The sequence below is a fragment of the Streptomyces sp. NPDC001920 genome, assembly GCF_053594495.1.
The window spans coordinates 1-113,952 of the sequence record NZ_JBSFEP010000018.1; the positions used below are offsets into that span (position 1 = coordinate 1).

Sequence of the window (113,952 nt, forward strand, 5' to 3'; positions counted from 1 at the left end):
CGGACCCGCTTCTCGCGGCCGCCGGCCGGGTTGATGTCGTTGATCTCCATCGGCCCGGAGATGATCTTGCCCACCGTCTGCCGCGGGTTCAGCGACGAGTACGGGTCCTGGAAGATCATCTGGATCTCGGACCGGATCGGCGCCAGCTGCCTGCGAGAGGCACGGGTGATGTCCTTGCCGCGGTACTCGATCCTGCCGTTCGTCGGTTCCAGCAGCTTGGTGATCAGCCGGCCCGTCGTCGACTTGCCGCAGCCCGACTCCCCCACCAGCCCGAAACTCTCGCCGACGTGCACGGTGAGGTCGATGCCGTCCACCGCCTGCACCTGACCGACCGTGCGGCGGATCGGGAAACCGCCCTTGACCGGGAAGTGCTTGACGAGCTTCTCGACGACCAGCAGGGGTTCGCCGGGAGCCTCGGGGACGGCCTCGCGGGGAGCGGGGAGGACGAGGTCCTCTGTCATGTCCGTAGTCCTCCTCAAGGGCGGCGCTGGCCCAGTCGGGGCTTGATCTCTTCGATGAAGACGGTCCGTTTCTCCTCTGCCGTCAGGTGGCAGGCCGAGGAGCGGTCCGGACCGAGTGACGGGATCTCGGTGACACAGCGGTTGCCGCCGACGCGGTCGCGGAAGGTGCAGCGGGGATGGAAGCGGCAGCCCGAGGGCGGCTTCAGCAGCGACGGTGGAGTGCCCGGAATGGGGTTCAGCGGGGCGTGCGGGTCCGAGTCCAGCCGGGGCATGGAGTTCAGCAGGCCCCAGGTGTACGGGTGTTGCGGCGCCCTCAGCACCTCGTCGACCGTGCCGCGCTCCACCGCGCCGCCCGCGTACATCACCATGATGTCGTCGGCCATGTCGGCGATGACCCCGAGGTCGTGCGTGATGAAGATGATCGCCGAGCCGAACTCCTGCTGCAGGTCCTTCAGCAGGTCCAGGATCTGCGCCTGGACGGTGACGTCGAGGGCGGTGGTCGGCTCGTCGGCGATCAGCAGGTCCGGGTCGCAGACCAGCGCCATCGCGATCATCGCGCGCTGACGCATACCGCCGGAGAACTGGTGGGGATAGTCCTTCGCCCGCTGCCCGGGGTGGGGGATGCCGACCTTCCCCAGCATCTCCACCGCCCGCTCCCAGGCCGCCTTCTTCGAGACGCGCATGTGCTTCATGTACGGCTCGGCGATCTGCCGGCCCACCGTGTAGTACGGGGACAGGGCGGTGAGCGGGTCCTGGAAGATCATGGCGACCTTGTTGCCGCGCAGCTTCTCCAGCTCGGACTCCCGGGCGGTGGTCAACTCCTGTCCGTCCAGCAGGATCTCGCCCTCCACCGTGGTGAACATCGGGTTGTGCAGCCCGAGGACGGTCAGGTTGGTCACCGACTTCCCCGAGCCGGACTCGCCCACGATGCCCAGCGTCCTGCCCCGCTCCAGGTCGAAGGAGAGCCCCTCCACGGCCCGTACGACGCCGTCCTCGGTCCTGAAGCTGACGTGCAGGTCCCGTACCGAGAGGAACGCGTCCGCGTCGGCCGGGACCGGGGCGCCGGCCTCCTTGGTCACAGTGGTCACGTCAGTGCTCCCAATCAGCAGTACCGCTGGAACGATTCCCCGTCGAGGCCTAGGCCAGGCGTACCCGCGGGTCGATGAAGGCGTACGCGGCGTCGACGACGATGTTGCAGAGCAGGATCATGGTGGCGGAGAACAGCATCACCCCCAGCAGCAGCGGCAGATCGCTGAAGAACACCGACTCCACCGCCAGCCGGCCCAGTCCCGGGAGCCCGAAGGTGTACTCCGTGATGATGGCACCGCCGAGCAGCGAGCCGAGGTCGATGCCGAAGATGGTGACGACGGGGATCAGCGATCCGCGCCAGGCGTAGCGGAAGAACACGTACCGTCTGGACATGCCCTTGGCGCGGGCGGTGCGGACGTGTTCCTCCTGGAGCTGCTCGATCATCGAGGAGCGGGACATACGGGTGTACTGCGAGGCGAAGATCGTCGACAGCACCACCCACGGGATGATCAGGCCCCCGAACCAGGCGGCCGGGTTCTCGGTGAACTCGTTGTAGGCGGGCTTGTCGAAGATGTGGGTCTGGTAGACGAGGATCGCCAGGGCCAGCGGCCCGAGGAAGTAGATCTGCATCGAGCTGAGCACCATGGCGCCGGCCGTGAAGGTCTTGTCGACGAGCGTGCCGCGCTTCCAGGCGGCGACGAGTCCGGTGCCCAGGCCGACGATCAGGAAGCAGACCGCCCCGCCGACGGTGAGCGACAGCGTGGTGGGCAACCGGTCCATCAGGGTGCCCCAGACCTGCTCGTTGGAGTGGTACGAGTACCCGAAGCAGGGGGCAGGGCAGGGGCCCTGGGCGAAGTCGTCGCTGCCCGCGACGAGGTTGGTGAGGAAGATCCAGTACTGCTCGGGGATCGGCTTGTCGAGGCCGAGGACCCGGTGCAGGTTCTCCAGGTTGGCCGGGGTGCACGTCTTGCCGCACATCAGGAGCGCCGGGTCACGCGGCATTCCGAAGAACAGCAGGAACGTGACGATGCTCAGCAGGAAGAGGATGACGACGGCGCCGAGGGACCGGCGGACCAAAAAGCGCAGCATGGCAGGCAGCTCCCAGACGTCGGCGGGCCGGGCGGCACCCGGTGCGGGAACCCGATGAGGGTTCGGACGCACCGGGTGCCGGAGGGCGGGTTACTTGACGTACAGGCGGCGCGGGTCGACGCCGGCGATGATGTCGTCGTAGACCAGGCCGCCGATCTTGGAACCGGCGATCTGGACCTGCTTGTAGTAGGCGGTCGGTACCACGTTGACCACCTTGGTGAGCAGGTACTCGTTGAGCTTCCCCCACTCCGCCGCGGCCTTGACCGGGTCGGTGATGGTGTTGATCCGGTCGATCTCGCTGTTGACCTTGGGGTCGTTGACCTGGGAGTAGTTCTGGGCGCCCTCGGCGATCCCGCGTCCGTCGTACAGCGGCGGGATCACGGTCGAGGCGGACGGCCAGTCGGCCCCCCAGGCGGTGTGGAAGATGTCGTAGTTGTTGTCCAGTTTGCTGACCTGGTCGTAGAAGGTCTCGGCCGGGATCTCCTGGCGCTGCACGTCGAAGCCGGCCTTCTCCAGGCCCGCCGCCATGGCGGTCGAGTACTGCTGCCCCTCGGGGGTGTTGATGTAGCCGAAGGTCAGCTTCAGGCCGACCTTGCCGGCCTCTTCGAGCAGCTTCTTGGCCTTGGCCGGGTCACCCGCGGGCTTCTTCCTCTTGCCGAACGGGTCGAAGGAGGCGTCGTAGCCGCTGACGGTCGGGCTGATGATGCCGCCCGCGACCTCCATCGCGTCGGTGCCGCCGTAGGCACGCACGAACGGTGTGATCGGAAGGGCGTGGGCGATGGCCTGGCGGACCTTGAGGTCCTTCATCTCCGGGTGGCTCATGTTGATGTTCATCTGGCCTACGTACGGCTGGTAGCCGGACACCGTACGGGACTTCATCTTCGGGTCGTTCAGGACCTTGGACAGATTGCCCGCGTCGACCTGGTTGCTGAAGCTGACGCCGGCCCGGTCACTGCCGCTGTCGGCGAGGAGCGCCTTGGTGGAGTCCTCGAACTGCTGGTTGAAGGTGATGTTGAACCGGTCCACGTACTGGTGGCGCAGCGGGTCCGTGGCCGGGTCCCAGTTGGTGTTCTTCACCAGCACCATGGACTTGCCCGATTTGAACTCCTGGATCTTGTACGGGCCGGCGGCCACCGGGTCCTTGTCGTACTTCGCCTTGGTGTCGCCCTTCTGGGAGACGATGGCGTACCCCGTCATGGCGAGGGCGTACGGCAGGTCGGGGTGCGGTTTCTTGAACTTGAAGACGACCGTTTTCTCGTCCGGTGTCTGAAGGATGCTGTCCGGCAGGTGCTTGCCCTTGAACGGGCCGTCCGGCAGCAGCTTGCGGTAGTCCGCGCCCGGGGTGTCGGCCAGCCACTGCTGGATGTACGGCGGGCCCTGGTTGATGAAGGACGCGAACTGCCGCTCGAAGGTGTGGCGTACGTCGGCCGAGGTGATCGCGGAGCCGTCCTCGAACTTGATGCCGTCCTTCAGCGTGAACTTCCAGGTCTTGCCGCCGTCGGTGGTGGTCCCGGAGTCGGTGGCGAGGTCACCGACGACCTCGTGCTTGCTTCCGTCGTTGCTGGTCGCCTTGTAGCCGGTCAGCCCTCTGTGCAGGAGTTGGGAGACGGCCATCTCGTCCTGGACGTAGATCTGGGCCGGGTCCAGGTGGGCGTAACTGTCCCGGGCAAGCACCGAGATGGTGCCGCCGGGTTTGGCGCCGGGGACCTCGGCCGCCGGCCCCTTGGAGGCCGCGGCGTCCCCGAAGTCGATGGAGGACTGCTGCCGTTCGGCGTTCTCCTGCTGTTCCTTGTCGTTGCCACCGCCCTTGCTGCCGCCCTCGCTGCACCCGGTCAGCACGAGTGCGCCGGCCGCGAGCACCGAGATCGCCGCGTATGCGTGGCGTACGCCCCTACTCATCACTCAGTTCCCACCCATCTGTGTGTCACAGTGCCAAGGAAGTGCCACGTGCGATGTGCCAAGTGCGAAGTGCGAAGTGCGAGGTGCGAGGTGCGAGGTGCGAGGTGCCGAACGCTGCGTCAGCGGGCCGTCTTGGGGTCGAAGGCGTCCCTGACGGAGTCCCCGAGCAGGTTGAACGCGACGATGAAGATGATCATCGAGATGCCGGGGAAGAACATGTAGGTGATGTCGTTCTGCATCACGAGCTCGGTGGACGCCTTGGAGAACATCTGCCCCCAGTCCGGCGTCGGTTCGACGATGCCCACCCCGAGGAAGGACAGACCGGCCTCGGCGGTGACGAAGTTGGGGAGCATGTAGGTGCCCTGCACGAGGATCGGGGTGACCACGTTCGGCAGGATCTCCTTGCGGATGATCCGCCACGGCGGGGCCCCGCTGACCTTGGCCGCCTCGATGAACTCCCGTTCCCGCAGGGCGAGTGTGGTGCCTCTGAGGATCCTCCCGAGACTCATCCAGCCCAGGAACCACATCACGAGGATGAGCGCGACCACCCGGACGTAGACGGGGGTCTCGTCGCGCGGGCTGACGAAGAGCGAGACCACGACCGGCATGCTGGCGATGAAGAACAGCTGGGACGGGAAGGCGAGGAGGAAGTCGATGACCCGGCTGATCCAGTAGTCGGTCCTGCCGCCCATATAGCCCGCCGTGACACCGAGGACGATCCCGGTGAGCACGGTCGCAAGGGTCACCGCGACCGAGATGCCCAGCGAAGTCCTGATGCCGTAGAGCAGCTTGGTGAAGACGTCGTATCCGTTGCCGGGTTCGAGACCGAACCAGAACTCGGCGCTGATCCCGCCGTTGGGCTGCACCGGCACGCCCGCGCTGTCGAACAGCTCGGGGCGTTCGTCGGCGTACACGGTGTACGGGTCCTTGCCGTACAGCCAGGAGATCACCGGGGCGAGCAGGCCGATCAGGAAGAAGAAGATGACGACACAGGCCGAGATCACGCCGGTGCGGTCCCGTGTGAAGCGGATCCACATCAGCCGGCCGGGAGAGCGTCCGACGAACTGTTCGTCCCCGGCCTCCGCCGGTTGTGGTTCGCCGTCCGCGATGACCGAGGTCCCGCCGCCCTCAATACCGATACGACTTGTCACGTTTCGTCCGTTTCGCTGGTATGGGTATGCCAAAGCGAGGCTTGCGGAAGGCCGCAGCCGGACGCGCGTAGGAGGTGGTACGCCTCCCCCTCCGACACCCCTGACGGAGGATCAGGCAACCCCCATTGCTCGTGAGTCGGGCACTGTCCCCACAGTGCGAGACCCATTGACCCGAGCGCTGCCGCTAACTATCTGCCATGCGCCAACTACCGACCACCGTCTTTAAATCTCAATTCAGTCACAGCTCGCCGCCGGATCTTCCAAAATCCGGACAAAGCGTTTGCGGGGAGAAGGCCGCGAAACGGACGTGTTACGTGGCTATCGTGCGAGGATCTCCGCATTTCGGACAGAGGGTCGAGTCTCGGCCACAGAAAACGGCTTGCGAAAAAGCCCGGGCTCCCCCATGCAGGGGGAGCCCGGGCTCAAGTGCGCGATGCTCAGCCGTGCTTGGCGCGGCTCGCGGCGCGGGCGCGCTCGCGGGCGTCCAGGTTCACCTTGCGGATGCGCACCGCCTCCGGGGTGACCTCCACGCACTCGTCGTCGCGGCAGAACTCCAGGGACTGCTCCAGCGACAGCTTGCGCGGCGGGACGATCGACTCGGCGACATCGGCCGTGGACGACCGCATGTTGGTGAGCTTCTTCTCCTTGGTGATGTTGACGTCCATGTCGTCGGCGCGCGAGTTCTCGCCGACGATCATGCCCTCGTACACCTCGGTGCCGGGCTCGACGAACAGCACGCCGCGCTCCTGGAGGTTCGTCATCGCGAAGGCGGTGACGGCACCGGCGCGGTCGGCGACCAGCGAGCCGTTGTTACGGGTCGTCAGGGTGCCGAACCAGGGCTCGAAGCCCTCGTGGATGGAGTGGCCGATGCCGGTGCCGCGGGTCTGGGTCAGGAACTCGGTCCGGAAGCCGATCAGACCGCGGGACGGCACCACGAACTCCATGCGCACCCAGCCGGAGCCGTGGTTGGACATGTTGTCCATACGGCCCTTGCGGACACCCATCAGCTGGGTGACGGCGCCCATGTGCTCCTCGGGCACGTCGATGGTCATGCGCTCGACGGGCTCGTAGACCTTGCCGTCCACGTCCTTGGTGACGACCTGCGGCTTGCCGATGGTCAGCTCGAAGCCCTCGCGGCGCATCTGCTCGACCAGGATGGCCAGCGCCAGCTCACCGCGGCCCTGCACCTCCCAGGCGTCCGGCCGGTCGGTGTCCAGGACACGGAGGCTGACGTTACCGATCAGCTCGCGGTCGAGGCGGTCCTTGACCTGGCGGGCGGTGACCTTGCGGTCCTTGACGGCCGCCTTCGCGTCGGCGCCCTTGCCGGTGCCGCCGCGGCCGACCAGCGGGGAGGTGTTGGTGCCGATGACCATGGAGATCGCGGGCTCGTCGACCGTGATCAGGGGCAGCGGGACCGGGTTCTCGGTGTCGGCGAGGGTCTCACCGATCATGATGTCCGGGATACCGGCGACGGCGCAGATGTCACCGGGGCCCGCCACCTCCGCCGGCTTGCGGGTCAGCGCCTCGGTCATCATCAGCTCACTGATGCGCACGTTGCTGACCGACCCGTCGCGCTTCATCCACGCGACCGTCTGCCCCTTCTTCAGCTCGCCCTGGTGCACGCGCAGCAGCGCGATACGGCCGAGGAAGTTGTCGGCGTCGAGGTTGGTGACGTGGGCCTGGAGCGGGGCTTCCTCGTCGTAGGTCGGGGCCGGGATGTGCTCCAGGATGGTGGAGAAGAACGGCTCCAGGCTGGTGGAGTCGGCCGGGACGGTCCCGTCCTCCGGCTTGGTGAGCGACGCGATGCCGTCACGGCCGCAGGCGTAGACGATCGGGAACTCGATCTGCTCCTCGTCGGCGTCCAGGTCGAGGAAGAGGTCGTAGGTCTCGTTCACGACCTCGTCGATCCGGGCATCCGGACGGTCCGTCTTGTTGATGCACAGGATGATCGGCAGACGGGCCTGGAGCGCCTTGCGCAGCACGAAGCGGGTCTGGGGCAGCGGCCCCTCGGAGGCGTCGACGAGCAGCACGACACCGTCCACCATCGACAGACCGCGCTCGACCTCACCACCGAAGTCGGCGTGGCCGGGGGTGTCGATGATGTTGATCGTGATGGGCTCCCCGCCGTCCTTGGGGTGGTACTTCACCGCCGTGTTCTTGGCGAGGATCGTGATGCCCTTCTCACGCTCCAGGTCGTTCGAGTCCATCATGCGGTCGTCGACGGAGTCGAGCTGATGGGCGGCGAAGGCACCGGCCTGCTTCAGCATGCCGTCGACGATGGTGGTCTTGCCGTGGTCGACGTGGGCGACGATGGCGACGTTGCGGATGTCGTGACGCGTTGCAGTCACAGCCATATTGCGGCGTACTCCCGGAGTGTGTGGACGGCCCTGCTGCGCACGTCTGTGTTACGCGGGCCCTGCCGGGCGGAACATGCCACGGCCTCACCCCATGGTACGGGGCCGCCGCCGTAGGGGCTTGGCGGGATACTTCGACGCAGGTCAGTGCGGGGTTGGAGCCCCTTTTCCGGACCGCGCCGGGGGCCTGCGGCCCGCGGGCCCTCGCGGGCCGCCCCGAGCGGGCCTCGTCCTCGGACGCCGGACGGGCCGAGAGCGGTGGCCCGGCGTCGCGGAGTGACCGCTCCCCGCTACTCGGCCGGCGCGCTCCCCGACGGCTTCGCGCCCTTGTTCAGGAAGCCCATGTCCTCGTACACCGGCGTCTCGAAGCCGAAGGCGCCCGCGTTGGCGACGTTCTTCCTCGCCGCGGTCAGCTGGGGCCGCTGGTAGAGCGGGATCGAGCCGGCCGCCGCCCAGATGCGGGAGTCGGCCTTGCGGATCAAGGAGCGGGACTCGGACTCGTCGAGCGTGGCCACCGCCTGGTCGAAGAGCTGGTCGACCTGGTCGGTGCCGACGCGGGTGTAGTTCTGCTCGACGTTCAGGGAGCCGTCGGCGGCCGGCACCGGCTTGGCGTAGATGGGCCGGGCGTCGGTGGCCGGGTAGGCGGACGCGGGCCAGGAGTAGAGGGCGAGGTCGTACTGGCCGGAGGCGATGTGGTCCTTGAAGTAGCTCTCGTCCGAGACCTTGGTGACCTCGGTACGGATGCCGATCCGCTCCAGCATCACCCCGATCCGGTCCGCCACCGTCCGCAGCGTCCGGGACCCCTCACCCGACGGCACCACGAACCGCAGCACCAGCGCCTTGCCGTCCTTGGCCAGTGGCCGCGCCGCCGCTCCCGCCGGCGCGGCGGTGCCCTGCGGGGCGTACGCACCGGGTGCGCCACCCTGCTGGAGCTGATTGCTGCCGTACTGCTTGCCGTCCTGGGCGAGATGCTCCCCCGGACGCCCGTCGCCGTCGCCCGCCTTGTCGTCCTCGCCGACGACGTACGTCCCGTCGTCCCCGCCGGCGGCGTCCGAACCCTTGTCGGCCTTGTCGGCCTTGCCGCCCTTCTCGCCGTCCTCGCCCTTCTCGGGCTTCTTCGCCTTCTCCCCGTCCTCGCCCTTCTCGCCCTTCTTCGCCTTCTCCCCGTCCTCGCCCTTCTCGCCCTTCTCGGTGTTCCGGGCCCTCTCCCCGTCCTCGTCCTTCCCGGCCTTCTCCCCCTCCGCCCCGGCCGCCTTCTCCCCCTTCTTCTTCTCCTTGACCGGCCCGCCCTGCACCCACCCGGCATCCGCGAGCAGCGCCTGCGCCTCCTCCGTGTCCTGGCCGCCGATCGCCCCGCTGTTGTCGGCGTACGCGGCCTGGCCGGAGAGCGCGAGATGGCTGCCGACCGGCTCCGCGGGCAGTCCCAGCGGGGCCAGGACCAGCTTCGCCAGTTCCTCGCGGTCGAGCGCACGGGCCACGGCCCGTCGCACCCGCTCGTCGGCGAGCGGGCCGTCGGCGCCGTTGAGGGCGAGCTGGGTGTACGCCGGTTCCAGCGACTTGCGTACCTCGAAGCCCCTGAACGCCGCCGCGTCCCGCCGCTGCCCGGGAGTCTTCCTGTGGTGGTCCGGACCCATCAGCGGCGTCCCGGAGGCGCTCGCGGTGCGGGGCGGCGCGGCCAAGGTGATGCGCCGGGCCGCGGCGGGATCGATCTCGGCCAGGTCGAGCCGACCGGCGGCCAGCTCGGTGGCCCGCTCGTCGCGCGGTACGGCCCGCAGGACGATCTCGTGCAGCTTGGCCCGCTGACCCCACCAGCGCGGATTGCGGGTGAGCAGGACCTCGTCGTCCTTGCGGTCGATCTTCTTCAGGCTGAACGGCCCGGCGCTGATCTTCAGCTTCTTGCGCGCCCCGTCGTTGAAGGAGTCCGGCGTGCCCATGACCTCCTTCGGGTACAGCGGCGAGAACAGCGAGCGCCAGTCGGCGTACGGCCGCGCGAAGGTGACGCGGACCTCCAGGTCGCCCTTGCCGCGCTCGATCTTCTCGATCCGGTCGTACCCGGCGTTGCGGGCGGTCCAGTACGCGCTGTCCTTGCCGGACAGGGCCCGCCACTGGGCGGCGAAGTCGGCGGCGCCGATCTCCCGGCCGTCGCTCCAGACGGCCTGCTGGTTGAGCTTGTACAGGACGACCTGCTTGGGCTCGGTCTCGACGATCTCGGCGGACTCCAGGAAGTCCGGGTTGCGCTCCGGGCGCCCGTTGCCGTCGAGCCGGAACATCGAGGGCAGGGTGGCCTGCGCGATCCGGGTGGTGGTGGCGTCGGCGTCCGACTGGAAGGTGTTCAGGGTCTCCGGCAGGGCGTCCACGGCCCACCGCAGGGTGCCGCCGTCGGCGATCTCGGCCCGCGCGGCCGGTGCGATGTCCTGTTCGGCCAGCGGCTTCCCGGCCGGATCGGGGTCGCTGCACCCGGACAGCACGGTCATCGCGAGCCCGCCGGCGGTGAGGAAGGCGACCGAGCGCATGGCCGCGCGGGAGGGCCTGGTTCCGGCGCCGTCGTGGGACATCACTGCGTACCTCCGGGGAGTGGCTCCCGCCGGTGACAATTAGTGCGTTCTGATCACGTTTGGCGGTATTTTGGAGTTGATCAGATCTAAGGCACCCCACTGAAGAGGAAAGGGTTCGCCAGCCGGAGACGACACGGCGGCGGGGACGTACAGGGCCACCCGTGTGGAGCAACGCACCCCGCGCTCCCTCTCGGCTCCCCCGGCGTACACAGAGCGCGTGCGGGCGTGCGTCGCAGGTGTGCAATCCGCCAATCGCTGCACATCCCTTCACATCGGCAGGTGTGACGCGCAACACTCGCAGGCGCATGAACGTTGCCACCCAGGGCCGCACGGCCCACGGAAGTGAGGTCACGTCATGTCCGTGCAAGACGACCTGACAGCTGTCCAGCGCTGCCTCGACGACCTGTACCGGTCCGTGGGCCGGCTGGAGAAGCAGCTCGGCACGGCCGGGCTGGAGATGCGGCGCGTCCGGACGGACGCCAACCATCTGCGCGAGAGCGTCGCGCTGCTGCGGGAGGCGGTCCAGAGCCCCGCCGCGCAGCGCAAACCGGAGCTCGTCACCATCCCCGACACGCCGTACGACGACTCTCTGTGGATCGACACGGATGACGAGGGTCTCGGCGCCCGGGACCGCCGCGCCCCCTGATCCCTCCCCCCCGACCCGACCGGAGTCATGCATTGGCCACTGGTACGGAACCCCATCTGAACAGCGGCGGCGTACACACCGGTACGCGGGCCGCGATCACCGCCCCGCACCTGCGGACCGACCGCTGGTGGCTGGCCCCGGCCGCCACCGCGGCCGGTCTGCTGGCGTTCATCGTGTACTCCACCTGGCGGGCCTTCGCCAACGCGGACTACTACGCGGCGCCGTACGTCTCGCCGTTCTACTCGCCCTGTCTGGCGGAGAACTGCGAGCCCATGCGCGCCGGTCCCAACTGGGAGCTCTTCGGGAGCTGGTGGGGCATCTCCCCCGCGATCATCATCCTGATCTTCCCGCTCGGCTTCCGGCTGACCTGCTACTACTACCGCAAGGCCTACTACCGCGGCTTCTGGATGTCGCCCCCGGCCTGCGCGGTGGCCGAGCCGCACAAGAAGTACACCGGTGAGACCCGCTTCCCGCTGATCCTGCAGAACATCCACCGGTACTTCTTCTACGCCGCGATCCCGGTCGCCGGGATCCTGACGTACGACACGGTGCTCGCCTTCCGCGACGAGAACTACGAGTGGGGCCACATGGGCCTCGGCACCCTCGTCTTCCTCGTCAACATCGTGCTGATCTGGGCGTACACCCTCTCCTGTCACTCCTGCCGGCACATCGTCGGCGGCAAGCTCAAGCACTTCTCCAAGCATCCGGTGCGCTACCGGATGTGGCGGTGGATCGGGAAGCTGAACGCCCGCCACATGCTGCTCGCCTGGACATCGCTGGTGAGCGTGGCGCTCGCCGACTTCTACGTCTATCTCGTCGCGTCCGGGGTCTTCGACGATCCGCGCTTCTTCTAGATTGAGTGGGGACTGAAACCAATGTCCGTGGTCGAACGGCAGGAGTGGGACGTCGTCGTGGTCGGCGCCGGCGGGGCGGGGCTGCGGGCGGCGATCGAGGCGCGTGAGCGCGGCGCCCGTACAGCCGTGATCTGCAAGTCGCTGTTCGGCAAGGCGCACACCGTGATGGCCGAGGGCGGCATCGCGGCGGCCATGGCCAACGCCAACGAGCACGACAACTGGCAGGTCCACTTCCGCGACACCATGCGCGGCGGCAAGTTCCTCAACCAGTGGCGGATGGCCGAGCTGCACGCCCAGGAGGCGCCGGAGCGGGTGTGGGAGCTGGAGACCTGGGGCGCGCTCTTCGACCGTACGAAGGACGGCCGTATCTCGCAGCGCAACTTCGGCGGCCACGAGTACCCGCGCCTCGCGCACGTCGGTGACCGCACCGGCCTGGAGCTGATCCGCACCCTCCAGCAGAAGATCGTCGCGCTCCAGCAGGAGGACAGGAAGGAGACCGGGGACTACGAGTCCCGGCTGAAGGTCTACCAGGAGTGCACGGTCACGCGGATCCTCAAGGACGGCAGCCGGGTCTCGGGGGTCTTCGCCTACGAGCGCGAGACGGGCCGCTTCTTCGTCCTGGAGGCTCCCGCCGTCGTCATCGCGACGGGCGGCATCGGCAAGTCCTTCAAGGTGACCTCGAACTCGTGGGAGTACACGGGTGACGGCCACGCGCTGGCACTGCTCGCCGGGGCGCCTCTGCTGAACATGGAGTTCGTGCAGTTCCACCCGACCGGCATGGTCTGGCCGCCGTCGGTGAAGGGGATCCTGGTCACGGAGTCGGTGCGCGGCGACGGAGGGGTGCTGCGCAACTCCGAGGGCAAGCGGTTCATGTTCGACTACGTCCCCGACGTCTTCAAGGAGAAGTACGCCGAGTCGGAGGAGGAGGGCGACCGCTGGTACGAGGACCCGGACAACAACCGGCGGCCCCCCGAGCTGCTCCCCCGTGACGAGGTGGCGCGGGCGATCAACGCCGAGGTGAAGGCGGGCCGCGGCTCCCCGCACGGCGGTGTGTTCCTGGACGTCTCGACCCGGATGCCGGCGGAGGTCATCCGCCGCCGCCTGCCCTCCATGTACCACCAGTTCAAGGAGCTGGCGGACGTCGACATCACGGCGGAGGCGATGGAGGTCGGACCGACCTGCCACTACGTCATGGGCGGCATCGCGGTCGAGTCGGACACGGCGGCGGCGCGCGGGGTGCCCGGCCTGTACGCGGCGGGTGAGGTGGCCGGGGGCATGCACGGCTCGAACCGGCTCGGCGGGAACTCGCTGTCCGACCTGCTGGTCTTCGGCCGCCGGGCGGGCTGGCACGCCGCCGAGTACGCGGCCGCGCGGGCCTTCGAACGCCCCGAGGTCAGCGATCTGGAGGTGGACGCGGCAGCCGCGGAGGCGCTTCGCCCCTTCTCGGCGGAGGGCCCGGTCGGGGGCGAGGACGACGGGCGCCCGCCGGAGAACCCGTACTCCCTCCACCAGGAACTCCAGCAGACCATGAACGACCTCGTCGGCATCATCCGCCGCGAGGCCGAGATGGAGCAGGCGCTGCAGAAGCTGGCGGAGCTGCGGGTACGGGCCCGCCGGGCCGGCGTCGAGGGCCACCGCCAGTTCAACCCCGGCTGGCACCTCGCACTGGACCTGCGCAACATGCTGCTGGTCAGTGAGTGCGTGGCGCGGGCGGCGCTGGAGCGCACGGAGTCGCGGGGCGGCCACACCCGCGAGGACCACCCGACGATGGACCGCAAGTGGCGCAACATCAACCTGCTGTGCCGGCTGGCCGATCCGACGGACGGCCTGGCGGCCACCGACCCTGAGCGCGGCCAGATCACCCTCCTGCGGGAGACCACCGACCCTGTCCGCGCCGACCTGCTCGCTCTCTTCGACAAGGAGGAGCTGGTCAAGTACCTCGCCGAAGAGGAGCTGTACCAGTGAGCAGCTACGAGGCCCGATTCAAGGTGTGGCGGGGCGATGCCGGGGGCGGCGGCCTCAAGGACTTCGAGGTGGAGGTGAACGACGGCGAGGTGGTGCTCGACATCATCCACCGCCTCCAGGCCACCCAGGCGCCCGACCTGGCCGTCCGCTGGAACTGCAAGGCGGGCAAGTGCGGTTCGTGCTCCGCCGAGATCAACGGGCGGCCGCGGCTGATGTGCATGACGCGCATGTCGGTGTTCGACCGGGAGGAGACGATCACGGTGACGCCGCTGCGGGCGTTCCCGGTGGTCCGCGACCTGGTCACGGACGTCGGCTTCAACTACGACAAGGCCCGTCAGGTGCCCGCCTTCGTGCCGCCGGAGGGCCTCGGCCCCGGCGAGTACCGGATGATGCAGGAGGACGTGGACCGCTCGCAGGAGTTCCGCAAGTGCATCGAGTGCTTCCTGTGCCAGGACACCTGCCACGTCGTCCGTGACCACGAGGAGAACAAACCGGCCTTCGCGGGCCCGCGGTTCCTGATGCGGGTGGCGGAACTGGACATGCATCCCCTCGACGCCGCCGCCGAGGCCGGCCTGGACCGCAAGTCGAGCGCCCAGGACGAACACGGCCTCGGCTACTGCAACATCACCAAGTGCTGCACGGAGGTCTGCCCCGAGGGCATCAAGATCACGGACAACGCCCTGATCCCCTTGAAGGAACGGGCCGCGGACCGCAAGTACGACCCCTTGGTGTGGCTGGGATCCAAGATCATGCGCCGGTCGTCGTAGGGAGGGGCACCGGTTCGCCCGGTCGCCCTCCCGGTCGCGTACGGACAATCGTGCTCATACGCTCCGGAATGTGACGTCATCCTTGATCCGAGGCCGCCCGCGGCGGGGCGGCTCGCACATATCCGCGCGGGTGGTGCACGCCCTGGTGGGCGGGCTGGTCGGGGTGGTGTGGCTGGTGCTGCCCGCCCTGACGTTCGCGGGCGGGGACCGGCTCGCGGGCGGGGCGGAGCGACCCGTCGCGGGAGCGGCGGCCCAGCAGGAGGTCGAGGAGACGTCCGGGATCGATCTCGTGGTGCCGCTGCTGGCCGCCGTCGCGGCCATGGCGCTGGCGGGTTACGGGTTCCTCCGGCGCAGGCGGCGGCAGCGCGGGCGTACGACTCCCGGCGGGACGCCGGTGCGGGCCGTCGAAGCGCCGGACGGGGGGCTGGACGACAGGGCGCGGGAGCTGCTGGTCGCGGCGGACGACTGGGTGCGGGTGAGCGGGGAGGAACTCGGCTTCGTGGCGGAGCGTGTCACCGCCGGGGCCGCCGTCGGGCCTGCGGTCGTCGAGGATTTCGCGCGGGTCGTACGGGACGCGGAGCGGGAACTGGCGGTCGCGTTCCGGATGCGCTGGCAGTACGAGGGCGGGGTGCCGCAGGAGGCCGCCGCCCGGCGGCATGTGCTGGCCGGGATCGTGGGGCGGTGCGAGGAGGCGGGGCGGCTGCTGGACGCACGGGCCGCCGCCTTCGACGAGGTACGGGGGCTGGAGGAGGGGCTGGGCGGCGGGCTGGGCCATGCACTGGTGGTCGCCGAGGGGCGGTTCCGGGAGTTGGCCGGGCGTCTCGCGGGCACCGGCTCGGTCCTCACCGAACTCGGCGAGCGGTACGGGCCCACCGCCACCGCCGACGTCGCGGGCCATGTCGAGCAGGCCAAGGACCGGCTCGTGTTCGCCACCGCACGGCTCAACCAGGCCCGCCGGCACGCCGACTCGGGCGAGAACGGACGGGCCGCGGGGCGGCTGCGGGCGGCCGAGGGCGCCATCGCCCAGGCAGCCGCCCTCGTCGACGGCGTCGAGCGGCTCGCCCGGACCCTCGCGACGGCCGCGGCGATGGTTCCGGCCGCGCTGAGCGGCGGGGAGGCGGAGATCGCCGGAGCCCGGGAGCGGCTGCGGGCGGTCGACGCCGGGGCGCCGGGACCGGCGGCGCCCGGCACGCCCTCCCCGGACACGGTCGACGTCCCTCCCGGTGAGCTGCGCGCCCGTGTCCTCCATGCCGATCTCGCCCTGGCCGCCGTACGAGAGGAACTGGCGTCCAAGGCGTACGACCCCCTCGACCTGCTGCGGCGGATCGTACGGGGCGTTCAGCCCGTCTTCGTGGGGCGCAGCGGGGTGATCCCGGCGGCCGCGTCGCTCTGTGCGGGCAGTGCCGTCGCCGACGCGGACACGGTCGTCGCGACGCACCGGGCGGCGGTCGGCGGCGAGGCCCGCACCCGGTTGGCGGAGGCCCGGCGGCTGCTCGCTGTGCCGGTGTCCGCCCCTGCCGGGCGGGGCGCGCGCCAGGAGCTCGCCGACCTCGTCGAAGCCGACCTGCTGGCCCTGCAGGCCCACGAACTCGCCGAACAGGACGTTAGGGTGCACGGCCACCCCGTCGACCGCCCCGGCGCCGACATCGACGGACTCGCCGGCGCCGTCCTCGGCGGGGTCCTGCTGGGCGGCGCGCCGGACGGTGGGCCGCCCGCCTGCTTCGGCGGGCCGCGCAGCCGGGAGCGGCGCGGCGACCCGGTCCGCACCTGAGCGCACCGCACCCCGCCCGGGCCCGGTACGGCACCTTGCCGCCGCTCAGAACAGGCTCAACAACGCCTCCGCCGGATCCACCAGCCCGTTCTCCCCGTCCGGCAGCGGGAGTTCGAACCACACCGTCTTGCCGCGCGGTGTGCGGCGGGAGCCCCATGCGGCGCTGAGGAGGCCGACCAGCTGGAGGCCCCGGCCGCCTTCGTCCGTGTCGCGGGCGCGACGACGGCGCGGCTGGACCAGGCCGGAGTCCCAGACCTCGCAGACCAGGGTCCGGTCCAGCAGGAGGCGGAGTCTGATCTCGCCCTCGCCGTACCGCAGGGCATTGGTGACCAATTCGCTGACCAGGAGTTCCGTCGTGTCGACCAGCGGCTCCAGGTCCCAGGAGAGCAGCTGTCCGCGGGCGTACTCCCGGGCGCGTCCCACACTGCGCGGCTCGCGCGGCAGCGTCCAGTCGCCGACCGACTCGGCGGGCAGTCCCTGCACCCGGGCCATCAGCAGGGCGATGTCGTCCTCGCCGTGATGGCTGTCGAGGATGTTGAGGACGTGGTCGCAGACGTCCTCCAGGTTCGGGCGGGGGTCGGCGCCGAGCCCCGTCGTCGAGGGGTGGTGCTCGGGCGACGGGCGGGCGGGGTCGGTGAGCGCGCCCACGAAGGCCTGCAGGCCCTCGTCCAGGGGATGGTCACGGGATTCCACCAGTCCGTCCGTGTAGAGGGCCAGCAGCGCCCCCTCCGGCAGCTCGACCTCCACCTCCTCGAACGGCTCGCCGCCCACGCCCAGCGGCATCCCGGGCGGCACGTCGAGCATCAGCGCCGCCTCACCGGGCTCGACGAGGACCGGCGGGAGATGACCGGCGTTGGCGAAGGTGCACCGGCGCGTGACGGCGTCGTAGACCGCGTACACGCAGGTCGCCAGGTACACCTCGGACAGGTCCGCCTCGCGGGGCCGGCGAGCCGCCCGGGTGGCCTGCTGCACGCCCCCCGGGGCGCCCAGGCCGCGTGCGATCTCGTCCAACGCCGAAAGGACCTCGGCCGGTTCGAGGTCGAGGAGGGCCAGCGTTCGTACGGCCGAGCGCAGTTCGCCCATGGCGACGGCCGCGCGCAGGCCACGGCCCATCACGTCCCCGACGACCAACGCCGTGCGGTGGCCGGGCAGTTCTATGACGTCGAACCAGTCACCGCCGACCTCGCTCGGGCGGTCGGGCGACGCGTTGCCGGGCAGGTAGCGGCACGCGATGTCCAGCCCGGAGGCGACCGGGTCGCCCGGCGGGAGCAGCGACCGCTGCAGTATCAGCGCCCTCTCGTGCTCACGCCGGTACAGGCGGGCGTTGTCGATGCACACCGCCGCTCGCGCCGCCAGTTCCACCGCGAGGTCGCGGTCCCGGTCGCCGAACGGCTCGCTGCCCTTCGTCCGGGCGAACTGCGCCAGGCCCACCACCGTGTCGTGGGCGACCATCGGCACGGCGAGCGTGGACTGCACGAGGCCGCCCTCCTCGCCGGGCACGCGCTGCGGCCGGGCGGTGCGCAGGGCGTCCGCGCAGGGGGAGTTGAAGGGGTAGTGGTGGACGGCGCCGACCGCGACCTGGCCCCCGCCCCCGACGAACGGCGCGTCGGAGACCGCGCTGGCGAAGGCGACCCGGCGTACCTCGGCGCTGCCGTCGGCGAGGCCCGGCGGGGTCTCGTCACCGGCCAGCAGCCCTTGGTAGAGGTCGACCGTGGCCAGGTCGCAGAAGCCGGGGACCACGACGTCGAGGAGTTCGCGGGCCGTCGTCTCCAGGTCGAGGGAGTTGCCTATGCGGGCACCGGCCTCGTTCAGCAGGGCCAGGTTGCGCCGGGCGGCGGCGGCCTCACGGGCGGCGGCACGGCGGGCGGTGATGTCGATTCCGAGCCAGGCGATGCCGATGGGGCGGCCGCTGCCGCTGTGCACCCGGTACAGGTTGATGGACCAGTGGCGGCGTTCGTCGGAGCCGGGCAGGAAGCCTGTGACGTGCATGTCCGTGATGGAGTTGCCGCTCTCCAGGACCCGGCGCAGGGTGGCCGTGACCCGGTCCGCCTCGGGGCGGGCCAGGTAGTCGTGGACGCCGCGGCCGCGGTGGTCGTCCGGGGTGCCGCCGAAGATGGAGGCGAACCGCTGGTTGGCGCGGCGTACCCGGAGGTCGGAGTCGATCAGCAGGAAGCCGAACGGAGACTGACTGAAAATCGCCTGCGAGGCGGCGAGGTCGGTCTCGATCCGGCGCAGGGTGCGGACGTCGACGACGATGCAGACGGCGGCCTTCTCGCCGTCCTCGGTGCGCGTCGGCATGACGTACACCTCGGCGAGCCCCTCCTGGCCGCGCTGCCCGTCGGCCGTGTCGGGCGCCCGGAAGGGGACGACGCCGGTCCATTCACGGCCGTCGAGGATCTCGGCCATCTTTCGCTGGCCCCGCTCGCGCAGGTCGGGGTCGATGAACGCCTCGATGGGGTCCATGCCGACGGCGCGCCGGGCCGGGATGCCGAACAGCTGCTCGGCGCGCACGCTCCACTGGTCGACCAGGCCGTCGGGGCCGATGGAGAAGGAGGCGACCTTGATGTAGTCGTAGATCGAGCCGGGCGGGCTGCTCTGCCAGACGGGGTCACCGGGACGTATCTCGTCGGAGGCGAAGCCGGGGTGACGGGGGGCGGAGGCGTCGGACGCCTGGGTGTCGGCTGATGTCTGTGCGCCTTGTGAGTCCCGTGTGTCCCGGGAGGCCGGTGTGTCGTGGACCGCTCGCCCCTGCGCCGCCTTGCTCCTCGCGCCGTCCGACGGGTCCTCGGACCCCGTGGCCCTCGCTGGTATCTCGCTCACGCGAACCGTCCCCTCCAGCTCACCGCGTCCGGCACCGGTCACCGGCGGCGGCTGCCCGCAGTATCCAGCACTACGGTCCCGCACAACACGGTGTTCACGATCACAGCACGTTCCCGATGCTTTTCGGTCCCGGCCGCGGAAACACTTCCAGTCTTCTAACCAGCGGACACGCAGTCGAATCACGCGATCCGTCAACCGTCACCGGCAGGAGGCGCGCTCTCGACACGGTGGGGGCACGCGTACACCGGAGTTGACGTTTACTGACGGGGCGTCGAGTGGACGGGCGAGCCACGAGGAAGCGAGTGCCGGGGCTCAGGTGCCGGACGTCATTCCGGTACGCCGAGTTCGAACCACACCGTCTTGCCCGCGCTCCGTCCCGGCTTGGTCCCCCAACGGCGCGCGGAGAGCGCCACGAGTTGAAGACCGCGGCCGCTCTCGTCCTCGGGATGGGCGGTGCGTGTGCGAGGCGGGTCGGGCAGGGGGTCGGAGACCTCGACCAGGAGGGTGTCACTCAGGTCGCCCGGACGGACCAGGCGTACGCCGATGGGGCCTGTGGCGTGCCGCAGGGAGTTGGTCACCAGCTCGCTGACCAGCAGCGCCGCGATGTCGGCGAGGCTGTCCAGGCCCCATCGGCGCAATCGGCCTCTGACGGCGGCACGCGCGGCCCGCACGGCGCCCGGCTCGGCGGGAAAGGTCCACTCGGCGCAGTCACCATCGGTGTCGATCACGCCGATCACTTCCCAGGCCAGCCAGCGGGGTTCCCATGTCCGGTTTCATAGGGTTAATAGCCACATACCCGATATCCGGGGGCGGTATCGCGGGATCACCCCAGGCGTCCCGCCACTTCCCTGACCGCCGGCACGTCCTGGTCCAGCCAGTCCACGTCCCACAGCTCCCCCGGCCCCAGCCAGCGCAGCGCATCGTGGTCCTGGAGCGGCTCGGGGTCCGTCGCCCCGGGCAGCAGGCGGGCCGTCCACACGTGCAGGACGTACGGCGGCTTCAGCGGCCACGCCCCGGGCACCCGCTCGATCACCTCGGCAGCCACGCCGAGTTCCTCCCGCAGCTCACGCACCAGCGCCTCCTCGGGCGCCTCGCCGGGCTCGACCTTTCCGCCGGGCAGCTCCCAGCGGCCGGCCAGTTCCTCGGGCGCGCTGCGGCGCGCGGCGAGCAGGCGACCGCCCTCCAGCAGCGCGGCGCCGACCACGATCCGTTCCGTCATGCGCCGGAGCCTACGGGAGTCGGAAAAAGGGGCGGGAAACGAGTGGACGCCAGGGCAGTCAGCCGTCCGCGCCGCCGTTCTGGGCGATCCGCTCGACCCAGTACAGCTGCTTGTGGCCGCGGTGGTCGAGGCTGTCCGCGATCTTCTGGGCCTCCGCCCGGGTCGCGTACCGGCCGACGCGGTAGCGATTGCCGTTGTCGTCCTGACGAACGACGAGCCAGGGAAGAGTGACCGTGCTGTCGTTCATCGCGCCCCACTGCTCCTTCCCGCCCACGACCGCCTGCGCAACGCTCGCGGCCTGTGCCGTGCCCCGCCCGCTAAGGAAACCGCAATCCGCATATGCCCGAGCCTACGCCTAACCTTCACTCAGCGAATACGGCTTTTCACAAAGAGGTACGCAACCAGCCAGAGCCAGGGGGCGCACGATGCCGAGCGCGCCGTGCGCGGACGTCGACGCATCCGGTCACGGGCATGCCGGACATGCCCGCCACGACCTGCCAGAACGGCCAGATTCGAACGGCGAGGGAAGGGGCAGGAGTTGAAGGGCTGTCGGACGCAAACGCCGTAGAGGCGTGCGCTACTTCACCGGGAGGTGGTACGCGACCCGGTAACGGTCGGCCGGGATCACCACGTCGGCCGTCTCCACGGGGCGTCCTGACGCGTAGTAGGTGCGCTGGACGACCAGGACCACATGGCCGGGGACACCGCCCAGCGCCAGCAGTTCCTCCGCCAGGCCGGGGCGCGCGCCCACCTCCTCCGTCACGTTGTCGACGACGACGTCGATGGCCGCCATGCGCTCGACCACGCCCATACCGCCGAGCGGCCCCTCCTCGGGCAGCATCACGGGCGTCCGGCCGGTGACGGCGAGGGGCTCCCAGGAGGTGGAGAGCATCATCACCTCGCCGGAGTCCCGGAAGACGTACCGCGTGCACATCACGCGGTCGCCGGGCCGGATGCCGAGCCGCTCGGCCACGGCGACACTCGCGAGGGCCTGCTCGCTGCTGGACTCCCAGGTGCCGCTCGCCCCGCCGTCCGCCTGCTCCTGACGAAAGGGCGTGGCGCCGCTGGGCGGGCGGAAGCCGGAGCGGGCGATCCGGCGGGGCACGGGCCGCTCACGGACGTACGTCCCGGACCCGGAGCGCCCCTCGACCAGCCCCTCCGCCATCAGCACCTTGCGCGCCTCCAGCGCGACGGTGTCGGAGACGCCGTACTCCTCGCGGATCCTGGCCTGGGAGGGGAGGCGGGTGTGCGGTGGCAGCGATCCGTCGACGATCTTCTTGCGGAGATCACCCGCGACACGCAGATACGCCGGCTGCTCACCGAAAGTCACTGGCCGCTCCCATCAGGTTGTACAGACAGCAACAGCGTGGCAACCAAGAGTTGCCCCACGCAAGCAAAGGCCAGAGAATCACTCGATGTGATGACTTGTGCCCGCGCAGGTCTTTACCCAGGCACTTTCTTTCCGTATAGGCCCCGTTCACACATCCAGGCCGCCGCCACTGCCGCTGCTGCCGCCGCCCTCGGAGGTGTCCTCGGACGTCGGGACGGTCGTGTCCAGGCCCAGAGCCTTGCGCGCCGTGACGGTCGCGGGGCCGTCGACATAGCCGTACGCCTCGTCGTAGCGGGCGTAGAACGTGTCGGCGTCGTCCGCCGCGGCCGCCCCGGCCCACTGCTTGCGGGCCTTCTCCATGTCGGCGAGGAACTCGGCGACGGGCCGTTCGGCGATCCGAGGCCAGGGCTGCGCGCGCAGTGTGCGCGTCTGCTCACCGAGGACGCGGTGGACCTCCCCGGCCCAGGCCCGGTTCGCCTCCAGGTCGTCCTCCGGATACGCCTCGGGCTCCTGGTACAGCACGTCGTCGACGGCGTTGCTCGCCGACAGGAACCGCACCTGGTGGGAGTCGAGCGACAGATGGTCACGGCGCAGCGACTCGGTCAGCCGCTCGCCCCGCGCGCTGCCGAACATGCAGGTGATCTCACGGTCCCCGAAGCTCCAGCTCTGCCGGGTCGGCACGAGGAAGTACAGCTCCACGCCGTCCGGGACGGCCCAGGTGTCGAGGACGTAGTGCCCCTGGAGCTCGTAGCACCTGTCCTCGGCGGTCCGCGTCAGCTCGTCGTCGCCGGGGAAGGAGCCGTCCGGCATCTGTACGACGGCGAGGACCTCGGCGTCGTGCGCGCGCGTGCACGGCACCTCGTCCACGTCGTAGGTCTCCCCCTCCAGGCTGCCGGTCGAGGAGTTGAAGCAGTCGCCCTCGGCGAGCGCGTAGGCGGTGCCATCACCCCTCGCCGCGCCCTTGAAACCGTCCCAGAAGTCGGCGGCGGAGCCCGTGGACAGGGCCAGCACCCACAGCGCGAGACCGAGGCAGGACAGCACGGAACCGGCGATCGCCATGCCCTTGCCCTGCTCGCCCCGCTTCCTGATCTGCGCCAGCGCGATCAGCCCCAGCACCAGCCCGACGGCCGGCAGGAAGCACAGCAGGCCGAGGACGAGGGCGCCGGTGGCGACACCGTTGACGGGCGCCGGACGGCCGTAGGGGCTGAACGGGTACGGCCCCGGAGGCCCGACGGGATACGGCGACGGCGGCGGGTACGGCCCCTTCGCGTCAGGCGCTTGGGGCTGCTCCGTGCCCGCCGGTGGCCGCGGGGGCCCGGGGGGCTGGGGTGTGGACACGGGTACCGTGCTCCTGGTTCAGGCGGCGGTGCCGGGCGGTGGGAACTGGCGTACGACTGGGCGAATCGTAAGGGTGGGGGAAGGGGGGACGTCATGCGAGTTGCGGATGGGACGGTCCGGGCGGTGAACCGGCTCACGGCCCGCTGGGTGGAGGCGGTGGACGCCTCGGGCGTGGCCGCGGGCGGCACGGTCGTCTCCGCGGCGGGGGTGTGGCCGCTGCTCGGCTTCCTCGCGGACGGGGCGGACGGCCCGGCGCGAGCCGAACTGGCGGACGCGGTCGGGCTCTCGGCCGGTGAAGCGGCGGGCGCGGCGCGGGAGTTGCTGGATGCCATGGGGGCGATGCGCGGGCTGGACTCGGCGCTCGGGCTGTGGACCAGGCGGACGCTTCAGCTGCGCGAACGGTGGGAGGCGGGACTGCCCGCGGCGGCGCGCGGGGTGCTGACCGGGGACGCGGCGGCCGACAAGGAGGCGCTGGACGCCTGGGCGGCGAAGCGGACGGGCGGGCTGATCGAGAAGATGCCCGTCCAGGTGTCGGAGGACACCGAGATGGTGCTGGCCAGTGCGCTGGCCCTGCGGACCAAGTGGCTCCAGCCCTTCCGGGAGTGGCCCTTCGTGCCGCAGACAGGCCCGTGGCGTGGACGGACGCTGCTGAGTCTGCGGCGCCGGAGCAGACTGCTGGACCGGATCGGCGTGGCGGACACACCGGCGGGACACGTCACCGAGCTGAAGGTGCTGGGGGACACCGCGATCGACGTCCACCTGCTGCTGGGCGAGGAGGGCATGACACCCGGGCAGGTGCTGGCGGCCGGGGTGGGCGTCCTGGCCCGCAGGCATCCCGTCGTCCGGGGGCCCGATCTGCCCTACGGCGACGTGGGTCCCGGTCTGAGCGTCGTGAGGGAGCGCAACACGGCCCCCGAGCCACCGACGCTGCAGGTCCTGACGGTGGGGTACGAGGTGCGCGCGGTCCATGACCTGCTCGACGACCACGAGGTGTTCGGGCTCACGACCGCACGGCAGAAGCTGCCCACCGGGCACTTCCCCGGGATCGGTGACTTCCCCCTGTACATCCCCTCGGGCCGGCAGTCGGCGATGGCGCGGTTCGGCGCCCGCGGTTTCGAGGCGGCCGCGGTGACGGCCTTCGGCGCGGCCGGGGCCGGGCTGCCGCGGCTGCGCTGGCTGACCACGAGCGTCAGGGCGACCTTCGACCGCCCCTTCGGCTTCCTCGCCCTGCACCGCCACACACGGCTCGTCCTCGCGGCCGGCTGGGTCACGGACCCGGAGCCGTACCGCGAGGACGAGGAGTATCAGTGACCCGGGGCTAGAACTGGAGCGCCCAGGCGTCGATCCGCCCGGTGTCCCAGTTCGCGTTGTCGCTCACCCGTAGCTTCCACGTGCCGTTGGCCGCCTCCGACGAGGCGTTCACCGAGTACGTGGTGTCGATGTTGTCCGAACTGCCGCCCGTGCCGTACGACTTCAGCGTGTACGCCGTGCCGTCCGGGGCGATCAGCTGGACCTGGAGGTCGCCGATGTACGTGTGGACGATGTGGACCTCGACGGCCAGGGCCGAGGGCGCGTTGCCGGAGACCCCGGAGACCGTCACCGGGGACTCGACGGTGGCGTTGTCGCTGATCGCGTAGTCACCGGTGTTCTCGAAGCGGGGGCCCGGAGGGGTCGTCGTACCGCCGCCGACGTACAGGAGCCGGTTGGGCGAGCCGGTGCCGGGGCTGGTGACGACGCCGGTGGTGGCGGCGGACGTCAGCGCCGAGGCGACCTGCGCCGGGGTCGCCGAGGGGTTGGCGGCGAGGTGCAGCGCGGCCGCGCCCGCGACGTGCGGGCTCGCCATCGAGGTGCCGGAGATGGTGTTGGTCGCCGAGTCGCTGGTGTTCCACGTCGAGGTGATGGACGAGCCCGGCGCGAACAGGTCGAGCGCCGAGCCGTAGTTGGAGTAGCTCGCCTTCGCGTCCGAGTTGGTGGTGGCGCCGACCGTGATGGCTTCGGCCACGCGCGCGGGCGACCTGGTGGAGGCGTTGGTCGACTCGTTGCCGGCCGCGACGGCGAAGGTGATGCCGGAGGCGACGGCGTTGCGTACGGCCGTGTCGAGGGCGGAGTCGGCGGGGCCGCCGAGGGACATGTTGGCGACGGCCGGCTTGACGGCGTTCTGGGCGACCCAGTCGATACCGGCGACCACCTGGGCGGTGGTGCCCTGGCCGGAGTTGTTCAGCACGCGTACGCCGACGACCTTCGCCTTCTTGGCGACGCCGTACGCCGTCCCGGCGACCGTGCCCGCGACATGCGTGCCGTGGCCGTGGCCGTCCTGGGCGGTGTTGTCGTTGTCGACGGCGTCGTAGCCGTAGGAGGCGCGTCCGCCGAAGTCGCCGTGGGTGATGCGGACGCCGGTGTCGATGACGTACGTGGTCACGCCCTGACCGGCCGAGTCCGGGTAGGTGTACGAGCTGTTGAGCGGCAGGTTCTTCTGGTCGATGCGGTCCAGGCCCCAGGAGGGCGGGTTGGTCTGGGTGGCGTCGACGCTGAAGGTGCGGTTCTGGACGACGGAGGCGACCGCCGGGTCGGCGGCGAGCCGCTTCGCCTCGGCCTCGGACGCCTCGATCGCGTAGCCGTTCAGGGCCTTCTTGTACGTCCGCTCGATCGTGGCGCCGTACCGCTGGGCGATGGCCTTGCCCTCGGCGGAACCGGCCCGTGCCGCGCCCGGCTTCAGGGTCACGAGGTAGCTGTCGGCGACGGCGCCTGCGGCGTCGGCGTACTGGATACGGCCTTCAGGGGCTGCCGTGGCGGGGAGAGCGGAGACGAGGCTCGCGGCGAGCGCCGCGGTGGCCGCCGTGCTGACCAGGGCCAGTCTTCGCCGGGTGGAACGCATCACTGCCATCTGAGGGGTCCTCCTCGAGTGGTGGTGCGCTTGTGGGGGCGACACGGGAAGCGGCCGGCGACATGACATCGATCAGGTGCATGTCAACCTGGGCCGCTCCGGGTGTCAGCCGAAAGGTTGAGGCCTCCACAGGAATTGCACAAGGGTCCTGCACGGCGCTTGTTCCGCGCTCCTCGCGGCTCACGGCCTCGATCAGGCGCCCCCGGGCCGCGCCCGGCCCGGGGGCAACGCTCCGACCGGCGAGGTCAGTCGTCGAAGGCGGTCCTGCGTGTGCGCTTCTCCCAGGCCACGACGTCCTCCCGTACCCTGTCCAGGTGACCGAGCACAGCCGTCACCCCGTCGTCGCCCAGCGGCAGCCGCAGCGGGGTGTCCTCGGCCTCCAGGGCGGCCAGGATGAGGGCCGCCGCCTTCGCGGGGTCGCCGGGCTGGGTGCCGTCGCCGCCGGAGACCAGGCCGCGGGTCCGGCTCACCTTGGGGTACAGGCCGCTGTCCGTGCTGGCCCCGGCCCGGCCCGTCTCGAACAGCGAGGTGCGGAACGAACCCGGCTCCACGATCAGCACCTTGATGCCGAACTCGGCGACCTCGTCCGCGAGCCCCTCGGACATGCCCTCCAGCGCGAACTTGGTGCCGCTGTACGCGGAGAATCCCGCAAAGGACATCTGCCCGCCCATGCTGCTCATCTGCACGATGGCTCCGGCCCGCCGCTCCCGCATGTGCGGAAGCACCGCACGTGTGAGGGCGGCGGGCCCGAAGACATGCACATTGAACAGCTTGCGCAGCTCGTCGTCGGTTGTCTCCTCGAATGCGCCCACATGGGTACGGCCCGCGTTGTTCACCAGGACGTCGACGCGTCCGTGCCGGGCGATCACATCCCGTACGGCGGCCTCGGCGGCCCCTGTGTCGCCGACGTCCAGCCGCAGCGCCTCCACCTGGTCGGGGTGCGCGGCCACCAGGTCGTCCAGCCCCTGCGGCCGTCGTACGGCACCGACCACCACGTCACCCTCGGCGAGCGCCGCCTGAGCGATGGCCCGCCCGAAACCGCTGCTCGCTCCGGTGATCAGCCACACCTTGTTCATGACAGCTCCCTCGTCGTCGCGTGGTCGTGTTCCTGCCTGAGCAAGACTGCTGTCCCGGCCGGTTGCGCGTCCAAGACCCACGCTGATAACCGATGGTTATGACCATGGACGTCCATGTGCGGGACCTGCGCTATTTCATGACCGTGGCCGAGGAGCTGCACTTCACCCGGGCGGCCGAGCGACTGTATGTCTCCCAGCCGGCGCTCAGCAAGCAAGTACGCGCGCTGGAGCGGCAGTTGGGCACCGAGCTGTTCCGCCGCGACCCTGGGGGCGTGAGGCTCACCGAGGCCGGCGCGGCGCTGCTGCCGTACGCGCGCAGGGTGCTGGCGGCCTGGTCGGAGGGGGCGGCGGCGCTGGAGGCGGCCCGGGCCGCGGCGCGCGGCACGCTCGTCGTCGGCATGAGCACCAGCCCGGGGCGCGGCGGGCTGCTCCCGGCGATCCGCTCCCGCTTCACCGCGGCGCACCCGGGCACCGTGCTGCGCCTGCGCCAGGTGAGCTGGGAGGACCCGACGGCGGGCCTGGCGGACGGCGGCTCGGACGTGGCCTTCGTCTGGCTGCCCCTGCCGGACCCCGACCGCTACGGCTGGACGGTGGTCGCCGAGGAGCCCCGGCTGGTGGCTCTCCCCGCGACCCATCCCCTGGCGTCCCGTGCGGAGATCGACTTCGCGGACCTGCTCGACGAGCCGTTCCTCGCCCTGCCGGAGAGTGCGGGGCCGTTGCGGGACCACTGGCTGGCACTGGAGGAGCGCGGGGGCCGGGCACCGCGTGTCGGGGCGGAGGTCGCGAGCACGGAGGAGACCTACGAGGCGCTGGTAGCCGGGCTCGGCGTCTGCCTCGTGGCCGCGGGCAACGCTCCGTTGGTCAGCCTGGGCGGGGTGGTGACACGACCGGTGCGCGGCCTCTCGCCGGGCCGGTACGCGCTGGCGTGGCGCAGGGAGGACGAGGGCCGGGCGCTGGTGCGGGGGTATGCGGAGGTGTGCCGAGCGGCAGGCGGACGCCGACCGCTGGGGACGTAGCGTCAACTCCCCTGCCCGCACGATGATCCGTCGCGGTGCGGGCGTCGCCGGGGCGACGCGCGCCCGCGGCGACCGGCCCCGCCTGGCACGCCTCCTGCCCTCGCCGACGGGACGTTGTCAGTGCCCCCCGCTACTGTGACGGCCACTTGATCGAACGATCACCGGCCGGGGGGCCGGCGAGGGGGAGGGGCCGTGCGGCGCTGGGAGTTTGTCGGGGAGGGGTCGGCGAAGTTCTGGGAGGCGAAGGCTCTCGGCGCCGCTGTCACCGTGCGCTACGGGCGCGTCGGCGCTCAGGGGCGTACACAGGCCAAGGAGTTCGACTCGGCCGAGGCCGCGCAGCGGTATCTGGCGAAGGTGATCGCCGAGAAGGAGCGCAAGGGGTACCGGGAGGTGTCCGGCGACGCCGCGGTGGAGGCCGACCGGCCCGAGCAGGTCGAACGGGTCGCACCGGACGAGGTGGTCCTGCCGGACGAGGAGAGCTTCGAAGTGCCCGCCTCCTGGCGGAGGTTGGCGTACCCGAGGCGGGGCGGGGCCCGACGCGGCGGCGCCGCGCCGCGCGAGGACGCCGAGGAGCTGGTGGCGCAGCGGCTGAAGGAGGAGGCGGAGTGGGTCGAGCAGATGCTCGCCGCGCGCGGCAGCGACCCGCAGATCGTGGCGGCCGTCCGCGCACATCTCCACGGCAGCCCCAGCCCGCTCGGTGCGGCCGCCCTGGCCGCGGTGACCATGCACTACCGGCTCCCCGACGGGACCTTCGTGGACGCCTGGGTCAGGGCCCACGGCCTGGCCTTCGCGGCGCGGGCGGTCGTGGAGTACTTCGACATCGAGGCCCACTGGATGCAGTACGGCGGGAAGCGGGAGGATCCCCGTCTGAGCTTCCGGCACCCTGACGGCCTGGTCGACACCCACCGCGCCCGCGGTCATTTCGCCGACCGGCTGCGGGCGTTGCTCGCGGTCGCCGACGACGAGGCGTACGGGGAGGCCGTCGCCGCCCTCGCCCGGTGCCGGGAGACCGTGCGCCACCGGATCATCGCGTCCTATGTGGCGCCCGGCGAGCGTGAGTGGGTCGACGAGTGCTGTACGGGCGAGGTCACGGACGACCCGACGCTCCAGGCGATGCTGCTGTGCTCCCTGCACTCCCCGGCCCAGCTCGACCACTTCGGCGACAAGCTGAACCCCCAGTGGAACACCTGGACACCGGCGTTCATCGCCACGCTCGCCGAGGGCACCGGCAAGGCGTTCGCGCCCCTGCTGGAGCGAGCGCTGAAGGACGCGTACGGCTCCGACCGCACCAAGAGCATCGCCGGTGCGCTGGTCGAGCTGCCCTCGGACGACGCCTTCGAGATCCTCCTCGGCCGCGTCGACGACAAGCACGTGCGTCCGAGCCTGCTGGAGGCGATGCGGCGTTACCCCGTCCGCGCCCTGCGCCTGCTGGGCCGGGCGGCGCTCGGCTCCGGCAGGAACGCGTCGATGACGAAGCAGTTGCTGGCCGCGCACATCCAGGCGCACCAGCGCCTGACCACGGTCGTGCTGCCCGGCCTCCCCGCCGAGGTCGCCGCCCTCGTCGAGGCCCTGCTCACCAGCTCCGACCGGGTGGCCGAGGCACCGGCAAGGGCGCTGCCCGCGCTGCTGGTCGACCCGCCGTGGGCGAGGAAGCGCACGGGCCGCAAGGCCCGCGTGGCGTCCGGGGTGCCGGTGGTCCCCGAGCCGCAGGTCCGCTGGCAGCCGGGCGAGCGGGAGGAGTGGGCCGGTACCCGGTCCTGGTTCGCCAGGTGGCGCGAACGGTACAGCTGGGCCAAGGAGATCGAGACCCTCCGCAACGGCGGGCAGTTGAAGGACGTCCGGGACGCCCGGTTGTTCGTCGTCGGTCCCGAGGACGTCGTACGACCGCTGCTGGCCGTCTGCGCCCCGGAGGACTACTGGGACGGCGAGGCCACTCTCAAGCCGGTCGCGGCCAGGCACGAGGTGCACGCCCTGCCGCTGATGCTGCGCGCCGCCGCCCGGCACCCGGCCACGTTGGGGACGCTGGTCCTGCCGTACGTCGACGTCGAGGTCGCCGCGCTGGTGTGCGACTGGCTGGCGCGGCTGAAGTCCGCCGACGCAACGGCCCGCTCATGGCTGGCGCGGCACGCGCTGGCGGCCGTACCGGTGCTCGTGCCGCACGCGGTGGGCAGGGCCGGCACGGTGCGACGGGGTGCCGAGCAGGCGCTGCGGCTGCTGGCGGACGCCCATGGCGGTGACGCGGTGCTCCAGGCCGCCGCCGGGAGCGGGCAGGAGGCCGCGGACATCGTCGGGGAGCTGCTGGCCGCCGACCCGCTGCAAAGCGCCCTCCCGGCCCGTATGCCGGTCGTCGGTGCCTGGGCCGAGCCCGCGCTGCTGCCGCAGATCCTGCTCAAGGAGGGCGGCGCACTGCCCGCCGACGCGGTGCGGCACGCCGTCACCCTACTGGCGCTGTCCAGGCCCGGCGAGGTCTACCCCGGCCTCGACGTGCTGACCGAGCACTGCACCGCCGACTCCCTGGCCGCCTTCGTGTGGGGCCTGTTCGAGCAGTGGCGGCTCGCCGGGATGCCTCCCAAGGAGAGCTGGGCGCTGCACGCGCTGGGCTGGTTCGGGGACGACGAGACCGTGCGGCGCCTGACTCCCGTCCTGCGCGCCTGGCCCGGCGAGGGCGCGCACCACCGGGCCGTGGAGGGGCTGAACGTCCTCGCGGCCATCGGTACCGATGTGGCGCTGCTGCATCTGCACGGCATCGCCCAGCGGGTGCCGTTCAAGGCCCTGAAGGTCCGCGCCCAGGAGAAGATCACCGAGGTCGCCGAGGCACTGGGGCTGACGGCCGAGCAACTCGGCGACCGGCTCGTCCCCGACTTCGGCCTCGACGCACACGGCAGCACCGTCATCGACTACGGCACCCGGCAGTTCACCGTCGGCTTCGACGAGCAGCTGCGGCCGTACGTCCGCGATGCCGACGGCAAGCCCCGCAAGGCGCTGCCCGCCCCCGGCGCCAAGGACGACCCGGACCTCGCGCCGGCCGAGCGCAAGCGGTTCGCCGCGCTGAAGAAGGACGTCCGTACCGTCGCAGGCGACCAGGTGCGGCGGCTGGAGGCGGCCATGGTCGGGGGGCGCTCCTGGACGGTCCAGGAGTTCCGGGAGCTGTTCGTGGCCCATCCGCTGCTGTGGCATCTGGTGCGGCGGCTGGTCTGGCTCAGTGAGGTGGACGGCGAGGTGACGGCGTTCCGGGTGGCGGAGGACCGTACGTTCGCGGACGTCGACGACGACGAGCTGACGCCGCCCGATGCGGCGCGGATCCGCGTCGCCCACCCGCTGCACCTGGGTGAGGATCTCGGCGCCTGGTCGGAGCTGTTCGCCGACTACGAGATCCTGCAGCCGTTCCCTCAGCTGGGCCGGGCCGTGCACACGGTCACCGAGGAGGAGGCGGGAAGCCACCGGCTGACCCGGTTCGAGGGCGCGACCGTGCCGGTCGGCAAGCTGCTCGGTCTGACCAAGCGCGGCTGGGAGCGGGGCGTACCGCAGGACGCGGGCGTGGAGCGCTGGTTCTCCAAGCGGGTCGACGACGGCGTGTATCTGGTGATCGACCTCGATCCGGGCATCCCGGTCGGCTGGGTCGACGGGCTCGGCGACCAGACCTTCCGGGCGGTGTGGCTCGACACCAGGCCGGACGACTACTACGAGCGCAGCCGTCGGTTCCCGCACCGCTTCGCCGGTCTCGACCCGGTCGCGGCCTCAGAGATCCTGGCCGACCTGACGGAGGTGACCGCGAAGTGACCACCGCTGCGCACGGCACCGCCGGCGTGGGCGCCGAGGAGCAGCTCCAGCGCCCGCCCGCCGAGGTCCGCTACGCCGACGAGCTCGCCGCCCTGCGCGCGGCCGACGGCGATCCACGTCCGCCGGGCTGGCAGCTGAGTCTTCGTGCCGCGCGCCGCTTCGTCGTCGGCGACGAACGGGCGGGCATCAGCCGGAAGTTCGTCGGGAACGTCTCGTTGGTGGAGCGGGCCCTGGTGACGCTGGCCACCAACCGCGGCCTGATGCTGGTGGGTGAGCCGGGCACGGCGAAGTCACTGCTGTCCGAGCTGATCGCGGCGGCCGTCAGCGGCAGCTCCGCGCTCACCGTGCAGGGCGGCGCGGCCACCACCGAGGACCAGATCAAGTACTCCTGGAACTACGCCCTGTTGGTCTCCGAGGGCCCCTCGCCCCGCTCCCTCGTCCCCGCGCCCATGCTGCGCGGCATGGCCGAGGGACGGATCGTGCGCTTCGAGGAGATCACCCGCTGCCCGCTGGAGGTGCAGGACTGCCTGCTGTCGCTGCTGTCCGACCGGGTCATCGCCATCCCGGAGCTGGACGGGCCGCAGGGCATGGTCTTCGCCCGCCAGGGCTTCAACGTCATCGCCACCGCCAACACCCGCGACCGGGGCGTCAACGAGATGAGTGCCGCGCTCAAGCGTCGCTTCAACTTCGAGACGGTCTTCCCCATCCCCGACTTCGACACCGAGCTGGCCCTGGTGGAGGCGGAGGCCACGGCGCTGCTGCGGCAGTCCGGGGTGGCGGCGCCACCGCGCCGGGACGTGCTGGAGGTGCTGGTGGGCACCTTCCGCGAGCTGCGCGGCACGGCCGAGCGCGGTGAGCGGATGTCGACCGTGATGAGCACCGCCGAGGCCGTGTCGGTCGCACACGCGGTGGGGGTGCGGGGCTGGTACCTGCGCGGCGAGCCCGGCGGTGCGGCCGACGTGGTGGCGAGCCTCGCGGGCACGGCCGCGAAGGACAGCCCGGAGGACCTCGCCCGGCTGCGCCGCTTCCTGGAGCAGGAGGTGCCCCGCCGCAAGGGCGCGCAGTGGCAGGCGCTGCACGACGCACGGCACCTGCTGGCGGACTGATGCCGTCCGTCTCCGAGAGCGCGGTCCGGCCCGCTGCCGAGTCCGTCGTCTTCCTGGGTGTACGACACCACTCACCCGCCTGCGCCCGGCTGGTCGGCCGGACGATCGAAGACCTGCGGCCCGCGTACGTCCTCGTGGAGGGACCGGCCGACATGAACGGCCGGCTGGACGAGTTGCTGCTCGGCCACCGGCTGCCGGTCGCCGTGTTCAGCCACTACCGGGACGAGACGCGCGTCGCGACCTCGTGGGCACCGCTGTGCGACTACTCACCCGAGTGGATCGCGCTGCGGGAGGGTCGCGCGGCCGGTGCCCAGGTGCGGTTCATCGACCTGCCGACCTGGCATCCGGCGTTCGCGGCGCGCGGCGAGCGGCGGACCAACCGGTACGCCGATGCCGAGGCGAGGTACGCGGAGGCGACGCGGCGGCTGTGCGCGCACTTCTCGGTGGACTCGGTGGACGCCTTGTGGGACGGGTTGTTCGAGGTCACCGACGTGGCCGACCCGGACGGACTGCGGGCGCGCCTGGACGCCTACTTCGAGGTGGTGCGGGGGGACGGCGAGGCCGATCCCGGCGACCGTGCGCGCGAGGAGTACATGGCGTCCTGGGTGCGTGCCGCGGTGGCGCGCGCCGAAGGGCGGCCCGTCCTGGTGGTGACCGGCGGTTTCCACCAGCCGGCCCTGCGCGCGCTGTCACGCCCGGCCGGCGGCGGATCCGACTGGCCCACGGTTCCCGCGCCGCCCGAGGGCGCGCTCGGCGGCAGCTTCCTGGTGCCGTACTCCTTCCGGCAGTTGGACGCCTTCGCGGGCTACCAGTCGGGTATGCCCTCGCCCGGCTACTACCAGCGGTTGTGGGAGGGCGGCCCGGACACGGCCGCGCAGGGTCTGCTGCGGTCCGTCGCCGAGCGGCTGCGCGCCCGCCGCGTCCCGGTGTCCACGGCCGGCCTGATCGCCGCCCGGGGACTGGCGCGGGGGCTCGCGCTGCTGCGCGGTCACCCCTGCGAGACCAGGGTCGACGTCCTGGACGGCCTCGCCGGTGCGCTGATCGGCGACGACCTGGAGGAGCCGCTGCCGTGGACCGGCAGGGGCACGCTCGGCGCCGGGACGCATCCGGTGGTCGTGGAGATGGTCGCCGCCTGCACCGGTGGGACCGAGGGCCGGCTGCACCCGGACACGCCCATGCCTCCGCTGGTGGGCGACGTGACCGAGCGGCTCGCCCGGCTGGGCCTGACCGAGCCGGACGGACCGGTCACCCTCGACCTCTCCGACCCGGCCGGGCTGGCCCGCAGTCAGGTCCTGCACCGGCTGCGGGTGCTGGGCATCCCGGGTTTCACGCGGGTCGCGGGCCCGGCCGACGGCGGTGACCCGGTGTTCACCGAGCGCTGGGAGCCGGGACCGGCGAGCGGGCGCGAGGCAGCGCTGATCGAGGCGGGCGCCTACGGGGCGCGGCTGGACGAGGCGGCCTCGGTGGTGCTCGGGGAGCGGGCACGCGAGGCCGGTCGGGAGGCGGGGGCGCTCGCAGGGCTGCTGTTCGACGCCGTGCTGTGCGGCGTCGGGCCGCTCTGCGAGGAGCTGCTTGACGTCCTCGCGCGGCAGGTCGGCCAGGTTCCCGAACTGGGCCCGCTCGGCCAGGTGCTGACGGCCGCGCTGGGCCTGTGGCGGCACGACCGGGTGTTCGGCGTGGCGCGCGGCCGGCTGCTGGGCAGCGTCGTCGGGGGCGCCGCCGACCGTGTGTTCTGGCTGGCGGAGGGCCTGCACGGCGGCCCCGGCGTGGACCTGTCCCGGCTGCGCGCGCTGGCGGCCGCCCGGGACGCGCTGCTGCACGCCCCGGAGTTGCTGTCGGTGACCCGGGAGGCCGCCGCCGAGGCCGCGGCCCGTATCGGCCGGGACGGGCGGGCCCCGGCCGACCTGCGTGGCGCCGCCTTCGGCCTGCGCTGGGCCCTGGGCCGCCCGGACGAGGCGACGACGGCCGTACGGGCCCTGGCCGTCACCGCCGCCGACACCCTCGGGGACTGGCTCGCCGGCCTGTTCGCGCTGGCCCGCGAGGAGGTCACCGCCGGTGCGGCGGACGGCGAAGAGCCCCTGATCGACGTACTGGACGGCATCGTCTCGGCGCTGACCGACGAGGACTTCCTCGCCGGACTGCCCGCGCTCCGCCAGGCCTTCGCCTTCTTCCCGCCGCGGGAACGCGAACGCATCGCCGAACGCCTGCTCCAGCGGCGCGGCAGACAGGGCTCGGCCCGCTCGCTGCTGCGCACCACCGCCGACCCGCTGCTGCTCGCCCGCGCCTCGGCCCTGGAGGAGAACGTGTCCCGACTGCTCGACCGCCACGGCCTGGGAGCGGGGGCTCGGCGATGAACTTCCCCACGCCCGAGCGGCCGTTCACCTCCCCGGACCCCGCACCGGAGCGCCCACCTGCGTCCCCCGGCACCGCACCGGCCCAGCCGCCCACGGCCTCCGGCACCGCACCGGCCCAGCCGCCCGCGGCCCCCGACCCCGCCCTGGAGCGCTGGCGCCTGATCCTCGGCTCCCCCGCCGAACGTTGCACCGGCCCGCTGCACGGCGCCGCCGCCGCCCGCGACGCCGCCCTCGACTGGCTCTACGGTCGTGACGAGGACCTGCGCCGCCGCGGGGTGCGCCGGGGTGGTTCGGCCGGGCCCCGCGAGGGCGGCACCGGGCCCTCCCGGCTGACCGCGGTGGACTGGCTCGACGACATCCACCGGCTGTTCCCCAAGGAGACGGTGGAGCGGCTGGAGCGGGACGCGGTCGAGCAGTACGGAATCGACGAGATCGTCACCGACCCGGACGTACTCGCCCGGGTCGAACCCAGCCAGACCCTGCTGCGCGCCGTCCTGCGCACCAAGCACCTGATGAACCCGCAGGTCCTGACCGCGGCCCGGCGCATCGTGGAGACGGTCGTACGGCAGCTGACGGAGCGCTTGCGCCCGGAGGTCCGCCGTGCCTTCACCGGTTCCCGCTCCCGCCGCCCGAGCCGACTGCCGCTGGCCCGGAACTTCGACTTCAGGACCACCGTCCGGGCCAACCTCGCCCACTACCAGCCCGAGGAACGCCGTGTCCTCATCCAGCGTCCGCACTTCCACTCCCGCACCCGGCGCCACCTCGAACAGTGGCAACTCGTCCTGCTCGTCGACCAGTCGGGCTCCATGGCCGGTTCGGTGATCCACTCCGCGGTCACCGCCGCCTGCCTGTGGGGCCTGCCGGGGCTGAAGACCCACCTGGTCGCCTTCGACACCCAGGTCGTGGACCTGACCGGCGAGGTGACCGATCCGGTGGAAGTGCTGATGGGGGTTCAGCTCGGCGGTGGCACCGACATCGCCCGAGCCGTCGACTACGGCGCCTCACTCGTCGAGAACCCGCGACGCACCATCGTCGCGCTCATCTCCGACTTCTACGAGGGCGGCGACCCGTACCGCCTGGTCCACACCGTGCGCGCGCTGGTCGAGCAGGGCACGACCGTGCTGTGCCTCGCGGCGCTCGACGAGGCCGCCGACCCGGTGTACGACCGAGGGCTCGCGGGGCGGCTGGCCGCGGTGGGCGCCCCGGTGGGCGCGATGACTCCGGGCGGGCTCGCCGAGTTCGTCGCCGAGAAGGTCAGCCGGGGAGGGCAGGGGCAGTGACCGTACGCGCCGATCTGCTGGCCCTGACGCCGCAGACACTCGCCTCGCTCGCCAACCGCGGCCTCGTCAAGCGCGCGGAGAAGGACCTGATGGCCGGCTCCGGCCCGACGGTGACCGTCGCCGACGACGGCACGGTACGCGGTCGCTTCCCCGACGGAACGGACACGGCCCTTCCGCCGGGTCTCGCCCTGGACGCGACCCGGTGCGGCTGCGGGGCGACGGGCGTGTGCCGGCACCGCATCGGCGTGGTGCTCGCGTACCAGCGCGACGCCGAGGCCGGACTTCGGGCCGGGTCCGCGGCCGAGACGGAGTCCGCCGTCGCGCAGGGCGAGGCGGACGGGTTCGCCGACTGGTCGCCGGCCGAGTTCGACGACGAGGCCCTGGCCGCCGCGCTGGGCCGGGCCGCGCTGGCCGCCGCGCGGCGCGTCAGTGAGCGCGGTTACGTCGCCCGGCTGCACCGCCCCACCGCCGACGATCCGGCTCCACGGGTCGAACTGCCCACCTGCACCGTCCGTTTCCCGGTCCCCCGCGAGCTGGGCTACGCCCTCACCGACGCGTCCGCCGCGGTGCGCGGCGAGGTCGTGGTCCTGGCGGTGTGGGCGTTCCGGGCCGGGGACGCCGCGGGGGTGACGGAGGTGAGCGTCGGTGGTCGCACCACTCCCACCAGACCCGCCGAGGAGGTCCTGCGCGCCGCCCTGGCCCTCGCCGACGAGCTCCTCCTGGACGGCGTCCAGCAGGCGGGCCCGGTCTTCGCCGGGTCCCTCGCCCGGGCTCAGCGGTCCCTGACCGGCGCCTGCCTGCACTGGCCCGCGGGTGTGGTGGCCGAACTGCGCGGGCAGCTCGACGCGTACGCCGCGCGCGGGTCCGGGTACGAGGCGGAGCGGTTCGCCCTGCTGCTGGCCGAACTCCATGCCCGGCACCGGGCCGCCGCGCACGACCCGGTGGGGGTGCTGGGCACCAAGGAGGCACCGCAGACCCCGTTGCGCCGGGTGCGGCTGGTGGCGCTCGGCTGCCGGATCGGCGGCGCGGCGGGACGAAACGGGGCTGCCCACGGCGTCCGTACCGCCGAGACGTACTTCGCCCACCCCGACGCCGGGATCACCCTGGTGCTGCGCAAGCACTGGGACCTGACGGAGGGCCGGCTGCCGACGGGGCACGAGCTGTCCGGCCGTCGGCTGCTCGGATCCCCGCTGCGCACGCTCGCCGCGGCGAACGTCGTCAGCGAGCACACGTCACGCGCCGCCGACCGGACCGTCGCCATCTCCCGCGGCCGTGTCGCCGCCACCAGTGTCACCCCGCTCGGCTCCGCCTGGCGGGACCTGCCCGGTGGCCTGCTGGTCCGCGACACCGCCGCCCACCTGCGGGCCGCGGGTACCCGCCCGCCCCGGATGATCCGCCCGCGCGTCGAGGCCGAGTCCGTGCGGGTGGTCGAGGTGTCGTCCGTGGAGTCGGTCGGCTACGACCCGGCCGCGCAGCGCCTGGAAGCGGTCGTACGCGACCACGCGGGCAACGAGGTCCTGGTCCTCGCCGCCTACAACCCCCTGTGCCCCGGCGGCCTGGACGCGCTCGCCGCCGCCCTCGGCGACGAGGACGTCCACTGCGTCAGCGGCATGCTGGGCCGCGCGCACGGCCGGATCGTGCTGGACCCGCTGGCCGTGCTGACCGGCACGGGCGTGGTCGTCCCCGACCTCGCCCCGGGGGACGGCGACACGTCGCTCGGTGCGGCCCCGCCTCGGTCGGCCGACCCGATCACGACGGCACTGGAGTCGGCGCTCGCCGCCTTGGCCGAAGCCGCCCACCACGGCCTGCGCCGCCTGACCGCCCCGGCCCGCACCCGCCTGACCGACAGCGTGGCGACCCTGCACCGCACCGGCCTGCGCACCGCCGCGCGGCTGATCGACGACCTGCACGCCACCCTCCACCGAGCCGGCGCGACGGCCGCCGTCCCCGCGTGGCTGGACGCCCAGATCCACCTGACGGCCGCACTGGAACTGCACACGCAGGGAACGGGGGGAGCGGACACCGCCGCGCACCCACCGGGCTGACCACGCCGGGCCCGAACCGGGAGCAGTGAATCCGGCCGGCCGCACGCACCGGATCCGGCCGACCCGCACCCCGGTCCCACAAATCGAAGGGCGGCCCTGGCGGACTCGGCCCACGAACCGAAGAGCGGCCTTCGCAGCGTCCACGCATCGCCATCGATCAACTGCGAGACGCGCAGGAGTACGCCGATGAGGCGAACAGGGCGCTGACCGCCGTCATCCGCACCGAAGCCGAGAACCCGATCGGTCCCGGCGCCGACTTCGCGAACCTCACCGCCCGGGTCAGCACGCTCCTCACCTTCGCTGGAGCGGTACGCGACCCGCGGCCCCGGCGCCGGACCCGGCGGCCCCGGCGCCCTCCCTGAACGACGGCCGCCGCTACGATCGATCCATTTGCGATCGTGCGAGAGAAGGCCGAACAGCCATGACGGACAAGCGAGTTGTGCTGGTGACCGGCGCCGGCTCCGGCATCGGGGCGGCCACCGCCAGACTGCTGCGCGAGGAGGGCCACCATGTGGTCGCCTCGGGGCGCCGGGCCGAACCGTTGCGGCGCCTTGAGCAGGAGACCGGCGCATTGGCGTATCCGTCCGACGTGGGCGACCCCGACGCCGCCGACGGGCTGGTCCGCACCGCCATCGCCGCCTACGGCCGTATCGACGGGCTGGTGCTCAACGCGGGCATCGGACCCGGCGGCACCGTCGGGGACCTGTCGTTGGCGGACTGGGACGACGTCATCCGCACCAATGTCACCGGCCCGCTGCTGCTCCTGCGCGCGGCGATTCCTCACCTGCTGCGGTCACGGGGAGCGGTCGTGGCCGTCGCCTCCGTCTCCGCCCTGCGCAACGGCCCGGGCAACGCCCCGTACGCCGCGTCCAAGGCGGCCCTGATGCAGCTGTGCCGTTCCGTGGCCGTGGACCACGGGCGCGAGGGCGTGCGTGCCAACGTCGTGTGCCCCAGCTGGGTGCGCACCGAGATGGCCGACCGGCGCATGGCACGGTTCGCCGAGGAAGCGGCCCTGGACGACGGCAGCGTGGATGCCGGTTACGAGGAGGCGACCAGGCTTCTGCCGATGGGCCGGCCGGGCGAACCGCACGAGGTCGGCGAAGCCATCAGCTGGCTGCTGTCCCCGGCCGCGTCCTATGTCAACGGTGCGGTGCTGACCGTCGACGGCGGGGCGACCGCCCTGGACCCGGGAACGCTCGCGTTCGACTTCCACATCGCGCCACGTGGCGGACCGGACCGGACACCGTGACCGGACGCGAAGCGCGCGACCGGACGCCCGACGCCGTCTTCCGCGGGCCGTGAGTCGCCCGGGCCGGGTGGGGTGGGAGGTCACACGGTGACGGTCACGCTGGAGCGGAACCACTGCGCGCAGTCCGCCAGCCGGGCCCTGACCTCGGCGGCGTCCGGGCCGACCGCGACGATGTCGCCGGCCCGGTCGAAGGACTTGACCACGGGCCCGACCAGGTCGCCCGGGCCCTTGGTGACGGCGGCGGCCACGACGCCCCGCCGCCCCAGCAGCTGGTCCTCGCCGGGTATCGACACCACCCGGCCCGCCGGGGCGGTGAGGAAGACCCAGCCCAAGGACGCGTCACTCGGGGTTCCGGCCGCCGGCGGCGTGGTGCCGAGTGCCGCGGCGGCCCAGTGCCGGTGGAGGTCGGCCCCGGTGGCGCGGCGCGTCACCTCGTCGACACGTCCGCCGCCGACCCTGCCGCCGCACTCGCCGAAGACCAGGGACCCGTCCGGCTGCTCGAAGACCTCCAGGTGGAACACCCCGTCCGCGTGCCCCAGTGCGGCCAGTGCGCGGTCGGTCAGAGCGCCCGCGCGGGAGTAGAGCCCGGGCTCCTCCTCGGGGGTGACCCGGACGGACCCCACCAGGGCCCCGGAATGTACGTCGATCACATTGCGGAGGTACCGCGAGGCGCTCAGCACCAGGGTGCGGCCGTCCCGGACGACACCGTCCAGGTGCAGCTCGGCGCCGGGGACGAACTCCTCGACCAGCCAGGGGCCCTGACCCGCCGAGGCGGCCCACCGATCGGCCTCCGCCTCCGAGGCGAGCCGGACGGTGTTCCGCGCCCCGGCACCGGCCTGCGGCTTGACCACCACCGGAAACCCTCCCGCGTGCCGTGCCGCCGAGGCGACGTCCCGGGGGGTCGCCGCGATCCCGCACCGGGCGGTCGCGATCCCGGCCGCGCTGATCCGCCGCTTCTGCACGTACTTGTCGCGCAGGGCGACGGCCGCATCGAGCGGCATCGCCCGGACGCCGCCGAGCACGCCGAGGGCCGCGGCGGTCGTCAGGGAGTACTCCTGACCGCTCGTCACCAGGTCGAAGTCGCCGGGGGACAGCCCGGCCCGCGCCAGCGCGAACAGGACGTCCTCGACACTTCCGGCCTCACCTGCGACGAGGATCTCCGCGCCGGCCGCGCCCCGGGCCCGTTCCGCGTCGGTCGCGCTCACCACGCACGTGACCGAGCAGTCCTCCGCCCGGAGAGCGTCGATCGCCAGCGGCTTCCAGCCGACCAGAAGGGCGTGGGGCGAGGGCGCGGTGCGAGGCAAGGGAATCTCCGGGGCAGCGGTGTTCTGGACGGGCCGAATTCTGTGGTCTGAAACCCCGGCGGTCAATGAGGGCAAGTCTCGCCGGACAGCCGTTCCAAGCGCCTATAGAGGCGGTTGAAGCGATGTGCGACCAAGCTCCCGCGCCGGGTGATACGAGGGCTTAACGGACAGGTTCATGATGTTGTTTCAGGTCACTCTTGTCAGTGACCTGAGCGTCCGTTACGGTGAAGGTGATCATAGTGATAGAGGCGCGGTTCGGGGGAATTCGTGCAGGTGAAACGTCTTGCACGGGTCGTGACTTCAGTCACACCCGCGAAGCGCGGCAGCCGCATTCTGGTAGGCGGAGCCCTGGTCGACTCGTTCGGCAACGGACTCTTCATGGCCGCTTCGACGCTGTATTTCGTCGGCGTCGTGGAATTTCCGGCGACCCATGTCGCAGCCGTGCTCTCCTTAGCCGCCGTATTCGGCCTCGCCAGCCCACTCCCGGTGGGTCATGCCGCTGATCGCTATGGCGCGTTACGCGTTTATCTCGTCCTTATCTGCATTCGCTCGGCGGGTTACGGGGCATACGCTTTCGTTCAGGAATTCTCCGGTTATGCCGTGCTCACCTGCCTGCTGTGCGCTGCCGACCGGGCCTCCTCCCCGCTGCTCCAGGTGATCGTCGCGAAGGTGGCCGGGGACGAGGAGCGGACCCGCGCCCTGGCGTCCATCCGCGCGGTGCGCAACGCCGGTCTCACGGCCGGCCTGCTCGCCGCGGGTGCGGCCCTCGGCCTCGACGTGCCCTTCGCCTTCCAGGCCGTGTTCCTGGTGAACGCGGCGTCGTTCCTGGTGATCGCCGGGATGACCCGGTGGGCGGTACGGGTCGCCGACGTGCCCGCGGGTCCCTCCCCCGCCGCCGACCGGGCCACGGTCCAGGCGCCGTACCGCAACGTACGGTTCATGGTCTTCACCGCGGCCAACGGCGTCCTTTCGCTGTACGACTCGCTGCTCCTGGTCCTGCTGCCGATCTGGCTCGTGCAGCGCACCGGCCTGCCGCACGCCTGGCTGTCCGTCCTGCTCGCCGTCAACACGGTTCTGACGATCCTGTTGCAGGCGTACCTGCACCGCTTCGCCACCACGGTCCGCGGCTCCCTGCGGCTGCTGAAGGTGACGGCGGTGGCGCTGTGTCTCAGCTGCGGGCTGTTCGCCCTGGCCGAGGAGGTGCCTCGGTGGGTGGCGTTCGGGCTGGCCGCCGCCGCGGTCGTCGCCCTCACCGTGGGGGAGAACCTCCACTCGGTGGCGAGTTGGGAACTGTCCTACGCCCTGGCACCGGAGGCCGCCCGGGCACGCTATCTGGCGACCTTCAGCATGGGGATGACGGGCCAGCGCATCGTCGGCCCGGCGCTGCTGGTCGGTGTGCTGCTGCCCCTGCACCTGTGGGCATGGGCAGTTGCTGCCGCCCTGTTCGTCGCCGCGACGGCCGTCGCGCTGTGGTCGGGCCGCCCGGCCGCCACGGCAGGCACGACCGACACGGCGACAGGCACACATGACAGGGCGAGCGCGGTCGGCACGGCGCACACGGACGACCCGTCAGGCGCCGCCGGTGCCACGAGAACGACCGGCCCCGCTGCCGCGACGCCACACCAGGAGTGACCCGGGCCGCCCGTCCGCCCGTACCGCCGCCCCGTACCCCGCCCTCGTACCCCGTCCCCGCTTCCCTCCGGCCCGGAAGCGTCCAGCCCTCCGGAAAGCAACCGACCCTTCGAACAGAGAGCACGGCCCCTCACACCATGCCTCAGATCACCTTCCTCCACCCCGATGGCCTTCGCTCCGTCGTGGACGCACCCGCCGGCACGACCGTCATGGACGTGGCGGTGGACGACGCGATCGACGGGATCGTCGGTCAGTGCGGCGGCCGCCTGGTCTGCGCGACCTGCCACGTCTTCGTCGAGGAGGTCGACGGAGCAGCCCTGCCGGAACTCGGCGACGACGAGGACGACCTGCTCGACTACACCGCCGAGGAGCGCCGCCCGAACAGCCGCCTGGGCTGCCGGCTCACCATCGGCGAAGACCTCGCGGGCCTCGTCGTACGCGTCCCGGAGAGCCAGACCTGAACCCGCGCGCGGTTCGTACCGGCGACCGCCATGACGACAGCGACCGCCGCGATCACCGCCCGTCCGCGAGAGCAAGGAACCATGACCACGACACCGCTGAGAGCACCCACCGCGCCCACCGCGGCCGCCGGATTCCCGCAAGCCCCGTTCCTGCACCTCCCACCGGCCTTCATCGAGGAAGCCCTCGACACCGTGCCGCGCGAGGCCGCGCACCGCTTCACGGACTCCTGGGACGACCTGCCGGCCGACCCGTACCTCGGCACCGACGAGCCCTACCGATACCGGCGTTACGACGCGTTCCGCTTCGCCGGCACCGATCTGGAACGCCTGCCCCCACGCCCCTTCGTCCAGGACCACGCGGTGAACAGGCTCGTCGGCGGAGTACCCCGGACGTTCGGCACCCTTCACCCGGCGGTGGCCGAGGGCCCCGCCCTCCGAGCCGTCGTACAGGCCTTCCGGGGCCTTCTTCCGGCCGCCGAGCGGGACGCCTGCGACACCTGCGGCGTCCACCAGATCCGCGTGGTCGCCCGCAGTGACGCGGCCGGCGACCCCGCTCCGGAGGGCATCCACCAGGACGGCCACCACTACGTCGGACAGGTACTCATCCGCCGCGAGGACGTGCTGGGTGCCGAGTCCCGCCTGTACGACCTCGACCGCCGGCAGATCCACCAGGCCCGGCTCACCGAGCCCTTCGAGTCGATCCTGCTGGACGACCGCAGGGTCTTCCACGACGTGTCACCGGTCACCGCCTCTCCCGGGGCGGGCACCGGCGTCCGCGACATGCTCCTCATCGACTTCTTCCCCGGTACACCCGGTACCGAACTGACGAAAGGGACCTCCCGTGACTGACACCACCCCAGTGACCGCTCCCACCCGCCCGCGCATCGGTTTCTCCACCAACATCTGGGACAACCCCGCCGAGATCGTCGAGCACCTCGAATTCCTCGCCGGGCATTTCACCGACATCGAGTTCGAGATCGCCGAGGAGGCGCAGGAGGTCCTCTTCGGAGCCACCGGACCCGAGTACGAGCGGATCGTCGACGGGATGCGCCGCGTCATCGACAAGCACGGGCTGGACGTCTCGGTGCACGCCGCGTGGTACGGCCCGCACACCGACCTGGTCTCCCCCGACGAGGACGAGCGCGCGGAGTCCATCAACTACCTGCGCCGGGCCGTCCACTTCGCGGCCGACCTGGACGTGCAGCGCGTTACTTACCACCCGGGCTACATGTCCCGTCGGCCCAACGACGTACTCCTCGACGTGCTGCGCTCCTCGCTGGACCGCGTCCAGCCGCTGCTGTCCCGCACCGGTGTGCAGCTCTGCATCGAGAACATGGGCGCCAACCGGCCCCGCTACGTGGTGTTCTCCCCGGAGGAGCACGTAGAGCTGTGCCGGAGCACGGGCACCTGGATGACGCTCGACGTGCCCCACCTCGCCACCGTCCACCTGCCGCGCGGCGACTACGACGAGGCGCTGGCCACGGTCGCTCCGTACGTCCGCACGGCCCACATCGCGGACATCAAGGGCGCCGACCACACCCACATCCCCATCGGCGAGGGCGACTTCGACCTGTGGGGGTCGCTGGAGAAGCTCGGCACCTACGGCTTCGACGGCGCCGCCGTCGTCGAGGAGTTCGCCAAGGGCTACCAGCCGGAGCAGTATCTGGAAGCCGCGCTCGACTTCCGCCGCCGTTGGGACGCCGAAGGCGCCCGCCTGCGGGGCGAGGGATGACCACATCGCCGACCGTCGCCGATCCGGTCCTGCACCCGCAGCGGACCCGTCCCCACGAGCACGTCACCGAACTGCTGGGCGGCATACGGGCGGACGAGGACCGGATCGCGGCCACGGTCAACCTGGCCGCCTTCGAGAACGTGCTCTCCCGCACGGCCACGGCGGCCCTGCACGGTCAGCTGGCCAACCGCTACCTCATCGGGTACGAGCAGGAGCGCCGCGGACTGGACCCGCTGCTGCGCTCCGGGCTGCTCACCGCCGCGTATCCCGGCGTGGACCGGCTGGAGCGGGAAGCGGTCAGGACCGCCCGCGCACTGCTGGGCGCCGCCTGGGTGGACTTCCGGCCGCTGTCGGGGCTGCACGCCACGATGTCGGTGTTCGCGCTCCTGACCGCCCCGGGCGCTCTGGTGTACTCCATCGCGCCCGAGAACGGCGGCCACTTCGCCACCCGGCCCCTGCTGGAGTCGATGGGCCGCCGCTCCGCGTACCTGCCCTGGTCCGCCGAGGCGGGAACCGTCGACATGGCCGGCTTCACCGGCCTGTGGCGGCGGGACCCGGGCGCGATGGTCTTCCTCGACCACGGCGTGCCGCTCGTGCCGCTGCCGGTCCGCGGCCTGCGCGCGGCCGTCGGCGGCAGCGCGCTGCTGGTCTACGACGCCTCGCACACGCTGGGCCTGGTCGCGGGAGGAGCGTTCCAGGACCCGCTCGGCGAGGGCTGCGACATCGTCCAGGGCAACACGCACAAGAGTTTTCCCGGCGCGCACAAGGGCCTTGTCGCCTTTGCCGACGCCGACACCGGCCGGGACTTCTCCGACCGCATGGGGCAGGCGCTGATCTCCTCCCAGCAGACCGGCCCGACCCTGGCCAACTACGTCACCACCTTGGAGATGGGCGTCCACGCCGCCGCCTACGCCCGGCAGATGCTGTCGAACCGGGAGGCGCTCGCCACGGCGCTGCGGGAGGAGGGCTTCGCCCTGTTCCGCCCACCGGACGCCGCCGGGGAGAGCCAGAGCCACGTACTGCTGCTCGAAGCCCCGGAGGGGCCCGGCCGCCTGGGCGGCTACGCACTCGCCGGCCGGCTCGTACAGGCCGGACTGGCCCTGAACGCACGCCCCGTCGAAGGACGCGTGATGCTCCGGCTGGGTGTCCAGGAGGTCACCCGCCGCGGCATGCGGGAAGCGGAGATGGCCCACCTGGCCGAGCTCATGGCGCGGGCGGCGCACGCCGGCCCGGAGGAGGGGACGGCCGGCGGGGTTGCCGCGCGGGTGGCCGCGCTCGCCGGATCGTTCCCCTGCGTGGCCTACGGTTTCGACGACACGGACATGAGGGGATGACGCGATGACCACGCCCGACACGGTGTTCTTCCTCGGCAACGCCCGGTACGGCGAGTTCGAGCCGCTGCGTGCGTCGGGCCTGCGGGTCGGTCTGATCCGCGATGTCCGCTCCCGCGGCTGGTGCGCCGACGACGAAGCCTTCGACGCGGTCCTGCCATGGGACCCGGAAGAGGGCACCGAGGGCCTGGCGGACCTCGCCGGACGGCTCCGTGCGCAGGACGCGGCCTGCGTGCTCAACCTCCGGGAGGCGTACGTCGAGCCCTACGCGAGGCTCCTCGCCGTACTCGGCCTGCCCGCGCTGCCGGTGGACGAGGTCGCCGCGCTGCGCTCGAAGGAGCTGATGCGCCGGCTGTTCACCGAGCGGATCGGCGAGCACAGCACCGGCCGCTTCGGCCGGGCCGGATCGGTGGCCGACGTCGTGGCCTTCGGCGAGCGGCACGGCTGGCCCGTGGTGGTGAAACCGGCGGCGCTCTACTCCAGCCTGTTCGTGCTCACCGTGTCCGGTCCCGAGGCCGCGGCCGAGGTCTTCGAGCAGGTCAGGCAGGGCGTCGCCGAGCACGTCCGGGCCAAGGGGCTGCCGGATCGGTTCACCGCCCTGCAGGTCGAGGAGTTCCTTTCGGGCAGCAACCACTCGGTGGACCTGGTCGTCGACCGCGACGGCACACCGTGGCAGAGTCCCGTCGTCGACGTCCTGACCGGCGCCGACCTCGGTGGGGATGACTTCCACCACTTCGCCCGGTTCGCTCCGAGCCGCGCGGACGCCGAGAACCGGCAGCGGATGACGGAACTCGCGGTCGGTGCCGTCCGGGCCATGGGCCTGCGGCTGTGCGCCGCGCACGTCGAGTTCATCCTCACCCCGCGGGGCCCCCGGCTGCTGGAGGTGGGCATCCGGCCCGGCGGCCACCGCGCCCGGGTCCTCCACCAGGCCCACGGCATCTCCTTCATGGACGCCTACGCCGCGGTGCTGCGCGGCGAGAAGCCGGATCTGACGCCCCGCTGCGACCGGCCCTTCGGCATCGTCACGCCGTTCGCCCGCGACACCGGCGTCTTCGCCGGCCTGCGCGGCTTCGACCGCGTGACCTCGCTGCCCTCGTACGCCGGGCACAGCCTCTACCACGCGCCGGGCGCGACCGCCGGGACCGCGGCACAGGGGCACTGGCAGATCCTGTCGGCCGAACTGTCGGCAGACCGGCCCACCGACCTCATGCGTGACATGACGGCGGTGTGGCAGATGTCCGATCTGGTGCAGACCCGCTCGTCCGAGGCTAGGACGGTGCCCTCGGCGGGCCGAGGGCACCTCCTGATGATCGGCGGCAAGGACTCCGGGTTCCGGTCGATCGCCGACCTCGATGTGCGGATCACCCTCATCCAGGAACGCGCCAACCTCAGCGAGCTCCAGGAGCGGCGCGCCGACGGCCTGTTCGTCGTCGAGCAGTTGGACGCGGCGTGGGCACGGACCATGGCCGGCTCCCTGCACCGCGGGGAGGCTCCCTTCGACGCCGTGCTGTCCTTCGCCGAGCAGCACCTGCTGACCGCGTCGCTGATCGGCGAGGACCTGGGCATCGCGCACAACCCCGTCCGTGCCGTACGCAACAGCCGGGACAAGGGCCTGATGCGCGACCTGCTGGCCGCCCACGGGCTGCCGACGGTAGGCCACCGGGTGTGCGCGGCCGCCGATGAGGCGGCGGACTTCCAGCGCGAGCTCGGCACCCCGGTGGTGCTGAAACCGGCGGACGGCTCCGGAAGCCGCGGTGTGACCCTCGCCCGCACCCCGGAGGAGGCCGCCGAAGCCTGGCACCGGGCCGGGAGCACGGGGGCCGCGGTGATCGCGGAGGAGTACGTCACCGGGCGGGAACTGAGCGTCGAGACACTCACCCTGGACGGCACCCATCAAGTCGTCGCGGTCACCGAGAAGCTGACGTCGGGCGCCCCCTCGTTCGTGGAGACCGGACACCAGATGCCGGCCGCCCTGGAACCGGCCGTGGCACGGTCGGTCGCGGACACGGCCGACGCGCTGCTCACCGCCCTGGGGCACCGCTGGGGACCGGCCCACACCGAGGTGATGCTCCGCGAGGACGGCTCGCTCGCCGTCATCGAGACCCAGACGCGCTTCGGCGGGGACCAGATCTGGGAGATGGTCGAACTGGTCACCGGCGTACGACTGGCCGCCGCGACCGCCGCCGGGCTCCTGGGTGCCGAGGCCCCCGCCCGCCCCACCCCGGCCGGGGGCGGCGCCGCCATCCGCTTCTTCGCGCACGAGAACGTCGTACTGAAGGGCGTCGAAGGGGTCGAGGAGGCCCGGAAGCTGCCCGGCGTGGTCGAGGTGAAGGCCACCGTGCAACCCGGCCTGCGACTCGGCCCGCTCACCGGCTCCGGCAGCCGCCAGGGCTACGTCCTGGCGGTCGGTGACACCCGGCAGGAGGCGGTCGCCCGCGCGGAAGCGGCCCACGCGGCCGTCCGCTTCGACACACGGGCCGACACGGACCCGCAATGAACCGGCCGCGTGGTGGCGGCTCCCCGCCACGCGTCCCCACCACCGGCTGAGATCTCGGGCTCGCCGAACGAGCGGCGCGGGGCGGCCGTCAGGACCGCCCCGCGATTGCCTGCTACGCCTGCCGCTTCACGTAGGCGACCGCAGCCATGCCGGCCGTGAAGACGAACCCCGCCACAGCCGCACCGGAGGCAACAGCGGTGAACGGTGCCTGCCCGAGAACGGCGAAGCCGATCCCGACAGTGAGACCAGTGATCACGGAGATCAGCGCGACCACGACCACGTGGTACACGCGGTGGTCGCAGGTTGAAGTGGTTGCAGACAAGAAAGGCCCTCCCATGCTTTGCCAGAGCGTCGCGATCTGAGCCAGGGCAGGGTTCACCCACCACCGGTCCAGGAATGCGACGTCGCCGCCCAGAGGGCGTCGCCATAGGAGAGCGCCGGCCAGGCGCCCCTATAGAACCTCTGCCGCCGCGCTGTAGTGCTCGGTCATCTGCACCGACGCCTCTCACCTTCAAGGGTCTGTTCAACCTCGGCGAGTATAGCCAACTCATCCGACATCCACACGAGTTGGCGCCGGACGCCCGCGGTCCTGGCGAAGACGCCGTGGCCGCGAGGCGGCGGTACGGCGCCCGCTGCACGTCGAAACGGACGGCAGGCTACGCGGAAGCCAAAATCCCGCACTACTGGTGCATCGAGGACGAGAACGGCGCTCCCCTCGTGCACGCCTACGAACTCGACGAGCCGACCGGCGTCTACGCGCCCGCCGGCATCTTCCGGGGCGCTCTGAAGCGGCCGGTGCCATTCGAGATCAGCCTTGATCTCGACGGGCTCACCCCGCCGAGGACCGGGTAGGGATCAGCCCCACGTCAGCACGGGAACCCAGAAGGGGCCAGACGCGCCCGCCAGCGATCGCATCCAGCACAGATCCAGCACAGTTGCGGCTCAACCGGCACCCTGAGCGCGACAATGAGCCGTTGTGTACACATGCGACACTCGGTACTCTTGAGCCCATGACACAGCCGCTGCCCATAGAGTCCATCCGCGATGTCCGGGCACACCTGGCCGAGGTCGTGGAGCGGGCCGACCGCGACGACCTGCCAACGGTGATCACGCGCCGGGGCAAGCAGGTGGCTGCCGTGGTGTCCATCGAAGTGCTCCGGAAATACCAGGAGTGGGAAGAGCGCGAGATCAACCGAATCATCGACGAGCGCATGGCCAACCCGGCTCCCGGCATCCCGATCGAGGACATCATGAGGGAGACGCTGGCTCGCAGTGAGTGAGTACCGCACCGTCTTCCGACCCGAGGCTCAGGCCGAGCTCCGCAAGGTCCCGCGAGACATGGCCCTCCGCATTCTGGCCAAGCTGACTGAGCTGGAGAGCGACCCGCTGGGGTTCAACACCACGGCTCTCGTCTCTCAGCCCGACCGGCGCCGCCTACGGGTGGGCGACTACCGCGTGGTCTACACGATCGACAACGGTGAGCTGGTGGTGTGGGTCGTGCACGTCGGGCATCGCTCCACCGTCTACGCCACCTGAGCACTCCAGCTCAGAAATCCAGCACCGATCCAGCACGGATCGATGAAGGGGCCGTGCTCCCATGAGCCCAGCCCCTTCTGACCTGCGTGTTTGCCGCGTCAACGACGTGCTGTTATTTCATCCGCTCAGACGTTGAAGCGGAACTCGACCACGTCCCCGTCCTGCATGACGTAGTCCTTCCCCTCCATACGCGCCTTCCCCTTCGCCCGGGCCTCCGCCACCGAGCCCGTCTCCACCAGGTCGGCGAAGGAGATCACCTCGGCCTTGATGAAGCCCTTCTGGAAGTCGGTGTGGATGACGCCGGCGGCCTCGGGGGCGGTGGCGCCCTTCTTGATGGTCCAGGCGCGGGACTCCTTGGGGCCGGCCGTCAGGTAGGTCTGCAGGCCGAGGGTGTCGAAGCCGACGCGGGCGAGGGTGGCGAGGCCGGGCTCCTCGGCGCCGACCGACTCCAGGAGCTCCATGGCGTCCTCCTCGTCGAGCTCGGCGAGGTCCGCCTCCAGCTTGGCGTTGAGGAAGATCGCCTCGGCGGGGGCGACCAGGGCGCGCTGCTCGTTCTTGAAGTCCTCGTCGACCAGTTCGTCCTCGTCGACGTTGAAGACGTAGAGGAACGGCTTGGTGGTCAGCAGGTGCAGGTCGTGCAGGAGCTCGTTGCGCTCGGTGCCCTGGACGATGCCGTGCGCGAAGAGCGTGTCGCCCTTCTCCAGGATCTCCTTGGCCTCCTCGACGGCCTTGACCTTCGGCGCGATGTCCTTCTTGATCCGCGACTCCTTCTGAAGCCGGGGCAGGACCTTCTCGATCGTCTGGAGGTCGGCGAGGATCAGCTCGGTGTTGATCGTCTCGATGTCGTCCTTGGGCGAGACCTTGCCGTCGACGTGGACGACGTTCTCGTCCTTGAAGGCGCGGATGACCTGGCAGATCGCGTCGGACTCGCGGATGTTCGCGAGGAACTTGTTGCCCAGGCCCTCGCCCTCGGAGGCGCCGCGCACGATGCCGGCGATGTCGACGAAGTCGACGGTCGCGGGGAGGACGCGCTGCGAGGAGAAGATCTCGGCCAACTTGGTCAGGCGCGCGTCGGGGACACCCACGACGCCCACGTTCGGCTCGATCGTGGCGAACGGGTAGTTGGCCGCCAGCACGTCGTTCTTGGTCAGGGCGTTGAACAGGGTCGACTTGCCGACATTGGGCAGACCGACGATTCCGATCGTGAGCGACACGTTGCGACTTCCCGTACGTGAGAGGACTTCAGGGGCTGGGCTGGGGCCCGGTCCTTCTTCGATCATCGATGCAGATGCACGGGCCGATCCACCAGTCTACGGCGTGCCGAACCCGGCCCCGGCGCCCTGTCGAACACGTGGCCAAGGTCCGCCCCCGGGCGTGTCTGAGGCGCGATCGGGCACATAAGCAGACCTAAGTTGGTCCAGTGGAGCATCACAGGGCGCGATCTGCAGGGTACGAGTCGCGACGCGGTACACAACCGCCGCTGCCACCGCAGGCTGCGCGGGGCGGGACCGGGTCGGGAAGGGGTGACGGAGGGTTGTCGCGGGAGCGGAGCGGCTCGGGTCCGTCGGTCGGGCGGGCTCAGCGGCCTCAGCGGCCTCAGCGGCCTCGGTCCGCCTGGCCGTCCCGGGCCTCACGGCCGTCCCGTCCCTCCCCGTCCGGCCGGCCCGTCCCCCAGCGCCGCCCGAGCGGAGCCGCGGCGGCAGCGGCGGTTCGGCATCCCGGGCCGCCCCCCGCGCCGCAGGGCGTACGCCGGTTTCCCGACCCGCGGCTGACCGGTCTGGGCGGCGGACTGTTCAGCGGTGCGGTGATGCTGCTGCTCGGCTACCTCGACGTGCTGCTGTTCGGCTCGTCGCTCACGCTGTACGGCGTGCTGTTCCTGCCGGTGTGCGTGCTGACCGCGGTCTGGGTGCGCAGGGGCGATCTGATGACCGCGCCGGTCGTCGTGCCACTCGCCTTCGCCGCGGGGCTGATTCCGGTGGCCGACGAGGGCGGGGGCGTCGGCGATCACCTGATGGGACTGGTGACCGCCCTCGCCACGCAGGCCGGGTGGCTGTACGGGGGGACCCTGATCGCCGGTCTCATCGTGACCGTGCGCAAGGCCCGCCTGCTCGCCCGCCGGGCAGCGGCCCGACGCCGGTCGGCGTGAACCGCCGCCGCATGCGGGTGACCGGTGGCCGGCCCTAGGCCGCCCTCTCCCCCGCCCTCTCCCCCGCCCGCATCGCCGCACCCACGATCCCCGCGTTGTTCTGCAGCTGGGCCGGGACGATCTCCGCCTTGATGCCCTCGATGTGGTGCAGGAACTTGTGGGACTTGCGGCTCACCCCGCCGCCGATGATGAACAGCTCCGGGGAGAACAGCATCTCGACGTGGGCGAGGTACTTCTGGACGCGGCGCGCCCAGTGCTCCCAGGTGAGCTCCTCGTCGTCCTTGGCCTTGCTGGAGGCACGCTTCTCCGCGTCGTGGCCGTGCAGTTCGAGGTGGCCCAGCTCGGTGTTGGGGACGAGGGCGCCGTCGACGAACAGTGCGCTGCCGATGCCGGTGCCGAAGGTGAGGAGGATCACGGTGCCCCGGCGATCACGGCCCGCGCCGAAGTGCATCTCGGCGACCCCGGCCGCGTCCGCGTCGTTGACCACGGTCACCGGGAGGCCGCCGAGGCGGTCGCTGAACAGCGCGCGCGCGTCGGTGTCGATCCAGCTCTTGTCGACGTTGGCCGCCGTACGGATCGTGGATCCGTCGGTGACCACGCCGGGGAAGGTGAGCCCGACCGGGCCTGTCCAGCCGTAGTGCTCGACGACCTGCCGCACACCGTCGGCCACACCGTCGGGCGTGGCCGGCTGCGGAGTGAGCACCTTGAAGCGCTCCTGGGCGAGGTCGCCTCTGTCCAGGTCCACCGGGGCACCCTTGATCCCGGATCCGCCGATGTCCACGCCGAAGATCTGCATGGCCCTACGTTACGACGCGGGACTGACCGTCACGACGGCGAGGGACCTGCCGTACCGCTTCACTCGCCGGAGCCGGTGCGCTCGGCGATCAGCGCCGCCGCCTCCTCGCGCAGGTCGCGGCGCAGTTCCTTGGGCAGGGAGAAGGTGATGGACTCCTCGGCCGCCTTGACGAGCTCGACGTCGCCGTAGCCGTGCTGGGCGAGCCACTCCAGGACTTCCTCGACGAGGACCTCCGGGACGGAGGCGCCGGAGGTGACGCCGACCGTGGTCACGCCCTCCAGCCACGCCTCGTCGATCTCGCTGGCGAAGTCCACGAGGTAGGCCTCGCGGGAGCCGGCCAGCTTGGCGACCTCGACGAGCCGCTTGGAGTTGGAGGAGTTGCGGGAGCCGACCACGATGACCAGTTCGGCCTCGGCGCCCATCTGCTTCACCGCGAGCTGGCGGTTCTGCGTGGCGTAGCAGATGTCGTCGCTGGGCGGGGAGATGAGCTGCGGGAACTTCTTCTTGAGCGCGTCCACGGTCTCCATCGTCTCGTCCACGCTGAGCGTGGTCTGGGAGAGCCAGACGACCTTCGACTCGTCGCGGACCTCGACCTTGGCGACGTCGCCCGGGCCGTCGACGAGCTGGATGTGGTCGGGGGCCTCGCCGGAGGTGCCGATGACCTCTTCGTGGCCCTCGTGGCCGATCAGGAGGATGTCGTAGTCCTCACTGGCGAAGCGGACGGCTTCCTTGTGGACCTTGGTGACGAGGGGGCAGGTCGCGTCGATGGTGGCGAGCTTGCCGCGCTCGGCCTCCTCGTGGACGACGGGGGCCACGCCGTGCGCGGAGAACATGACGATGTTGCCCGGCGGCACCTCCTCCGTCCGCTCGACGAAGATGGCGCCCTTCTTCTCCAGGGTCTGCACGACGTACTTGTTGTGGACGATCTCGTGCCGGACGTACACCGGAGCGCCGTACTGCTCCAGGGCTTTCTCGACGGCGATCACGGCGCGGTCCACACCCGCGCAGTAGCCACGGGGGGCGGCGAGCAGGACACGGCGGCCAGGCGAAGCAGTCATGCGTCCCATCGTAAGGGTGCGTTCGGCCCCCTGAAGATCGCCCTGGTGACGGGTTGGTGGGAAGAGTGACGGTGGGCTGTGAGGGACGGGAAACGGCGCGCGGGGCGCCGGGTGGGCGCCCCACCGGCCGGAAGCCGCCCGGCTGGGCGGCGTTGTCGGTCGTGGCCGTTACGCTCGCCGCATGGCTGTGAACACGACCCCCGAGTCCCCCCTGCCCGTCGGTGAGGTGTCGCGGCTCATCGGGGGGTGGATCGACCGGCTCGGGGCCGTGTGGGTCGAGGGGCAGATCACCCAGCTGTCGCGGCGCCCCGGTGCCGGTGTCGTGTTCCTGACCCTGCGCGACCCGTCGTACGACATCTCGGTGAGCGTGACGGCCTACCGCCAGGCGTTCGACGCGGTCGCCGACGTGGTGAGCGAGGGTGCCCGGGTCGTCGTCCTCGCCAAGCCCGAGTGGTACGCCCCGCGGGGGCAGCTCTCCTTGCGCGCCGCCGAGATAAGGCCGGTCGGTGTGGGTGAGCTGCTCGCCCGGCTGGAGATGCTGAAGAAGACGCTGGCCGCCGAGGGGCTCTTCGCGCCGGAGCGCAAGAAGCGGCTGCCCTTTCTTCCGCAGCTGATCGGGCTCGTGTGCGGGCGGGCCTCCGCCGCCGAGCGGGACGTCCTGGAGAACGCCCGGCACCGCTGGCCGGCCGTCCGCTTCGAGGTGCGCAACGTCCCCGTGCAGGGTGTGCACGCGGTACCGCAGGTCGTGCAGGCGGTGAAGGAACTCGACGAGATCGACGACGTGGACGTGATCATCGTGGCCCGCGGCGGCGGCAGCGTCGAGGATCTGCTGCCCTTCTCCGACGAGCAGCTGGTCCGGGCCGTCGCCTCCTGTCGTACGCCGGTCGTCTCCGCGATCGGCCACGAACCCGACAACCCGCTCCTCGACCATGTCGCCGACCTGCGCGCCTCCACACCGACCGACGCCGCCAAGAAGGTCGTACCGGACGTCGGCGAGGAGTACGAGCGGGTGCGGATGCTGCGGGACCGGGCCCGGCGATGCGTGGAGGCGTTCGTCGAGCGGGAGGAGCGGGGGCTGGCGCATGCCCTCGCGCGGCCCTCGATAGAGGATCCGCACCGGATGATCGACGAGCGGGCCGATCATGTGGCCTCGCTCCTCGACCGCAGCCGCCGCTGCCTGGGCCACCACCTCGACCGGGCCGAGTCGGAGCTGACGCACACACACGCACGCGTGGTGGCGCTGTCCCCCGCGGCGACCCTGAAGCGCGGGTACGCGGTGCTGCAGAAGGCCGACGGGCATGTGGTCCGGGACCCGGGCGAGGTGTCGGCGGACGAGGCGCTGCGGGCGCGGGTCGCCGAGGGTGAGTTCTCCGTACGCGTCGATGCGCGAAGCGGTGCGGGAAGTGATGGACGAAGCGGTGCAGGAAGCGATGCATAGGGTGGGCGCATGACCGGCAAGGTGGAAGAGGCCCTCGGGTACGAGCAGGCCCGGGACGAGCTGATCGAGGTCGTACGGCGGCTGGAGGCGGGCGGTACGACGCTGGAGGAGTCCCTCGCGCTGTGGGAGCGGGGCGAGGAGCTGGCCAAGGTGTGCCGGCGCTGGCTGGAGGGAGCCCGGGCCCGCCTCGACGCGGCGCTCGCGCAGGAGGCCGAGGCCGAGCGTGAAGAGGCCGAGGCCGACTCCTGACGTCGAGGGTGCCGGCGATCGTGTGGTGTGAAGCGGATCACGACACCCCGCCCTTTGTTGAAGCTTGAACTTGTCTCGCGTAACGTCGTTCCCGTAACCGGTCCCCGGTCCGCTTACGGGCCCACGACGCACTACCCGAGAAGGTTCACCCATGTCTCTCGTCCTTGACCCCGCCGCCCAGGACCTGCTGTTCCGCGAGGCCCGCACCGCGAACACCTTCACCGACGAGCCGGTGACCGAGGAGCAGGTCCAGGCGATCTACGACCTGGTCAAGTACGGCCCCACCGCCTTCAACCAGACCCCGCTGCGCATCACCCTGGTCCGCTCCGCGGAGGCCCGTGAGCGCCTGGTCCAGCACATGGCCGAGGGCAACCAGGCCAAGACCGCCACCGCCCCGCTGGTCGCGATCCTGTCCGCGGACAACGAGTTCCACGAGGAGCTGCCGACCCTGTTCCCGGCGTTCCCGCAGGCCAAGGACCTCTTTTTCAGCGAGCGCGCGGCCCGCGAGAGCGCTGCCGGGCTGAACGCCGCCCTCCAGGCCGCGTACTTCATCGTCGGCGTCCGTGCCGCCGGCCTGGCCGCCGGCCCGATGACCGGCTTCGACTTCGAGGGCGTCCGCAAGGAGTTCCTGGACGACGACCACACGCCGCTGATGGTCGTCAACATCGGCAAGCCGGGCCCCGACGCCTGGTACCCGCGCTCCCCGCGCCTGGAGTTCGACCAGGTCGTCACCACGGTCTGAGCCGCTCCGACCGCGCATCACGAAGGCCCCCGGCGGCAGTCCGGGGGCCTTCGTCATGCGTCCGGTGGGGTCACCGCGAGGGTGTCACCCCGCCTTCAGGGACTTCGCCATCTGCGTCAGCTGCCCGAAGGAGCCCGTGCCCGCCACCACGGTCGTCGAGCCCTTCTCCTGGTGCACCAGCGCGTCGTACCGGCCGCCCGTGTAGCGAGTCCACGTCCGGTCGCCGATCTTCTCGGTGACCTTCGTCTCGCGACCGCCCCGGGTGGCCTCGTCGATGAACGTCGACGGCTTCTCGGCCGACTGCTGGACCTGCACGTACTGTCCGTCGGCCGTGTGGAAGCCGAGGTGCCAGGCGTCGAAGTCGTCACCCTTGAAGCGGACCGAGGTCGCCTTCCAGGACTCGGGCAGGTTCTCGGGCGCGACCACCGGGTAGGACGCCGCGCGGCGAGCCGTCAGAAGCTCCACGCGGTAGTCGACCCGCGGGAGGTCGGGAGTGCCGTCTTCATGGGGGATGAAGAGATAGATGACCCCGGCCGCGAGCACGGTCACTCCGAGGGAGAGGACCATGTTCCGGACCGACTTCTGCTTGCCGTTCGAACCTGCCACGCCCCCTATCGTCGCAGGTGCCCTGGTCTGCTCATCCGTGGGGCCCCCTGCTCATTCTGTCTGCCCGAGGATAGAGTCAGGGCCGTCACCCTCATCCGGCCGTCGTCGTATCAGAAAGGTGCGCTCCGATGACCGAGAATCATCATCATCTGCCGACCGAGCTCGAAGTACCCAGCGAAGCCCCCGACCGCAACCTCGCCCTGGAACTTGTCCGGGTGACCGAGGCCGCGGCGATGGCCGCGGGCCGCTGGGTCGGGCGCGGCGACAAGAACGGCGCCGACGGCGCAGCGGTGCGTGCCATGCGGACCCTCGTCCACACCGTGTCGATGAACGGCGTCGTCGTCATCGGTGAGGGCGAGAAGGACGAGGCGCCGATGCTCTTCAACGGGGAGCGGGTCGGCGACGGCACCGGGCCCGAGTGCGACATCGCCGTCGACCCGATCGACGGGACCACGCTCACCGCCAAGGGCATGCCCAACGCGATCTCGGTGCTGGCCGCGGCCGACCGGGGGTCCATGTTCGACCCGTCCGCCGTCTTCTACATGGACAAGCTGGTCACCGGACCCGAAGCCGCCGACTTCGTCGACATCAACGCGCCCGTGTCCGTGAACATCCGCCGGGTCGCCAAGGCCAAGCGGTCCACGCCCGAGGACGTCACCGTCGTCATCCTCGACCGGCCCCGGCACGAGGGCATCATCAAGGAGATCCGGGACGCCGGCGCGCGCATCAAGCTGATCTCCGACGGTGATGTCGCGGGGTCGATCTACGCGCTGCGCGAGGGCACCGGTGTCGACATGCTGCTCGGCATCGGCGGTACGCCCGAGGGGATCATCTCCGCCTGCGCGGTGAAGTGCCTGGGCGGCACGATCCAGGGCAAGCTGTGGCCCAAGGACGACGAGGAGCGGCAGCGGGCGATCGACGCGGGCCACGACCTGGACCGTGTGCTGATGACCGATGACCTGGTCGCCGGGGACAACGTGTTCTTCGTCGCGACCGGTATCACCGACGGTGAGCTGCTGCGCGGTGTGCGCTACCGGTCGGAGACGGCGACGACCGACTCGATCGTCATGCGGTCCAAGTCGGGGACGGTGCGGCGGATCGACTCCGAGCACCGGTTGAGCAAGTTGCGGGCCTACAGCGCGATCGACTTCGACAGGGCGAAGTGAGCACAGCGGTGTGAAAGGCGTGGGGCGCCCCCGGTGCGGAGGGGGCGCCCCTTCCCGTCTCAGCCCGCCTGCGCTATGCGGTCCGCCGTCCTTGCCGCCTTCTTGAGTTCCATCTCGCGGCGACGCCGCCGGGCCAGGACCACTCGGCGCTCCGCCGCGGTGAGGCCGCCCCAGACGCCGTAGGGCTCGGGCTGGAGGAGGGCGTGTTCGCGGCACTCGACCATGACCGGACAGCGGGCACAGACTCGCTTGGCCGCCTCCTCGCGGGAGAGTCGGGCCGCGGTGGGCTCTTTCGACGGCGCGAAGAACAGGCCGGCCTCGTCGCGGCGGCACACGGCTTCCGTATGCCAGGGGGCGTCTTGGTCCCTGTCTCGCACTGGCACCCGCTGGGCCGGAACGGCAGCGACCTGCAGGGACGAATGCGGCGGTTGCAGCACGGTCTACTCCTGACGACGGCTTCGCGAGCGAGAGACGATGCAGCAAGGTCTACCCGCTGTGCGCGCGCCTATGCAGGGAGTTCCGAACCGCTGGATCCGAGGGGGTTCTGCGCGTCGCCGTGGAGCCTCCGAAACGGCCGAAAGGTGCGGCGGGGACCGCTCCGCTTCACGACAGTCAACGGTCCGAGTGCTTGCGCAAACCCTTCGCGCCCTTGTCGAGGTGGCGCTGGACGCGATCGAGGATGTCCGCCACCAGCCTGCCCCGCTTCGGCCGGGCCTCGATGCTGCCGAGCACGGCCCAGCCGTCGACATGGACGACCGGCGCCTGGGGCTCCGCCGCGTCGAGGTGGTCCACCTCGAAGCTGCCGAGCACACCGCCGCCGGCGCCGCGCAGCGAGACGTTCTCCGGGACGCGAACCTCGACGCTGCCGAAGAGCGCGATCGCGCGGATGACGACCTGCTGGTACTCGAAGAGCGCCTCGCTGAGGTCTATCTCGACGCTGCCGAAGACCGCGTACGCGTGGATACGGCGGCCCGCCCGCCAGCGGCCCTTGCGGACCGCGCTGCTGAACACCGCCACGACGTTGTCGTCGGGGTCGAGCGGCGCCCCTTCGAGGGCGGGGCGCGCGGGCACCGGGACGTGGGGTGCGCGGCGGGCGTGGGCGGCGGGCAGGTCCCGTATGAAGACCTCCAGTTCGCCGACCGTCTTGGCCGCGAGCACACCCTCGACCCGCTCGGCGTGCTCGTCGGCGGTGAGGCGGCCCTCGGCGAGGGCGTCACGCAGGATGTCGGCGATCCGGTCGCGGTCGGCGTCGGACGCGCGCAGTTCGGTGGCGGCAGCGGGCACGGTCTGCTTCTGAAGGTCCACGGCAGCAGCCTAGCGAAACACGATAGATCGCGATAGCCCCTCTTTCGTGTCTTCCCGTTCGCTTACCGAAATCCAACTGAGCCTTACCTCACAAGCCCGGCGTCGGCGGCAGGTTCTACGCTGGTGGGCGCTGCCAACGGAGGCCAGCCGCTGTCTGTCGAGTGAGGAATGGGCGAGATGCCTGAGTTCGCGTACACCGATCTGCTCCCCATGGGAGAGGACACCACCCCCTACCGGCTGGTGACCTCCGAGGGTGTCTCCACCTTCGAGGCCGACGGGCGGACGTTCCTCAAGGTGGAGCCCGAGGCGCTGCGCAAGCTGGCCGAGGAGGCCATCCACGACATCCAGCACTACCTGCGCCCCGCGCACCTGGCCCAGCTGCGCCGCATCATCGACGACCCCGAGGCGTCGAGCAACGACAAGTTCGTCGCCCTGGACCTGCTGAAGAACGCGAACATCGCGGCGGCGGGCGTCCTGCCGATGTGCCAGGACACCGGTACGGCGATCGTGATGGGCAAGCGCGGGCAGAACGTGCTGACCCGGGGCGGCGACGAAGAAGCCCTCTCCCGCGGCATCTACGACGCGTACACCAGGCTCAACCTCCGGTACTCGCAGATGGCTCCGCTCACCATGTGGGAGGAGAAGAACACCGGCTCCAACCTCCCGGCGCAGATCGAGCTGTACGCCACCGACGGCGGCGCCTACAAGTTCCTCTTCATGGCGAAGGGCGGCGGCTCGGCCAACAAGTCCTTCCTGTACCAGGAGACGAAGGCCGTTCTGAACGAGGCCTCCATGATGAAGTTCCTGGAGGAGAAGATCCGTTCGCTGGGTACGGCCGCCTGCCCGCCCTACCACCTGGCGATCGTGGTCGGCGGCACGTCCGCCGAGTACGCGCTGAAGACCGCCAAGTACGCCTCCGCGCACTACCTGGACGAGATCCCGGCCGAGGGCTCGCCGCTCGGGCACGGCTTCCGGGACAAGGAGCTGGAGGAGAAGGTCTTCGAGCTGACGCAGAAGATCGGCATCGGCGCGCAGTTCGGCGGCAAGTACTTCTGCCACGACGTGCGGGTGGTGCGCCTGCCGCGGCACGGCGCCTCCTGCCCGGTCGCCATCGCGGTCTCCTGCTCGGCCGACCGGCAGGCCGTCGCGAAGATCACCGCCGAGGGCGTCTTCCTGGAGCAGCTGGAGACGGACCCGGCGCGGTTCCTGCCGGAGACGACGGACGAGCACCTGGAGTCCGACGGGGACGTCGTCAAGATCGACCTGAACCAGCCGATGGAGTCGATCCTCGCCGAGCTGACCAAGTACCCGGTGAAGACCCGCCTGTCGCTGACCGGCCCGCTGGTCGTGGCGCGTGACATCGCGCACGCCAAGATCAAGGAGCGGCTGGACGCGGGCGAGGAGATGCCGCAGTACCTCAAGGACCACCCGGTGTACTACGCGGGTCCGGCGAAGACGCCGGAGGGTTACGCGTCCGGCTCCTTCGGCCCGACGACGGCCGGCCGCATGGACAGTTACGTCGAGCAGTTCCAGGCGGCGGGCGGGTCCAAGGTGATGCTGGCCAAGGGCAACCGCAGCAAGCAGGTCACGGACGCGTGCGGCACCCACGGCGGGTTCTACCTGGGTTCCATCGGCGGCCCGGCCGCGCGTCTCGCCCAGGACTGCATCAAGAAGGTCGAGGTCGTCGAGTACGAGGAGCTCGGCATGGAGGCCGTCTGGAAGATCGAGGTCGAGGACTTCCCGGCGTTCATCGTGGTCGACGACAAGGGCAACGACTTCTTCCAGGACCCGGCGCCGGCGCCCACGTTCACGTCGATTCCGGTGCGGGGGCCGGGGCTGGCGTAGCGCCTCGGGTGCGGTGGGGGGGTGGATCTCGCCCCCGCCGCCCCTACCCGTCCCGTCCCCGGGGGCTGCCGCCCCCGGACCCCCGCTTCGGCCCTGAAGGGGCCTCGTCCTCAAACGCCGGACGGGCTGGGATCGGTGTGCACCCAGTTCACGAACGACGACCAGGCCGTAGGGCCGAAGACCAGGGCGGGGCCCTGCGGGATCTTGGAGTCCCGCACGGGGAGGCCGTACGGCTGGTTGTCGAGCACTTCGAGGCAGCTGCCCTCGTTGCCGTTGCTGTAGGTCGACTTGCGCCAGCCGTCCAGTACTTCGAGACAGCTGCCCTCGTCGCCACCGCTGTAGGTCGACTTGCGCCAGCGCTGCTCAGTCATGATGACCGTATTCCTCCGCGATCGACCGCAACAGGTCCAGGGATTTCCTCTGCGACAAGGCTTCTCCCAGCACGAGAGCGTAAGCGGCCTGGATCCGCTCGACCAGGCCGGGTTCGTCGTGCAATGTGCCCGAGAACGCTCCTTCCTCGTAGGCCACCGGCGGTTGGTCCTCGAACCACATGAGCGTGACCATGCTGCCGAGCAGCGGATGCCCTCCCTGCGCCAGTGGCACGACGTGCACCCGGATGCGCTCGCTCTCCGCCAGCCGCAGCAGGTGCCTGATCTGATCTGCCATCACCGCCGGACCACCGACCGGTCGTCGCAGCACGGTCTCGTCCAGCAGGGTCCCGACCATCGGGCACTTGGGGTCGTCGAACACCCGCGCCCGGTCCAGGCGCGTCGCCACCGCCTTGACGCGCTCCTCCTTCACCAGAGGCGGGTAGGACGCGTCCCGCAGCAAGGCGTCCGCGTACCCCTCGGTCTGCAGGATGCCCGGCACGAACGCAAACCCGAACTCCTGGATCACTGAAGCCTGTTGCTCCAGCTCCAGGGCAGCCTCGAAGTGCGGCGCCACCGGCCGACGGTCGCTCCCCGGCCGGAAACTGCTCAGCACACCCCCCGTGTTCAGCACCTGGTCCAGCCGCCGCGCGTCCTCCCGTGACGGCACCCTCCTCCCCGCCTCGATGTGCGCGATGTGCGTGCGCGACATGATCGCCTCGTCGGCCAGTTGCTGCTGCGTCTTGCCCGCGCCTTCCCGCTGCTGCCGAAGCCAGTCGCCGTACGCCGTTCCCATGCGTCACCCCTCGTGACAAGCAACTCACACACCGTCACTCTCAGTGTGCACAGAACACCCACCCCGTGTGGCCCGATCCCGGAACAATCCCCGCCCTCCCGATCGCTGTACCGGGTATGAGCGACTACCGAATCGAGCACGACTCCATGGGCGAGGTCCGCGTCCCGGCGCACGCCAAGTGGCGGGCGCAGACTCAGCGGGCCGTCGAGAACTTCCCCGTCTCCGGTCAGCGCATCGAGCGGGCCCACATCGAGGCCCTCGCGCGGATCAAGGGGGCCGCCGCCAAGGTGAACGCCCGGCTGGGGGTGCTGGACAAGGACGTCGCCGAGGCGATCCAGGAGGCGGCGGGCGAGGTCGCGGAGGGGCGGTGGGACGAGCACTTCCCCGTCGACGTGTTCCAGACCGGGTCCGGCACCTCGTCCAACATGAACACCAACGAGGTCATCGCCACCCTCGCGACCGAGCGGCTCGGCCGGGACGTCCACCCCAACGACCACGTCAACGCCTCCCAGTCGTCCAACGACGTCTTCCCGTCCTCCATCCACATCGCCGCCACCGCCGCCGTCACCCGCGACCTGGTGCCGGCCCTGGAGCACCTCGCCGCGTCCCTGGAGCGCAAGGCCGAGGAGTTCGCCGACGTGGTGAAGTCGGGGCGGACCCACCTCATGGACGCGACGCCGGTGACGCTGGGGCAGGAGTTCGGGGGATACGCCGCCCAGGTCCGGTACGGCGTCGAGCGGCTGCACGCCTCCCTCCCCCGGCTCGCCGAACTCCCCCTCGGCGGCACGGCCGTGGGCACCGGCATCAACACGCCCCCCGGCTTCTCCGCCGCGGTCATCGAGGAGGTGGCCCGGGCCACGGGGCTGCCGCTGACCGAGGCGCGGGACCACTTCGAGGCGCAGGGCGCCCGCGACGGCATCGTCGAGACCAGCGGGCAGCTGCGGACGATCGCGGTGGGACTGACCAAGATCGCCAATGATCTTCGGTGGATGTCGTCCGGGCCGCGCACCGGGCTCGCCGAGATCTCCCTGCCCGACCTCCAGCCCGGGTCCTCGATCATGCCCGGCAAGGTCAACCCGGTCGTTCCGGAGGCGGTCCTGATGGTCGCCGCGCAGGTCGTCGGCAACGACGCCACGGTCGCGACGGCCGGCGCCGCGGGCAACTTCGAGCTGAACGTGATGCTTCCGGTCATCGCGAAGAACGTCCTGGAGTCGATCCGGCTGCTCGCGAACGCCTCCCGGCTGCTGGCCGACCGGACCGTGGACGGCATCGTCGCGCACCGCGAACGCGCCCGGGAGTACGCGGAGTCCTCACCCTCCGTGGTCACGCCGCTCAACAAGTACATCGGGTACGAGGAGGCCGCGAAGGTCGCGAAGAAGGCGCTCGCCGAGCGGAAGACCATCCGCCAAGTGGTGCTGGAGGGCGGGTATGTGGAGCGCGGGGACCTCACGGTCGGGCAACTGGACGAGGCCCTCGACGTCCTTCGGATGACACGGCCGTAAAGCCTGCGCACCACGGCGTGAACCGTGACCGGTGCCGCAGCGTCGTATGCCTGTGGCACCTAATATCTGTACATGGCAGAGGGTGGAGCGGTGACGACGGAAGTGGCGGCGGGCGGGTCGACGGAATTCTGGGCGCCCGGGACGCAGATCCTGTGGCGGTACCGGGAGAACGGCGGCGAGGGCTTCCACATCGCGCGTCCCGTCACCGTCGTCCGGGACGACGAGGAGATCCTCGCCGTGTGGCTGGCCCCGGGCACGGAGTGCGTCAAGCCGGTGCTGGCCGACGGAACGCCCGTGCACGTGGAGCCGCTTGAGACGCGGTACACCAGGCCGCGTACCGTCCAGCGGGACCGGTGGTTCGGGACCGGGGTGCTGAAGCTGGCGCGACCTGGTGAGCCGTGGTCGGTGTGGCTGTTCTGGGAGCCCGGGTGGCAGTTCAAGAACTGGTACGTGAACCTGGAGCGGCCATTGGCCCGTTGGGCGGGCGGCGTGGACTCCGAGGACCACTTCCTGGACATCTCCGTGCACCCGGACCGCAGTTGGCACTGGCGGGACGAGGACGAGTTCGCGCAGGCCCAGCGGGACGGACTGATGGACGAGCGGCTCGCCGATCAGGTGCGTGAGGCCGGGCGTGGCGCGGTGGAGGTGATCCGCGCCTGGGGGCCGCCGTTCTCGGACGGCTGGCCGCACTGGCGCCCGGATCCCTCCTGGGCTGTACCTTCTTTGCCTGAGGACTGGGATCGCACACCCGCGCACATGTCCTCATGAGACTCTTGATGCGCCCCCGGGCAGCAAACGTAGGATCGTCCTCCGCAAGGGCGCACCGGGACAACTGCCGGAGCACGCGCAGGGCTTGACCGATCGTCACCGAGGGGCGGCAGGACGTGAGCGAGGGTTACCAGGGCAATGCCGGTACGGACCGCAGACGGTCCACCGGTGGCACAGGGACTGCCTCTGGCCACGCGGGGATTCCGTTCCTGGGGCACGTATTCCGGGTATCGGAGTTTCGGCGGGAAGAACTGCACGCGTGGCGCGCAGCCCCGGACGGATGGATTCGAAAGGCGTGACGGAGCAGCCGATCTCCCTCGAACGCCCCGAGACGGGCGTCGACCCCGCGGAGCCCCGCGGGGCGCTCGTGCGTACCTCGACACCACCGGCGGCGCCCGCCGCTCCCGCGCACGCCTCCGGTGGCGGCACCGCGGGCGCCGCCGCCTTACCCGCACAGGCGCGCACCGGTGAGACCCCTTCCACGCCGGGCACCACCGCACCGCCCGGCCCGAGCAAGGAGCCCCCTGTCATCGCCGGCAACGGCCCCGAGCACTCGCAGCCCTCCGTCGCCGCCGAGACCGACGCCCACCGGCCACGGCCCGTTCCGGAGGCCATCCCGCCCCAGCCGGGCACCGAGCAGTCGCAGTCGTCCGACGAGCGGCGTACCGGGCAGGGGGTGCCGCCCGGGCGGCCCACTCCGATGCGGCGGGACGGCGACCGGCTGCGCTTCGTCGGCGCGGCCACCCGCCGGATCGCCCGCGGCATCGACCTGGACGAGATCGTGATGGGGTTGTGCCGGGCGACCGTGCCGACCTTCTCCGACGCGATCCTCGTCTATCTGCGCGACCCGCTGCCGGTCGGTGACGAGCGGCCCACCGGCCCCGTCGTGCTGCGGCTGCGCCGCACCGACCGCATCCCCGAGGAGCGGGACACCGAGGGCGGTGGCTTCCTGCCCGCGCAGGCGCAGCCGGAGCCTGCCGAGTTGGCCGACCTGTCGGCCGTCACCGCCGAACTGTGCGAGGTGCGGCCCGGCGGCGCGCTCGCCGAGGTGCTGCGCGGGGTGCGTCCGGTCTTCGCCGACGCGCCCGCGGCCCGCGCCGCCCTGCCCGAGCTGCTCGGCGAGGGCGGAGAGTCGATCATCCCGGACGGTCAGCGCGCCATCCTCGCGCCGCTGCGCGGCCGCCGTCGGGTCATCGGTGCCGCCGTGTTCCTGCGCCGCCCCGAGCGCCTGGCCTTCGAGCCGGACGACCTGCTGGTCGCCGCCCAGCTCGCCACACACAGCGCCCTCGGCATCGACAAGGCGGTGCTGTACGGCCGTGAGGCGTACATCGCCGACGAGCTGCAGCGCACGATGCTGCCCGAGACGCTGCCGCGCCCCACGGGTGTGCGGCTGGCGTCCCGCTATCTGCCGGCCGCCGAGACGGCCCGGGTGGGCGGTGACTGGTACGACGCGATCCCGCTGCCGGGCAGCCGGGTGGCGCTGGTCGTCGGTGACGTGATGGGCCACTCCATGACGTCGGCCGCGATCATGGGCCAGCTGCGCACCACGGCACAGACCCTCGCCGGGCTCGACCTGCCGCCGCAGGAGGTCCTGCACCATCTGGACGAGCAGGCCCAGCGCCTGGGCACCGACCGGATGGCGACGTGCCTGTACGCCGTCTACGACCCGGTCTCGCACCGCATCACCATCGCCAACGCCGGGCATCCGCCGCCCGTCCTGCTCCACCTGGGCGGCCGCGCGGAGGTCCTGCGGGTTCCGGCGGGCGCGCCGATCGGCGTCGGGGGCGTCGACTTCGAAGCCGTGGAGCTGGACGCGCCCGCCGGGGCGACGCTGCTGCTCTACACGGACGGCCTGGTCGAGTCGCGGCTGCGTGACGTCTGGACCGGCATAGAGCAGCTGCGCGAGAAGCTGGCCGCGACCGCCCAGCTGACCGGTCCCGACCATCCGCCGCCGCTGGAAGCCCTGTGCGACGAGGTGCTGGACATGCTCGGTCCGGGCGACCGGGACGACGACATCGCGCTGCTCGCCGCCCGCTTCGACGGCATCGCGCCGAGCGACGTGGCGTACTGGTTCCTGGAGCCGGAGGACGCGGCGCCGAGCCGTGCCCGGCGGCTCGCGCGACGGGCGTTGGCCCGGTGGGGCCTGGAGGAGCTGACGGACTCCGTAGAGCTGTTGGTCAGTGAGGTCGTGACCAACGCGGTGCGGTACGCCTCCCGACCGGTCACGTTGCGGCTGCTGCGGACCGACGTGCTGCGCTGCGAGGTGGGGGACGACGTGCCCCAGCTGCCGCGGCTGCGGCAGGCGCGGGCCACGGATGAGGGTGGTCGTGGCCTGTACCTGGTCAATCGGCTGGCCCGGCGGTGGGGGGCCACGCGGTTGAGTACCGGGAAAGTGGTCTGGTTCGAGTTGAATCGCGGCTAGGACCTGCGGGCGCAACCGCGGACCTCGCGACTGCGGCTCCGCCGCGTGGGGCATGCCCCACGCGGCGGAGCCGCACGGCCGTACAGCCCGGCGCCCCGGTCGGGGCGCCTTTCTACTGTCCGTTCTGTCCGTCTCCAGGTCTGACCGGGTCCAGGGTGGGTTCGTCCGTCCCCGCGCCGTCCGTCGGCTCCTCCGTCGGCTCCTCGGTCGTCGGCTCCTCCGTCGGCTCCTGAGTCGTCGGCTCCTCGGTCGGCTCCTGGGTCGTCGGCTCCTCCGTGGGCTCCTCGGTCGTCGGCTCCTCGGTCGGCTCCTCGGTCGTCGGCTCCTGGCTCGGGGTCGGCGTCCAGGTCGGCTGGACGGCCGCGCCCTGGTCGGTCTCCAGGTCGAACTCGGCGTCCGCCTTCGTCACGCCGAACATGTACGCCGCCCAGATCTCCGCCGGGAAGCCACCGCCGTTGACGCGGTCCTCACCGCCGGCGCCGTACATCTTGGTCTGCGCCTGTGTCTTGGCGTCCTCGCCGAACAGTCCCACCGACGTGACCAGGTCGGGTGTGTAACCGGTGAACCAGGCCGACTTGTTGTCGTCGGACGTACCCGTCTTGCCGGCCACCTCCTGGCCGTCCCGCAGGGGGTTGTTCCGTACGGACCTGCGCGCCGTACCGTCGTCGACCACGCCCGTCAGCACCGAGGTGACCGTGTCGGCGGACTCACGGCTGATGACCGCGTCGCCGACCGCCTGCGGGAAGGTGACCTTCTGGAAGTCGTGCTCGACCGACTTGATGAGGGTCGGGGTGACCTTCCTGCCGTGGTTGTTCAGGGTCGCGTAGACGCCGGCCATCTCCATGGGGCTCGCGCCCATGGAGCCCAGGGTCTGCGCGGGCACCGCCTGCTGGTCCTCGACGTCCATGCCGAGTTCACCGGCGACCTTCATCACCTCGGGCATGCCGACGTCGACGCCCATCTGCGCGAAGACGGAGTTGACGGATCTGTTCATGGCCGTCTGGACGGTGATGTCGCCGTAGTTCTCGTCGTCCTCGTTCTCGGGGGCGAACCCGACCCGCTGGCCGTTGGAGACGACGGGGCGCTTGCTCGTGCCGTCGTAGATCGTCTCGGCGGTGATCGGCTGGCCGTCCTGGGTCTCGGCGTCCTCCTCCAGCGCCGCGGCGAGGATCACCGGCTTGAACGTCGAGGCGGGCTGGTAGTCCCGCCGGGTCGCGTTGTTGAGGTAGTGCTTCAGGTAGTCCTCGCCGCCGTACATCGCGACGACCGCGCCGTTCTTCGGGTTCACGGACACGGCACCGGCCTGGACGTTCGCGTCGACCTTGCGCTTGTTCGGGTCCAGCTTGCTGGTGAGCTGGGTGCGGGCGGCCTTCTCCAGCGCCGCCTGCTTCTTCTTGTCGATGTTGAGGGTGATGGTCCAGCCGCCCTGGTCGACCATCGCCTCGGCCTGCTTGAGGTCCTCGGCGGCGCCCTGGGAGACCAGTTGCTTCTGCAGCGCGCTGTCGGCGGCCCTCACCAGGTAGCCGGTCTGGCCGCCCATGCCGGGGTCCTCCTTGGCCGGCTTGGGCTCCTCGAACTCCATGGCCGCGCGCTTGGTCTTGTCCAGCCAGCCCTGCTCGACCATGTTGTCCAGCACGTAGTTCCAGCGGGCCTTGGCCATCCGCTTGCCCTTGTCCGTGGCGATGGCCCAGTCGTACTGGTTCGGCGCCTGGAGCAGCGCCGCGAGGTAGGCGCCCTGCTCGACGCTGAGTTCCCTGGCGTCGACGCGGTAGTAGGCCTGCGCGGCGGCCTGGATGCCGTAGGCGCCGCGGCCGTAGTAACTGGTGTTGATGTAGCCGGCCAGGATGTAGTCCTTGGACTTCTCCCGGTCCAGCTTCAGGGAGATGACCAGTTCCTTCATCTTGCGGGTGACGGTCTGTTCCTGCGACAGGTAGTAGTTCTTGACGTACTGCTGGGTGATCGTCGAACCGCCCTGCGCGCCCTTGCCGGTGAGGGTGTTGAGCAGACCGCGTGCGGTGCCCCTGAAGTCGACACCGGAGTCCTTGAAGAAGGTCTTGTTCTCGGCGGCGACGAAGGTCTTCTGCACGGGCTTGGGCACCTCGGCCAGATCCACGATCTCGCGGTTGAGGTCGCCCCTGCGGGCCAGGACCGAGCCGTCGCTGTACTTGTAGATGTTGCTCTGGAGCTTGGCCTCGGCGTTCCCCTTCGGGATGGGGATCAGCAGGTAGAGCACGATGAAGGCGGCCATGCCGAGCAGGACCAGACCGAGGAACGTGCCGAGGATCTTCTTCCAGGTGAACAAGCGGCGTATTCGGCCCTTGCCGTCGCCGCCCTTGCCGCCGTTCTTCGCCGCCCGGCGAGCCGCGGCACGGCCTCCCTCGGCGGCCGGCGAGCCCACCACGGTGACCGCCGAGTCCTCCACGGCGGCCGACGGCGCCCCGGACGAACGCCGGGGCACGGCCCGGCGCCCACCGCGCTGGCGGGCTCGTCTGTCTTCCGCTCGTCCCATGGGTCCGTTCCGCTCCGCTTCGCTCTTGTGTGCGATCCCGCCACACAGGTTCGTCGCTCAGGTCAGCTCAGAAAGCTAACACCCGAAGTTGTGACAAAGGACCGGTGATCCGGGCTTTTACGGACGTGACAATCAGCACCCGTTCCAACGGAACCGACGACTGAGAAGTGCATAGGGTTGCTTCCGCAGGGTAAAGTGATATCACTTAGCTAGACCGAAGCTAGTGGAGCACGCACCGGCTTCCTGGAGAAACGGGGGAAATCACCCATGCCGCACGACAAGACCGGCACGTCGCCCATCGCCGCCGACGCACCCGACATGCCCGACATGCCCGCGCCACGCGTACGGGAGTTCACGGCCCACAGCATCGGCGGCGGCCTCGCCCTGCTCCTGAGCCTGCTCGGACTGCTGGCCGGGGCAGGGCTGATCGCCACGGCCACGGTGGTCTCCGGGGCCGGCGGCAAGGCGGCGCTGATCATTCTCGGCATCGTGGTCGCCGTCGCCGCACTGCTGGCGATGTCCGGCCTGAACATGGTCGCGCCGGGCGAGGCGCGGGTCGTTCAGCTCTTCGGACGGTACCGGGGGACGATCCGGGAGGACGGCCTGCGCTGGGTGAACCCCTTCACGTCGCGCACCATAATCTCGACGCGGGTGCGTAACCACGAGACGGCCGTCCTGAAGGTCAACGACGCCTACGGCAACCCGATCGAACTCGCCGCGGTCGTGGTGTGGAGGGTCGAGGACACCGCGCAGGCCACGTTCGAGGTGGACGACTTCCTGGAGTTCGTCTCCACCCAGACCGAGGCGGCCGTCCGGCACATCGCCATCGAGTACCCCTACGACGCCCATGACGAGGCCGGCCTGTCGCTGCGGGGCAACGCGGAGGAGATCACCGAGAAGCTCGCCGCCGAACTGCACGCGCGCGTGGAGGCGGCCGGGGTGCAGATCATCGAGTCGCGCTTCACGCATCTCGCGTACGCTCCCGAGATCGCCTCCGCGATGCTCCAGCGGCAGCAGGCCGGCGCGGTCGTCGCGGCCCGGCGGCAGATCGTCGACGGGGCGGTGGGCATGGTCGAGGCGGCACTCGCGCGGATCTCCGAGCAGGACATCGTGGAACTGGACGAGGAGCGGAAGGCGGCGATGGTGTCGAACCTGATGGTGGTGCTGTGCGGAGACAGGTCCCCGCAGCCGGTCCTCAACACCGGGACGCTCTACCAGTGACGCCTGACTCCGGCTCCTCCGAGGACTCCGCGGGTTCCGCGCCCCGGCGTCGGCCGCAGCAGCGCAAGCAGGTGCTGCTGCGGCTGGACCCGGCGGTGTACGAGGCGCTGGCCCGCTGGGCCGGCGACGAACTGCGGTCGGCCAATGCCCAGATCGAGTTCCTGCTGCGCCGCGCACTCGCCGAGGCGGGGCGGCTGCCGGGCGAGGCCAGACCGATCCCGCGGCGCGGCCGGCCTCCCGCGAACCCGTCCGAACCCCAGTGACAGAACCGTGACAATCGGCCCCCACCAGGGCCGTCGCAACAGTGTCGTACGCGCCGCCATGATCTGCACACTCGGCGTATACATGCCGCGTATACACCCCGTGTAGAGTCATGGCCATGTCCATCGGTCACACCCTTCTAGGGCTCCTGGAATCGGGCCCCCGCCACGGCTACGACCTGAAGCGGGCCTTCGACGAGAAGTTCGGTCACGACCGGCCCCTGCACTACGGCCAGGTCTACTCGACGATGTCCCGCCTGCTGAAGAACGGGCTCGTCGAGGTCGACGGGATCGAGCCCGGCGGCGGGCCCGAGCGCAAGCGGTACGCCATCACCGACGCCGGGGTCACCGACGTCCGGCAGTGGCTCGCGACGCCCGAGAAGCCCGAGCCGTATCTCCAGTCGACCCTCTACACGAAGGTCGTCCTGGCGCTGCTCACCCGGCGCAACGCCGCCGACATCCTCGACACCCAGCGTGCCGAGCACCTGCGCCTGATGCGCATCCTCACCGACCGCAAGCGCAAGGGGGACCTCGCCGATCAGCTGATCTGCGACCACGCCCTCTTCCACCTGGAGGCCGACCTGCGCTGGCTGGAACTCACCGCCGCGCGCCTCGACAAGCTGGCCGAGGTGGTGGCCAAGTGACCGCGCCTCCCGGTTCCCTGCTCGCGGCCGAGGAGCTGCGCAAGACGTACGGCCCGACCGTCGCGCTCGACGGCGCCGAGTTCTCCATCCACCCCGGCGAGGTCGTCGCCGTCATGGGGCCGTCCGGCTCCGGCAAGTCGACCCTGCTGCACTGTCTCGCCGGGATCGTGCCGCCCGATTCCGGGTCCATCACCTACAACGGGCGCGAGCTGGCCACCATGAACGACGCCCAGCGCAGTGCGCTCAGGCGCTCGGAGTTCGGGTTCGTCTTCCAGTTCGGGCAGCTCGTACCCGAGCTGACGTGTGTCGAGAACGTCGCCCTTCCGCTGCGGCTGAACGGCACCTCCCGCAAGGAGGCCGAGAAGGCCGCGCTGACCTGGATGGAGCGCCTGGAGGTCGACGATCTCAGGAAGAAGCGGCCCGGCGAGGTCTCCGGCGGTCAGGGGCAGCGCGTCGCCGTCGCCCGCGCGCTCGTCACCAACCCGCGCGTGCTCTTCGCCGACGAGCCGACGGGCGCGCTCGACTCCCTCAACGGCGAGCGCGTCATGGAGCTGCTGACCGACGCCGCCCGCTCGACCAACGCCGCCGTCGTGCTGGTCACGCACGAGGCGCGGGTCGCCGCCTACTCCGACCGCGAGATCGTCGTACGGGACGGCAAGTCCCGGGACATGGAGCGCGTCGTATGAGCGTCGGTCAGTGGGGCAGGGATCTGGGCATGGGAGTCCGGTTCGCCTTCGCCGGCGGACGCGAGGGATGGATCCGGGCCCTGCTGACGGCCGTGGGAGTCGGCCTCGGGGTGGCACTGCTGCTGCTCACGGCCGCGTTCCCGAGCCTGCAGAGCGCACGCAACGAGCGGTCGTACGCGCGGACCGACATCGTCTACAGCGACCAGGGCCTGCAGAAGGCGGACGACACCCTGCTCGTCGGGGACGCCGACACGACCTTCCGTGACGAGACCGTCCGGGGCCGCGCGCTGGAACCCGAAGGGCCCGCGGCGCCGCTGCCGCCGGGCGTGGAGAAGTTCCCGGCGGTGGGCGAGATGGTCGCCTCCCCCGCGCTGAAGCGGTTCCTCGAATCGGACGACGGCAAGCTGCTGAGGGAGCGGCTGCCGGACCGGATCGTCGGGACCATCGGGGAGGCCGGACTGATCGGCCCGGCCGAACTCACCTTCTACCGGGGCGCCAAGGACCTCGCCTCGCAGGTCGACGGCGTCCGGGTGGCGCGCATCGACAGGTACGGCGACCCCAACCCGCCCCAGGAACGTGTCGACCCCGTCCTGATCCTGATCGTCCTCGTCGTCTTCGTGGTGCTGCTGATGCCCGTCGCCGTCTTCATCGCGGCGGCCGTGCGCTTCGGCGGCGAGCGGCGCGACCGGCGGCTGGCGGCGCTGCGGCTGGTCGGCTCCGACGGCCGGATGGTCCGGCGGATCGCGGCCGGCGAGGCGCTGGTGGGCGCGGTACTGGGACTGGTCTTCGGTACCGGCTTCTTCCTGGCCTGCCGCCAGGTCGCCGGCTCCATCGAGGTCTTCGACGTCAGCGTGTTCCCGAGCTACCTCAACCCCTCCCCCGGCCTTGCCCTGCTGATCGCCGTCGCCGTGCCCGCGGCCGCCGTACTGGTCACGCTGTTCGCGATGCGTGGCGTGGTCATCGAGCCGCTCGGTGTGGTGCGCACGGCGAAGCCCTCGCGGCGCCGGCTGTGGTGGCGGCTGCTGCTGCCGCTCGGCGGCGTAGCGATGCTCTGGCCGATGATCGGCCAGGGCAACGACAGCGGCGAGTTCAACGAGTACCTGGTGATCGGTGGTGTGCTGCTGCTGCTCATCGGCGTGACCACCTTGCTCCCCTGGGTCGTCGAGGCGGTCGTCGCCCGGCTGAACTCCGGTGGTGTCTCCTGGCAACTCGCGGTACGGCGACTGCAGTTGAGCAGCGGTACGGCGGCCCGCATGGTCAACGGCGTCGCCGTGGCCGTGGCCGGCGCGATCGCGCTGCAGATGCTGTTCGCGGGCGTGGAGGGCGAGTACACCGAGGACACCGGCTACGACGTCGGGCGCATCCAGATGTCGGTGAGGCTGCCGACCGACGTACCGATCGACCGGGCGGCGGCGAAGTTCTGGGACACCGAGGGGGTGCGCAAGGTCTACGCGTACTCGGAGGGGTACCTCGGGGACCGGCGCAAGGATCCCGAGAAGGGCTCGGAGGTGACCGTCGGCACCTGCGCGGAGCTGCGCGACGTGGCCCGGATCGCCTCCTGCCGGGAAGGTGACGTCTTCTACGTGACGGGCTCCGAGTACGACGAGGACACCCAGTCGTTCGCCGGACAGCCGGGCCGGACGCTGTACCTCGACCCGACCTACGAGGGTGAGCCCACCAGGCGCAGCGAGATCGCCTGGGCCGTGCCGCGGGATCTGAAGAAGGCCACGGCTCTCAAGGACGCGGAGGGCCGGGAGCGGGGTGGCTTCCTCATCACCCGCAAGGCACTGCCCGCCGAGGCGGCCCCGGCCCTGACCGGGCACGTCTACCTGCAGTTCGACAATTCCGTGCCCGACGTCCCCGACCTGGCCCGGAACACGGCGGCGAAGATCGACGAGCGGGCGTACCCGATGGCCTGGGAGTGGACCCGGCAGTCCGAGCGGTTCACCAGCATCCGCACCGGCCTGTCCGTCGGGGCCGCCTGTGTCATGGCACTGATCGGCGCGAGCCTGCTGGTCTCCCAGCTTGAGCAGCTGCGGGACCGCAAGAAGCTGCTGTCCTCGCTGGTCGCCTTCGGCACCCGGCGCCGCACGCTGAGCCTGTCGGTGCTGTGGCAGACGACCGTCCCGATCGCCCTCGGCCTGCTGCTGGCATCGGCGGTGGGGCTGACGCTGGGCGCGGTCCTGCTGCGGATGGCGGACCGGCCGGTCCGGGTGGACTGGCCGAGCGTGCTGTCGATGACGGGCGTCGGCGCCGGGGTGGTGCTCGTGGTGACGCTGCTCAGCCTGCCGCCACTGCTGCGGCTGATGCGGCCGGACGGCCTGCGTACGGAGTAGGCCTCCGTCCCTGCGCGAGGGTCACCGTCCCTGCGCGAGGCTCACCCGCCCGCCCCCACCACCCGCACGGGCAACGGGCACAGAGCCCCGCGCAGGGCCTCCGCCAGTTCCTCGTACTCCGCGGCGCGCGCCGACCCGCTCCGCATCGCGAGGGCCACCCGGCGGGTCGGGGCGGGGTCGGCGAAGTAGCCGGTGAGCAGCTGACTGCTGCGGGTGGTCTCCAGTTTGAGAGCGGTGCGCGGCAGCAGTGTGCAGCCCATGCCGCCCGCCACGAGCTGGACGAGTGTCGACAGTCCGGCGGCCGTCGTGGTCACCGGCGCGTCCTCGCGGCCGGCCTCCCGGCAGATGTCGAGGGCCTGGTCGCGCAGGCAGTGCCCCTCGTCGAGGAGCAGCAGGTTCAGCTCCTTCAGGGCCTCACGCGGGATGCCCTCGCGGCCTCCCAGCTGGTGGCCGAGGGGGGTGACGAGCACGAAGTCCTCGTCGAAGAGCGGCAGTTCGGCGACTCCCGGCACGCCGAGCGGGACGGCGAGCAGGAGCAGGTCCAGGCGGCCGCCGGCGAGCCCTTCGACGAGGCTGGCGGTCTGCTCCTCGTGCACCTGGAGGTCGAGGTGCGGATAGCGGTCGTGGACGAGCCGCAGCACGGTCGGCAGCAGATACGGCGCCACCGTCGGGATCACCCCGAGCCGCAGCGCGCCGGTGAACGGCGCCCGGACGGCCTCCGCCTCCTCCATCAGCGCCCCGACCTCCGCCAGTACCGCTTTGGCCCGTACGGCCAGTCGTTCGCCGGCCGGCGAGAGCAGCACCTTGCGGGTCGTCCGCTCCAGCAGGGTGACCCCGAGGGTCTCCTCCAGGGCGGACACCGCGCCGGAGAGGGCGGGCTGGCTCATGCCGATCGCGGCCGCCGCGTCCCGGAAGTGGAGGTGCTCGGCGACGGCGGTGAAGGCCCGCAACTGGGCGAGACTGGGCTGTCTCCGCTTTCCCACGGACATCAATAGGCACCTCCGATCAACCCGACCGAGTGTAGCTATTTCCCGTATCAATGCACGCTGTGCCAGGATCCGTAAGGTCCAACCCAATGGGAGACACCTGTCCGAACGGGTGTCTTCTTCGCTGCAAGGAGAGCGTGTGCTCACTGTCGGTGACAAGTTCCCCGAGTTCGAACTGACCGCCTGCGTCTCGCTGGAGAAGGGCAAGGAGTTCGAGACGATCAACCACAAGACCTACGAGGGCAAGTGGAAGATCGTTTTCGCCTGGCCCAAGGACTTCACCTTCGTGTGCCCGACCGAGATCGCCGCCTTCGGCAAGCTGAACGAGGAGTTCGCCGACCGCGACGCCCAGGTCCTCGGCTTCTCCGGTGACTCCGAGTTCGTCCACCACGCCTGGCGCAAGGACCACGACGACCTGCGGGACCTGCCGTTCCCGATGATGGCCGACTCCAAGCACGAGCTGATGCGCGACCTCGGCATCGAGGGCGAGGACGGCTTCGCCAAGCGCGCGGTGTTCATCGTCGACCAGAACAACGAGATCCAGTTCTCCATGGTGACCGCCGGCTCCGTCGGCCGTAACCCCAAGGAGGTCCTGCGGGTCCTGGACGCCCTCCAGACGGACGAGCTGTGCCCGTGCAACTGGAGCAAGGGCGACGAGACGCTCGACCCGGTCAAGCTGCTCGCCGGGGAGTGACCCGCATGTCCCTCGACTCCCTCAAGTCCCGCATACCGGACTACGCCAAGGACCTGAAGCTCAACCTTGGCTCGGTCATCGGCAACTCGGACCTCCCGGCGCAGCAGCTGTGGGGCACGGTGCTCGCCACCGCGATCGCCTCGCGCTCGCCGATCGTCCTGCGCGAGCTGGCACCGGAGGCGAAGGCGAACCTCTCGCCGGAGGCGTACACCGCGGCGAAGTCCGCTGCCGCGGTGATGGCGATGAACAACGTCTTCTACCGCACCCGGCACCTGCTGTCCGACCACGAGTACGGCAGCCTGCGCGCGGGTCTGCGGATGAACGTCATCGGCAACCCGGGCGTCGACAAGGTCGACTTCGAGCTGTGGTCCTTCGCGGTGTCCGCCATCAACGGCTGCGGCATGTGCCTCGACTCGCACGAGCAGGTACTGCGCAAGGCCGGCGTGGACCGCGAGACGGTCCAGGAGGCGTTCAAGATCGCTTCTGTGATCCAGGCGATCGGTACGACGCTGGAGGCTGAGGCGGTTCTGGCGGAGTAGTTCCCTCCGCCCAGAAACGCGGGGCCCGTTCACCCTCAGGGTGAACGGGCCCTTGTCATTGCTCCGACCCAGGCTTGCCGGACGACGGCGGGTCCGCGGGAGCCGCCCCCACCGCCGTCGCCCCCCTCGGCTCGGGTGCGTAACGCAGCGCCGCCTCCCGCGAGTAGGCCCGCAGGTACCCCACGATCGTGTTCGAGACCGCCACCAGCGGTACGGCCACCACCGCGCCGCCGATCCCGGCCACCATGCCTCCGGCCGCGACCGACAGCACCACGGCCAGCGGGTGGACACGGACCGCACGTCCCAGGATGAACGGCTGGAGGACGTGCCCCTCGATCTGCTGCACGGCGAGGACGACCGCGAGGGTCATCACCGCGGTGAACACGCCCTGCGTCACCAGGGCGACGACCACCGCCAGCGCGCCGGAGGCCACCGCGCCGACGAGCGGGATGAAGGAGAACAGGAAGATGAACACGGCCAGCGGGACGGCCATCGGTACGTCGAGGAAGTAGATGCCGATACCGATGAAGACGGCGTCGATCAGGGCGACGAGTACCGTGCCGCGCACGTACGCCGTGAGCGTCGCCCACGCGCGCGGGCCGGCGCCGGCTACACCGGGCCGAGCCACGGCGGGCACCAGCTTCAGCGTCCACTCCCAGATGCGCTTGCCGTCGTAGAGCAGGAAGAGCGTCGAGAAAGCGGCCAGCAGGATGCCGGTGAGGGCCTCGACGACGACCGTCACGCCTTCCAGGCCGGCCGAGGTGATCTCGTCGGTGTTGGCGCCGATCGCCTCCCGGAGGTTCTCGGCGATCTCGTTGATCTGCTTGTCGGTGACGTGGAACGGGCTGTTGAGGAGCCAGTTGCGCAGCTCGTCGATGCCGTCCTGGACCTGGTCGGAGAGGTTGCCGATGTTCTCCATGACCTGCCAGGTCACGAACCAGCCCATCAGCCCGATGACGACGAACCCGAGGATCGCGGTCAGGGCGGTGGCGGGCCCGCGCGGCACACCGCGCCGCCTCAGCCAGGCGACCGAGGGCTGCATCAGCGCGGTGAGCAGCAGCGCGGTGACGAACGCCAGCACGACCAGCTGGACGGCGCTGATGACCCGCATCAGCACCCAGACCGTGCCGGCCAGCACGAGCAGCCGCCAGCCTGCCTCGGCGGCGACCCGTACGCCCCACGGGACGACCTGCGCGGGGTCGGGGCGGGGCGGCGGAGCCGCGGGCGCGTAGTCGGGCGGCCGGGGGACGTGGTCGGCGGGGGGAGTGCCGGTGACGGAGAACTCGTCTCCCGCGGAGCGCTCGGCCGGCTGGAGTTCGTCGCTCTCCCGTTCCACCGCGGCCCGGCGCTCGTTCAACCGATCGCTCATCTCGGTCAGTCCGGCGCCGAGCCGACCGAGCCACCCAGGCACTCGCGACATGTTCGTCCTCTTCCCCCGTCTGTCCCCACCACTCCCCCCTGGAGTCGTTGCGTCCGACCGTACATGGCGAGATGCGCGGACGCGCGAAAGCCCCTCACCAGTGGGCGGTGAAGGGCTGCGCGAAGGTGGAGCGGCGGCTCAGTACCAGTGGTTGGCCTGCCAGAAGTTCCAGGCGTCGCACGGGCTGCCGTAGCGGTCGTTCATGTAGTTCAGCCCCCACTTGATCTGGGTGGCCGGGTTCGTCTGCCAGTCGGCGCCGACGGACGACATCTTGGATCCGGGCAGGGCCTGGAAGAGGCCGTAGGCACCGGAGGAGGGGTTGACCGCCTTGTAGTTCCAGTCGGACTCGTGGTCCACGATGTTGCTGAAGCACTGGAACTGGCCGCTCGGCACCATCTGGCGCGCCATGGCCTGGATCTGCTCGATGCTGTACGAGCTCTGGACGGGGAAGTCGGCGGAGGAGGACCGCGAGGCCTTCGTCTCGGCCTCTTCCCTCTCCTTGGCTTCCTGCGCGGCCTTCTCGGCCTGCTCCTTCTTCTCGATCGCCGTCTGGGCGGCGGCCTTGCGGGCCGATTCCTCAGCGTCCTTCTTGGCGCTCGCGTCCGCGGCGATCGCCTGGACGTCGGCCTGGGCCGTCAGGGACTCGGTCTGTACCTGGGCCTGCTGGCCCGCGGGTATGTCCGCGAGGAGCGTCGAATCGGCAGCCGTCGCCTGGGCGTCGTTGTTCTGCGCGGTGCTGCCCGAGGCAACGCCGACGACGCTTCCGACAGCGGTGACCGCGGTGGCTGACGCCACTGCGAATCCCCTGACCGAAATCGGACTCACACGGTTTCCTTCCAGCATCGCCCGCTTCGGTGACCCTGGCGGACGCAATCGTGCCCCTGGCGCTGGCCTCCCAACTGCGGGGTCACGGGAGGCTCGGACCCGGTGGGCAACTCCCGTACGGGAGCGCCGCGTGGAGAACTCGGGCGGCATACGACGGCGCTATGCAGTTGGGGTGTCGCTGTGGTTCTAGACCGCTGGGGGTACAGATGTGTCGTATGCGGGGCCTGACAGGAGTGAGACTCTGCCGTACCCCGACACCGCAAGGCAATTCTGCGTTGCGTGTGAAAGCTCACACCTCGTTTGTCCCAGGGGGTTTACGGAAAGCCGCACACGCCGAGGCGCCGCCCGACTAGGCTCTTCGCCTTTCGGACGGCGCCAACTACTGCGTAACCGGCCTCAATAGCCGGTCTTTTCTCAGATCTGCCCGTCTTCGAGCATTTCGGTCACAAGGGCGGCGATCTGGGACCTCTCGGACCGTGTCAGCGTGACATGGGCGAAGAGAGGGTGGCCCTTCAGTTTCTCCACGACCGCGACGACACCGTCGTAGCGCCCGACTCTCAGATTGTCCCGCTGGGCCACGTCATGCGTGAGAACCACCCGCGAATCAGCACCGATTCGGGACAGAACGGTCAGCAGGACATTCCTTTCCAGTGACTGCGCCTCGTCCACGATCACGAAGGCGTCATGCAGGGAACGGCCGCGGATGTGGGTGAGCGGCAGCACCTCCAGCATGCCGCGTGCCGTGACCTCTTCGATGACCTCACGGCTGGTGACCGCCGACAGTGTGTCGAAGACCGCCTGCGCCCAGGGGCTCATCTTCTCGGCCTCGGTGCCGGGCAGATAGCCGAGCTCCTGCCCGCCCACCGCGTACAGCGGCCGGAAGACCATCACCTTCTGGTGCTGACGCCGCTCCAGCACGGCTTCCAGGCCCGCGCACAGCGCCAGCGCCGACTTGCCGGTGCCGGCCCGGCCGCCCATGGACACGATTCCGACGTCCGGGTCGAGCAGCAGGTCCAGCGCGATCCGCTGCTCTGCGCTGCGGCCCTTGATGCCGAAGGCCTCCCGATCGCCGCGCACGAGGCGGACGTTGCCGTCGGGCGTGATCCGGCCGAGCGCCTTGCCGCGCTCGGAGTGGATGGTCAGCCCGGTGTGCACGGGCAGGCCGGCGGCCTCGGGGACGTGGATGTGCCCTTCCTCGAAGAGGATGTCCACCTGCTCGCCAGGGAGCGTGAGTTCGGACATTCCGGTCCATCCGGAGGAGTCCGTGATGGCGAGTTCGGCGCGGTACTCCTCGGCGAGGAGTCCGACGGACGAGGCCTTGATCCTGAGCGGCAGGTCCTTCGACACGACCGTGACGTCGAACCCCTCGGCCTGCAGATTGCGGGCGACCGCGAGGATACGGGAGTCGTTGTCCCCCAGGCGGTAGCCGGACGGCAGCACGCTGGGGTCCGAGTGGTTGAGCTCGACACGCACGGTCCCGCCGAGGTCCCCGGTCGGGATGGGGGCGTCGAGACGGCCGTACCGCACCCGCAGGTCGTCCAGCAGGCGCAGTGCCTGCCGGGCGAAGTAGCCGAGTTCGGGATGGTGCCGCTTCGCCTCCAGCTCCGTCACCACGACGATGGGGAGCACGACCTCGTGCTCGTCGAAGCGGCTCAGGGCGTTCGGGTCGGCCAGCAGGACGCTGGTGTCGAGGACGTAGGTGCGCCGGTCTGGCTTGTGGCGCTTTGTGCTGGTCACCACGGAAGGACGTACCCCCTCGGATGAGGTCGGGGAGCGACGGAGTGGGAGCTGGGCCGGGAGTGTGGGGGTCCCGACCGGGAGGGTGAGAAGAACCCGACCGGTCGTCGGCCGCTCTGCACGGGCCGAAAACCGGCCCTCCGCGTCTTCTTCCGTGCTGTGACCGCACGGTGGGGCTGGTGCAAAGGGCCTCCCGGGCGGACGACTCCGGCGCCGTCCGCTGAGATACGACACCCGTGGTTCGGGTGTCGACCTGCTTGGCTTATGCCCTCGAACACGCGCGGCCATGCCGATGCATATGACGGCGCGCCGGTGAACTCCTCGTTACTTCCGCCCCTGACCGCCCCCGTGGTGAGGTGCGTCAGCCGCCGTAACGCCGGTGCCGGGCGGCGTAGTCGCGCATGGCGCGCAGGAAGTCGACCTTGCGGAAGGCCGGCCAGAACACGTCACAGAAGTAGTACTCGGAGTGAGCCGTCTGCCAGAGCATGAATCCGGACAGCCGCTGCTCACCGCTGGTGCGGATGACGAGGTCGGGGTCGGGCTGGTCGCCGGTGTAGAGGTGGCGGCCGATCATGTCGATGTCGACGGCCTCGGCGAGGTCCTCCAGGGAGGTGCCCTTGTCCTGTGCGTCGAGCAGCATCGAGCGCACCGCGTCGGCGATCTCCTGGCGGCCGCCGTAGCCGATGGCGACGTTGACCAGTATCCCGTCGATGTGCGCGGTGGCCTCCTCGGCCTCCTTGAGGGTGGTCTGCATCCCGGACGGCAGCAGGTCGGGCGTGCCGACGTGGTGCACGCGCCAGCGGCCGTCGGCGGCCAGGGTGCGCACGACGTCCTCGATGATCCCGAGGAGCGGGACGAGTTCGTCCTGCGGCCGGTCGAAGTTGTCGGTCGACAGCAGCCACAGGGTGACGACCTCGACGTCCGTCTCACTGCACCAGCCGAGGAACTCCTCGATCTTCTCCGCGCCGGCCCGGTGACCGTGCACGGTGGAGGAGCCCGCCGCCTTCGCCCAGCGGCGGTTGCCGTCCATGATCACGCCGATGTGCTTGGGCACCTGAGCGTGGTCCAGGTGGCCCTCCACCCGGCGTGCGTACACCCTGACCAGCAGGTTACGCAGCTTGTCGCGCAGGTTCACGTGATTGTCAGCCCCTCCGTACGGATCGGACAGGAGCGGCCCCGGCACGGTCGCGGTGGTCGCGATGATCGGTGCGCGGCGGTGGTCGCGGCGCGGTCGAGGGCGGTCCCTGTCCGTATGGCGGTCCCCGGAGGCGAAGCCTACCCCCGTGGCGCTGGGGCCGCGCTGAAGGGGGGCGGTGGGGTGGAGGTGCGCCGGTCGGGCGGGGGCGGCGCGGTGCGCGGGCGGCCGTGGGGTTCCCCGCGCCCCCCGTGTGAGCGACGCGACCCCGGGAGTGCGGACGCATCCTGAGTGCGAGCGCAAAAAACGGGCCGGTCCGTGGGGGGGAGACGGACCGGCCCGAGGGGGGGCTTCCACCATAACCCTTCGTAAGTGATGCTGCGCGCATCGGCATGCCACAACTACTCTCCGAAACCGTTCGGCGACGGGGCGGTGGTCGTCGAAGGACCGGTTCCTGGCGCGTTCGCGGCCGTGTCGCGGCTGATTTCCAGGGGAAACGCGTGGGATGCGGTCGGATCCGTAGGTTTTGCAGCCTCTTGTGGGTCTGCCTGGCGACTTGTCCACGCATCCCCCGCCCGGGTGACCCCGACCGCGAACGTCCGCTTGACGCCGCGCGCGATCGCGCGGAGCGGACGGGCGGGGACGCGACGCGCGTCCAGCAGCGGCCCGCGTGAAGGCGTGACACCGCGCAGCCCCCTCCACTGCGCGGTGTCGCCGCGCAGCTTTGCGTACGCGAATTGCCTTGGTCTGAACTTACGTGAGGGGTCACGGGAAAGCGAGTCAGCCTCTATAACAATGTGGAAAAGGTGAAGGATCCTTTGATGCACAGGGAGCGGAAAGCCTCCGCGTACGGATGTGAGGTTTGCAACGCACGTGGCCCGACGTACACACGGCCGCCCTCCTTCGATCCGCTGCCGGTCCGGACGGCCCTGCGTGAACTCGTACGGCGGTATCTGCGCGCGTACGGCCCGGCCACGCCCCGGCACTTCGCGAAGTGGCTGGCGGCGCCCGCCGGATGGGCGGCGGGGCTGTTCGGGGAACTGGCAAAGGCCGGGGAGACCGAGGAGGTCGACTTCGAGGGCGCGGGGGCGTGGGTGGCGGCGGACGACACCGAGTTTCCCGACGGGCCGGTGCGCGGTGTGCGGCTGCTGCCGTACTTCGACGCGTACGCCGTCGCCGCGCAGCCGCGAGCGTCGCTGTTCCCCGGGGACGCCTACCGGCGGGCTCTGGCGGGTGGGCAGGCGGGGAACTACCCGGTGGTGCTGGTGGACGGGGTGGTGTCCGGGGTCTGGCACCAGCGGCGCCAGGGCCGTCGTTCGACGGTCACCGTCGAGCTGATCGGACGGCGCCTGACGGGGCGGCTGGAGCGGGAGCTGGGTGAACAGGCGGAGCGGGTGGGAGAGGTGCTGGAGGCGAGGGCGGAGTTGGTGGTCGGGCAGGTGACGGTGGGGCCGCACGCGTGACGGGCAGCCCTCCGTGGCGGCTCAGGCGCCGGGCTTGCGGGCCACGACGAGGTGGCGGGCGCTGTGTGCCACGAACGGGCCCTCGGACTCGATCCGCTCGTGCAGGGCGCGCAGCTGAGGCAGGTACGCCTCGACGGTGAAGCCGGGGACCATCCAGACCACCTTGCGCAGGAAGTGGACGACGGCCGCGATGTCGTGGAACTCGACACGCAGCCGCTCCGCCCGCAGATCGACCACCTCAAGCCCGGCGGCCTCGGCGTCGACGCGCTCGCGGTCGGGATGGCGGGCTTCGCGCTGCTCCTGTGAGAGGGCGCCCAGGAAGTACTCGACGAGTTCGAAGACGCTGCGGGGGCCGACGTGCTGGGCGAAGTAGGTCCCGCCCGGCTGGATGACGCGGGCGATCTCGGTCCAGTGCGGGCTGACGGGATGCCGGCTTGAGACGAGGTCGAAGGCGTTGTCGGCGAAGGGCAGCGGGGCGTCCTCGGCGGACGCGACGACGGTGACGCCGCGCGGGCGCAGCAGGGCGGTGGCCTTGGCGGCGTTCGGCGGCCAGCCCTCGGTGGCGGCGACGAGGGTGGGTGCCCGGGGGGCGGCGCGACGCAGGGCGAAGTCGAGCACCTCGCCTCCGCCGGTCTGGATGTCGAGCGCGGCGGTGGCGCGGCCGAGCCGCTCGGCGAGCGAGGTGGCGTATCCCCAGGACGGCCGGGCCTCGGTGGCCCGGCCCTCGAACCAGGAGAAGTCCCAGCCCTCGGTGGGCACGGCGGCGCCTTCGGCGACGAGGTCCTCGAAGGAGCGGGGGTGGTCGGGGCGGGGCCGGGGTTCGTTCATGGGGTGATCCGTCTCAGGGGGCGGGTGGGCGAGGTTCCGGCTTCCCGGCTTCGCCGGCGTCCGGGAGGGTCGGCGGTGTGTGGTCGCCGGTGCCGTGGCGGAGGGTGCCGGCGGGTGAGGAGCCGGGTCGTCGGGGAGGCGTACCGAGGCGGTGTTGCCCTCAAGGGGTCCGCGTGCGGGGCCTTACGCGTCCGCGGCCGGGGAAGCGGTGCTCGCCGTCCCACCGGGAGACGACGGGCAGGTCTCGTCCCCGAGCACCCGAGCACCGCCGGGCCCCGGCACCGACGACCCGGGCGCGCTCGGGCGTTCAAAGCACCAGCGGTCGTACTTCCTCGGCCACGAACCGTACGAACCCCTCCGGGTCGGGTTCGTCGCCCGTAGGTTGCAGGACGACGGTGTCGGCCCCGGCGTCCGCGAGCCGCTGGACCGCCTTCGCCACGGCGCCCGCGTCTCCGGCGACCCCGACGCCCGGAGTGGATCCGAGCCCCTCCTCGGCCAGCTCGGCCTGCAGACGGGCGGGTCCGTCGGCGCCGGTGGCGGTGAGCAGATAGACGACGACCTGGTGCCGCTCCGCCTCGGCGCGTCCGGCCGACTCCCGGCCCTCGTCGATCAGGCGCCGTGCCCGCAGCACGTCCTCGGCCGAGGAGGACGCGGTGAGCAGCGTGCCGTCGGCCGCCGCGCCGGACAGCCGCAGCGAACGGGGCCCGGTGACTCCGGCGATGATCGGTACCGGCTCGGCGGGCGGCCAGTCGAGGGCCACGTCGTCGAGCTTGACGTACCGTCCCTCGACGCTCAGCCGCTCCCCGCGCAACAGGGCCCGCAGCGCTTCGAGATGCTCCCTGAGCAAGGTCACCGGTGACTCGGCCCGCGCCCCGACCTGTCCCATCCAGTCCTGCACCCCGTGCCCGACGGCGAGGATCGGGCGGCCCGGGAACATACGGTGCAGGGTGGCGGCCTCCATGGCGGTGACGGCGACGTTCCGCAACGGCACGGGCAGCAGGCCGACGCCGACCCTGACCCGCTCGGTCCAGGCGAGAGCGGCGGCCGCGGTGGAGATGCCGCCCTCACGGAAGCAGTCCTCCCAGAGCCACAGCTCTTCGAGACCGGCCTCGTCGGCGAGGCGAGCGACGGATCGGAGCCGTTCGGGGGCGAGTTGGGGGCGGAATACCGCGCCGAGTCCGGTCATGGGAGCCTTCCTACCCGGCCCTGCTGGGGCTGACAACTTCTTTTGCGCGGAGGTGGCTCGGATGGGTCGGCGGTGGCGCGACGGACAGGGGACGCTGACGGTGCACGGCGAGCGGGGCGAGGTCCGCGTACCGCTGGAGATCGCCTCCTCCTACCGTGCGCGCACCCGCGGCCTGCTGGGCCGTGACGCCGTCGACGGCGCGCTTCTCCTCTCCCCCGCCAACAGCGTGCACACCTTCGGCATGCGCATCCCGATCGACGTCGCGTACCTCGACCGGCACCTGAGGATCATCGCCGTCCACACCATGGGACCGGGACGACTCGGCCTCCCCCGCCTGCGCTCCCGGCATGTGCTGGAGGCGGCGGCCGGGGCGATGGCGGGGTGGGGGGCGCGGGTCGGGGCGCGGGTGGTGGTCGAGCCGAGTTGAGCGTGCGGGCGATCCCTGCCCCGTGGACTCCCGTCCCGTCGGGAGCCTTGCCGCGTCAGCTCTCCGAGCGCGGGAACGACACCTCCACCCGGCGGTTCTTCTTGCGGCCCGACTCCGTCGCGTTCGAGGAGATCGGGTACTGCTCGCCGTAGCCGCGGACCTCGTAGGTGACCGTGGAGTCGTTCAGTTCCGATTCCAGGATGCCCTGTACGGCGTTGGCGCGCTTCCTGGACAGGACGTCGCCGTGGGCTGAGGAGCCCAGGTTGTCGGTGAAGCCGAAGACGCGGATGCGGGTGGCGTTCTGGGTCCTGATCTCCTCGGCGATCTCCGCGATCCGGGCTTTCGCCTCGCCGGTCAGCTTCGCGCTGTCCTTGGGGAAGAGGACCTCGGCCTGGAGCGCGAACTTCACGTCCGCGTTGGTGTCCTCACGGCGTTCCTCCCCGGCCTGGTCCTCCACCACCTGCTTGATGTCCAGCACCTTCGCCTCGGCGAGGGTCGCGCCTTCGGGGAGCTTGAGGTCGGGATCGTTGGCGTCCACCTCGACGGGGGCGGCGGCCGTCGCCTCGGTGCCGGGCGGGACGCTGGGGTCATCGGCGGCGTCGGCCGTGGTGGCGCCGAGGAGGTTGGCGGCGACCATGAGGGCGGCGGCGGTGAGGGTGAGGGGGAGGCGGGGGGTGCGGGTCATGAGGGCCTCACCCGGAGATCTGGAGGGTGGCTGCGGCGAACGTGGGAAGTTGGAAGCTGACCTCGGATGTGTTCGCGGGCGGGGAGGGGAACTGCATGAAAACGGGGATCGAGTCACCGGCCTTGATCCGCGGCATGCCCGTCGTCGTCAAGGGGCGGCCGTCCGTGTCACGCAGCACGTAGTAACGCTTTTTACTCGCCGAGTCGACGAGCGTTGCTCCGCCGAAAGATGTTCCATGCCTGATGATCTCGGTCTCGTCCCCTGATGTACGCGCCGATACGCGTGCAGGTTCGTCACCGTCGTTCTTGAGCTCTCCGCTCACCGTGACGAACCCTCCGGAGTCGCGCCGAGCCGAGGTGATTTTGAGGATCAGGCCGCCCTCGCCCTTGAGTTCGGCAAGAAGCTCGTCCGTTCCCTCCTGAGCACTCGGGTTGGAATCAGCGGCGTCCTTGGGAGCCGACGCCGACGTCTTCGGCTTCTTGGGGTCGTCTCCCCAGCTTCCGCAGCCGGCCACACCGAGGGCCAGTCCGGCCGCGACGGTCAGTGCGACCGTCCCCCTACGGGCCTTCGTGGTGAACCGAATGCTCATGCCTCTGCTTCCTTCGTCACTCGTCGTTCGCTTGTCAGTCGGACAGATGGACGTCAAAGAGGTCCTCGGGCCCCGGAAGGGTGCTCGGGTCGTCCGGGTCCGGGTCCCACGTCTCGTCATCGCAGGTGAGCTGGGGCAGTGGCAGTACGTCGTTCCCCTCACCGTCTTCGGCACCCGAGCCGGGGAGATCGAAGGTGCAGCGAGACTCGATCACTGCGGTGGCCGAAGCAGTCGAGCGCACGTTCTCCGTGCCGGGGACGATGGAGTCGCCCACAAACCTGTTGGTCAGGACAACCACCTTGTAACCCAGCGGCTCTGTTGTGTCACAGCCCTGGACGGTGGCGTCGTTCTGGTCAGCGAGTTCGTATGCCCGCCAGCAGCCGTCGATCACCTCGGTGCCACCGTCCAGGATTTCCTGCCACTTCGCCGGATCACCCACGACTTGCAACCAGTCCCCGGCGAGTTGGTCTCGCGTCTCCTGCGCCGCCGCCAGCGCTGCCGCGTCTGCTGCTGTTTGGGCACCGTTCCTGTTTGCCGCGGCCTGTCCCACCGCGAGATAGGCGAACGCGAGAAAGAGCAGGCCCCCCACCACCGTGATGTAGATGGGGAAGGCCTGCCCTGCGTCGCCGAACCTGCGGCGCCGGGTCATCCTGTGAGCTCGTCGATCTGGTTCACGATCGCGTCGTAGATCGTCTGACCGATGTCCGTCCCTGTGATCGCCAGCACGATCGCCACCACCACCGCGATGATTCCCAGGTACTCCACCGCAGTCTGTCCCTCGTCGCTTCGAACGGCGCGGGAACGGATGTATGCGACGGTGGTCTTCATCCAGTTGCTCATGGTGGTCCCCTCTGGTGTCCGGCAGTCGTTGAGCGCTGGGCTCGCAAGCGTCATGAGAAGTCTTGCGAGAAACGTAAGCGGGAACACCCGAAACACCAGAGGGCCCCAGGACCCAATTCCCGGCCCCGTCCGAAAACCATCGCTCCACCATCACCGTTCGCCTCCCCCGGGACGTGAACCCGGCGCTGTTCCCAGCCACTTGGCGGCCGCCTCCCCGCGGCTGGTGCTGTGGAGTTTGGCGAAGATTCGGTTGATGTGGTTCTTGACGGTCTTCTCGCTGATGAAGCAGGCGGCGGCGATCTGCTGGTTGTTCATGCCCGATGCGATGAGGTCCATGATCTCCGCCTCCCTCCTGCTCAGCCGGAACCCTGACCGGTATGACGTCGACTGTCCCACATCTGGTTGCACTTGCGAAAGCGGTTCCCGTGAATTGCTTGGCGCAGTGGGGAGTTCAGGGTTTGCTTGAGCGAGCGCCGCTGTCGCTGCAGGGGTGAGCCGCGGTCGGCCCCGGCTGATGTCCCGTACGGCTCGGACCAGTTCGCCGGTCGTGAACTCGCCGTGCACCAGGTAGCCCGCGGCCCCCAGGCGCAGGGCCTCCCGGACCGTCTCCGGCTCCCTGCTGTACGTCAGCATCAGCACCGGGGCGACGCGGACGAGGTGGGGCAGTGCCGTGATGCCGTCCGTGCCCGGCATGCGCACGTCCAGGAGGATCACGTCGGGGCGGTGGCGCAGGGACGCCTCGTGGGCCTCGTGGCCGTTCGTCGCCTCGGCCACCACCGTGAGGTCGGCGTGCGCCGCGAGGAGGGCCGCCAGGCCCGCCCGGACCACCGGGTTGTCGTCGGCCACCACGACGCGCAGGGGCCCGGCGGCGCGGGGCGGCTCGTTCATGTGGTCGTCGCCTCCGTCGTCAGGGCGGCCAGCGGGAGCTCCACGCGGACCTCCGTGCCGCACGCCTGCCCGCCCCCGCCGACCTGGACGCGGGCGCCGACGGAGGCGGCCCGCTCCGACATGCCGACCAGGCCGAAGTGGCCCGTGCGCCGCAGGTGGTCGAGGGTCGTGCCGGGCGGGAGGCCCCGGCCGTCGTCCCGGACCGTCAGGCTGAGCACGCCGTCCTCGACGACCGCCCTCACCTCGACCCGCGTCGCCCGCGCGTGCCGGTGGGCGTTCTCCATGGCCTCCTCGGCGATGGTGAGGAGTTGGCGGGCCACCGCCGGCGACACCGGGGGGAGGGCCTCGCCGGACGCCCGTGCGTACGTGGCCCGCATGCCCGTACGCGTCCTGAAGGCCTGCGTGCGGGTGGCCAGTTCCGCCCCGAGGTCCATCGCCAGGTCCGGGGCCGACTCGTGGCGCAGGTCGGCCAGGAGTTCCCGGGATTCGGCCGCGGCCCGGCGTGCCGCTCGGGAGACCAGTTCCGCCTGCCGGGCGAGGCGGCCCGGGTCCGGCGACGGCGAGGCCGCCGAGCGGGCCAGGCCGTCCGCCGCCAGCGCCACGCCGTGCAGCGTCTTCGCCACCGAGTCGTGCATCTCACGGGCCAGCCGGGCCCGTTCCTCGCTGACCGCCTCCGCCACAGCCAGGCGGGCGCGGACCGTCGTCAGGGCCTCGGTGGCCGTGCCGAAGCGCAGCATGAGGCCGCGCAGGGACGAGCCGAGTGCGCCCGTGATGACGCAGAAGCCCGGAAGGAGCAGTTTCTCCGCCAGGCCGCTGCCCTCCTGTGCCTCCCGGTTGATCGCGTACGCCAGCAGCAGGATCAGCGACTGCGCGCTGGCGAACACCGCCGCGCCCCGGTAGCCGTAGACGATGCCGGCCAGCAGCGGGGTGCAGACGCTGACGTAGGCAAGGGTGGTGTCCGGGCCCGCGGAGAGCAGGAGGAGCGAAGTGAAGAGCGTGTCCGCCGCGAGCAGGGTGGGGTGGCGCAGAAGGAGGGGGCCGAAGCGCTCCCAGTCGCGGAAGAGGGCGTAGGAGCCCATGAACGTGATCACGACCGACGTTCCCACCAGCCGGGTGCCGAAGCCCGGCGCCGCGTTGAGCAGGGCCGCGGGGGCCGCGAGCGCGATCATGGCGAGACGGAAGCCGAAGACCTGGCGGCACATCGCCTGGAGCGCGTTCGTCTGCAGGGGGATCGTCGCGGAGCGCTCCCGGTCCGCGGCCGTCCGGGGACGTCCCCGAGCTCCGGTTCCGGCCGCGACGACTGACTTCGCCCCCATGCCCATGCCCATGCCCATGCCCATCCTCACCGGCATGCCTGCCATGACCTCCCCCTACTCCCCCGTGAGCGAGCCGAAGTCGGTCCCGGAGCCCAGCAGCAGGCCGGCCCCGAGCAGGAGCATCGTCGCCGGGACCATGAACGTCGTGATCATCATCGTGGCCTTCGGTACGGCGCGGGCCGCCTTGCGGCGGGCGTTCTGGGCGTCGGTGCGGCGCATGTCCTTCGCCAGCGCCACCAGCGTGTCGACGATCGGGGCGCCCAGTTCCTCGCCCTGCTGCAAGGCCGTCACGAACATCGCCACCTGTTCCGAGTCGTTGCGGCGGCGCAGCTCCGCGAAGGCCTGGCGGCGGCTCATGCCGAGGTCCATCTGGCGCAGCGTGATGCGCAGTTCGTCGGCCCACGGGCCCTCGTACTTCGACGCCACCCGGTCGAGTGCCTGGCGGAAGCCGAGGCCCGCGCTGACGACGACGGCCAGCACGTCCAGGAAGTCCGGCAGGGTGCGTTCGATCTCGTCCTTCCTGATCCGGATCGCCGCCCAGATGCCGACCTCCGTCCAGAAGGCGCCGAAGGCGAGCAGGAGCAGGGCGATCAGCACCTGGCCCCGGAGCAGGAACACCAGGAAGCCGACCGCGCCCAGGAAGCCGTACACCGCCCGCCGGGCGGCATAGCGGTCGATGGTCAGGCCGCCGGGGTTGCCCGCGAGGTCGATCTTGCGGCGGTACCTGGCCACCAGATTCGGGCCCATCAGGCGCAGCACGGCGGGGGCGTAGCGCATGCCCATGCGGTCGACGAGCGAGTCGACCGCGCCGGTGCGGCTCGCGCCGACCTCCAGGGCGAGCGCCAGGTCGCTCGGCAGCTTCACGTCCGCCCGGTACATACGGATGCCGGCGAACACACCCCACACGCTCAGGGCCGTCAGCAGGGCCAGGAGCAGGCCCAGTTGTCCCAGTCCCATCGTCCCGTCTCCTCCTCTCCGTGCCTCAGACGTCGATCCGCGACAGACGGCGGATCATGATGAAACCCAGCGCGTACAGGCCGAACGCGATCAGCACCGCGGCCTGCCCCAGCGGTGAACCCGTCATGCGCTCCAGTGCGCCGTCCTTCACCCCGTTCATCAGGAACAGCGATCCGATGCCGAGCACGGGCACGGCGTACGACGTCATGTTCACCTGGGACAGCTGGGTCCGGACCTCGCGTCGGGTCTCCTTGCGCTCCTCCAGCGTCTCCGTCAGGTTCCGCAGCGCGCTGACCACCTGGCCGCCGGCCCGGTTCGACAGCACCAGCGTGGTCACCAGGACGACCAGTTCGCGGGACGGGAGGCGTTCGGCGAGTTCGCCCAGCGCGTCGTCCATCGAGGCGCCGACGGCCAGCTGGTTGGAGACCTTGGCCAGTTCCTCGCCCGCGGGGGCCTCCAGTTCCTCCGCCGCCAGGCCGATGGCCGTGCGCAGGGCCAGGCCCGCGTGCGCCGCGTTGGCCAGGATGCGGGCCAGCTCCGGGAGCTGGTTGATGAACCTCTCGATGCGCTTCTGCCGTTGCCAGTTGAGGAACTGGATCGCCGCCCAGACGCCCAGCAGGCCCGCGATCGGGCCGAAGAAGGGGGCGAGGGCCGCCTGGCCGACCAGCCACAGGCCCGCCACCGTCGCCAGCATGTAGACGAAGAACTCGCCGGGCGTGACGTCCAGGCCCGTGGCGGCCAGCCGCAGTTCGAGCTGTTTGCCCGCTCTGGTACGGCGCAGTCGGCGGTCCAGGTCGGCGAAGCGGCGCCGGCGGCCGGTGCCGGTGATCTGGCCGGTGGACGTCAGCCGGTCGACCAGGGCCTGGCGCTGCGCGCGGCCGGCGGCGTAGGCGTGTACGCCGAGCACGGCCAGGGCGCAGGTCAGCAGGGCGACGCCGGTCGTCAGCGTGATGCGGGTCTGGAGGTCCATGGGCGGGTCCTACCTGGCTTCTCGGGTGGCGAGCTCGAGCGGGGACTGGGCGACGCCGAAGGCCTGGGGTATGGGCTGGCTCGCCATGTAGAGGCGGTCGGCGGTGCGGCGCGGGAGCGGGTGGTACTCGAAGGCGCCGTGGACGCGGCCGTCCGGTGTCATGGGCTGGGCCCGGAAGCGCGCCACGGTCGCCACGCGGTACGGCTCGGCCCCGTGGCTGTCCAGGATCGCGATCTCGGTGATCCTGCGGGCGCCGTCGGGGAACCGGGTGAGCTGGATGACGACGTCCACCGCACTGTTGATCTGGTCGTGCAGCGCCTCGAAGGGGACCGTCACGTCGGACATGGACGCGAGGGTCTTCAGCCGCATCAGGGCGTCCTCGGTGCTGTTGGCGTGCACGGTGGCGAGGGAGCCGTCGTGGCCGGTGGACATCGCCTGGAGCATGTCGAGGGACTCGCCGCCGCGGACCTCACCGACGACGATCCGGTCGGGGCGCATGCGCAGGGAGTTGCGGACCAGGTCGCGGATGGTGACCTGGCCCTTGCCCTCGACGTTCGGGGGGCGGGACTCCAGGCGGATCACATGGGACTGCTGGAGCTGGAGTTCGGCCGAGTCCTCGATGGTGATGATGCGCTCGTGCTCGGGGATCAGGCCCGACAGGGCGTTGAGCAGGGTCGTCTTCCCGGTGCCGGTCGCGCCCGACACGATGATGTTGAACTTCGCCTGCACCAGCCCCGCCAGCAGGTACACCATCGGCTCGTCGAGGGAGCCGAGTCCGGTCATCTCGTGCAGGGTGAAGGAGCGGGGGAAGCGGCGGATCGTCAGGGTCGCGCCGGTGAGCGACAGCGGCGGGATGATGACGTTCACGCGCTCACCGGACGGCAGGCGCGCGTCCACCATCGGGTTCGACTCGTCCACGCGCCGGTTCACCGTGGACACGATCCGCTCGATGGTCTGCATCAGCTGGTCGTGGGAGGGGAAGCGGAGTGGCAACTGCTCGACGCGGCCCGCCCGTTCGACGAAGATCGCGTCCGGTCCGTTCACCATGATCTCGGTGATGGAGGCGTCTTCGAGGAGGGGTTCCAGGATGCCGAGGCCGAGCGCCTCGTCCACGACCCTGCGGATCAGCTGCGCGCGCTCGACCGTCGACAGCACCGGGCCCTCGCGGCTGATGATGTGCCCGAGGACCCGCTCCAGTCGGGCCCGGCGCTCGGCCGCCGCCAGGGAGCTCATCTCCGCGAGGTCGATCTCCTCCAGGAGCTTGGCCCGGTAGGAGGCGACCAGGTGGCCGTCCTCGCCCCGGCTGCCGGGCTCCTCGGGGGTGGTGATGCGTGACCTCAGGCTCATGGGGATCCTCGTTCAGTGGTCGAGCGGCATGGTCGCGGTCTTGCGGGCGGGGTCGAAGTCCCAGCCGGGGACGATGGACGGGATCTCGACGGTGGCGGTGACGGTGACCTCGTCGCCGCCGGGCGCCTCGGTGCAGTCGGTCCCGTCGGCGAGCCAGTCGCTGACCGCGACCCGGCACCCCTGACCGGCGGCCCCCGCCTCCAGCGAGGCGGCGCGTGCCCCCGCCCGGGCCGCGGTGCCGGCCTGCTGGGCGGCGTAGGCGATCAGGCCGAGTTGGACGCAGGCCATGGCGACGAGGATCAGGATCGGGATGAACCCGAGGTACTCGATGGCGACCTGGCCGCGGTCGCGGGGCTGGGCGTCGTCAGCCATCTCAGTCCTTCTCCTCCTGAACGGCCCCCGCGTGCCCGTCGACGGTGAACGGGAAGCCGATCGAGCCGGGGAAGAGGACGGGCACCTCCAGATGCACGTCCGCGGTGACGTAACCGCCGCCCACAGCGCACTCCACCTGGGCACCGCCCGCCCACGCGCCCGGCAGATGCCGCAGCCCGGCCTCCTGGCAGGCGGCCTGCCCCTCGGACGCCGCCCCCGCCCGCGCCGCCTGGTCCGCGGCGTTCGCGGCCAGCGAGTACGTGTATCCGAGCAGCACGAACTGCCACAGCAGCACCAGCGTCAGGATGATCAGTGGCGTCATCCCGAGGAACTCGATGGTGACCTGCCCCCGGTCGCCCCGCCGCCTCACCGCCCCAGCTCCTTGCGCCGCCGGAACGTCAACGCCGCCCGGTCCCCGCCCCGCGCTCTGCCGCCCCGCCGCTGGGCGGCGCCCTCGGTGCCCTTGACCAGCCCCAGCTCACCCGCGAGTGCCCACAGGGCCTGCCGTACCGCCCCCTTGCCGTCCAGCTCGTGCACCCGCCCGGCGTCGACCGCGGCCTGGAGTTCCTTGAAGTTGGCGGGGATCGCGGTGGCGGCGATTCCGGTACCGGTGATCTTCTGGATCAGGGCGGGCTGGATCTCCGTACCGCGCGAGTGGCGGTTGACGACGATCGCGGTCTCCTCGGCCTTGCGGATCTGCAGGCGGTCCCACATCCGTACGGTGCGCTTGGCGCCGCGCACGGCGACCACGTCCGGGGTGGTGACGAGAAGCGCGGTGTCGGCCATCTCCACGGCTGTCGCGTTCGCGCCGGTCAGCTGGGAGCCGCAGTCGACGACGACGACCTCGTAGCGGGCACGCAGGGCGCTGACGATGTGCCGGGCGGCGCGGTCGGTGACCTCCTCGCCGCGCTCGCCCTCGCCGGGGGCGAGCAGCAGGGCGAGGCCGGTGTCGTGCCGGAACACCGCGTCCGCCAGCACACGGGGCGAGATGTCGTTGATGGCGGCGAGGTCGACGACCGAGCGGCGGAACTGGATGTCCAGGTAGGCGGCGATGTCCCCGGTCTGCAGGTCCATGTCGAGCAGGGCGGTGCTGCGGCCCGACGCCTGGGCCGCGAGGGCCAGGTGGATGGCCGTGAGGGTGGCCCCCACGCCTCCCTTCGCGCCGCTCACCGTGACCACGGTGCCGCCGACGCCGCTGAACACGTCACCGCCGGCGCCCAGATGCCGCCGTACGCCCACCGACCACTGGGCCACCGCGTTGACACGGCTGGCCAGTTCCTCGTAGCTCAGGGGCAGGGCGACCAGGCCCCGGGCCCCGTAGTCCATGGCGGCCTGGAAGAGGCCGGGACTGGCGTCGGAGGTCACGAGGATGACGCCCACCGCGGGGAAACGCAGGGCGACCTCGCGGATGAGTTCGAGGGCCGGGACGGGGCCGATGCGTTCGTGGACGACGACGACCTCGGGCAGTTCGTCGACGGACTCGGCGGCCAGGCGCGCGAGGGTGTCGACGAGTTGGGTGGAGTCGGTCACCGGGGCCACCGGCTCGGCGTCGGGGAGCTGGCTGAGCAGCGTCGTGAGGGACCGGACCGCGTCCGCGTCGCCTACGGCCGGGAGGATCCTCGTGGGCATGCGGGCCTCTCACTTGTCCTTGGCGAGTTCGTAGGTACGGTCCGTCGCGTCGATGCCGGAGCCGCCGCCCGGTGCCACCAGGGCGAGCCGGACCTCCTCCGCGAACGACTCGGCGTACGTGATGCGCTGGGCGTCGACGGTCTTCAGGGCGAAGGTGATCGGGACGGCGTCGGTGGGCTCGCGCCGGCGGTCGTCCTCGTCGGGCCGCAGCGCGGTCTGCTCACCCACGTGGATGACCCGGGCGTTCGCCACGATGAGCTTGGACTGGTCGGGGTCGCCGTCGCGCCGGCCCTCGAAGGTGGCGTAGACGTTGACCGTGGAACCCGGGGTGATCTTGCCGGCGACGCCGGTCGCCGCGTCGATCAGGATCGCGATCTCCTGCTCACCGGCCTGGAGCGCGGGCTGGTCGACGATCATGTCGCTCTGGAGCAGGGAGCCCTTGCGCAGGGTGGTGACGGCGATCTTGCCCCGGATCTCGCGGAGGTTCGTGACCGCGTTGTCCGACAGCCACCGCTCGGGCATCTCGATCTTCTCGAACTGGCCCGCGCTGAGCTGCGTGTAGGGGGCCACGTTCGACTTGACCCGGTAGGCGGCGACCTCGGGACCGACCTTGGACTTCACGTCGCTGATGACGGAGAGGACGCCGGCGAAGGCACCGAGGGCACAGACGACCGACAGGAGCAGGAGTATCACGCCGCGGCGCTGACGGGAGTTCATGAACCGTACAACCTCATTGGGGGAATCGGTCGGGAGCGGTCGGTGGGGTCGGGAGCGGCCTCGGCCGGCCGGGAACGGTCAGCCCGCGCGGGCCGGTTGCTCGTGGGCGGGTGGGACGGCGGAGCAGAAGACGCAGCGGTCACCGATGACGTCGATGCCGCACCAGTGACATGAGTTCTGCCGTACCGAGGTGACGAGCTGGTAGAGCACGGAGAGGTCGGGCAGGTAGGCGCAGAACTCGACCAGCTTGGGTGTGCCCCACCAGGTGGCCGACTCGGCGGGCAGCGCCGCCTCCCGAAGGCCCTGCGCCCGCCAGGCCGGGACCAGCGTCGAGGTGACCCAGTCGGACTGCAGCTGGCCTCTGGCGACCAGCATCGACGTGCCGAACTCCGGGCCGGGGAGGGTGGCTCCGGGGGCCACCCTGACCAGGTGCGGCGTCGGGTGGGCGAGTACGCCGAACTGACTGCCGGGGACCCATGACCTGGCGTGCGACTTGAGGTCGACGGGGACGCGGTCCAGTTTGGCGACGGAGCCGAGGAGCGCCCCGGCGTGGAGGTAGTGGGTGAGCAGCCGGCCGGCCGAGGCGAGGACGCCGGGGCTGAGGTCGCAGGAGGCCAGCTGCCGCAACTGGCGGGCGAGGACGGCGAGCGCGAGCGGGGGCAGCGCGGGGTCGAAGAGGGCGATCCGGTCGCTCTCCAGCAGGGACCGTACGGTGCGCAGTCGCTGCACCACCTCACGGGGTGCCGCCCGGGAGCAGACGACGACCACGTGGCCGTGCTGCTCGATCAGTGTCTGCATGTCCGCGAGCGACAGCTCCAGCGGCTCGCGGCCGAGGTCGCCGAGCACGACGGCGGGCACGGTTCGCTCGTCATGTGCCGGCAGCGCCATGTCGGCGCTGGTCACGGCAATGGCAGTTGGCACGCCTAGCTCCCCGTTCCCGCCCGGACCGGTGACCGGAGTTACTCCGGTGCACCGAGATGACTTCATTGCGTGACTATGGGAGCACTGTATCCACGGCTCCATGGCCGGAGAACAGCGTTTGTGCAGCCGGGAAAGAACTGCCCTCGCACAACTCACGTCAAAACGGGGCAGGTTGCGCACACCAATTCTCCACGACCGGAATCCCTTGACAGTTGAATTGGTCTGGACCAAGTTATTGTCATGTCCATACGCAGCCGATTTCCGAGGTCCTCCGGGCCCACACGCCTCTGGGCGGGAGCGGTCACCGCGGCCCTCGCCCTCGCCTTCCTCCCCACGGCCCAGGCGGCCGCGGCGGACCTCAACAACGCCAGGAACGCCGGCTTCGAGTCGGGCCTGAGCAACTGGACCTGCTCCGCGAACAGCGGGACGACCGTCTCCTCCCCGGTGCACGGCGGCACCGCCGCGCTCAGGGCGACGCCCGCAGGGCAGGACAACGCCCGGTGCTCCCAGGCGGTCGCCGTCCGCCCGAACTCGACGTACACGCTGAGCGCCTGGGTCCAGGGTGGCTACACCTACCTGGGCGTGACGGGCACGGGCACGACGGACGTGTCGACCTGGACGCCGGACTCGGCGGCCTGGAAGCAGCTGTCGACCACCTTCACCACAGGCCCTGCCACGACCTCCGTCACGGTGTACACGCACGGCTGGTACGGGCAGGCTGCCTACCACGCGGACGACGTGTCGGTGTTCGGCCCCGACGGCGGCGGGGGCACCGACCCCTCCCCGACGATCCCCGGGGCGCCGAGCGGACTCACCGTCAGCGGCACGACCTCCTCGTCCGTCTCCCTGGCCTGGAACGCGGTCTCGGGCGCGACCGGCTACCACGTCTACCGGAACGGCACCAAGGTGACCGCGGTGAGCGGCACCTCGGCGACCGTGACCGGGCTCGCGGCCTCGACCTCGTACGCCTTCCAGGTCACGGCGGCCAACGCGGCCGGTGAGTCACCGAAGTCGGCCACGGTGACCGGCACCACGAACAAGCCGACCGGCCCCGGCCCCGCGCTGCCCAAGCACGCCGTCACCGGCTACTGGCAGAACTTCGACAACGGGGCCACGGTCCAAAGGCTCGCCGACGTCCAGTCGCAGTACGACATCATCGCCGTCGCCTTCGCGGACGCGACCTCGACGCCGGGCGCCGTGGCCTTCAACCTGGACTCGGCCGCGCTCGGCGGCTACACCGTCGACCAGTTCAAGGCCGACATCAGGGCCAAACAGGCCGCCGGGAAGAAGGTCATCATCTCGGTCGGCGGCGAGCGCGGCACGGTGGCGGTCAACGACGCCGCCTCGGCGGCGAACTTCGCCGACTCGGTGTACGCGCTCATGCAGGCGTACGGCTTCGACGGCGTCGACATCGACCTGGAGAACGGCCTCGACGCGACCTACATGACCCAGGCGCTGCGCTCCCTGTCGGCGAAGGCGGGCTCGTCGCTGATCATCACGATGGCTCCGCAGACCATCGACATGCAGTCGACGTCGAACTCCTACTTCAAGACGGCCCTGAACATCAAGGACATCCTCACGGTCGTCAACATGCAGTACTACAACAGCGGTTCGATGCTGGGCTGTGACGGCAAGGTCTACAGCCAGGGCTCGGTGGACTTCCTGACCGCCCTGGCCTGCATCCAGCTGGAGGGCGGCCTCGCCCCGTCCCAGGTGGGGCTGGGACTGCCGGCCTCGACACGGGGCGCGGGCAGCGGGTACGTCTCACCGACCGTCGTGAACAACGCCCTGGACTGCCTCACCAAGGGAACCGGCTGCGGATCCTTCAAGCCGTCCCGGACCTATCCCGACCTGCGCGGCGCGATGACCTGGTCGACGAACTGGGACGCGACCGCGGGCAACGCGTGGTCGAACGCGGTGGGGCCGCACGTGCACGCGCTGCCGTAGACCTCCTCGGCGCATCGAGGGCGGGGCCGCACGGACGCGGCCCCGCCCTCACCCCATGGGCCGGTAGTGGCCGAGGACCCAGGCCAGTTGCCCGAACCACTCCGCCAGCCGCGTCCTCGGCCTGGCCTCCACCACGCACTCGTAGAACCTGCCGTCCAGGTGGATCACGGCCACCATCAGGGCCTTGCCGTCAGGGCTCGCCTTGTAGTGGACGCTGCGGACCTCGGGCCAGCGGAACTCGATCGTGAGGCCGGACATCTCGAAGGCGACGCCGGACGCGTCGACGACGACCGCGTTGCGCTTGTCGACGGCCAGGAAGTCCGGGCCCTCCGGGACCGGTTGCGACGGGACGGGGGCGTACGGCTGCGGGGGCGGGGCGTACGGCTGCGGGACGGGGGTGTGAGGGGATGGGGCAGGGGCGTGAGGGGGCGGGGCCGGGGCGTACCCGGGCGGCGAGGGGGCGAACGGCGGTGGGGGCGGGCCGAAACCGGGGCCGGGTGGTGGGGGGTGCTCGGTCATCCGTCGGATCCTCGGTCCTCGTGCTCGTGCTCGTGCTCGTGCTCGTGCTCGTCGGACAATACTTCGGTGCGGAGGTGACACATTCTCCCCGCCCCGCCGCACCGGGTTCCGCTAGAAGAACTCGGACCAGGGCTGGTCCCAGATCTGCTTCACGCACAGCACCAGGAACAGCAGTCCCGCGATCGCCAGCATCACGTTGCTGACCGGTCCGTTGCGCCACTGCCTCGGGACGCGTGAGGAATTGAGGAGCCAGATCAGGGTGCCGGCGAGGAACGGGAGGAAGGCCGCGCCCAGGACGCCGTAGATGATGATCAGGCGGAAGGGCTCGCCCTGGAAGAGCAGGACCATGGGCGGGAAGGTCAGCCAGAGCAGGTAGGCACGGAAGGGCCAGGAGCGCTCGCGCTCGCCCGAGGCGACCTCCTCGCCCTTCAGCTCGCCGCGCTCGCGGTAGCGCGCCACGAAGTCGGCGAACATCAGGCTCACGCCGTGCCAGACGCCGATCAGGGAGGTGAAGGAGGTCGCGAAGAAGCCGATCAGGAAGAACTTGGCCGTCGCCGTGCCGTACTCGTCGGCCAGGATGTCGCCCAGCTGGATCAGGCCCTTGTCGCCCTTGGCGATGGCGACGTTCGCGGAGTGCAGCAGCTCGGCGCCGACGAACAGCATGGCGATGACGAAGACGCCGGTCGTGGCGTAGGCGACCCGGTTGTCCAGGCGCATCACCTTCATCCACCCGGTGTTCGTCCACCCCTTGGCGTTGACCCAGTAGCCGTACGCGGCCAGCGTGATGGTGCCGCCGACACCGCCGATCAGGCCGAGGGTGTTGAGGATCGAGTCCTTCTCGTCGGGCAGGACCGGCAGCAGGCCCGCGAACGCGTCCGCGAGGTTGGGCGTGACGCGGATCGCCAGGTACACCGTCACCACGAACATGACGCCGACCAGGACCGTCATGACCTTCTCGAAGACGGCGTACTTGTTGAACCAGACGAAGACCAGGCCGACCAGACCGCAGGCGATGGCCCACCATTCGAGGTCCATCACGTCCGGGAAGAGCGCCTGCAGCGGCAGCGCGCTCGACGACATCGCCGCGGCGCCGTAGACGAAGCCCCAGATCACGGCGTACACCGCGAAGAACCAGGTGGTCCAGCGGCCGAGGCTGGCCCAGCCGTCGAAGAGGGTGCGGCCGGTGGACAGGTGCCAGCGTCCGGCCGCCTCGGCGAGGGAGATCTTGACCAGGCAGCCGATGATCGCGGCCCAGAGCAGGGTGTAGCCGAAGTTGCTGCCCGCGATGAGGGTGGCGACGAGGTCACCGGCGCCCACACCGGTCGCGGCGACGACGATGCCGGGGCCGATGTAGCGCCAACTGGACTTGCGGGGGCGGGAGTCCGTCTCCCCGGTCTGTGGTACCGCTGTGTTTCCCGTGGTGTCCGCCATGAGGATCAAGAAAGCGCAAGCGGGCCGAACCGACAAGAGGGCGCGGCCGACCCGGATCACCGATGGCGGCCCGGGGACGGTCTCGGACGGCAGGACCGATCGCCGTCGGCGGAGCCCGTCGTGCAGGAACAGGTGCCCAGTTCGAACCACACGCTCTTGCCCTGCCCGTCCTGGTGGCAGCCCCAGCGCCGGGCGAGCGCGGCCACCAGGAACATCCCCCGGCCGCTCTCCGAGGCACCCGCGTCCAGCACGGTGGGAACGCGCCGGCCGGCGTCCCGGACCTCGCAGCGCAGGATGCCGTGGGCGGCGAACAGGGTGAGCCGGAAATGGCTGGCGGAGTGCAGCAGCGCGTTGGTGGCCAGCTCGCTCACCAGCAGCTCGGCCACGTCCGCCAGGTCGTCCAGGTCCGCGAGCCCCCACCCCTCCAGTTGCCGGCGGACCTCCGCGCGAGCCTCGCGGACGGCGGAGGGACGGGGGTCGTACTCGGCGCTGAGGTGGCCGGCCCCCATGGGCGGTTGGGGATACGAGCCGTACCGAGGACCAGGATCCGGGCAGCGCGCCCCGTGGAGGTGCAGCATGGGTCCACAGTGGCGTACGCGGGGGTGGGGCACATGGGGAGGAATACCCGTTTCCATACCTGCGCCGGTACGCACTACCCGTACTGCAGCCGTACGCTCGCGTGCTCCCCCTCGTCGCGGACGTCGACGTACGCGCAGACCTGACGGGCGAACCACAGTCCCTGCCCGGGTTCGAGTTCCGCGCTCGGCGGCGGTACGAACCCGGCGAGCGGGTCGTCGACGCGGCGCAGGGCGCGCAGTTCGCAGACGCACGCCGGGGCCTGGCCCCACAGCAGGGCGCCGTCGAGCGGGCCGAGGGCGGCCGCGGCCTCGGTGACGGCCGTGGCGAAGAGCTCCGCGTCCGCGGCGGGCAGTCCGCGCGAGGTCGCCCAGGTGCGTACGGTCCCGGCGGCGGGAGCAGGGCCCGGGAGGTGCTCGGCGTCCGCGGGGAGTGGGGGCAGCGGCACCGCGTCGAGCTCGGCGGCGAGCCGTACCGGGTCCTCGTACACGTCGGTGTCGGGGTGCGCCCGGCGGGCGGCGGCGACGATGGCGGGGCCCGCGACCCGGGCGTCGTAGGCGCACAGGGCGGTGGTCGCGAGCGGGGCGAAGAGGAGGTTGGCCAGAGCCTCGTAGCGGATCCACTCGGCGGTCTCCCGCGGCGAGCGTCCGGCGCGGCCGCCCCATACGGGTTCCATGAGGAGATGGACCCGGCCACCGGGTCCGGCGTGCGCGGCGAGGTATCCGGCGCCCCGGGCGATCGCGTTGGCGGCCGAGCCGGTGTACCACTCGGTGTGCGGGACGAGCCCGACGTCCTTGGCGTCACCGCCGAGCGCGTCCCGCAGCAGGTCCAGGTTGCGAGGGGCGGCGATGGCGACGGGCGGGGGTTCGTCGGGCGCGGCGAGCGCCTCGGTGAGGAAGGGCAGGGCGGCGGCGAGGAACTCGTCGTCGGTGGCGAAGACGCCCATGCGGTGGTCGAAAGCCGTCCGCGGCGGGGTGGGTTGCGGTGTCATGAGGGGGCGGTTCTCCTCGGGTCGGAGTCGGCGTGCTGACAGGTTGGCGGCGTCACGGCCGCCGGCCTCAGCGTCGGGCTGCCATCCAGGCGGCGATCTGGCTGCGGTTGCTGAAGCCGAGCTTGCCGAGGATGCGTTCCACATGGCCCTCGGCGGTGCGGCGGGCGATGAACAGTCGGTCGGCGATCTGCTGGTTGGCCAGTCCCTGGGCGACGAGTTCGGCGACCTCGGTCTCGCGGCGGGTGAGGGGGACGCCGGTCGGGGGGCGGGTGGACGTGGGGGGGCCGTTCGCCGGGCGGTCGGCCGGGTCGGTGCGGCGGCGGGACGGTCTGTCGCCGTCGGCCGCGTAGTCGACGGCCTCCGCGAGGGCGAGCCCGGTGCCGCGTTCGTGGGCCCGCTGGAACTCGGGGTCGCGCAGCGCCTCCCGTGCGCGTGCCTCGCTCTCCTTGCGGGCCGAGTTGAGGGTGGCCGACCCCCAGCGGTCGCGGTCGATGCCGGCCCAGGTGCGGTCGGCGGCGCCGAGCAGGACGGCCGCGCGGGCGTGGGCGCCCGTCTCGGTGGCGACGCGGGCCAGGAGGTCGAGGGTGAGGGCGATGCCGATGACGTCGTGGACGGCGAGTTTGAGGCGCAGGGCCCGGCGCGCGTGGTGTTCCGCGCGGCGCCAGTCACGGCGCACGGTGTGGGCGAGGGCGAGGATCCGCAGGACGTACGAGTGCACCCACTCCTCGCCGTGCCGTTCGCACATCCGGCGTACCTGCTCGCAGACCTCCACGGCCCGGTCGGCCTCGCCCAGGAACCCCAGGGCGCAGGCGAGTTCGACCTGGTCGAGGCCGTACAGGCTCAGGTGCTGACCGGGGACCGGGCCACGGGCGACGCTGGCCTCGAAGTGGGTGAGCGCGGCCGGCAGGTCGTCCAGGAACAGGGTGATGACGCCGATGACGTACTCGGCGTGCGCCGCCTCGGCCGTGTCGTCGAGGGCGCGGGCCAGGGCGTGGGCGTCCTGGGCGAGGGCGAGACCGGCGGTGAGGTCGTGGGTGGCGGCGGCGAGGAGCCCGGCGATCCACAGGCCACGGGCCCGCTCCGGGGTCGGTTCGGGGCTGGCGGCGAGGGCCCGGTCGAGCCAGTGCCGGCCCTCGCGGGGGGCACCGCAGGCGTGCCAGTAGAACCACAGCGTGCCGGCCAGGCGCAGCCCGTGCGGGGCCTCACCCGGGGTGGTGAGGCTGAAGTCGAGGGCGCCGCGCAGGTTGTCCCGGTCGGCACGGAGCCGGGCGACGATCTCGCGCTGGCCCGGCCCGAACCAGGCGCTCTCGCAGGCGGCCGCGCGCCGCAGCATCCAGTCGCGGTGGCGTCGGCGGGCGGCGGGCTCCTCGCCGGGCAGCCGGCGCAGGCGGTCCAGGCCGTAGTGGCGGAGGGTGTCCAGGAGGCGGTAGCGGATGCCGTCGGGACCGGGCTCCCGGGCCAGCACGGACTTGTCGACCAGGCCGGTGACGGCGTCCAGGACGTCGTCGGCGCTCAGCGGCGCCGGGCCCTGCGGCGCGTCCTGCCCCGCCTCGGCCTCCCCTGCCGCGGGATGCGCCTCCCGGGCGCACACCGCCTCGGCCGTCTCCAGATCGAAGCTCCCCGCCAGTACGGACAGCCGCGCCCACACCAACTGCTCCCGCCGTGTGCACAGTTCGTGACTCCAGTCCACCGTGGCCCGCAGGGTCTGGTGGCGGGGCAGGGCGGCGGGGCTGCCGCCGGTGAGGAGGCGGTAGCGGTCGTCCAGACGGCCGAGGAGCTGGTCGACGTCGAGGACGCGCATCCGGACGGCGGCGAGTTCGATGGCGAGGGGAAGACCGTCCAGGCGGCGGCAGAGGCGGGCGACGGCCGCGCGGTTGGCGGGGGTCAGACGGAAGCCGGGGACCACGGCGGCGGCCCGGTCGGCGAAGAGGGCGAGGGCGGGGTAGCCCTCGGGAGTGGAGAGGTCGCCGTCGGGGTCGGGGACCGGCAGGGGCCGTACCTCCAGGAGGTGTTCCTCGGTCAGGCCCAGGCGGTGGCGGCTGGTGGCGAGGATCCGCACGCCCGGCGTGCCGTGCAGCAGGGCAGCGGCCAGGTCGGCGCAGGCCGGCAGCAGGTGTTCGCAGTTGTCGAGGAGCAGCAGCAGCCGGCGGTCCCGTACCTGCTCCACCAGTGCCCGCAGCGGTGGTCGCGACGAGTGGTCGTGCAGGTCGAGCGCGTCGGCGGCGGCGTGGGGGACGAGTGCCGGGTCGTCCAGGCCGGAGAGGGGCACGAGATGCACGCCGTCGGGGAAGGTGCGCCGTACGGCGGCCGCGATGCGTGCGGCGAGGCGGGTCTTGCCGACACCGCCGGGCCCGGTCAGCGTGACCAGCCGGGCTCTGGCCAACAGTTCCCGGCCCGCGGCGAGTTCGCCGCGCCGGTCGACGAAGCTGGTCGTCTCGACCGGCAGCTGATGGTCCCGTCGTGGCACCGATCCGCCCATGATCAGCCGTTCCTCTGGGGGTGTCGGCCTCGGGGGTCGTGCCGGCCTCCGGGGCCTCGTCGACCTCTGGGGTGCTGTCGATGTGGAGCGGGGAGCCGCGGGAGCCGCGGGCGCGCCGTTCCCCGCCACTCCCGCCGCCCCCGCCGCTCCCGCTTCTCCCCTTGCGCGGACCCTCACCCTCCCCCGGTCCTTCACCGGCCTGCACATCCGGGTCACACGCCCGGGTGCACTTCGTCCGGGACCGCTCCGCGCCGGGGGCGCGCGCGTACACTGCGCGGCTGAATTTCGAATGGTTCACGTCATCAATCACCGCGGCGCCCTTGACCTGTCCATGCCACCGGCTCACGATGAGCGCCGCACCCGCATCACGCAGTACGTCGCACTGAACCCCACCCCCCACTCCCGCAAGGAGACTTCATGCGACTTCGCACACGCGGCTCAGGCGGCCTCGGCGGCAGACGCACCGCCGCCTTCGCCGCACTGCTGGCCCTCGCCCTCGCGGCTCCCCTCTCCACGAACGTGTCCGCGAACGCCGACAGCGCCACCAAGGCGGCCCCCTCGGCCGACGACGTCCGGCAGTACGAGGTGCACATGCACTCGACCGCCAAGGACCGCACCGCACTCCAGCGCACCGGTGTGACCGTGGACGAGGTCCACGGCCACGGCGTCGTCGTCTCGGGCCGTGCGGACCAGATCAAGAAGCTGCGCGACCTCGGCTACGACGTCACCTCGCTCGGCGCGGTCCCCGACCGCTCCTCGGGCGAGGACGACATCCGGCTCCACGACTTCCCGTCCGGCGACTCGCGCTATCACAACTACGCGGAGATGACGAGCGAGATCAACTCGATCGTCTCGGCCAACCCCTCCATCGCGAGCCAGCGCGTGATCGGGCAGTCGTACCAGGGCCGGAACATCGTCGCCATCAAGATCAGCGACAACGTGGCGACGGACGAGTCCGAGCCGGAGGTCCTCTTCACCCACCACCAGCACGCGCGTGAGCACCTCACCGTCGAGATGGCGCTCTACCTGCTGCGCGAGCTGACCTCCGACTACGGCAGCGACTCGCGGGTCACCGGCATGGTGAACAACCGCGAGATCTGGATCGTGCCCGACCTCAACCCGGACGGCGGCGAGTACGACATCGCCACCGGCTCGTACCGGTCGTGGCGCAAGAACCGGCAGCCCAACGCCGGTTCCTCGTACGTCGGGACCGACATGAACCGGAACTGGAACTACCGGTGGGGTTGCTGCGGCGGCTCGTCCGGGTCACCGTCCTCGGACACCTACCGGGGCACGTCCGCGGAGTCCGCGCCCGAGGTGAAGGTGGTCGCGAACTTCGTGCGCAGCCGGGTCGTGGGCGGCGTGCAGCAGATCAAGGCCGGCATCGACTTCCACACGTACAGCGAGCTGGTGCTGTGGCCCTTCGGGTACACGTACTCCGACACCACGACCGGGATGACCGCGGACGACCGGAACGCGTTCGCGACCGTCGGCCAGAAGATGGCGGCCAGCAACGGGTACACGCCGGAGCAGTCCAGTGACCTGTACATCACGGACGGGTCGATCGACGACTGGCTGTGGGGCAGCCAGAAGATCTTCGGGTACACCTTCGAGATGTACCCGAGGTCCAGTGGGGGCGGGGGCTTCTACCCGCCCGACGAGGTGATCGAGCGGGAGACGTCCCGGAACCGGGATGCGGTGCTGCAGTTGCTGGAGAACGCGGACTGCATGTACCGGTCGATCGGCAAGGAAGCCCAGTACTGCCGTTAGCTACTTGGCGTCGGCTTCCTCGGCGTCCGCCTTGACGGCGTCCGTCTTCACCGCGTCCGCTTCACCGGCGTCCACTGCACCGGTGTCCGTGTCGTCGGCACCGTCGTCGAAGTAGGCGTCGAGGACCGCGTCCAGTTGCTCGTCCCACTCCTTGAAGCGGCTCCTGGCCGTCGCCTCGATCTCGATCGGGTACCAACGGCGGTCAGGAGTGTGCACCGTGACGGTGAACCGCTTCCCGAAGCGCGCGGTCTCCGTCTCGACCGCGCCGATCTCGTCCCAGCGGAACTCGCACTCCTGGTCGTCCAGGGCGAGCCGCACCCCTCTGTGGTCGGCCACGATCCGGGCCCGCCGGTCGGCGGCCTCGAAGACGGGCCCGTCGACGGGGGCCTCCTCCTCGACGACCTCCGCCTCGGCCTCGGCCTCCTCGACGACCGCGAGGACCGGCTCCTCGGAGTCGGCCGTGCCGGCCGCGTCGTCCTTCTTCTTCACGCCCCCCGGCTCGGCGGACGCGGGAGAGGTGAGCCCGGGGATGAAGGCCGGGTCGAACCCGGCGCCTTCCAGGGGCTGGCTGCCTGAACCTATGCGCTGCTCCACAGCGGAGCAGTATGGTCGACGACCCTGTGTTCCGCGCAACCAGCCCCCGCATCGTTACACGATCACGCTCGACGTGTCCCGTTCGCCGATGGGGGATCAGCCCAGTACGGCGAGCGCGTCGATCTCGACGAGGAGCCCGGCGGGCAGACCGACGTAGACCGTGGTCCGGGCGGCGGGCGGCTGGGTGAGCCGCTGCTCCTCGAAGTAGGAGTCGTAGATCTTGTTCATCTCGGCGAAGTGGGCGACGTCCGTCAGATAGACGCGGATCATCATCACGTCGTCCCAGGAGGCGCCGCCCTCCTGGAGGATCGCCTTGACGTTGGCGAGGGTCTGGAGCGTCTGCTCGCGCAGGGTGGGGCCGGCGGGCGTCGGAGGCTGCCCCTCGGCCGCGGGCAGGAAGCCGACCTGCCCGGCGACCTGCAGGATGTTCCCCTTCTTCACGCCGTGCGAGAACCTCGCGGGCGGGGTGGTGTGGGTCTTCGGGGTCAGCGCCGTCTTCTCGGTCATACGCGGTCCTTGCCGTCCTCGGTCATACGGGGTTCTTCGCCGGGGTCCTGCCGGAGTACTCGCCGCTGATGTCGTCCGCCGTACGGCGCACCAGAGGGAGCAGGGTGAGGAGTTCGTCGGCGGAGACGACGACGTTCGGCGCGGAGACCGACATCGCGGCGACGACCCGGCCGTCGGCTCCCCGGATGGGAGCGGCGACGCAGTTGATGGACTCCTCGTGGCCACCGAGGTCGGTGGCCCAGCCCTGTTCGCGCACCTGGTCCAACTCGCGCAGGAACGCCGGGGCGTTGGGGATGGAACGGGCCGTGTACATGGGGTAGTCGAGCTTGCCGGCCAGGGTCCGGCGCTCGTGTTCGGGCAGATCGGCGAGCAGCAGCTTGGCCACGGCGGCGACGGTGATGGCGACGGGCTTGCCGATCCGTGAGTACATCCGCACCGGGTACCTGCTCTCGACCTTGTCGATGTACAGGACCTCGTCCTCCTCGTACACGGCGAGGTGCACGGTGTGCCCGCACTGCTCGTTGAGGCGTACGAGGTGGGGATGGGCGATCTCGCGGATGTCGAGGTTCTCCATCGCCTCCTGGGCGAGGGCGATGAGACGGGCGCCGAGGCGGTAGCGCTGGTCCGACTGGCGGTAGACCATGCCGTGCTCGTGCAGGGTGCGCAGCAGCCGCAGGGCGGTGGACTTGTGCACGCCGAGGCGGTCGGCGACCTGGCCCAGGTCGGCGGGGCCCTCGGCGAGCAGCGGCAGGATGCTGAGCGCGCGGTCGACGGTCTGACTCATGGCGTACGTACCTCCTCGTCGGTCCCCTCAGCGGCTTGCGTCCACCCGGGGCCGAGTCGCAGTTTCTCCCACGCGGCGTCGTCGAGGGCGGCGAGCTGGTCGGCGTGGCCCCGGCCGGGCGGGGCGGCGAGGTCACCGGGGGCGGTGAGAGCGGCGGCGGCCCAGAGGTGGCCGTGCCGCAGCCGTGCGCGCAGGGGCAGTTCGCGCAGGGTGGCCGAGAGGAAGCCGGCGGCGAAGGCGTCACCCGCGCCGACGGCCGCGACGACGTCCACGGCGGGAGCCGGGACGAAGGCGGGCGGCGCGGCGTGGGGCCCCGGCGCGCAGGCGGCGTCGGCGGGGCGGATCCGGGGAGCACCCGGCACACAGCCGGCATCGCCGGAGCGCCCCGACGAAGCACCCGGAACGCAACCTGCATCAACAGGACGCCCCGACGAACCACCCGGCATGGCGGCCGGGCGTGGGTGAGGGGCGCGGCCGGGTGCTTGTGGGGCGCCGTCCGCTCCCGGGGCGGGCGCCGCACCGGCGGCACGGCCGCCCGCGGCCGGAGCCGTCCCGCACCCGGCTTCCCGGGAGCGCTCGAACGCCGTGGCGCCCCGCGCCCCGTCCTTCACCACCAGCACGGCCGGCTCCGGCAGCAGCGCGCGGATCGCCACCGGGCCCTCGGTGACGCCCCAGGCAGACTCGGCCTCGTCGGTGCCCACGAAGACCAGGTCGCATCGGCGAGCCAGCCACAGCAGCGCCTGAGCGCCGTCGGCGCGTCGCCACAGCCCGGCGCGGTGGTTCACGTCGAACGAGACCAGCGGGCGGTCCGCCCCGGGAGCCGTCAGCTCGCGCAGCAGCTCCAGGCAGGAGTCCGACAACGCCGCCGTGATCCCCGACAGATGCAGCACCCGGCCCGCCCGCACCGCCCCGAGGTCCACGTTCCCCACGGACATGGCGGACGCCGCCGAACCCGCCCGGTAGTACGCCACCTCGTGCGCGTCCGTGCCCCGGTCGCCGGCCGTGCGGAAGTAGACGCCGGTCGGGCGGACCGGGTCCACGTGCACGGCCCCGGTGTCGACACCGTACGAGGCGATCCGTCTCACCAGGTGGTCGCCGAACCCGTCCGCCCCGACCCGGCTGACCCACCGCACGGTGTGCCCCGCGGCGGCCAGGCCGCACACGACGTTGGACTCCGCGCCCCCGATCCCCCGCTCGAACGACGGCACGTCGGCGAGGCGTCCCGGCCTCGACGGCAGGAAGGTGACCATGGACTCGCCGAGCGCGACGACGTCCACGACGTCGCAGGCATTGCGGCATCCGGTGACGGTCACGATCGTCGTAGCTCCCAGCCGTCTGCGTGGTCGGCGGCTCCGTTGACCGCGATCGGCCGACATGTTAGACAGCGGCAAGCGACATACGCAATGCCAGTTGCACCTTGTGCAACAAGCCTGATCAGGGAGGTTCCATGAGCTCCGAGGCGCTCGCGCGTCTGGCCGAGGAGCGGGTCGACCACCGCTTCAAGGGCCTCCCCCCGGACGCGGACGGTCTGACCGTCGCCGAGTTGGCCGCCCAGCGCCGCAACCTCTTCACCGGAGGCTTCGCCACCCCCGTCCTCGCGCTGTCCGCCGAGCGTCTGGAGCACAACCTCGACCTCATGGAGGCGTACGCCGCCCGCCACGGACTCGCCTTCGCCCCGCACGGCAAGACCTCCATGGCTCCCCAGCTGTTCCAGCGTCAGATCGAGCACGGCGCGTGGGGCATCACCCTCGCGGTGCCGCATCAGGTCCGTGTGGCGCGGGCGTTCGGCACCGAGCGGATCTTCCTCGCCAACGAGCTGGTGGATCCGGCGGCCCTGCGCTGGATCGCGGCCGAACTCACCGCCGACCCCGCCTTCCGGCTCATCTGCTACGTCGACTCCGTGCCCGGCGTCGAGCAGATGGACGCGGCGCTGCGCGACGCCGGGGCCGCCCGCCCACTGGACGTCGTGGTCGAGCTGGCGGCCGGCGAGGACGCCCGGACCGGCGTCCGCACGGAGGCGGAGTGCGCGGCGGTCGCGGACGCGGTGGCGGGCGTGCCGACACTGCGGCTGGTCGGCGTGGCGGGGTACGAGGGCGAGGTGCCGCAGGCGACCCCGGAGCGGGTGCACGCGTGGCTGCACCGGCTCGTCTCGCTGGCCGCCGACTTCGACAAGGCGGGGCGTTTCGCGGGCCTTGAGGAGATCGTCGTCAGCGCGGGCGGCAGCGCGTGGTTCGACGCGGTCGCGGACGTGTTCGCAAACCTCCCGGAACTCTCCCTGCCCGTACTGAAGTTGCTGCGCTCGGGCGCGTACGTCTCGCACGACGACGGCCATTACCGCAAGCTGACCCCGTTCAACCGGGTCCCGGGCGAGGGCGCCCTCGAACCCGCCTTCCGCCTCTGGGCGCAGGTCGTCTCGCGCCCCTCCCCCGAGCAGGCCTTCGTCAACGCGGGCAAGCGGGACGCGGCGTACGACCTCGACCTGCCGGTCGCCCAGGTGGTCCGCCGGGACGGCGTCGAGCGCCCGGCCGCCGGGATCTCGGTGACCGCGCTGTCCGACCAGCACGCGTGGCTGCGGACGACCGCGGAGGCGGACCTGGAGGTCGGGGACTGGCTCGGCCTGGGCCTGTCGCATCCGTGCACGTCGTTCGACAAGTGGCAGCTGATCCCGGTCGCGGAGGCGGACGGGACGGTCGTCGACTACATCCGCACGTTCTTCTAGGAGGTACGTCCGTGGAGGACCTGGTCATTCGGGACGCGGAGGTCGTGGACGGCAGCGGCGCCCCCTCCTACCGCGCGGACGTGGTCGTCGACGGCGGCCGGATCGTGTCGATCGTCCAGGAGGCCGCCGCCGCGGGGTGCCAACGCCCGCGGGCGACACGGGAGCTGGACGCGGAGGGACTCGTCCTCTCCCCCGGCTTCATCGACATGCACGCCCACAGCGACCTGGCACTGCTACAGGACCCGGACCACAGCGCGAAGGCCGCGCAGGGGGTCACCCTTGAGGTCATCGGCCAGGACGGACTGTCGTACGCCCCGGTCGACGACCGCACACTCGCCGAGGTCCGCCACGCGATCACCGGCTGGAACGGCTCCGGTGACGGCATCGACTTCGACTGGCGGACGGTGGGCGAGTACCTGGACCGGCTCGACTTCGGTTTCGCCGGCCGCGGCATCGCCGTCAACGCGGCGTACCTCGTCCCGCAGGGCACGGTCCGCGCGCTCGCCGTCGGCTGGGAGGACCGGGCGGCGACGCCGGACGAACTGGACCGGATGCGGCGGCTGGTCGCCGAGGGCCTGGAGCAGGGCGCGGTCGGCCTGTCGTCGGGGCTGACGTACACGCCGGGCATGTACGCCGAGGACGCCGAACTGACGGAGCTGTGCCGGGTGGTGGCGTCGTACGGCGGCTACTACTGCCCGCACCACCGCTCGTACGGGGCCGGGGCCCTGGAGGCGTACGAGGAGATGGTGGCCCTGGCCCGGGAGGCGGGCTGCGCGCTCCACCTGGCCCACGCCACCATGAACTTCGGCGTGAACAAGGGCAGGGCGCCCCAGTTGCTGTCGCTGCTCGACGAGGCACTGGCGTCGGGGGCCGACATCACCCTCGACACCTACCCCTACACCCCCGGCTGCACGACCCTCGTGGCGCTGCTGCCGAGCTGGGCGAGCGAGGGCGGTCCCGAGGCGGTCCTGACCCGGCTGGCCGACGAGGAGTCGGCGCAACGGATCCGGCACCACATGGAGGTCGTCGGCGCGGACGGCTGCCACGGCGTGCCGGTCGACTGGGACACGATCGAGATCTCGGGGGTGAGCGACCCGGCGCTCAAGGACTTCGTCGGCCGTACGGTCCGGCAGTCCGCGGACGCACGCGGTGAGGACCCCTGGACGACCGCCCGCCGACTGCTCCTCGACGACCGGCTGGGCTCGACGATCCTTCAGCACGTCGGAGACGAGGAGAACGTACGCACGATCATGCGGCACCGCGTCCACACGGGTGGTTCGGACGGCATCCTGCGGGGCGGGAAGCCGCACCCGAGGGCGTACGGCACGTTCCCGCACTATCTCGGCCGCTATGTACGGGAGTTGGGAGTGCTGTCCCTGGAGGAGTGCGTGGCCCACCTGACCGCGCGCCCGGCGGCGCGGCTGCGGCTGCCGGACCGGGGGCTGGTCCGCGAGGGGTACCGGGCGGACCTGGTGCTGTTCGACCCGCGGACGGTAGCGGCGGGCTCCACGTTCGAGGAGCCGCGCACGCTACCGAGGGGCATCCCGCACGTCCTGATCGACGGCCGCTTCGTGATCGAGGACGGCCGCCGGACGGACGTGCTGGCGGGACGCGCGATCCGCAGACCCGCGTAGCCGTCTACGGCGGTGGCCGGTTACGGCGGTGGCCGGTTACGGCGGTGGCCGGTTACGGCGGTGGCCGGTTACGGCTTGGGCAGCACGCAGCCGCTCGCGTTCAGGTCGAGCTTGTTGTCGACGCCGAAGCAGGCGG

Annotated in this window: 99 protein-coding genes and 2 pseudogenes (1 of these 101 only partly in view); 44 read left to right on the plus strand and 57 right to left on the minus strand. The window is 71.2% G+C overall.

Annotated features, from left to right (window positions below):
• The 7 genes from ACWCPI_RS28065 to ACWCPI_RS28095 form a co-directional block, all read right to left on the minus strand.
• The coding region (locus tag ACWCPI_RS28065) for an ATP-binding cassette domain-containing protein (RefSeq protein WP_451040761.1) at nt 1-461 on the minus strand (461 nt) is incomplete at its 3' end.
• A 14-nt stretch (nt 462-475) separates the two neighbouring features.
• Nucleotides 476-1,549: an ABC transporter ATP-binding protein gene (locus ACWCPI_RS28070; RefSeq protein ID WP_451040762.1), complete on the minus strand. Its 1,074-nt coding sequence runs from the start codon at nt 1,547-1,549 to the stop codon at nt 476-478.
• A gap of 49 nt (nt 1,550-1,598) precedes the next feature.
• On the minus strand, nt 1,599-2,579 hold the full coding sequence (locus ACWCPI_RS28075; RefSeq protein WP_451040763.1) for an ABC transporter permease: 981 nt from the start codon (nt 2,577-2,579) through the stop codon (nt 1,599-1,601).
• Nucleotides 2,580-2,669: 90 nt separating this feature from the next.
• A complete protein-coding gene (locus tag ACWCPI_RS28080) occupies nt 2,670-4,478 on the minus strand; it encodes an ABC transporter substrate-binding protein (RefSeq protein ID WP_451040764.1) in 1,809 nt (602 codons plus the stop codon).
• 119 nt (nt 4,479-4,597) lie between these two features.
• Nucleotides 4,598-5,629: an ABC transporter permease gene (locus tag ACWCPI_RS28085; protein ID WP_451040765.1), complete on the minus strand. Its 1,032-nt coding sequence runs from the start codon at nt 5,627-5,629 to the stop codon at nt 4,598-4,600.
• A gap of 437 nt (nt 5,630-6,066) precedes the next feature.
• Entirely contained in the window at nt 6,067-7,983 is a 1,917-nt protein-coding gene (gene typA, locus ACWCPI_RS28090) for a translational GTPase TypA (protein WP_451040766.1), read from the minus strand.
• Nucleotides 7,984-8,273: 290 nt separating this feature from the next.
• Nucleotides 8,274-10,538, minus strand: a complete 2,265-nt coding sequence (locus ACWCPI_RS28095) for an ABC transporter substrate-binding protein (protein ID WP_451040767.1) — start codon at nt 10,536-10,538, stop codon at nt 8,274-8,276.
• A 355-nt stretch (nt 10,539-10,893) separates the two neighbouring features.
• Here ACWCPI_RS28095 and ACWCPI_RS28100 point away from each other — a divergent pair, with 355 nt between their 5' ends.
• From ACWCPI_RS28100 to ACWCPI_RS28120, 5 genes are all read left to right on the plus strand, one after another.
• Nucleotides 10,894-11,184 (plus strand): hypothetical protein, encoded by a 291-nt coding sequence (locus ACWCPI_RS28100; RefSeq protein ID WP_451040768.1) that lies wholly within the window; start codon nt 10,894-10,896, stop codon nt 11,182-11,184.
• 32 nt (nt 11,185-11,216) lie between these two features.
• Nucleotides 11,217-12,038 (plus strand): hypothetical protein, encoded by an 822-nt coding sequence (locus ACWCPI_RS28105; protein ID WP_451040769.1) that lies wholly within the window; start codon nt 11,217-11,219, stop codon nt 12,036-12,038.
• A gap of 21 nt (nt 12,039-12,059) precedes the next feature.
• Entirely contained in the window at nt 12,060-14,003 is a 1,944-nt protein-coding gene (locus ACWCPI_RS28110; protein ID WP_451040770.1) for a fumarate reductase/succinate dehydrogenase flavoprotein subunit, read from the plus strand.
• Nucleotides 14,000-14,770: a succinate dehydrogenase/fumarate reductase iron-sulfur subunit gene (locus ACWCPI_RS28115; protein ID WP_451040771.1), complete on the plus strand. Its 771-nt coding sequence runs from the start codon at nt 14,000-14,002 to the stop codon at nt 14,768-14,770. Before ACWCPI_RS28110 ends, ACWCPI_RS28115 begins: the two co-directional genes overlap by 4 nt.
• Before the next feature lie 70 nt (nt 14,771-14,840).
• Nucleotides 14,841-16,541 carry a hypothetical protein gene (locus tag ACWCPI_RS28120; protein WP_451040772.1) on the plus strand — a complete coding sequence of 567 codons (1,701 nt, stop codon included), beginning with the start codon at nt 14,841-14,843 and terminating at the stop codon, nt 16,539-16,541.
• Between the two features lie 45 nt (nt 16,542-16,586).
• On the opposite strand, the gene ACWCPI_RS28125 is transcribed toward ACWCPI_RS28120, so the two are convergent.
• The 6 genes from ACWCPI_RS28125 to ACWCPI_RS28150 all read right to left on the minus strand — a co-directional run bounded on the left by ACWCPI_RS28125 (nt 16,587) and on the right by ACWCPI_RS28150 (nt 23,248).
• A complete protein-coding gene (locus ACWCPI_RS28125; protein ID WP_451040773.1) occupies nt 16,587-19,361 on the minus strand; it encodes a SpoIIE family protein phosphatase in 2,775 nt (924 codons plus the stop codon).
• Between the two features lie 326 nt (nt 19,362-19,687).
• Entirely contained in the window at nt 19,688-20,098 is a 411-nt protein-coding gene (locus ACWCPI_RS28130; RefSeq protein WP_451040774.1) for an ATP-binding protein, read from the minus strand.
• 86 nt (nt 20,099-20,184) lie between these two features.
• Nucleotides 20,185-20,580, minus strand: a complete 396-nt coding sequence (locus tag ACWCPI_RS28135; protein WP_451040775.1) for a (deoxy)nucleoside triphosphate pyrophosphohydrolase — start codon at nt 20,578-20,580, stop codon at nt 20,185-20,187.
• Nucleotides 20,581-20,638: 58 nt separating this feature from the next.
• The gene (locus ACWCPI_RS28140; protein WP_388802256.1) at nt 20,639-20,827 is read right to left on the minus strand and encodes an SPOR domain-containing protein; all 189 of its coding nucleotides are present in this window, start codon (nt 20,825-20,827) and stop codon (nt 20,639-20,641) included.
• A gap of 330 nt (nt 20,828-21,157) precedes the next feature.
• Entirely contained in the window at nt 21,158-21,910 is a 753-nt protein-coding gene (locus ACWCPI_RS28145; protein ID WP_451040776.1) for a GntR family transcriptional regulator, read from the minus strand.
• A 147-nt stretch (nt 21,911-22,057) separates the two neighbouring features.
• On the minus strand, nt 22,058-23,248 hold the full coding sequence (locus ACWCPI_RS28150) for a DUF4190 domain-containing protein (RefSeq protein ID WP_451040777.1): 1,191 nt from the start codon (nt 23,246-23,248) through the stop codon (nt 22,058-22,060).
• 93 nt (nt 23,249-23,341) lie between these two features.
• On the opposite strand from ACWCPI_RS28150, the gene ACWCPI_RS28155 reads away from it, so the two are divergent.
• The gene (locus tag ACWCPI_RS28155; protein WP_451040778.1) at nt 23,342-24,559 is read left to right on the plus strand and encodes a serpin family protein; all 1,218 of its coding nucleotides are present in this window, start codon (nt 23,342-23,344) and stop codon (nt 24,557-24,559) included.
• A 7-nt stretch (nt 24,560-24,566) separates the two neighbouring features.
• On the opposite strand, the gene ACWCPI_RS28160 is transcribed toward ACWCPI_RS28155, so the two are convergent.
• Both ACWCPI_RS28160 and ACWCPI_RS28165 read right to left on the minus strand, forming a co-directional pair.
• Nucleotides 24,567-26,132, minus strand: a complete 1,566-nt coding sequence (locus ACWCPI_RS28160) for a S8 family peptidase (protein WP_451040779.1) — start codon at nt 26,130-26,132, stop codon at nt 24,567-24,569.
• 245 nt (nt 26,133-26,377) lie between these two features.
• On the minus strand, nt 26,378-27,208 hold the full coding sequence (locus tag ACWCPI_RS28165) for an oxidoreductase (RefSeq protein ID WP_451040780.1): 831 nt from the start codon (nt 27,206-27,208) through the stop codon (nt 26,378-26,380).
• Between the two features lie 92 nt (nt 27,209-27,300).
• On the opposite strand from ACWCPI_RS28165, the gene ACWCPI_RS28170 reads away from it, so the two are divergent.
• The 7 genes from ACWCPI_RS28170 (at nt 27,301) to ACWCPI_RS28200 (ending at nt 40,038) form a co-directional block, all read left to right on the plus strand.
• A complete protein-coding gene (locus ACWCPI_RS28170; RefSeq protein ID WP_451040781.1) occupies nt 27,301-28,224 on the plus strand; it encodes a LysR family transcriptional regulator in 924 nt (307 codons plus the stop codon).
• 192 nt (nt 28,225-28,416) lie between these two features.
• Nucleotides 28,417-32,004 carry a DUF4132 domain-containing protein gene (locus tag ACWCPI_RS28175; RefSeq protein ID WP_451040782.1) on the plus strand — a complete coding sequence of 1,196 codons (3,588 nt, stop codon included), beginning with the start codon at nt 28,417-28,419 and terminating at the stop codon, nt 32,002-32,004.
• Nucleotides 32,001-33,110: an ATP-binding protein gene (locus tag ACWCPI_RS28180; RefSeq protein WP_451040783.1), complete on the plus strand. Its 1,110-nt coding sequence runs from the start codon at nt 32,001-32,003 to the stop codon at nt 33,108-33,110. Before ACWCPI_RS28175 ends, ACWCPI_RS28180 begins: the two co-directional genes overlap by 4 nt.
• The gene (locus ACWCPI_RS28185; RefSeq protein WP_451040784.1) at nt 33,110-35,464 is read left to right on the plus strand and encodes a DUF5682 family protein; all 2,355 of its coding nucleotides are present in this window, start codon (nt 33,110-33,112) and stop codon (nt 35,462-35,464) included. The genes ACWCPI_RS28180 and ACWCPI_RS28185 overlap by 1 nt, the downstream gene beginning before the upstream one ends.
• Nucleotides 35,461-36,744: a VWA domain-containing protein gene (locus ACWCPI_RS28190; protein ID WP_451040785.1), complete on the plus strand. Its 1,284-nt coding sequence runs from the start codon at nt 35,461-35,463 to the stop codon at nt 36,742-36,744. The genes ACWCPI_RS28185 and ACWCPI_RS28190 overlap by 4 nt, the downstream gene beginning before the upstream one ends.
• Nucleotides 36,741-38,789, plus strand: a complete 2,049-nt coding sequence (locus ACWCPI_RS28195; protein WP_451040786.1) for a hypothetical protein — start codon at nt 36,741-36,743, stop codon at nt 38,787-38,789. The genes ACWCPI_RS28190 and ACWCPI_RS28195 overlap by 4 nt, the downstream gene beginning before the upstream one ends.
• Before the next feature lie 421 nt (nt 38,790-39,210).
• Nucleotides 39,211-40,038, plus strand: coding sequence for an SDR family NAD(P)-dependent oxidoreductase (locus tag ACWCPI_RS28200; RefSeq protein WP_451040787.1), 828 nt, complete (start codon nt 39,211-39,213; stop codon nt 40,036-40,038).
• 80 nt (nt 40,039-40,118) lie between these two features.
• Here ACWCPI_RS28200 and ACWCPI_RS28205 read toward each other — a convergent pair whose 3' ends face one another.
• The gene (locus ACWCPI_RS28205) at nt 40,119-41,342 is read right to left on the minus strand and encodes an ATP-grasp domain-containing protein (protein WP_451040788.1); all 1,224 of its coding nucleotides are present in this window, start codon (nt 41,340-41,342) and stop codon (nt 40,119-40,121) included.
• A gap of 294 nt (nt 41,343-41,636) precedes the next feature.
• On the opposite strand from ACWCPI_RS28205, the gene ACWCPI_RS28210 reads away from it, so the two are divergent.
• The 6 genes from ACWCPI_RS28210 to ACWCPI_RS28235 all read left to right on the plus strand — a co-directional run bounded on the left by ACWCPI_RS28210 (nt 41,637) and on the right by ACWCPI_RS28235 (nt 48,995).
• The gene (locus ACWCPI_RS28210; RefSeq protein WP_451040789.1) at nt 41,637-42,974 is read left to right on the plus strand and encodes an MFS transporter; all 1,338 of its coding nucleotides are present in this window, start codon (nt 41,637-41,639) and stop codon (nt 42,972-42,974) included.
• Between the two features lie 137 nt (nt 42,975-43,111).
• Nucleotides 43,112-43,435, plus strand: a complete 324-nt coding sequence (locus tag ACWCPI_RS28215; protein ID WP_388802328.1) for a 2Fe-2S iron-sulfur cluster-binding protein — start codon at nt 43,112-43,114, stop codon at nt 43,433-43,435.
• 81 nt (nt 43,436-43,516) lie between these two features.
• Entirely contained in the window at nt 43,517-44,284 is a 768-nt protein-coding gene (locus ACWCPI_RS28220; RefSeq protein ID WP_451040790.1) for a 2OG-Fe dioxygenase family protein, read from the plus strand.
• Nucleotides 44,277-45,167, plus strand: coding sequence for a sugar phosphate isomerase/epimerase family protein (locus tag ACWCPI_RS28225; protein ID WP_388802334.1), 891 nt, complete (start codon nt 44,277-44,279; stop codon nt 45,165-45,167). The genes ACWCPI_RS28220 and ACWCPI_RS28225 overlap by 8 nt, the downstream gene beginning before the upstream one ends.
• A complete protein-coding gene (locus ACWCPI_RS28230) occupies nt 45,164-46,501 on the plus strand; it encodes a hypothetical protein (protein WP_451040791.1) in 1,338 nt (445 codons plus the stop codon). Before ACWCPI_RS28225 ends, ACWCPI_RS28230 begins: the two co-directional genes overlap by 4 nt.
• A gap of 4 nt (nt 46,502-46,505) precedes the next feature.
• Nucleotides 46,506-48,995, plus strand: a complete 2,490-nt coding sequence (locus tag ACWCPI_RS28235; protein ID WP_451040792.1) for an ATP-grasp domain-containing protein — start codon at nt 46,506-46,508, stop codon at nt 48,993-48,995.
• A 112-nt stretch (nt 48,996-49,107) separates the two neighbouring features.
• On the opposite strand, the gene ACWCPI_RS28240 is transcribed toward ACWCPI_RS28235, so the two are convergent.
• On the minus strand, nt 49,108-49,269 hold the full coding sequence (locus ACWCPI_RS28240) for a hypothetical protein (RefSeq protein WP_451040793.1): 162 nt from the start codon (nt 49,267-49,269) through the stop codon (nt 49,108-49,110).
• 383 nt (nt 49,270-49,652) lie between these two features.
• On the opposite strand from ACWCPI_RS28240, the pseudogene ACWCPI_RS28245 reads away from it, so the two are divergent.
• The 3 genes and pseudogenes from ACWCPI_RS28245 to ACWCPI_RS28255 form a co-directional block, all read left to right on the plus strand.
• A pseudogene (locus ACWCPI_RS28245) lies at nt 49,653-49,847 on the plus strand (Uma2 family endonuclease); the annotation flags it as partial.
• A 158-nt stretch (nt 49,848-50,005) separates the two neighbouring features.
• Entirely contained in the window at nt 50,006-50,275 is a 270-nt protein-coding gene (locus ACWCPI_RS28250; protein ID WP_019757277.1) for a type II toxin-antitoxin system Phd/YefM family antitoxin, read from the plus strand.
• Complete coding sequence (locus tag ACWCPI_RS28255) at nt 50,268-50,531, plus strand: type II toxin-antitoxin system RelE family toxin (protein ID WP_451040794.1); 264 nt, start codon at nt 50,268-50,270, stop codon at nt 50,529-50,531. The genes ACWCPI_RS28250 and ACWCPI_RS28255 overlap by 8 nt, the downstream gene beginning before the upstream one ends.
• A 125-nt stretch (nt 50,532-50,656) precedes the next feature.
• Here ACWCPI_RS28255 and ychF read toward each other — a convergent pair whose 3' ends face one another.
• The gene (ychF, locus tag ACWCPI_RS28260; RefSeq protein WP_451040795.1) at nt 50,657-51,745 is read right to left on the minus strand and encodes a redox-regulated ATPase YchF; all 1,089 of its coding nucleotides are present in this window, start codon (nt 51,743-51,745) and stop codon (nt 50,657-50,659) included.
• A 593-nt stretch (nt 51,746-52,338) separates the two neighbouring features.
• Between ychF and ACWCPI_RS28265 the strand changes: the two genes are divergently transcribed.
• The gene (locus ACWCPI_RS28265) at nt 52,339-52,677 is read left to right on the plus strand and encodes a DUF6542 domain-containing protein (protein WP_451040796.1); all 339 of its coding nucleotides are present in this window, start codon (nt 52,339-52,341) and stop codon (nt 52,675-52,677) included.
• 34 nt (nt 52,678-52,711) lie between these two features.
• Here the strand turns inward: ACWCPI_RS28265 and ppgK are convergent, their stop codons facing one another.
• Together ppgK and ACWCPI_RS28275 are read right to left on the minus strand one after the other, a co-directional pair.
• Nucleotides 52,712-53,473: a polyphosphate--glucose phosphotransferase gene (ppgK, locus tag ACWCPI_RS28270; RefSeq protein ID WP_451040797.1), complete on the minus strand. Its 762-nt coding sequence runs from the start codon at nt 53,471-53,473 to the stop codon at nt 52,712-52,714.
• Between the two features lie 59 nt (nt 53,474-53,532).
• Nucleotides 53,533-54,540, minus strand: a complete 1,008-nt coding sequence (locus tag ACWCPI_RS28275) for a 4-hydroxy-3-methylbut-2-enyl diphosphate reductase (RefSeq protein ID WP_451040798.1) — start codon at nt 54,538-54,540, stop codon at nt 53,533-53,535.
• 172 nt (nt 54,541-54,712) lie between these two features.
• Between ACWCPI_RS28275 and xseA the strand changes: the two genes are divergently transcribed.
• From xseA to ACWCPI_RS28290, 3 genes are all read left to right on the plus strand, one after another.
• On the plus strand, nt 54,713-55,969 hold the full coding sequence (gene xseA, locus ACWCPI_RS28280) for an exodeoxyribonuclease VII large subunit (RefSeq protein ID WP_451040799.1): 1,257 nt from the start codon (nt 54,713-54,715) through the stop codon (nt 55,967-55,969).
• A 9-nt stretch (nt 55,970-55,978) separates the two neighbouring features.
• Nucleotides 55,979-56,218 (plus strand): exodeoxyribonuclease VII small subunit, encoded by a 240-nt coding sequence (locus ACWCPI_RS28285; RefSeq protein WP_451040800.1) that lies wholly within the window; start codon nt 55,979-55,981, stop codon nt 56,216-56,218.
• A 151-nt stretch (nt 56,219-56,369) separates the two neighbouring features.
• Entirely contained in the window at nt 56,370-56,960 is a 591-nt protein-coding gene (locus ACWCPI_RS28290) for a malonic semialdehyde reductase (RefSeq protein WP_451040801.1), read from the plus strand.
• 84 nt (nt 56,961-57,044) lie between these two features.
• On the opposite strand, the gene ACWCPI_RS28295 is transcribed toward ACWCPI_RS28290, so the two are convergent.
• Nucleotides 57,045-57,566 carry a DUF4245 domain-containing protein gene (locus tag ACWCPI_RS28295; protein WP_451040802.1) on the minus strand — a complete coding sequence of 174 codons (522 nt, stop codon included), beginning with the start codon at nt 57,564-57,566 and terminating at the stop codon, nt 57,045-57,047.
• Between the two features lie 128 nt (nt 57,567-57,694).
• Between ACWCPI_RS28295 and glpX the strand changes: the two genes are divergently transcribed.
• Nucleotides 57,695-58,732: a class II fructose-bisphosphatase gene (gene glpX / locus ACWCPI_RS28300; RefSeq protein WP_451040803.1), complete on the plus strand. Its 1,038-nt coding sequence runs from the start codon at nt 57,695-57,697 to the stop codon at nt 58,730-58,732.
• A gap of 59 nt (nt 58,733-58,791) precedes the next feature.
• On the opposite strand, the gene ACWCPI_RS28305 is transcribed toward glpX, so the two are convergent.
• Both ACWCPI_RS28305 and ACWCPI_RS28310 read right to left on the minus strand, forming a co-directional pair.
• Nucleotides 58,792-59,169 carry a WhiB family transcriptional regulator gene (locus ACWCPI_RS28305; protein ID WP_388802369.1) on the minus strand — a complete coding sequence of 126 codons (378 nt, stop codon included), beginning with the start codon at nt 59,167-59,169 and terminating at the stop codon, nt 58,792-58,794.
• A 175-nt stretch (nt 59,170-59,344) separates the two neighbouring features.
• The gene (locus ACWCPI_RS28310) at nt 59,345-60,037 is read right to left on the minus strand and encodes a DUF1707 SHOCT-like domain-containing protein (RefSeq protein WP_451040804.1); all 693 of its coding nucleotides are present in this window, start codon (nt 60,035-60,037) and stop codon (nt 59,345-59,347) included.
• Nucleotides 60,038-60,205: 168 nt separating this feature from the next.
• On the opposite strand from ACWCPI_RS28310, the gene ACWCPI_RS28315 reads away from it, so the two are divergent.
• The gene (locus ACWCPI_RS28315) at nt 60,206-61,882 is read left to right on the plus strand and encodes a fumarate hydratase (RefSeq protein ID WP_451040805.1); all 1,677 of its coding nucleotides are present in this window, start codon (nt 60,206-60,208) and stop codon (nt 61,880-61,882) included.
• A gap of 110 nt (nt 61,883-61,992) precedes the next feature.
• Here ACWCPI_RS28315 and ACWCPI_RS28320 read toward each other — a convergent pair whose 3' ends face one another.
• Both ACWCPI_RS28320 and ACWCPI_RS28325 read right to left on the minus strand, forming a co-directional pair.
• Nucleotides 61,993-62,253 carry a DUF397 domain-containing protein gene (locus tag ACWCPI_RS28320; protein WP_451040806.1) on the minus strand — a complete coding sequence of 87 codons (261 nt, stop codon included), beginning with the start codon at nt 62,251-62,253 and terminating at the stop codon, nt 61,993-61,995.
• Entirely contained in the window at nt 62,246-63,046 is an 801-nt protein-coding gene (locus ACWCPI_RS28325) for a helix-turn-helix domain-containing protein (protein ID WP_451040807.1), read from the minus strand. Before ACWCPI_RS28325 ends, ACWCPI_RS28320 begins: the two co-directional genes overlap by 8 nt.
• Before the next feature lie 116 nt (nt 63,047-63,162).
• Here ACWCPI_RS28325 and ACWCPI_RS28330 point away from each other — a divergent pair, with 116 nt between their 5' ends.
• The 3 genes from ACWCPI_RS28330 (at nt 63,163) to ACWCPI_RS28340 (ending at nt 67,738) form a co-directional block, all read left to right on the plus strand.
• Nucleotides 63,163-64,548, plus strand: coding sequence for a class II fumarate hydratase (locus ACWCPI_RS28330; protein WP_451040808.1), 1,386 nt, complete (start codon nt 63,163-63,165; stop codon nt 64,546-64,548).
• A gap of 72 nt (nt 64,549-64,620) precedes the next feature.
• Nucleotides 64,621-65,316 carry a cytidylyl-2-hydroxypropylphosphonate hydrolase gene (gene fomD, locus ACWCPI_RS28335; RefSeq protein ID WP_451040809.1) on the plus strand — a complete coding sequence of 232 codons (696 nt, stop codon included), beginning with the start codon at nt 64,621-64,623 and terminating at the stop codon, nt 65,314-65,316.
• Nucleotides 65,317-65,596: 280 nt separating this feature from the next.
• A complete protein-coding gene (locus ACWCPI_RS28340; RefSeq protein ID WP_451040810.1) occupies nt 65,597-67,738 on the plus strand; it encodes a SpoIIE family protein phosphatase in 2,142 nt (713 codons plus the stop codon).
• 112 nt (nt 67,739-67,850) lie between these two features.
• Here ACWCPI_RS28340 and ACWCPI_RS28345 read toward each other — a convergent pair whose 3' ends face one another.
• Nucleotides 67,851-70,247, minus strand: a complete 2,397-nt coding sequence (locus ACWCPI_RS28345; protein ID WP_451040811.1) for a transglycosylase domain-containing protein — start codon at nt 70,245-70,247, stop codon at nt 67,851-67,853.
• A 267-nt stretch (nt 70,248-70,514) separates the two neighbouring features.
• On the opposite strand from ACWCPI_RS28345, the gene ACWCPI_RS28350 reads away from it, so the two are divergent.
• The 5 genes from ACWCPI_RS28350 to ACWCPI_RS28370 all read left to right on the plus strand — a co-directional run bounded on the left by ACWCPI_RS28350 (nt 70,515) and on the right by ACWCPI_RS28370 (nt 75,394).
• Nucleotides 70,515-71,468 (plus strand): SPFH domain-containing protein, encoded by a 954-nt coding sequence (locus tag ACWCPI_RS28350; RefSeq protein WP_451040812.1) that lies wholly within the window; start codon nt 70,515-70,517, stop codon nt 71,466-71,468.
• Nucleotides 71,465-71,731 (plus strand): hypothetical protein, encoded by a 267-nt coding sequence (locus ACWCPI_RS28355; protein ID WP_451040813.1) that lies wholly within the window; start codon nt 71,465-71,467, stop codon nt 71,729-71,731. Before ACWCPI_RS28350 ends, ACWCPI_RS28355 begins: the two co-directional genes overlap by 4 nt.
• A gap of 116 nt (nt 71,732-71,847) precedes the next feature.
• Complete coding sequence (locus tag ACWCPI_RS28360) at nt 71,848-72,372, plus strand: PadR family transcriptional regulator (RefSeq protein WP_451040814.1); 525 nt, start codon at nt 71,848-71,850, stop codon at nt 72,370-72,372.
• Entirely contained in the window at nt 72,369-73,058 is a 690-nt protein-coding gene (locus ACWCPI_RS28365; protein ID WP_451040815.1) for an ABC transporter ATP-binding protein, read from the plus strand. The genes ACWCPI_RS28360 and ACWCPI_RS28365 overlap by 4 nt, the downstream gene beginning before the upstream one ends.
• A complete protein-coding gene (locus tag ACWCPI_RS28370) occupies nt 73,055-75,394 on the plus strand; it encodes an ABC transporter permease (RefSeq protein WP_451040816.1) in 2,340 nt (779 codons plus the stop codon). The genes ACWCPI_RS28365 and ACWCPI_RS28370 overlap by 4 nt, the downstream gene beginning before the upstream one ends.
• A 41-nt stretch (nt 75,395-75,435) precedes the next feature.
• Here the strand turns inward: ACWCPI_RS28370 and ACWCPI_RS28375 are convergent, their stop codons facing one another.
• Nucleotides 75,436-76,383 carry a LysR substrate-binding domain-containing protein gene (locus tag ACWCPI_RS28375; RefSeq protein WP_451040817.1) on the minus strand — a complete coding sequence of 316 codons (948 nt, stop codon included), beginning with the start codon at nt 76,381-76,383 and terminating at the stop codon, nt 75,436-75,438.
• Between the two features lie 136 nt (nt 76,384-76,519).
• Here ACWCPI_RS28375 and ACWCPI_RS28380 point away from each other — a divergent pair, with 136 nt between their 5' ends.
• Both ACWCPI_RS28380 and ACWCPI_RS28385 read left to right on the plus strand, forming a co-directional pair.
• Nucleotides 76,520-77,074 carry a peroxiredoxin gene (locus ACWCPI_RS28380; protein ID WP_019754129.1) on the plus strand — a complete coding sequence of 185 codons (555 nt, stop codon included), beginning with the start codon at nt 76,520-76,522 and terminating at the stop codon, nt 77,072-77,074.
• A gap of 5 nt (nt 77,075-77,079) precedes the next feature.
• The gene (locus ACWCPI_RS28385) at nt 77,080-77,613 is read left to right on the plus strand and encodes an alkyl hydroperoxide reductase (protein WP_388802413.1); all 534 of its coding nucleotides are present in this window, start codon (nt 77,080-77,082) and stop codon (nt 77,611-77,613) included.
• A 55-nt stretch (nt 77,614-77,668) separates the two neighbouring features.
• Here ACWCPI_RS28385 and ACWCPI_RS28390 read toward each other — a convergent pair whose 3' ends face one another.
• From ACWCPI_RS28390 to ACWCPI_RS28405, 4 genes are all read right to left on the minus strand, one after another.
• Nucleotides 77,669-79,033 (minus strand): AI-2E family transporter, encoded by a 1,365-nt coding sequence (locus tag ACWCPI_RS28390; RefSeq protein WP_451040818.1) that lies wholly within the window; start codon nt 79,031-79,033, stop codon nt 77,669-77,671.
• 138 nt (nt 79,034-79,171) lie between these two features.
• A complete protein-coding gene (locus ACWCPI_RS28395) occupies nt 79,172-79,876 on the minus strand; it encodes an aggregation-promoting factor C-terminal-like domain-containing protein (protein WP_388802419.1) in 705 nt (234 codons plus the stop codon).
• Between the two features lie 396 nt (nt 79,877-80,272).
• Entirely contained in the window at nt 80,273-81,598 is a 1,326-nt protein-coding gene (locus ACWCPI_RS28400) for a PhoH family protein (RefSeq protein ID WP_451040819.1), read from the minus strand.
• Between the two features lie 358 nt (nt 81,599-81,956).
• The gene (locus ACWCPI_RS28405; RefSeq protein WP_451040820.1) at nt 81,957-82,730 is read right to left on the minus strand and encodes an isoprenyl transferase; all 774 of its coding nucleotides are present in this window, start codon (nt 82,728-82,730) and stop codon (nt 81,957-81,959) included.
• A gap of 872 nt (nt 82,731-83,602) precedes the next feature.
• Here ACWCPI_RS28405 and ACWCPI_RS28410 point away from each other — a divergent pair.
• A pseudogene (locus ACWCPI_RS28410) lies at nt 83,603-84,193 on the plus strand (DNA glycosylase AlkZ-like family protein); the annotation flags it as partial.
• 21 nt (nt 84,194-84,214) lie between these two features.
• On the opposite strand, the gene ACWCPI_RS28415 reads toward ACWCPI_RS28410, so the two are convergent.
• Nucleotides 84,215-85,021 (minus strand): class I SAM-dependent methyltransferase, encoded by an 807-nt coding sequence (locus ACWCPI_RS28415; RefSeq protein WP_451040821.1) that lies wholly within the window; start codon nt 85,019-85,021, stop codon nt 84,215-84,217.
• A gap of 307 nt (nt 85,022-85,328) precedes the next feature.
• Nucleotides 85,329-86,207: an LLM class flavin-dependent oxidoreductase gene (locus tag ACWCPI_RS28420; RefSeq protein WP_451040822.1), complete on the minus strand. Its 879-nt coding sequence runs from the start codon at nt 86,205-86,207 to the stop codon at nt 85,329-85,331.
• 61 nt (nt 86,208-86,268) lie between these two features.
• Here ACWCPI_RS28420 and ACWCPI_RS28425 point away from each other — a divergent pair, with 61 nt between their 5' ends.
• A complete protein-coding gene (locus ACWCPI_RS28425) occupies nt 86,269-86,634 on the plus strand; it encodes a DUF192 domain-containing protein (protein ID WP_451040823.1) in 366 nt (121 codons plus the stop codon).
• 55 nt (nt 86,635-86,689) lie between these two features.
• On the opposite strand, the gene ACWCPI_RS28430 is transcribed toward ACWCPI_RS28425, so the two are convergent.
• From ACWCPI_RS28430 to ACWCPI_RS28495, 14 genes are all read right to left on the minus strand, one after another.
• Nucleotides 86,690-87,319, minus strand: a complete 630-nt coding sequence (locus ACWCPI_RS28430) for an OmpA family protein (protein ID WP_451040824.1) — start codon at nt 87,317-87,319, stop codon at nt 86,690-86,692.
• Between the two features lie 7 nt (nt 87,320-87,326).
• Entirely contained in the window at nt 87,327-87,908 is a 582-nt protein-coding gene (locus ACWCPI_RS28435; protein ID WP_451040825.1) for a hypothetical protein, read from the minus strand.
• A gap of 34 nt (nt 87,909-87,942) precedes the next feature.
• On the minus strand, nt 87,943-88,557 hold the full coding sequence (locus ACWCPI_RS28440; protein ID WP_451040826.1) for a pilus assembly protein TadG-related protein: 615 nt from the start codon (nt 88,555-88,557) through the stop codon (nt 87,943-87,945).
• Complete coding sequence (locus ACWCPI_RS28445; protein ID WP_451040827.1) at nt 88,554-88,748, minus strand: Flp family type IVb pilin; 195 nt, start codon at nt 88,746-88,748, stop codon at nt 88,554-88,556. Before ACWCPI_RS28445 ends, ACWCPI_RS28440 begins: the two co-directional genes overlap by 4 nt.
• Before the next feature lie 150 nt (nt 88,749-88,898).
• Nucleotides 88,899-89,636 (minus strand): response regulator, encoded by a 738-nt coding sequence (locus ACWCPI_RS28450; protein ID WP_451040828.1) that lies wholly within the window; start codon nt 89,634-89,636, stop codon nt 88,899-88,901.
• A complete protein-coding gene (locus tag ACWCPI_RS28455; protein WP_451040899.1) occupies nt 89,633-90,988 on the minus strand; it encodes a sensor histidine kinase in 1,356 nt (451 codons plus the stop codon). Before ACWCPI_RS28455 ends, ACWCPI_RS28450 begins: the two co-directional genes overlap by 4 nt.
• A gap of 18 nt (nt 90,989-91,006) precedes the next feature.
• The gene (locus tag ACWCPI_RS28460; RefSeq protein WP_451040829.1) at nt 91,007-91,909 is read right to left on the minus strand and encodes a DUF5936 domain-containing protein; all 903 of its coding nucleotides are present in this window, start codon (nt 91,907-91,909) and stop codon (nt 91,007-91,009) included.
• Nucleotides 91,910-91,934: 25 nt separating this feature from the next.
• The gene (locus tag ACWCPI_RS28465; protein WP_451040830.1) at nt 91,935-92,879 is read right to left on the minus strand and encodes a type II secretion system F family protein; all 945 of its coding nucleotides are present in this window, start codon (nt 92,877-92,879) and stop codon (nt 91,935-91,937) included.
• Nucleotides 92,880-92,888: 9 nt separating this feature from the next.
• Nucleotides 92,889-94,226, minus strand: a complete 1,338-nt coding sequence (locus ACWCPI_RS28470; RefSeq protein WP_451040831.1) for a CpaF family protein — start codon at nt 94,224-94,226, stop codon at nt 92,889-92,891.
• A 12-nt stretch (nt 94,227-94,238) separates the two neighbouring features.
• Complete coding sequence (locus ACWCPI_RS28475; RefSeq protein ID WP_451040832.1) at nt 94,239-94,598, minus strand: TadE/TadG family type IV pilus assembly protein; 360 nt, start codon at nt 94,596-94,598, stop codon at nt 94,239-94,241.
• Between the two features lies 1 nt (nt 94,599).
• The gene (locus tag ACWCPI_RS28480) at nt 94,600-94,920 is read right to left on the minus strand and encodes a pilus assembly protein (RefSeq protein WP_451040900.1); all 321 of its coding nucleotides are present in this window, start codon (nt 94,918-94,920) and stop codon (nt 94,600-94,602) included.
• 44 nt (nt 94,921-94,964) lie between these two features.
• On the minus strand, nt 94,965-96,227 hold the full coding sequence (locus ACWCPI_RS28485) for an AAA family ATPase (RefSeq protein WP_451040833.1): 1,263 nt from the start codon (nt 96,225-96,227) through the stop codon (nt 94,965-94,967).
• 9 nt (nt 96,228-96,236) lie between these two features.
• Nucleotides 96,237-96,944 carry a Flp pilus assembly protein CpaB gene (gene cpaB, locus ACWCPI_RS28490; RefSeq protein WP_451040834.1) on the minus strand — a complete coding sequence of 236 codons (708 nt, stop codon included), beginning with the start codon at nt 96,942-96,944 and terminating at the stop codon, nt 96,237-96,239.
• A gap of 78 nt (nt 96,945-97,022) precedes the next feature.
• Nucleotides 97,023-97,832: a hypothetical protein gene (locus ACWCPI_RS28495; protein WP_451040901.1), complete on the minus strand. Its 810-nt coding sequence runs from the start codon at nt 97,830-97,832 to the stop codon at nt 97,023-97,025.
• Nucleotides 97,833-98,105: 273 nt separating this feature from the next.
• Between ACWCPI_RS28495 and ACWCPI_RS28500 the strand changes: the two genes are divergently transcribed.
• Nucleotides 98,106-99,812 carry a chitinase gene (locus ACWCPI_RS28500; RefSeq protein WP_451040835.1) on the plus strand — a complete coding sequence of 569 codons (1,707 nt, stop codon included), beginning with the start codon at nt 98,106-98,108 and terminating at the stop codon, nt 99,810-99,812.
• Between the two features lie 48 nt (nt 99,813-99,860).
• Here the strand turns inward: ACWCPI_RS28500 and ACWCPI_RS28505 are convergent, their stop codons facing one another.
• The 5 genes from ACWCPI_RS28505 to ACWCPI_RS28525 form a co-directional block, all read right to left on the minus strand.
• Complete coding sequence (locus tag ACWCPI_RS28505) at nt 99,861-100,331, minus strand: hypothetical protein (protein ID WP_451040836.1); 471 nt, start codon at nt 100,329-100,331, stop codon at nt 99,861-99,863.
• A 111-nt stretch (nt 100,332-100,442) separates the two neighbouring features.
• Nucleotides 100,443-101,762, minus strand: coding sequence for an Nramp family divalent metal transporter (locus ACWCPI_RS28510; protein WP_451040837.1), 1,320 nt, complete (start codon nt 101,760-101,762; stop codon nt 100,443-100,445).
• A 56-nt stretch (nt 101,763-101,818) separates the two neighbouring features.
• Complete coding sequence (locus ACWCPI_RS28515; protein ID WP_451040838.1) at nt 101,819-102,271, minus strand: ATP-binding protein; 453 nt, start codon at nt 102,269-102,271, stop codon at nt 101,819-101,821.
• 143 nt (nt 102,272-102,414) lie between these two features.
• Complete coding sequence (locus ACWCPI_RS28520; RefSeq protein WP_451040839.1) at nt 102,415-103,329, minus strand: anti-sigma factor RsbA family regulatory protein; 915 nt, start codon at nt 103,327-103,329, stop codon at nt 102,415-102,417.
• Nucleotides 103,330-103,396: 67 nt separating this feature from the next.
• Complete coding sequence (locus ACWCPI_RS28525; protein WP_451040840.1) at nt 103,397-105,808, minus strand: ATP-binding protein; 2,412 nt, start codon at nt 105,806-105,808, stop codon at nt 103,397-103,399.
• A gap of 417 nt (nt 105,809-106,225) precedes the next feature.
• Here ACWCPI_RS28525 and ACWCPI_RS28530 point away from each other — a divergent pair, with 417 nt between their 5' ends.
• Complete coding sequence (locus tag ACWCPI_RS28530) at nt 106,226-107,578, plus strand: M14 family metallopeptidase (protein ID WP_451040841.1); 1,353 nt, start codon at nt 106,226-106,228, stop codon at nt 107,576-107,578.
• Here the strand turns inward: ACWCPI_RS28530 and ACWCPI_RS28535 are convergent, their stop codons facing one another.
• The 4 genes from ACWCPI_RS28535 to ACWCPI_RS28550 form a co-directional block, all read right to left on the minus strand.
• Nucleotides 107,579-108,172: a hypothetical protein gene (locus ACWCPI_RS28535; RefSeq protein WP_451040842.1), complete on the minus strand. Its 594-nt coding sequence runs from the start codon at nt 108,170-108,172 to the stop codon at nt 107,579-107,581.
• 96 nt (nt 108,173-108,268) lie between these two features.
• Nucleotides 108,269-108,679 (minus strand): RidA family protein, encoded by a 411-nt coding sequence (locus ACWCPI_RS28540; protein ID WP_451040843.1) that lies wholly within the window; start codon nt 108,677-108,679, stop codon nt 108,269-108,271.
• Between the two features lie 22 nt (nt 108,680-108,701).
• The gene (locus tag ACWCPI_RS28545) at nt 108,702-109,463 is read right to left on the minus strand and encodes an IclR family transcriptional regulator (RefSeq protein ID WP_451040844.1); all 762 of its coding nucleotides are present in this window, start codon (nt 109,461-109,463) and stop codon (nt 108,702-108,704) included.
• Nucleotides 109,460-110,713: a sugar kinase gene (locus ACWCPI_RS28550; RefSeq protein WP_451040902.1), complete on the minus strand. Its 1,254-nt coding sequence runs from the start codon at nt 110,711-110,713 to the stop codon at nt 109,460-109,462. The genes ACWCPI_RS28545 and ACWCPI_RS28550 overlap by 4 nt, the downstream gene beginning before the upstream one ends.
• A gap of 197 nt (nt 110,714-110,910) precedes the next feature.
• Here ACWCPI_RS28550 and ACWCPI_RS28555 point away from each other — a divergent pair, with 197 nt between their 5' ends.
• Complete coding sequence (locus ACWCPI_RS28555) at nt 110,911-112,182, plus strand: amino acid deaminase (protein ID WP_451040845.1); 1,272 nt, start codon at nt 110,911-110,913, stop codon at nt 112,180-112,182.
• Between the two features lie 11 nt (nt 112,183-112,193).
• Complete coding sequence (locus tag ACWCPI_RS28560) at nt 112,194-113,816, plus strand: N-acyl-D-amino-acid deacylase family protein (RefSeq protein WP_451040846.1); 1,623 nt, start codon at nt 112,194-112,196, stop codon at nt 113,814-113,816.
• 68 nt (nt 113,817-113,884) lie between these two features.
• On the opposite strand, the gene ACWCPI_RS28565 is transcribed toward ACWCPI_RS28560, so the two are convergent.
• Nucleotides 113,885-113,952: the 3' portion of a S1 family peptidase gene (locus ACWCPI_RS28565; RefSeq protein ID WP_451040847.1), read on the minus strand. It continues 862 nt past the right edge of the window; only the last 68 of its 930 coding nucleotides appear in the window; its start codon lies beyond the right edge, outside the window; its stop codon occupies nt 113,885-113,887.

Excerpts from the sequence above, each read along its gene's own strand:
- ppgK (WP_451040797.1), bottom strand. The coding sequence starts at position 53,473 with ATGCAGATCTTCGGCGTGGACATCGGCGGATCCGGGATCAAGGGTGCC.
- ACWCPI_RS28415 (WP_451040821.1), bottom strand. The coding sequence starts at position 85,021 with ATGAACGAACCCCGGCCCCGCCCCGACCACCCCCGCTCCTTCGAGGAC.
- ACWCPI_RS28265 (WP_451040796.1), top strand. The coding sequence starts at position 52,339 with ATGCTGCTGCTCGGCTACCTCGACGTGCTGCTGTTCGGCTCGTCGCTC.
- ACWCPI_RS28555 (WP_451040845.1), top strand. The coding sequence starts at position 110,911 with ATGAGCTCCGAGGCGCTCGCGCGTCTGGCCGAGGAGCGGGTCGACCAC.
- ACWCPI_RS28075 (WP_451040763.1), bottom strand. The coding sequence starts at position 2,579 with ATGCTGCGCTTTTTGGTCCGCCGGTCCCTCGGCGCCGTCGTCATCCTC.
- ACWCPI_RS28140 (WP_388802256.1), bottom strand. The coding sequence starts at position 20,827 with ATGAACGACAGCACGGTCACTCTTCCCTGGCTCGTCGTTCGTCAGGAC.
- ACWCPI_RS28475 (WP_451040832.1), bottom strand. The coding sequence starts at position 94,598 with ATGGCTGACGACGCCCAGCCCCGCGACCGCGGCCAGGTCGCCATCGAG.
- ACWCPI_RS28215 (WP_388802328.1), top strand. The coding sequence starts at position 43,112 with ATGCCTCAGATCACCTTCCTCCACCCCGATGGCCTTCGCTCCGTCGTG.
- ACWCPI_RS28350 (WP_451040812.1), top strand. The coding sequence starts at position 70,515 with ATGCCGCACGACAAGACCGGCACGTCGCCCATCGCCGCCGACGCACCC.
- ACWCPI_RS28315 (WP_451040805.1), top strand. The coding sequence starts at position 60,206 with ATGGGCGAGATGCCTGAGTTCGCGTACACCGATCTGCTCCCCATGGGA.
- ACWCPI_RS28360 (WP_451040814.1), top strand. The coding sequence starts at position 71,848 with ATGTCCATCGGTCACACCCTTCTAGGGCTCCTGGAATCGGGCCCCCGC.
- ACWCPI_RS28435 (WP_451040825.1), bottom strand. The coding sequence starts at position 87,908 with ATGAGCATTCGGTTCACCACGAAGGCCCGTAGGGGGACGGTCGCACTG.
- ACWCPI_RS28275 (WP_451040798.1), bottom strand. The coding sequence starts at position 54,540 with ATGGGACGCATGACTGCTTCGCCTGGCCGCCGTGTCCTGCTCGCCGCC.
- ACWCPI_RS28500 (WP_451040835.1), top strand. The coding sequence starts at position 98,106 with ATGTCCATACGCAGCCGATTTCCGAGGTCCTCCGGGCCCACACGCCTC.
- ACWCPI_RS28320 (WP_451040806.1), bottom strand. The coding sequence starts at position 62,253 with ATGACTGAGCAGCGCTGGCGCAAGTCGACCTACAGCGGTGGCGACGAG.
- ACWCPI_RS28220 (WP_451040790.1), top strand. The coding sequence starts at position 43,517 with ATGACCACGACACCGCTGAGAGCACCCACCGCGCCCACCGCGGCCGCC.
- ACWCPI_RS28330 (WP_451040808.1), top strand. The coding sequence starts at position 63,163 with ATGAGCGACTACCGAATCGAGCACGACTCCATGGGCGAGGTCCGCGTC.
- ACWCPI_RS28420 (WP_451040822.1), bottom strand. The coding sequence starts at position 86,207 with ATGACCGGACTCGGCGCGGTATTCCGCCCCCAACTCGCCCCCGAACGG.
- typA (WP_451040766.1), bottom strand. The coding sequence starts at position 7,983 with ATGGCTGTGACTGCAACGCGTCACGACATCCGCAACGTCGCCATCGTC.
- ACWCPI_RS28550 (WP_451040902.1), bottom strand. The coding sequence starts at position 110,713 with ATGGTCACCTTCCTGCCGTCGAGGCCGGGACGCCTCGCCGACGTGCCG.
- ACWCPI_RS28485 (WP_451040833.1), bottom strand. The coding sequence starts at position 96,227 with ATGCCCACGAGGATCCTCCCGGCCGTAGGCGACGCGGACGCGGTCCGG.
- ACWCPI_RS28100 (WP_451040768.1), top strand. The coding sequence starts at position 10,894 with ATGTCCGTGCAAGACGACCTGACAGCTGTCCAGCGCTGCCTCGACGAC.
- ACWCPI_RS28345 (WP_451040811.1), bottom strand. The coding sequence starts at position 70,247 with ATGGGACGAGCGGAAGACAGACGAGCCCGCCAGCGCGGTGGGCGCCGG.
- ACWCPI_RS28425 (WP_451040823.1), top strand. The coding sequence starts at position 86,269 with ATGGGTCGGCGGTGGCGCGACGGACAGGGGACGCTGACGGTGCACGGC.
- ACWCPI_RS28250 (WP_019757277.1), top strand. The coding sequence starts at position 50,006 with ATGACACAGCCGCTGCCCATAGAGTCCATCCGCGATGTCCGGGCACAC.
- ACWCPI_RS28385 (WP_388802413.1), top strand. The coding sequence starts at position 77,080 with ATGTCCCTCGACTCCCTCAAGTCCCGCATACCGGACTACGCCAAGGAC.
- ACWCPI_RS28495 (WP_451040901.1), bottom strand. The coding sequence starts at position 97,832 with ATGGCGCTGCCGGCACATGACGAGCGAACCGTGCCCGCCGTCGTGCTC.
- ACWCPI_RS28160 (WP_451040779.1), bottom strand. The coding sequence starts at position 26,132 with ATGGCAGTGATGCGTTCCACCCGGCGAAGACTGGCCCTGGTCAGCACG.
- ACWCPI_RS28200 (WP_451040787.1), top strand. The coding sequence starts at position 39,211 with ATGACGGACAAGCGAGTTGTGCTGGTGACCGGCGCCGGCTCCGGCATC.
- ACWCPI_RS28190 (WP_451040785.1), top strand. The coding sequence starts at position 35,461 with ATGAACTTCCCCACGCCCGAGCGGCCGTTCACCTCCCCGGACCCCGCA.
- ACWCPI_RS28110 (WP_451040770.1), top strand. The coding sequence starts at position 12,060 with ATGTCCGTGGTCGAACGGCAGGAGTGGGACGTCGTCGTGGTCGGCGCC.
- ACWCPI_RS28455 (WP_451040899.1), bottom strand. The coding sequence starts at position 90,988 with ATGCCGGTGAGGATGGGCATGGGCATGGGCATGGGCATGGGGGCGAAG.
- ACWCPI_RS28080 (WP_451040764.1), bottom strand. The coding sequence starts at position 4,478 with ATGAGTAGGGGCGTACGCCACGCATACGCGGCGATCTCGGTGCTCGCG.
- ACWCPI_RS28390 (WP_451040818.1), bottom strand. The coding sequence starts at position 79,033 with ATGTCGCGAGTGCCTGGGTGGCTCGGTCGGCTCGGCGCCGGACTGACC.
- ACWCPI_RS28515 (WP_451040838.1), bottom strand. The coding sequence starts at position 102,271 with ATGGGGGCCGGCCACCTCAGCGCCGAGTACGACCCCCGTCCCTCCGCC.
- ACWCPI_RS28430 (WP_451040824.1), bottom strand. The coding sequence starts at position 87,319 with ATGACCCGCACCCCCCGCCTCCCCCTCACCCTCACCGCCGCCGCCCTC.
- ACWCPI_RS28505 (WP_451040836.1), bottom strand. The coding sequence starts at position 100,331 with ATGACCGAGCACCCCCCACCACCCGGCCCCGGTTTCGGCCCGCCCCCA.
- ACWCPI_RS28445 (WP_451040827.1), bottom strand. The coding sequence starts at position 88,748 with ATGAGCAACTGGATGAAGACCACCGTCGCATACATCCGTTCCCGCGCC.
- ACWCPI_RS28440 (WP_451040826.1), bottom strand. The coding sequence starts at position 88,557 with ATGACCCGGCGCCGCAGGTTCGGCGACGCAGGGCAGGCCTTCCCCATC.
- ACWCPI_RS28095 (WP_451040767.1), bottom strand. The coding sequence starts at position 10,538 with ATGTCCCACGACGGCGCCGGAACCAGGCCCTCCCGCGCGGCCATGCGC.
- ACWCPI_RS28155 (WP_451040778.1), top strand. The coding sequence starts at position 23,342 with ATGCGAGTTGCGGATGGGACGGTCCGGGCGGTGAACCGGCTCACGGCC.
- ACWCPI_RS28230 (WP_451040791.1), top strand. The coding sequence starts at position 45,164 with ATGACCACATCGCCGACCGTCGCCGATCCGGTCCTGCACCCGCAGCGG.
- ACWCPI_RS28340 (WP_451040810.1), top strand. The coding sequence starts at position 65,597 with ATGGATTCGAAAGGCGTGACGGAGCAGCCGATCTCCCTCGAACGCCCC.
- ACWCPI_RS28185 (WP_451040784.1), top strand. The coding sequence starts at position 33,110 with ATGCCGTCCGTCTCCGAGAGCGCGGTCCGGCCCGCTGCCGAGTCCGTC.
- ACWCPI_RS28395 (WP_388802419.1), bottom strand. The coding sequence starts at position 79,876 with ATGCTGGAAGGAAACCGTGTGAGTCCGATTTCGGTCAGGGGATTCGCA.
- cpaB (WP_451040834.1), bottom strand. The coding sequence starts at position 96,944 with ATGAACTCCCGTCAGCGCCGCGGCGTGATACTCCTGCTCCTGTCGGTC.
- ACWCPI_RS28545 (WP_451040844.1), bottom strand. The coding sequence starts at position 109,463 with ATGAGTCAGACCGTCGACCGCGCGCTCAGCATCCTGCCGCTGCTCGCC.
- ACWCPI_RS28525 (WP_451040840.1), bottom strand. The coding sequence starts at position 105,808 with ATGGGCGGATCGGTGCCACGACGGGACCATCAGCTGCCGGTCGAGACG.
- ACWCPI_RS28375 (WP_451040817.1), bottom strand. The coding sequence starts at position 76,383 with ATGTCCGTGGGAAAGCGGAGACAGCCCAGTCTCGCCCAGTTGCGGGCC.
- ACWCPI_RS28170 (WP_451040781.1), top strand. The coding sequence starts at position 27,301 with ATGGTTATGACCATGGACGTCCATGTGCGGGACCTGCGCTATTTCATG.
- ACWCPI_RS28480 (WP_451040900.1), bottom strand. The coding sequence starts at position 94,920 with ATGACGCCACTGATCATCCTGACGCTGGTGCTGCTGTGGCAGTTCGTG.
- glpX (WP_451040803.1), top strand. The coding sequence starts at position 57,695 with ATGACCGAGAATCATCATCATCTGCCGACCGAGCTCGAAGTACCCAGC.
- ACWCPI_RS28290 (WP_451040801.1), top strand. The coding sequence starts at position 56,370 with ATGTCTCTCGTCCTTGACCCCGCCGCCCAGGACCTGCTGTTCCGCGAG.
- ACWCPI_RS28510 (WP_451040837.1), bottom strand. The coding sequence starts at position 101,762 with ATGGCGGACACCACGGGAAACACAGCGGTACCACAGACCGGGGAGACG.
- ACWCPI_RS28520 (WP_451040839.1), bottom strand. The coding sequence starts at position 103,329 with ATGACACCGCAACCCACCCCGCCGCGGACGGCTTTCGACCACCGCATG.
- ACWCPI_RS28450 (WP_451040828.1), bottom strand. The coding sequence starts at position 89,636 with ATGAACGAGCCGCCCCGCGCCGCCGGGCCCCTGCGCGTCGTGGTGGCC.
- ACWCPI_RS28370 (WP_451040816.1), top strand. The coding sequence starts at position 73,055 with ATGAGCGTCGGTCAGTGGGGCAGGGATCTGGGCATGGGAGTCCGGTTC.
- ACWCPI_RS28530 (WP_451040841.1), top strand. The coding sequence starts at position 106,226 with ATGCGACTTCGCACACGCGGCTCAGGCGGCCTCGGCGGCAGACGCACC.
- xseA (WP_451040799.1), top strand. The coding sequence starts at position 54,713 with ATGGCTGTGAACACGACCCCCGAGTCCCCCCTGCCCGTCGGTGAGGTG.
- ACWCPI_RS28235 (WP_451040792.1), top strand. The coding sequence starts at position 46,506 with ATGACCACGCCCGACACGGTGTTCTTCCTCGGCAACGCCCGGTACGGC.
- ACWCPI_RS28460 (WP_451040829.1), bottom strand. The coding sequence starts at position 91,909 with ATGGGACTGGGACAACTGGGCCTGCTCCTGGCCCTGCTGACGGCCCTG.
- ACWCPI_RS28325 (WP_451040807.1), bottom strand. The coding sequence starts at position 63,046 with ATGGGAACGGCGTACGGCGACTGGCTTCGGCAGCAGCGGGAAGGCGCG.
- ACWCPI_RS28135 (WP_451040775.1), bottom strand. The coding sequence starts at position 20,580 with ATGACGGAACGGATCGTGGTCGGCGCCGCGCTGCTGGAGGGCGGTCGC.
- ACWCPI_RS28540 (WP_451040843.1), bottom strand. The coding sequence starts at position 108,679 with ATGACCGAGAAGACGGCGCTGACCCCGAAGACCCACACCACCCCGCCC.
- fomD (WP_451040809.1), top strand. The coding sequence starts at position 64,621 with ATGGCAGAGGGTGGAGCGGTGACGACGGAAGTGGCGGCGGGCGGGTCG.
- ACWCPI_RS28285 (WP_451040800.1), top strand. The coding sequence starts at position 55,979 with ATGACCGGCAAGGTGGAAGAGGCCCTCGGGTACGAGCAGGCCCGGGAC.
- ACWCPI_RS28165 (WP_451040780.1), bottom strand. The coding sequence starts at position 27,208 with ATGAACAAGGTGTGGCTGATCACCGGAGCGAGCAGCGGTTTCGGGCGG.
- ACWCPI_RS28470 (WP_451040831.1), bottom strand. The coding sequence starts at position 94,226 with ATGAGCCTGAGGTCACGCATCACCACCCCCGAGGAGCCCGGCAGCCGG.
- ACWCPI_RS28465 (WP_451040830.1), bottom strand. The coding sequence starts at position 92,879 with ATGGACCTCCAGACCCGCATCACGCTGACGACCGGCGTCGCCCTGCTG.